Here is an 83,098-nt window from a genome sequence, read left to right on the forward strand (position 1 = left end):
ACTTCGACGACGCCGGCTCAAAGATGGTGCAGTACATCGATGGGGTGAAACAGGTCATTGCGCTGGACTCGACGGATCATGAAAAAGCCCTCGTGTTCGCCAACACAGAGCAGGCGCAACGCGCAGTTGCGTATCAGGAAAAGCTGACCGGCCTGCGTGAGCAAAACGTACAGGAAGCCAAGCGCTCCGGTGACGATGCAACTGTGGTGTATGACCATAGTGTCAAAGTACTTCTGATCGTTGTGATCGTTGCCTTTATTCTCACGGTGTTCCTCGCCGTCGCTCTGACGCGCAGCATTGTCGAGCCGATCGGTTCTTCACTGTCGCTGGCAGAAGACATTGCTGCGGGTGACCTGACCCGGCAACTTGAAGTGACCGGCAAGGATGAGGCGTCGCGACTGATGCACGCGCTGAACCTGATGTCGAAGAACCTGCGCGACACCATCCAGCAGATTTCCGGCGCATCGACACAACTGAGCACTGCGGCGGTCGAAATGACGTCGATTACAGAAAGCGCCGACCGGACCCTGCAACAGCAGAACAGCGAAATCGAACAGGCGGCCACCGCCGTGAATGAAATGAGTGCTGCGGTAGAAGAAGTTGCGCGCAATGCCACGTCAACTTCCGAGGCGGCGAAACAGTCTCGCGTAGCCGCTGAGCTGGGCAACAGGCGAGTGACAGAAACGCTGACCGCGATGCAGGGCCTGACCCATCTGGTCGAAGGCTCATCGGCCCAGGTCACCGCACTGGCCAATCAGGCGCAGGACATCAGCAAAGTGCTCAGCGTCATCCGCGCCATTGCCGAACAGACCAACCTGCTGGCGCTGAACGCAGCCATCGAAGCTGCACGTGCAGGCGAGCAGGGCCGTGGCTTTGCTGTGGTGGCTGACGAGGTGCGCGCACTGGCTCACCGCACGCAAACGTCGACGCAGGAAATCGAACAGATGATCTCTGCCATCCAGGCAGGTTCCTCCGCCACCGTTGAATCCATGCAAAAGAGCACCCTGGAAGTGCACAGCACCCGCAAGACGGCCGAAGACGCTGGCCAGTCGCTGCTTCAGATCACCGATTCGGTGCTTGAAATCAACGACCGCAACCTGCAGATCGCCACCGCATCGGAAGAGCAGGCTCACGTTGCACGGGACGTGGATCGCAGCCTGATCAGCATTCGTGATCTCGCGATCCAGAGCAGCGAAGGCACTCGCCAGACACTGCTGGCCAGCAATGAATTGTCCAGGCTTGCCGTGAACATGAATAATCTGGTGCTGCGATTCAGGACGTAATGTGGAACCTGGCTAAACCGTTTGATAATCACCCGCCTGTTGTTGCTATTCAGAGGGATGCGCAACGGGCCATCCACATGGCAATATGGAACGAAAGTGCAGATTAGTATGGAAACCTGTTCTTGAATGGTTCATCTAGCAACACGACTTGCACTACAAGCGTGCACGACTAATAACAAACCGCCATTACTCAGACTTGATATACGTTAATAGTCTCTGTATCAGCCACGATACACACGCTTGATCAGGTATGATGCCCTCTACTCTGAGTAGTGGAAGTATGCGGCATGCCCAGCAGAATTATTGTGGCCGATGATCATCCGTTATTTCGTGAGGGCATGCTGCGTACTGTAGAACGCCTGGTGCCCGACGCGGTGATCGAACAGGCTGGCAATCTTGACGAAGTGCTTGAACTGGCGCGCTCGGGTGACGAGATTGACACGCTGGTGCTGGACTTGCGCTTCCCCGGCCTTGTTTCAATGCAGACCATTGGCGAACTTCGCAAGGAGTTCAAGCGCACCTCAATCATAGTGGTGTCCATGGTCGATGATATGGACACTATTTCAGAAGTCATGGCGCAGGGCGCTGATGGCTTTATCGGCAAGAATATCGATCCGCTGGACATCGCCGAAGCGTTCATTGCCATTCGCAATGGCGATGTCGTGGTCAAGTACAAGCCGGAAGGCTCGATTCTGGGTGACGTGGAAATGTCTGCACTCAGCCACCTGACCAGCAGGCAAAAAGAAGTCTTGGGACTGGTCGCGTCAGGCAAGACCAACAAGGAGATTGCCAAGGAACTGGGCATCTCGCCCTTTACCGTTCGCATTCATGTTTCCAGCCTACTTAAGACACTGGGTGTGCCCACCCGATCTGCTGCCGCCGCGCAATTTTCCAGCCTGTCCATCAAGTAACCGTCATGTCGATATTGCCCAAACGCATTGATCTGGAAATGACTCAGGCGCTATTGCGCATGGCCGTCATTGCCACTTCAACGCTGTACACGCTCATAACGTATGCGCTGGATGAAATCTCCGAAGAGCGCATGTTCGTGATTCTGGGCTACTGCCTGGGTTTCGCCATCGTGACGATCGGCCTGATTGTGCGCATCGCCCAGCGGCCGGGGGCTTCCGGCAGGCGACGCCTGTTTGCGCTGGTCACTGACAATCTGGCAGGTATCGTCACCATCACCGTGGGCGGCGAAGCGCTGCTTCCGGTGTACTCGGTCATGCTGAGCATGACGGTCGGTTACGGCATGCGCTATGGGCGCAATTACCTGTTGCTGGCGACCGGTTTCTCGATGATTTCCCTGCTGATCATCATTGCCCTGACACCCTTCCTGCGCGAACACCACGCGGTCGCAGTCATGATGATCCTGACCATGCTGGTGCTGCCGTTGTTCGTCTACTTTCTGCTCGGAAGACTGCACCTGGCCCTCAAGGAAACCGAAGAGGCCAACCAGGCCAAGTCACGGTTTCTGGCTCAGGCCAGCCATGACCTGCGACAACCAATTCACTCCATCAGCCTGTTCACCGCCTGCCTGCGCGACGCCAGTCTGGGTGACAACGAGCGTCGACTGGTCGACAACATCGACCGCGCGCTGGGTTCGGTCGAGCAGTTGTTCCGCTCCTTGCTGGACATCTACACGCTCAATCGCGGCGAAGTCACGCCACGCCTGGAGACGGTAGATCTGGACGCATTGCTCAAGGGATTGGCGAGCCAGAACAGTGAGGCAGCCAGTTGGGCCGGTGTGCAGATTCGCGTGCGCAACAGCAAACACCACGTCCGTACCGACCCGGCGCTGCTGAGTACGCTGTTGCAGAATCTGATTTCCAACACCTTCAAATACGCCCCCGGCAAACCGATACTCATCGGTTGTCGCAAGCGTAAGGGCAAGCTCGACATCGGCGTTTATGACCAGGGTCGCGGTATTCCCGCCGAGCACCTGCCCCACCTGTGCAACGAATTTTATCGCGTGCGGGAAAAGCGCGACCGGGATATCGAAGGTGTCGGGCTGGGCCTGAGCATTGTCAGTCGCATCGCCCGCCTCATGAAATTGAAGGTCAATATCCACTCTATTCCAGAGCGCGGTACGGTGGTCATGGTTGCAGGATTGCCCGTTGTCGCGGCCAGTCTGCCCGTCCAGACTTCCAACATCGACTGGAACAAGCGTCTGCTCGGAGGGCTGCGGGTCATGTTGATCGAGGACAACCAGAACGTGCTGCAGGCCACTGCCATGTTATTGAGCAAGTGGGGGTGTGAGGTCCAGACGTCTGTCAGCATTCCCGACGCTCACGTTGACTGTGATCTGGTCATCACCGACTTCGATCTAGACCGCAGTGCATCAGGCGCTGACTGCATTGCTTACCTGAACCGGCTGCAAGGCCGGCGCATCCCCGCCATCGTGATCACCGGCCACGAACTTCAACACGTCCGCCAGGCTTTGAATGACCCGGACATTCCGGTGCTCTCGAAGCCGGTCCGCCCCGCCGAACTTCGCTCGCTGTTGCTGAGTTTCAAGGTGGGCTCAACCCCATCCTCCAGCGGTCAGTATATTGCCGAGCGCTAACGGTCAGCGCGTGCTGTAGTGGTCAACGACGCTGCCTTTGAAATAAATATAGATGGTACTGATGTCAGCCTGGCGTCCGGTTGACTGTGTTCCTGTCACTGTACTGGCATCGTCCATCACTTCCTGGGCATCGCCAATACGTGATTCACCTTGCCACATGGCCGACCCGACCTCTCCGGAACCATATTTGTTCGCGTACTTATAAGCCACTTTCTTCAAGGCATTGAAACCTGAGTCGCTGCGATAGTAAGACCAGTCCGAGGTATTATCGGCGACGTCGTCCTGCGCAGACGTCGGTGCCCCGAACTTCTGGCGAATCTGCTCTTTGGTAGATTTGCCAGGGATGATATTAGCTTTTATGAACGCCGGCGAATACTTCGATTCACCGGTAATTGCATCCAGCGGATTGCCACCGCCTGTAGAGCAGGCTGTCAGTGTCGACAGTATTGCCAACGCCGCCATCAATCCTTTTAACCTTGCCATTCGGCCATACACACCCATTCCAGCGCTCTCCACTATCAGCCTATCGTTAAAGGTCTATCGAAAATCCGGCACGACACGTCTCGCAAGGCCGCTGTAACCAGCGGCCCTGAAGATGGATGTGCATAGAAGATTCGATATCAGCTAGTTGAGTAGGGTAAGGGGCTCAACCGAGACAGGGCTATAGTGCAGATGTACTAGTCAGCGCTTCAAACTGAAAGAACTAGAAACGATACGTCGCGCCAACGCCGAGAAAACTCGCACTGTTTTCATAACGGGCGCTGTAACTGGCCAATGCATTAGAACGGCTGACATTCACGCTTTCTTCCTTGAGCCAGGAATAGGCAACGTCGAGGGTCAGGTCTTTGCTCAGGTCGTAGGCTGCGCCCACGCTGTATATCGTGCGATCGCCTGTCGGCGTGCGTGGCGAGCGGTTGGTGTTGCTGGTCGGCGATTGATCGAAGCGGATGCCGGTTCGCAGAAGCCATTGGGCATTGAGGCGATAGGACGTACCCAGCGCATAAGCCCAGGTGTCGTGCCAGTCCAGACCGCCCGCAACGGCATTCGACAGTGACGAGGCCAGCACGCCACCGACCGCAGGGCTGATGCTTTGCGTGCTGAAGTCCAGGTCCTTCATGCGGCTCCACCGGGTCCAGGTCGCCCCCGCGTAAAGCTTCCAGGCATCGCTCAGGTCTTGCGTGACCGACAGATCCACGGACTCCGGCGTGTCCAGTTGCAGCGAGCAGTCATACCGATTGCTGGTCAGTATCTGCGGCGGCGTTCCAGCGCCGGTGGCTACGTTGGTGTGGCAATCAAGGTCGTAGCGGACTCGCGAGTGGTACGTCATGCCCGCTCGTGTGGTGTCCGTCAGGTTGGCCAGAATGCCGACATTGAAACCCAGGGCCACATCGTCACCCTTGACCTTCACATTGGTGTCCGGGATGGCAGGGTTGAGTGTCAGATCGGACTCCAGCTCGCCTGCCAGCCGGTTGATGGTCGGTCCGAAGCCAATGGAAACACGATCATTGAAGGCGTAACTGACCGTGGGTTGCAGCGTGATCACCCGAGCGTCGCTTCTGCTGGCAAACGCACGTCCCTGAAAGCCCGACTCGTAATCGGTCGCCAGACCGAACGGCGCGTAAACACCCATCCCGAATGCCCACTGTTCATTCGGCTTGTAGGTATAAAACCCGAAAGGAATGGCCTTGAACGGCACCATGTCGCCCTTGTTCGTACCGGTGGAACGGCCGCTTGGGTTACTGATGTCGGAGGACGCGTCGATGAAGGTGACGCCGCCGGTGATCTGCTGCCCCTGCAGCCGCGCCATGCCCGCCGGGTTTCCATACACCGTACTGGCGTCGTCGGCCGAGGATGCACGACCGGCGAATGCCGTTCCCATGCCACTGATGCTTTGTTCGTTGAGTCCGAAGCCGCCCGCGCAAAGCTGGGTCGAAACCACGGCAAAGGTAAAGCCCAACGTGATTTTTTGCATGGATCTCGCTACTCGTGGCAGGTCACTGTTCGATAAGGGTCATCAGGCGTGAAGACATGTACGCGCCGGAGCGTTTCAGGACCTGAAAGGCCGTGGGCATACGCGCGGCAGACAGGCCTGCATCGACTCAATGGGCAATCAAGGAGCCTATCAGCGAGTAAAAACACGCTCTATAGTACAGGTGTACTAATGGCTCTTTGCCGCAGCATGAGTGCGTTGTTTTCTGATCGGCAGCCTTGTTAGTGCATGCAACTGCGAACGCTTATTGACGCCAATGCTCTGCCGTTAAAGGGCCTGCTGTCATATTCCAGGAATATTTCATGTAACCCCTGATCAGGTGTGGCAGGATCAGCAGCGGCGAAAGTGTGATGCAGTTCAAGAACTGCCTGATGCTTTGCCAGCTTCTCAATGACCAGGTCGGGGCATCACCATTGAACACCACATTGACTTCCGCAGAACTGGCCGTCATCAGTGAAATCGAAACCACCTCAAGCTTGTTGAGACTGGTCACCCGACTCACCGGGCTCAGATTCGCCGCAATCGCCAAAGTGACCGACAGCAGCTGGACCGCATGTGCTGTATATGACGAACTCAATTTCGGGCTGGATGCCGGTCATGAGCTCAAACTGGAAAACACGTTCTGCAACGAACTGAGATTGAATCGCCAGCCTATCGTGATCAACGAAGTCGCGACCGATCCTGAATACGCCCAGCACTTCATTCCGGCAAAATTCGGTTTTCAGAGTTATTTCTCGCTGCCGATCATTTTTCCGACCGGTGATTTCTTCGGCACGCTGTGCGGCCTCGATCCGCTGCCGAAAAAGCTCGACGACGAGCAGCTTCTGGAAACCCTCAAAGTGTTCTGCACGCTGATCGCCAACACGCTGTACGCGCACCAGCAGCTCACTGAGCTGCAAGGCCAGATCGCCCTGCTGTCAGAGCCGACTGAGGTCTGAATACACGCTTCTCCATCACACTGATCGCACTCGATTATCGACCCTGCAGAACCAAAGAGCCCGGTATGAACCGGGCTCTTCAAACGCGTTCGACTAAAAAACCGAAAACTTACTGCGCAGTTTTCAGCTTGATGACGTCGCCGGAGATAGTCGTGGTGTAACCATTCAAAACCCAGGCCCAGAACCACTTCTCCTGGATTTGGGTATTGATCAGCGCATCACCGCCCTTGGCCTTGATGGCCGCATCCTGAGCGCGGACAAAGCGGCTGTTCTGACGGATGGGAATCAAGCCAAACAGCATCAACCCGGTAGCACTTGCTTCGCTGTGACCCAGAACTGTGTACTGACTGCTGTCGTAATGCGGCGACTTGATCGGCGCACCGGTGCAGCCTGCCAAAACCAGGCCAAACGCTGCGGATGCGACGACTTTACTGATGTACTTCACTGATAAAACTCCATAACCCATACCCGAGACCCTTTCTCGGGGCGCGCACTTTAACTGCGCGGGCGGGAGTTTGAAAATCTGATGTGTTTATTTGATCAGAGGACTCAGTCAGCGTGACTGCTCAACTCGACTCTCTTATATCCCGGTCGGCTACGCTGGCTGAATGTTGAACGCTATCAACAACGGGTCAGGCTGAAAGAATGATCGCGTCAGGATTTATCCGACTCTTCACGGTCATCACTGCCACCCGATGCCTGTCCTCCCTTTCTGCCTGCTTCAGCTGCCCGCTCAGGATCATGGGCGAAATTGCCACCCGAAGCCTGCCCGCCTTTCTTGCCGGCTTCGGATGCACGCTCAGGATCGTTGGCGAAGTTGCCACCTGACGCCTGACCACCCTTTTTTCCTGCTTCGGACGCCCTTTCCGGGTCATTGGCGAAATTGCCGCCTGACGCCTGACCACCCTTTTTTCCTGCTTCGGATGCCCGTTCCGGGTCGTTGGCGAAATTGCCGGGATTGTTTTCCCCAGTGTTAGCCATTGTTGTTGTCCTCCGTTATCGGCCGACCGCTTGAGTGCTGTCGTAAGCAATAGAAAGCGCCTTCGGGGCAGTCGATCCGGAAATCTGAAGGCTGAACGACGAATGGCAAATTCGTTCAATCCCGTTCAGGTTGATCCAGACTGCCCGGTTTTAAAGGGGTGAAGCCTTATTCAGAGCAGACGGGACAGGTTTTTTAGCGCGTTGAAGTTCTTGTGTGGGGCTATAGATAAAAATGGTGCGCTGATAAAGTGAACTTCGTGATGTCATATAGTCATCACCCATGTACCCCCTCCGAGATACTCATGAACGCTTGCGCCCCTATCCCGTTTAACGAAACGCAACGTCTGTTGCGTATAGCGGAGCTGTGCGTGCTCGAGAACACGGCGGACGATGTCTTCGATGAAATCGTGGAAATGACTGCCAATTTCTTCGACGCCCCCATCGCGCTGATCTCCATCGTCGATGAGCATCGACAATGGTTCCGCGCCCGGGTTGGTCTGCAGGCCCAGGAAACCCCTCGCGACGTTTCGTTCTGCGCCTACACGATCCTGGCCGATGAGCCGTTCGAGGTGACCGACGCGACGCTCGATGAGCGGTTCATGGATAACAATCTGGTCACCGGACACCCCGGCATTCGCTACTACGCAGGGGCGCCGCTGATCACTGATGACGGCATCGCGCTGGGCAGTCTGTGCGTGATCGACACAAGCCCCCGTGCGCCGATGAGCGAAAAGCAGGCGAACATGCTCAAGCGATTCGCCTCTTTGGTGATGAAACGCATCGTCGGTCTGAGAATGAGCTGCTTTATCGACCAGCCTACCGGGCTGTATAACCGCTCGCGCCTGGAGGAAGACATCAGCCAGACCCTGAGTTCGAAGCAGAACTATCGCCTGGTCGCTGCGGACATGATCACCCCCGAGTTTCTCAACGACATCGTCAAGGCGCTGGGTTACAGCTATTCACAGGACCTGGTGATGGCGATCAAAAATCGTCTACAGCGTCTTTTGCCGCATGACTGCTCGCTCTACAAGGTCAGCCCGACACGCTTTGCCTTTCTGCTGCCTGAAGAAGCCGCGACTGAAAACATGTTCCGCGCGATTCTCAAGGACTTCGAAACACCGGTGCAGTGTCGCGGCATTCCCGTGCAGATGCAGGTCGGCCTTGGCGTAGTGGCGCTGGACAACGCCGCCAGCACCGAGCAGGACTGGATGCGCCTGGTGATCAGCGCTGCTGACAACGCCCGTGACCGCAATGTCGGCTGGGCCATGTATGAACCCCATTCCGATGCCGCTCAGCAGCGTGCCTTCAAGCTGCTCAGCTCGCTGACCAACGCCGTGCACTCACACGACCAGTTGCGTCTGGTCTATCAGCCTCGCATCGATCTGAAGACCGGCCATTGCACTTCGGTTGAAGCCCTGTTGCGCTGGAATCACCCGACCCTGGGGCCGATCGGTCCGGCGGAGTTCGTGCCGCTGGCGGAAAAGACCGCGCTCATGCGCCCGTTGAGCCTGTGGGTGCTCAGAAACGCAATCGAGCAGGCAGCCCACTGGCAGCGCCAGGGTTTCGATTTCCGCATCGCGATCAACGTGACGCCGGAAGACCTCACCGGCCCGGCATTTACCGACACCATGATCAGCCTGCTGCGTGAACACGATATCCACCCGACCCGCTTCGAACTTGAGTTCACTGAAGGCGCGCTGATGCAGAACCCTGCCGAGGTTCGCAGTCAGCTCGAACGCATGCGCGAAATGGGCATGGATGTCGCGATTGACGATTTCGGCACCGGCTACAGCAACTGGAACTATCTGCGTCAGTTGCCAGCCACCACCGTCAAGCTCGACCAGTCGTTGATTTGCAACCTGGTCTCGGACGAGACGGATCAACGTCTGGTGAAAGCGCTAATCGGTCTGGCGAAAAAACTCGGTTACTGCGTCGTTGCCGAAGGGATCGAAACCGATGAGATCCGCACATTGGTCAAACAATGGGGCTGCGATGAAGGGCAAGGCTACCTGATCGCAAAACCGCTTGAAGCCGACATGATGGTGAACTGGCTAAGCCCCACGCAACGCCTGCAAAGTGTTGCCGAGGCAACACTTGCGGCTGCCACCCGCGATAAACGGTTATAACCTTAGAACACATCTTCATAACCGCTCATAACCAAAGCCGCTATGCTGCCCGCCACTTTTTGCCTGATACGTTTGCTTGACAGGGTTGGATATGGAAGCGGGTGGTTTAGGGTTTGTAGTAGCAGGACTGGTAGTGGGCTTCATCGTCGGCATGACCGGTGTCGGCGGGGGTTCGTTGATGACCCCGATACTGCTGTGGTTCGGTATCAATCCGGCCACCGCTGTAGGCACTGATCTGTTGTACGCCGCCATTACCAAATCGGGCGGTGTGCTGGTTCATCGCAAGAACGACAATATCGACTGGAAAATCACGGGGCTGCTGACACTGGGCAGCGTGCCTGCGGTGTTGCTGACGCTGTGGTTCCTGAGCACCCTGCATGCCGCACCCGACGCCCTGAACGCCATCATCAAACAGGCGCTGGGTTTCGTGTTGCTGTTGACCGCCCTCGCCGTTCTGTTCAAGAAAAGACTGCTGGCCTTCGCCCACGGGCGTGGCGACGGACATTCCTTTTTCAAGGGCACCAGCCTGACGGTGCTCACCGTGGTCACGGGCCTGATTCTTGGCACCATGGTTGCGCTGACATCGATTGGTGCAGGTGCCCTCGGTACGGTGGCGCTGTTCATTCTTTACCCATTGCTGCCGACCCGCCGTTTGGTGGGAACCGAAATCGCCCACGCGGTGCCCCTCACCCTGGTTGCAGGCCTGGGCCATGCCAGCATGGGCAACATGAACTGGGAATTGCTGGGCTGGCTGCTGATGGGCTCGCTGCCGGGCATCTATTTCGGCAGCCACATGGCCGGGCGCGTGTCTGACGATCTGCTGCGTCCTTTCCTGGCGATCATGCTGGGCATGATCGGTTTCAAGCTGGCGTTCTGACCAACGTCAAGCTGTCACATCCATGCGTCAGGCTCGCCCTGCAAACACGCTTTGAGTGCTGTGTAGCGCAACACATTGCGTTGCACAGGCACATTGGTCGGGATTTGTATTTTTTTGTAGCTCAACGCCGTTTTTCGGCGCAGGATTTTGCCGGTCTGCTTTCGCGCCGGTGCTCGGCACAGACTCATCCTTGCTGACTGGAGATGCCACTAATGCTTATCCGAATTGAAGAAGGTGTTTACGGGGCCCACTGGGTCGTGAAGCTGGACGATTACCCGGTGACTTGCCGGAGCTGGCAGGAAGCCAAAGAGTTTGCTGACCGCATGAAATCCAGAATCGACGCTCCCCACTCTCTTCCGCTGTCCGCACGACACGCCGTATCCGAAAGAAGCGCGCCTGAACGACGCTCGAGGGCGATGGCACGCTGAGCTGTTGCTGCCTTTGTTTCCTGTAACATTTATCCTTGTAACAACTGAAACGCCGCTGCCCTGACAGCGGCGTTTTGCCATCCATCTTTTGCTGATTATGCACCTGAATAAAAACTGAAATTCATTCTCGTTTCGGTGACATCCATTTCACATCTTCTTCACGTCAGGCTGGGTAAATTGAACCCACTCCTTTGATGAATCCCATTTGGCCCACCCTGTTGTGGGCCATTTTTTTGCCTGCGAAAAAGTGAGCGGTATCGCGCATGCAAAGCCTGCCCGATCCGACTTACTCCACTTGCGAGCGAGGCTGTCCGGAATCCCTGGTAGCCAGTGCAGCTGGATTGCTCAATGCCCCACTGTTCAGCTCGGCCAGCCGATCACTGCCTGTGCCACTGACCACAGAATGACTCCAGTGTGTGGTTAACGTAGCCATCCAGCCCAGCAAAAACAGCACAACTGCCTGCAACGCCCATTTGCTAATGATCGACATGCGCTCTCTCCTCAATCAGGTCTGGATGGCGAGCATGTAAACACCTCGCCATTGCAGAAGAATTGCAGAGTTTCAGATTTTTGCCACTGTGCCGCTCATCCTTTTTCGCTGAACTCGCCCGCCGTCGCGTCCTTCCTAATTTCAAGGCCAGCGTGAAGCGTACGTTGCAAGCATGTCCGCGCTTCTGACATCCGGCCGAACCGTCATTCAGATCGATAGGAGACAGACCATGCCTGCCGCGAATTCGAAAAAAGACGCTACCGCAAATAAAGACAAGTACACCGACAAGCAGAAACGCAAGGCCGAACATATCGAAGAAAGCTACGAAGAAAAGGGTGTTTCGAAAGGTGAGGCAGAAGCCCGGGCGTGGGCCACGGTCAACAAACAGTCCGGCGGCGGCGAACGCAAGGGCGGTTCGGGAACAAGGACACCGGCGTCGAGCAAGTCGGCAGCGCGCAAGGATTCCGCCAAGCGTGCCGTGGCGACCAAACTCGGTGAACCGCGCCACAACCAGTCGCTGGAATCGCAGACCAAAGTGGACCTGATGCAGCGTGCACGAGGCTTGAATATTGCCGGTCGCTCGACCATGAACAAGCAGGAGCTGATCAGCGCGCTGAAGAAAGCGTCATAACGAATCCGCCGCACACTGTGTGACTGACAGGAGTTGCTTATGACCGGGACCGTAACCGGCAAGACCGACGTTGTTCTGCTGCCTACGCGCAAAGCCCTTTCTACCCATGAAACAGTGGTTCACCAGGTATTGGCGCAAAAGCTGGCGACGCTGCTCGGCGCAGAGTTCGTCGGGCTGTACGACGATTTGATTCATCGGGGGCGGAATCTGTATTTCGTCCCGTCCGACACGTTGATCGAACGGGATCATCCCGGTATTCGATCTGCCGACGATCTGTTCGGCGGCGTGATCGCAGAACCGTTCATGGCGACCAAGGCCCTTTCGCATCCGCTGCCCGAAAGTGCAACGCATAAACCGCCCGGCTGGTCAGACGCGTTTCACCGTCAGGCTGCGCAGGCCGTGCTCGCCGGCTTCTCGGTTTTTGCCGAACAGGATGCGCTGAAGGTCGGCACACAGATGCTCGCCAACGGTCCGGTGCGACTGAAACCAGTATTGGCGACGGCAGGACGCGGTCAGGTGGTGGTAACCACAGAAGCAGAGCTGGCCGAAGCCATTACCCGGCAGGACCTACACGAGATACAGGACTACGGTCTGGTGCTGGAAGAAAACCTGACAGAGGTCATCACCTTCAGTGTCGGTCAGGTACAAGTGGCCGGGCTGACCGCCAGTTATTACGGGACTCAGGACCTGACACGGGACAATCAGGGTGAAACCGTCTACGGCGGTTCACGCCTGCACCTCGTGCGGGGCGATTATCAGGCCTTGTTGCGTCTGCCTTTGGACGATTCGGTCAGGCACGCCGTGCAGCAGGCGCTGGCTTATGAGAGCGCCGCATTTGCCTGCCTTCCCGGCTTCATCGCGTCCCGCCGCAACTACGACATCGCCCAAGGCACCAATGCGCAAGGCCAGCAGTGCTCAGGCGTGCTGGAGCAATCCTGGCGCATCGGCGGTGCCAGCGCAGCGGAAGTAGAGGCCTTGCTGTTGTTCAATGCCGACCCGGCGCTGCAACAGGTCACTGTCTCGACCCACGAGGTGTATGGCAAGACCACGCTTCCCGCCGATGCCCAGGTGCTCTATGAGGGCGACGACCCTCAGGTGGGCTTCATCAGCAAATTCGTTCAGGTGGAGCCTCTATGAGCGTTCGCAGTGAAATCATCGAGATCAAGGTAGGCAGCCAATCCATCTCCGGGTCCATCGTCACGCCGTGCGAGAAGTTTCCCGGCATTCTGTTCGTCCATGGCTGGGGTGGCAGCCAGCAGCGCGACCTGGCACGGGCCAAGAACATCACGGGGCTGGGCTGTGTTTGCCTGACCTTCGACCTGCGCGGTCATGAGCGCACCGAGGGCCTTCGGGCCACTGTGTCACGTGAGCAGAGCCTGGAGGACCTGCTGGCCGCCTATGACCGACTCGTCAGCCACCCTTCTGTGGACCCAGAGGCCATTGCGGTGATCGGCACAAGTTACGGGGGTTATCTGGCAACCATCCTGAGTGCGATGCGCCCGGTCAAATGGATGGCGTTGCGCGTACCTGCCCTGTATTGGGACGCCGACTGGGACATGCCCAAGCAGGAATTGGATCGCGACAGACTCGCGCACTACCGGCGCTCGGCCGTCACCGCAGCGGACAATCGTGCGCTGGCAGCCTGCAAGGAATTCAGAGGGGATGTGCTGCTGATTGAATCAGAGCGTGACGACTATGTACCGCACGCCACGCTGATGAGCTATCGCAGTGCCTTCGAGCTGGCGCACTCGCTGACCTATCGCCTGGTGGACGGTGCCGACCATGCGCTGAGCAGCGATATCAGCCAGAGCGTCTACAGCTCGATGCTGACCAACTGGATCAGCGAGATGGTCATTGGCGCTCGGCTGGTGGATTACCCTCACCACTCAGCCAAGTACTCATGACCCGCAAGCGATCCCGAACGACCGAATCAGTACTTGGTGCTTTGCTGTTCAGGCTTGGCGGGCGTGTCGACGTGACGCGGGCCTGCAACCAGCAGAGCCAGCACGCCAAGAATCGGCACGGCAACGATCACGATGATCCACATCAGTTTGTTACTGGACTCCGTGACGCTCTTACGAACACGCATCACCGCCCATATATCCGAAATCACGATCAACGCCGTGATCGCTGTAAACAGCCACAAATGATTTTCCGATATCCAAGGCATTTGAAATCTCCTGCACATTCAACGAAGGCGGCCAGACCGGCGCCCTTACTGTAGAAGAGGCTTGGGAGCACCTTAAAGTTCAGAGAAGTAGGAAAAATCGGGCTTTTTCCGGGCGCTCGACCGCCATCGGTCCAGTGCGGTGAAACCATTGCGTCACATCGTATTCAATCCGAAGAGGCTCGCAAGGACCTGCGAGACCCGTTCGCCATCGGAGGGAATGTCATGAACGCATTTATCATCAAACTGTTCACCCGCCCCGCCCACGCGTGGAGAGACATACGCGACGAGGAAGAGCACAGCCCACGCCAATACCTGCCGCACTTGATATTGCTTGGTCTGATCCCGGCCGTCTGCCTGTACATCGGTACGACACAGGTGGGCTGGAGCATGACACTTGAAGATCGTGTCTGGTTGAGCACCAAAAGCGCCTTGCAGTTATGTGCCCTGCTGTACATCGCCATTCTGGCCGGTACAGCGCTGATGGGCACGTTCATCCGCTGGCTGTCACGCACCTCAGAAGCGCGGCCAACGCTCAACCAGTGCATCGGCTTCGCCACTTACACCATCACCCCGTTTTTCATCGCGGGCCTTGCAGGGCTTTACCCCAGCCGCTGGCTGATGATTCTGGTACTCGGGCTTGCCGCCATTCATTCGACCTTTCTGCTGATCATCGGCATTCGCACCTTCATGCGCCTGCCACCCGGCAACGCACCGCTCTACGCGGCTGCAGTGTGGGGCGTCGGCGTGCTGGTGCTCGTGACGATTCTGGTGTCGACGATACTGCTCTGGTACCACGTGCTCACGCCTGATTACGTGCGCACCGTACTGGGGGACGTGCCGGCTGGATGATGTGAGGCCGAACCTGATGGGCAGCCCATCAGGCCTTCGACAACACACTGTCGCGCAGCAAACATTGGACTGTGGGAGGCGGCTTGCCGGCGATCTGCCGGGAACCGGCAGCAAGGCCTGCGCAACGGCGTGAACTCAGCGCGTCCTAGCCGGTTTAGCGTCGATCTTCACCCGGAACAGGCTGTAGGGCTTTTCCCGCAGATCCTTGCCGCCATGAAACAGTCCCTGGCGATGCAGCTGATTGGCGATGAAGTAGAGGTAGCCGTCATTTGCCACCGACAACGTGTCCGGCCACAGCATTCGAGGATCGTGAGCGACCGTCTGCCAGGTTCCGTCCGCCAGACGTTTGCGAATGCTGTTGTCTTCGTAGTCGCCCGCGTAGACCGCGCCTTCGCTGTCGGCTTCCAGTCCATCCGACGGCCCTTTTTCTCCCAGATCCTGTACTGCGGCGACGAGTTGCTCTTCAGTCACGGCTGGATCGCGCAGGAGTTTTGTCGGCACCGAATACAGGTGTCGGCTGGAAAGCGGTGAGAAGTAAAGCGTCTGGCGGTCCGAGGACAGAGCGATACCGTCGGAAGCAACCGCAAACGGTTTGCTGGTCCCATCGGCGTTACGCATTTTCAGCACTTGGCCTTCAACCCTCGGCACGAACGCGGGGTCTGCCGACGTCGAGGCTGCGCCACTCAAACGACGCACGGCCTTACCGGTCGCAATGTCCATGACAATAATTGCACCGGGGCCACTGACAGATGAGTCGGTGACATATATCACGCCTTCCTTCCCGGCACTGAAGTCAAAACGCATATCGTTGACGTAGGTGCCTGGCAGAATGACGTTCTCAGGGAAAACCAGCGTCTTGACGACCTTGTTTGTCTTGAGGTCAACGGCCACCAGTTTGGCGCCGCCAGCGACCGGTTTGGAGAACTCAGGCGCAGCGGTATCGAGTATCCACAAATGGCCCAAACCGTCGGCGACAACGCTCTGAACGCTGATGAACCCCTTATCGGGATGCTGTGGGTCCGCCTGGTTCAGGGCGCTGTCAGGGTAAGGCACCACCTTGCCGTCGCGTAATTCGCCGACAGTGAACGGCACCTTGTCGCCCCAGCGCGGGAAGTTGACAAAAATGCGCCCTGTTTCAGTGACGCTGACGCCCGTGGGCATCGCATCATGGAACGCGAAGACCTGTTCGATTTTCCCCACGGGCTTGTCTTCTGGAAGCTTGGCGGGGGTCGCAGCCTGAACAGCCTGGCTGCCGAGCGCAACCATCAAGGCCGCAGAAGCCCAGGACATCGGTTGTTTGAAAGACAAGAAAGGTCTCCTTGGCCAGCGTGAAGCAGGCCAGTATCGAAAAGTGAAGATGGCTCGTTTGAATGGCCGGATGTACCGGGCAGGCAATCTACCTGCTGCGGATACTGATCCCTTTGTGGCAAAGAAAGAAGCCGTTAAATTCACTAACACTTTCAATCAAATGAAGAAAATGAGGCGGCTGGCGGCACCTGCAAGACCTGCGCACTCAGTCCCAATCGGGACGCGGAGCGTCCCGGGCGGCGTTACCACCCAGGAGCGTGGGAACGATCATCACGGATTGCCGAAATGTCTCGATTTCACCTGCAGGGACCACGCCCCGGCACCCTCAGGTAATCGGCGCAGGGTTGAACAGGGTGATGTCGTTGTGCAGGCGGTAGTGCTCGGTCCAGGTCTTTTTCTTGCCGCTGGCCACTTCGAGGTAGTAGTGGAACAGCTCCCACCCCAGGTCCTCGATGCTGGCGCGTCCTGTCGCGATGCGGCCGGCGTCGATGTCGATCAGGTCCGGCCAGCGCTGGGCCAGCTCGGTGCGGGTCGACACCTTCACTACAGGAGCCATCGCCAGACCATACGGCGTGCCGCGCCCGGTGGTGAACACGTGCAGATTCATCCCGGCCGCCAGTTGCAGCGTGCCGCACACAAAGTCACTGGCCGGAGTGGCGCAGAAGATCAGCCCTTTGCCGTTGACCCGCTCGCCAGGGCCGAGCACGCCGTTGATGGCGCTGCTGCCGGACTTGACGATGGACCCGAGGGACTTCTCGACAATGTTCGACAACCCGCCCTTCTTGTTGCCCGGCGTGGTGTTGGCGCTGCGATCCGCTTCGCCTTTGGCCAGGTAACGGTCGTACCAGTCCATTTCGCGCACCAGTGCCTGGGCGACGTCCTGATCCTGCGCACGGGAGGTGAGCAGATAGATGGCATCACGCACTTCGGTCACTTCGGAAAACATCACAGTGGCGCCTGCACGCAGCAACAGGTCGGATGCATAGCCCAGCGCCGGGTTGGCGGTGATGCCGGAAAACGCATCGCTGCCGCCGCACTGCATGCCCAGAATCAGCTCGGAGGCCGGTACCGTCTCGCGACGACGCAGGTCCAGCTTCTTCAGGCGCACTTCAGCCAGATCCATGATCTGCTCGACCATTTCACTGAAACCATGACTGGAGTCCTGAAGCTTGTAGAGCCAGGGCTCGCTCAGGTCCACCGAGCTGTCGCCCTCGTGCATCACCTGGCCGGCCTGCAGCTTTTCACAGCCCAGACTGATCACCAGCGCCTCGCCACCCAGGTTCGGATTGCGCGCCAGGTTGCGCACAGTGCGGATCGGAATGTAAGCGTCGGTGGCGGTGATGGCTACACCGCAGCCGTAGCTGTGGGTCAGTGCCACCACGTCATCGACGTTCGGGTATTTGGGCAGCAGTTCGTCACGGATGCGCTTGACCGCGAAGTCGAGCACGCCGGTCACGCACTGCACGGTGGTGGTGATGCCCAGAATGTTACGAGTGCCCACGGTGCCATCGGCATTGCGATAGCCTTCGAAGGTGTAGCCTTCAAGCGGCTCGCCCTTCGCAGGTACGGCATCGGACATCGGCAGGCTGTCGAGCGCAGGCGCTGACGGCATGCGCAACTGGTCTTCCCTGACCCAACTGCCACGCGGTATCGGTTGCAGGGCGTAGCCGATGGTATGGCCGTAACGAATCACGGCGTCGCCCTCGGCCAAGTCAACGGTGCTGACCTTATGGCTCTGCGGTACGTTATCGACAGTCACCAGGCCATTATCGAATTCGGTTCCGGCCGGCACACCCTGGTCGTTGACCACGACCACCACGTTATCCAGCGGATGCAGCCGGATGTAACGTGGAGAATCGGCATGTTGAATCAGGTTCATCACGGTTTCCTCAGGATTTTGCTTCGGAAAGGTTGCTGGCCGTGTCGGTCGGCAATGGCCCCTTTACAGGCGGCTCTATCAATTCCACACGCTTGATTTCACCCACGATGAAAATGTAACTGATCACCGCCAGCAGCGCGTTCGCGCCGACGAACACCAGTGCCCATTTGAACGAGCCGGTGGTGCTGATGATGTAACCAATCACGATCGGGGTGGTGATCGATGCAATGTTACCGAAGGTGTTAAACAGGCCGCCGCTCAAGCCAGCGATCTGCTTGGGCGATACGTCGGACATGACAGCCCAGCCCAGTGCGCCTACGCCTTTGCCGAAGAATGCCAGGGCCATGAAGCCCACGACCATCCATTCGATGTCAACGTAGTTGCAGGTCACGATGGAGGTCGACAGCAGCAGACCGCAAATGATCGGTGCCTTACGGGCAAAGGTCAGCGAGTGGCCCTTGCGCAGCAGGTAGTCGGAGATGATCCCGCCCAACACGCCGCCGATGAAACCACAGATGGCGGGCAGGGACGCGATGATACCGGCCTTGAGGATGGTCATGCCGCGTTCCTGGACCAGATACACCGGGAACCAGGTCAGGAAGAAGTAGGTGATGCCGTTGATGCAGTACTGGCTCAGGTAGATACCCAGCATCATGCGGTTGGTCAGCAATTGCTTGATGTAGTCCCATTTCGGACCGCTGCTGCCGTCTTTCTTCGACTTCGATTTGTCCTGATCCATGTCGACCATGCCGCCGTTGCTGGCGATGTGATCGATCTCGGCCTGGTTGATGCGCGGATGGCTGCGCGGGCTGTAGATGACCTTCATCCAGATGGCGGAGAAGACGATGCCTGCCGCGCCCATGACGATGAACACGTGCTGCCAGCCGTAGGTGTAGACGATCCAGCCCATCAGCGGCGCGAACAATACAGTGGCGAAATATTGCGCGGAGTTGAAGATGGCTGACGCCGTGCCGCGTTCAGCGGTCGGGAACCAGGCGGCGACGATACGTGCGTTGCCGGGAAAGGATGGCGCTTCGGCCAGGCCTACCAAAAAGCGCAGCATGAACAGCGCGACGATGGCGGTCGAGATACCGAACTCACCCACATAGCCTTGCAGCAGGGTGAACAGCGACCACGTGAAAATGCTCATGGCGTAGACTTTCTTCGAACCGAAACGGTCGAGCAGCCAGCCACCGGGGATCTGACCGGCCACGTAGGCCCAGCCGAATGCAGAGAAGATATAGCCCAGAGTGACGGCACTGATGCCAAGGTCTTTCTGGATGCTTGAACCAGCGATAGCGATGGTGGCACGGTCGGCGTAGTTGATCGTGGTGACCAGAAACAGCATCAACAGGATCAAATAGCGGACGTGCGTCGGCTTGGACGTTTGCATCGGTTGAACTCCCACTAGTTATTTTTTTACGCGGGTAAATCTGTTTTTGGGTGTAGCGCTACAGGCCCCTTAGAAGTGTCGCGGCGACGCCAGCTTCTACCTGTACGGGTCATGCATTCCAACGACAAAACCGCTGATCGCTCAGCGGTTCTGTGTTCAGAGGTGTTACTGCTTGCCTTGCTTGTCCATCAGCGCTGCGAGCATGTCGCACTCTTCTGGAGTCAGGTCGGTCAGCGGCGCGCGGACCGGACCTGCGTCGTAGCCTGCGATTTTCGCACCGGCTTTCACGATGCTGACGGCGTAGCCCGCTTTGCGGTTACGGATTTCCAGGTAAGGCAGGAAGAAATCGTCGATGTACTTGCCGACTGCTTCGTGGTCGTCACGGGCAATGGCGTGGTAGAAATCCATCGCCAGTTTCGGCACGAAGTTGAACACTGCCGAGGAGTAGACCGGCACGCCCAGCGCCTTATAGGCCGCGGCGTAGACTTCGGCGGTCGGCAGACCACCCAGGTATGAGAAGCGGTCGCCCAGACGGCGGCGGATGGAAACCATCAGTTCGATATCGCCCAGACCGTCCTTGTAACCGATCAGGTTCGGGCAGCGCTCGGCCAGTTTTTCCAGCAGCGAGGCGTTCAGGCGGCAGACGTTACGGTTGTAGACAACCACACCGATCTTGACCGATTTGCAGACCGCTTCAACGTGTGCGGCAACGCCGTCCTGGCTGGCTTCGGTCAGGTAGTGCGGCAGCAGCAGCAGGCCTTTGGCGCCCAGACGCTCGGCTTCCTGAGCGTATTCGATGGCCTGGCGAGTCGAACCGCCCACGCCTGCGAGAATCGGCACGCTGGTGGCGCAGGTATCAACGGCAGTCTTGATGACTTCGGAGTATTCGCTTGCGGCCAGGGAGAAGAACTCACCTGTGCCACCTGCTGCGAACAGAGCGCTGGCGCCGTACGGGGCCAGCCACTCGAGACGCTTGATGTAGCCAGCGCGATTGAAGTCGCCCTGAGCATTGAAATCGGTAACCGGGAAGGACAGCAGACCGGAAGAGAGGATGGACTTCAGTTCTTGTGGATTCATTATTCGAACACCCTGTGGGACATAAATTGTGAATGGATCACCGGGGCAGTGCCGATGTCGTAAGTCATCGTACAACTGAAAATACATTCCCTCAACAGGCATTTACGGGTTTTTGTCTTACAAGGCGATGAATGGGGCTGAAGGCCTTGGCGGGCCTGGGTTTGGCGGGATTCGGGATTGCTGGAAGTTATACGACAAGTGCAGATTTCGTACAGAGCATAGTGCCTGGACCGACGTACTGGTCGTGCCTGCGCTCTGCTCAGGCAGTCAGCCCACGGTGCTCTGCGTCACATGAAAAGCGGACGCGGAGCGTCCAGAGAGGCGTTACCACGCTGGAGCGTGGGAACGAGAGGTGATCTCAAGCACACCGATCATGCCCATGCTCTGCGCTCGTCGTTATACACAAGCCCGCCCCGACACTGATCGTGCCCACGCTCTGCGCTCATCGTTATACACAAATCGACCTGGAGGAATGCGGTATCTGAAAGTGGGAGCGGACTTGTCCGCGAATACTGCGTTTCAGACGCTGCATCTTCGTCGGATGTACCAGTTTTCGCGGACAAGTCCGCTCCCACTGCTGAAATCGTGCTCGCACCAGATGCTCATCGCGACTTGTGTATAACGCTGAGCGCTCTGCGTGGGTATGCCGCCCGTGACGCTATGCGTCACATCAGGCGCGCTGCGATTCAGCCTCTTCGTGAGCGTGACGCAGACGTTCGCGGCTGTTGGTCAGGTGCAGGCGCATGGCGGCGCGGGCGGCGTCGGAGTCCTGACGGGCGATGGCCTCGTAGATTTCCTCGTGCTCGCGGCTGAGCCGGTCCATGTAGTGCTGCTGATCGTCATGAGCCAGGCGCGCAGAGTTCAGCCGCGTGCGCGGAATGATGCTGGTGCCCAGATGGGTCATGATGTCGGTGAAATAGCGATTGCCGGTCGACAACGCAATCTGCAGGTGGAACTGGAAGTCAGACGCCACCGCATCGGTCGCGTGAGCAGCGCTTTCATTCAGCGCGTCCAGCGCAGCACGCATGGCAGCCAGTTCCTCGGCGCTGCGGCGCTGCGCGGCCAGCCCGGCGGACTCGACTTCCAGGCTGATGCGCAATTCGAGAATCGCCAGCACATCACGCAAGGTGACGATGGTGGCCGGGTCGATCCGGAAACCGCTCGGGCTCGGCGTATCCAGCACAAAGGTGCCGATCCCGTGGCGGGTTTCGACAAGGCCGGACGCCTGCAGGCGTGAAATCGCTTCACGAACCACAGTACGGCTGACGCCCTGCTCTTCCATGATCGCGGATTCGGTGGGCAATTTATCGCCACGCTTGAGCTGTCCACTGCGAATACGCTCGGACAATTCAGTCACCAGCTCCTGCGCAAGGCTGCGGTGCTTTCTACGGGCGCGGGGCGGAGCGCTTTGATTTTCCATATCCAACATCGATCTCTGGACAGTTAAACAAGCGTCAATCATAGCTCAGCGGTTGTATGATCACACCCCAAAAGCTCGGCCCCGCTACCCATAAGCCTCATCAGGCCGGTTCAGACGCCCGGCGCTCGATCAATTGCCCGCCTTCGACCTGCACATGCCGGTCATGAAAACGCTTGAGACTGCTGCGATGTCCCACGCTGAGCAGGGTCAGGCCGGGAATTTCTTCGAAGATCGCATGGTGCATCGCCGCCTCGTCCTCTTCGTCCATCGCAGAGGTCGCTTCATCCATGTACAGCCACTGCGGTGTCAGCAGCAGCGCACGGGCGAAGGCCATCCGCTGCTGCTCGCCGGGCGACAACACTCGTTGCCAGTGATCACTGTCATCCAGTCGCGCCACCAACGGCTCGAGGCGACATTTGCGCAGCGCCTCGGCGTACCGTTCAGCCGGAAACTTTTCGGGCGGCTGTGGATAACTCAAGGCCTCACGCAAGGTACCGATTGGCAGATATGGCCGTTGCGGCAGAAACAGGGCACGCCCTTCCGGTATGCCGATCTTGCCCGTGCCCTTGGGCCATAAGCCGCCGAGCGCCCTGAGCAAAGAGCTTTTGCCGCTGCCCGACCGGCCACTGAGCATCACTTTTTCGCCCTGCCCTATATGCAGATGCGCGTCCTGAAGCAACTGCCGACCGCTGGCCAGCGTCAGGCCCAGGTCTTTCAGGTCCACCGCATTCCCGGTCTGCACCCTTTGAATGGACGGAACCTGAGCCTCATGGTCGCTCATGGCCTGACGGAAACTCAGCAGACGATCACTGGTCGCCCGCCAGGACGCCAGCGTGTCATACGCGCTGATGAACCAGCTGAAGTTCTCCTGCACATTGCCGAACGCCGAGTTGATCTGCATCAGATCACCCAACTCGATCTTGCCTGCAAAGTACCGGGGCGCTGCGACAACGAACGGAAAGATAATCGCGATCTGGCCATAGCCGGACGTGAAGAACGTCAGTCGCTTCTGCACCTTCATCGACGTCAGGACGTTATGCCAGATCATCGAGAACCGGCCGCTCAGCCGTTGGTTTTCATTCTTTTCGCCGTCGGACAGCGCGATGCTTTCCGCGTTTTCCCGCACCCGCACCAACGCATAACGCAGGTCCGCTTCGTAGCGCTCCTGTTGATTGTTGAGCGGAATCAGACGCCGACCGATCCAGTGGGTCAGAAAGCTGCCGACGATGGCGTAGAGCATCGCAGCCCAGAACATGTAGCCGGGAATGGTGATGCCGAACAGTTCGATACTCCCCGACACGCCCCACAGAATGACCGAGAACGACACCAGGCTGACCACCGCGCTCATCAGGCCAAGCCCGAGGTGCAGGGTGCTGGTTGTAAATTCATTGAGGTCTTCGGAAAGACGCTGGTCCGGGTTATCGGTGTAACCGCCCTGCTCCAGGTGGTAGTAATTCTTGTGCGCCAGCCAGCGTGCAAAATGCTGCTCGGTCAGCCAGCGCCGCCAGCGGATCGTAAGCATCTGCGTCAGATAAAGCCGATACACGGCAGCGAAAATGGCGATGGCGGCCAGGCCGCTGAAATACAGGATCAGGTGCGTGAATGCACCTGTGTCCTTGTTCTGCAAGGCGTTGTAGAACTCGCGATACCAGCTGTTGAACATCACTGACATCTGCACGCTGAACAGTGACAGCGCAACCACGGAGGCCAGCAGCACCCAGGCCATGGTTTTTTCTTCACTGCGCCAATACGGCGTGATCAGTTTCCATACCCTTGGAAAAAAAGCTCCTTTAACGGTGTCGTTGACGACGGAATACTCGGCATTGCGTTTCATGTAATTCAGGCTCGCTGTCTGCAAAAGAACGATGCCTGACCACAATGAAGCAAAAAAACGCCTGAACGATCACCATGAAAAAAGCTTCATCAACGTCGCACGGGACGCTTCTGCAATTTGCGCTGCAAGGTCCGGCGGTGCATGCCCAGCGCCCGAGCGGTGGCCGAAATATTGCCTTCATGCTCGGTCAGCACGCGCTGGATATGCTCCCACTGCAGGCGATCCACCGACATGGGGTTTTCCGGCACCAGCGTGTCGAGGTTGGCGTGCTCCGACAATAGGGCCGCCAGCACATCATCGGCATCCGCCGGTTTGCACAGGTAGTTGCAGGCACCGCGCTTGATGGCTTCGACGGCGGTGGCGATGCTCGAATAACCGGTGAGAATCACCACGCGCATGTCCGGGTCCATTTCCAGCAGTTTGGGCAGCAGCACCAGGCCGGAATCGCCATCCATCTTCAGGTCCAGCGCGGCGTATTCGGGGATGTCCTGCTGCGCCAGTATCAGACCTTCTTCCGCCGAACCTGCGGTGCTGACCCGAAAACCGCGACGGCTCATGGCGCGTGCCATGACCCGGGTGAAGGTCGCGTCGTCATCGACCAACAGCAGGTGCGGCAACTCTTCGCCGTCGACCTGAATCTCTTCGTCACTCATGCTTCTTCTCCTCGCGTGTCACGGGGCAGTCGCAGCTCGGTGAGCGTACCGCCTTCTTCATGACTGTAGAGCTTTACCGAGCCACCCGCGCGGGTGACGCTGGCCTTGCTCAGGAACAGGCCAAGGCCGAAACCCTTGCCCTTGGTAGTAAAGAACGGTTTGCCGATCTGCTCGGCAATGGCCAGCGGCACACCGGCGCCGTGGTCACGAATACTGATGCATACTTCCGTGCTGTCCCAGTCCAGATTGACTTCCAGCCCGTCGGGACAGGCATCGGCAGCGTTATTGAGCAGGTTGAGCAGTGCCTGAGTCAGGTCCGGTGGCGGCGCCAGCATCGGTACCTCGTCCTTGCCCAGCTTCTGGAAGCGATAGCTCACTTCAGGCCGCATCAGGTGCCAGCGATTGAGCGACTCGTCCAGCCATTGCGTCGCCGGTTGATAGTCGACCGCCATGCGCCGGTTGGCCTCGGCAGCGCGTACCAGTTGCTGAAGGGTCTGCTTGCATTGCTTGACCTGCTCCTGCAGCACGGCCAAATCATCCTGCAGGGCAGGGTCGCTGTGGTCCTGGCGCATTTCCTTGAGCAGCACACTCATGGTCGCCAGCGGCGTACCCAGTTCATGCGCCGCACCCGCTGCCTGCGTGGCCACAGCCAGCAGTTGCTGGTCACGCAGGCCTTCTTCCCGACGCTCGGCACGCAGCTGGTCCTGACGGCGCAGCTCTTCAGCCATCTTAGCGGCAAAAAACGTGATCACCCCCGCTGCCAGCACGAAGCTCAGCCACATGCCATAGACCTGCATGTTTTCGCGAGCAATGGGATAGGTTTCCAGCGGGTAGGACTGCACCATCAGAAAGGTATACAGCCCCAGCGCGAAGCCGGACAGGATCAGCGAATAACGCCATGGCAATGTCGCTGCGGCAATTGTCAGCGGCACCAGATAATAAGAAACGAACGGGTTGGTCGAACCGCCCGAGTAATACAGCAGCGCACTATGGATCAGCAGGTCCAGCGCCAGCTGCAGGGCGTATTCGAGTTCGGTCAGCGGCAACGAGGTGCGCAGACGAATGACAGTCAGCAGGCACAGGATCAGCGAACAGCCCAGAGTGATCGACAGCTGCAGCCACGGCAGCGGAAGAAAGTCGAACAGCCAGGCGATCCCCACCGAACCGGCTTGTGCGGCCAATACCAGGATGCGGATGAATGTCAGGCGCCACAGGTTCTGACGCGTGGCTGAAAGCATTTGAACGGGGGCGAGCATGAGCTCTCCTGATGAGCGCTCCAGGCGGATCGGGACGAGTATAACCAAGCATGGCGCAAAACTGGAAAAGTGCGTCAACGCGCCGCATCGTTGGGCGCGTCGGGGGTGCAGGAACCAGTCTCAAGGGTTACAGTCTGATGAGTCTGCGCCGTCCGACAGCCGTCGAAGGCCGCCTTATAACAAGGAGTTCTCATGTTCACTCTCCGCCCTGCCGCCACGCTTTTCGCGCTGGCTGCCGTTACCTTCTCCAGCCTGCCGGCCATGGCCGAAGAAGCCCGCTATAACCAGATTTCCCTGCGCGCCGAAGTCAATCAGGAAGTCCAGCGAGACCTGATGATGGTGACGCTGTACACCGAAGCGCAGGACAGCGACCCCGCGAAACTGGCTGCGCAGGTGACCGAGACGTTGAACAAGGCGCTGGGCCAGGCGCGTCAGGCCAAGGATGTGAAGATTCGTCAGGGCAGCCGTAACAGCTATCCGATTTACGATGACAAGGGCCAGAAAATCACCGGCTGGCGTGAGCGCGCAGAAGTCCGCCTGGAAAGTGCCGATTTCGCCGTCCTGTCCAAGCTGACCGGCGAACTGCTCGGCGATCTGAAAATGGGCGGCATGGACTTCTCGATCTCGCCCGCCACGCGCAAGGCCAGTGAAGACACCCTGCTCAAGGATGCCGTCACGGCGTTCAAGGCGCGTGCGCAACTGGTCACCGAAGCGCTGGGCGGCACCGGCTACAAGCTGGTCAACCTGAACCTCAACACCTCGGGCTACCCGCAACCGTACCTGCGCGCGCCAGTGGCCATGATGATGAAGTCCTCGCGTGAAGACGCGGCACCGACCCCGGATGTTGAAGCGGGCACCAGCCAGGTGAGCGTCGCGGCAGACGGAGTGATTGAGGTGGCGGTTCCATAAGCTCCCGGTTCATATGACCGAGAGCGGACGCAGAGCGTCCTGGGCGGCGTTACCACGCAGGAGCGTGGTAACGATCGGGGTCTCAATCACACGATCGTGCCCATGCTACGCGCTTATCGTTATACACAAGTCGGCCTCAACACTGATCGTGCCCATCGCTCCGCGTGGGCATGGCTCCCGTGACGCTCCGCTTCACAAATGGCACAGGTTGACGACCACTTTTCGCCTTCTATTACCCCCAGAATTCCCGCCATCCTCGGCCGCGTCTTACAACATCAACCGCGCAGGCTGATTTCACCAAATTCTCTCATCCGTATACTTGCCCGCACTCCCCAACCGGGCATTGCTGCGCACCCGAGCACTTGCCCCACTTTCAGGAATCACGGATGAATCCTCAAGACCCGACACGCCACCAACCCGCCCATCACCAGCACGACAACATTGCCGAGCAGCTCCCTGTGCCGCTTCGCTTCGAGGCCGGAGATGGTGACGAACACCGACATACCCACGGTTCGATTGAGGCTATTCTGGAAACAGCCGGTTTCAGAAAAGACGAAATCCGCGCCATCTATTACGGCAACTGGTTGCGCGACCATTCGCAACTGGTCGACCCCAAGCTTGTCCGCGCACCTGACATGCCCAAGAGTTTCCCTGATTTGCTGTCTCGCGAAGCCCTGACCGGAATTGTTGATGTACTGGCCGTGAAAGCCTTCACCGATCTAATGAAAATAGACCGGTCGCGCTTCATCGTGACACCGCAGCGGCTGGGCGTGTATCGCGCCGCCGAACACATCGACAACCCCAGGGCCATAAACCCTGCCCCCGCCAACCCCAAATCGCGTGACGCTGACTTCGACGACTGGACGCTGCCCGACGACCCCATTTTGCAGGTCGATCCCGAGACTTCCATGAAACGCTACCTCCAGCGCTCGGTGGATCTCATGGCGGCAGATCTGGACATCGCCGTACAGGCGGGTCCTTCCTCCACAGACGGGCTCAGGGCAATGGGCGCCGCGTTGCACATCCTCGAAGACTTCTTCGCCCACTCCAACTTCGTCGAACTGAGCCTGATCAAGCTGGGCCATACCGATGTGCTGCCGTGGACTTCGGAAGCCGATTGCAGGCACCGTCTGCCGTTAGTGACGGGAAGTTTCGGCGGCAGCGACATCATTGCCAGCCTGGCGGCACCGCTGGGCAAGATACTGTTTCCGAACAAGGACAAGCCATTCGAAGCCTTGCAGCCGGGCGTTCGCTATGAGCGCGACCAGATCATCCAGATTCTGCTCAGCGAGCACCCGGACGAAAACCTGCTTCGGGCCTTTGAGGAATTTCTGAAGGCACGTGACGGCTGGGCGCTGCTGCCCTTTTCCGAGCAGGTTGAACGCTTCTATGCATTCATTGCGACACCCGGCCGACTACTTGGCAATGCCGTGGGCAGCGTCCTGCTGGGGCTGATGGCAATGCTTGGCAACAGCATCGACGATCTCCAGACCGGGCTTGGCGATGACCCTCATACCAACGGTTCGACAGATCCGTCCCACTCGCAACTGGCCAAAGACCACGCGGAACACCCCTTGCATGAACCGGCTGCGCTGCTGGCCAGGCATGCCGTGCTTCAGGTTGGAAAGGCGGTACTGGGCCAGTGGCACTCTGTAGATGAAACCGAACATCCTTCGCAGGTCGCTGCGCGGTTCTTCGCTCACGCCATGGACACTGACTGGCAAGACACGCTGTTGCGTGAATGGGCCGGTGCCCATCCTGAACAGGTCAGACGCGCGACGTTGAAAAACGAACTGGATCAGCTTCATCGTCATATCCAGAGTCATGCGTCCGAAGCGCTGCAGCAATTCGAACAAAGCAGTGACAACTTCCTGGATACCTTCTTTAAAAGCACGTCGCTGTCGGACCTGTGGAAAAAGATCACCGGCAAGTAAGATTTGTCCCTATCCGACCAAGTGCGGCACTATCGTGTTACATCTTTTGTCGACACTAGACGTGTCAACACTCAGCACGGTCATTGCCGCACTTCGTGAGGGATCCATGGGACACACCATCTTCAAACCGCTGCTACTGACCACCGCCCTGCTGGCCTGCGCACCTCTTGCTCAGGCAGCCACCACACTGGTGTATTGCTCGGAAGCGAGCCCGGCAGGTTTCGACCCCAGTCAGTACACCAGCGGCACCGATTTCGATGCCTCGGCTGAAACGGTTTTCAACCGCCTGACGCAGTTCAAGCGCGGCGGCACGGAAGTGGAGCCAGGGTTGGCAACACGTTGGGACGTGTCGCCCGATGGCCTGACCTACACCTTCCACCTGCGCGAAGGTGTGAAATTCCACACTACTGATTACTTCAAGCCGACCCGCACCTTCAATGCCGACGACGTGCTGTTCACCTTCAACCGCCTGCTGGACCCGAACCACCCGTTCCGCAAGGCCTACCCTTCCGAATCGCCGTACTTCACCGACATGGGCCTCAACACCACGATCAAGCAGGTCGAGAAGGTTGACGCCAATACCGTCAAGTTCACGCTGAACAACATCGACGCGGCGTTCGTACAGAACCTGGCGATGAGCTTTGCTTCCATCCAGTCTGCCGAATACGCCGATCAGTTGCTCAAGGAAGGCAAGGCGCAGGACCTCAACCAGAAGCCTGTCGGCACCGGCCCGTTCGTGTTCAAGCGTTACCAGAAAGACTCGCAGATACGTTACACCGGTAACACCGAGTACTGGAAACCCGAAGACGTGAAGATCGACAACCTGATTTTCTCGATCAGCAGCGATGCTGCCGTGCGCCTGCAGAAGCTCAAGGCCGGCGAATGTCAGGTCAGTGGCTACCCCCGCCCGCAGGACATCGAGGAAGTGCAGAAGGATCCGAAGCTCAAAGTATTGAGCCAGCCGGGCTTCAACCTCGGCTTTCTGGCATACAACGTGACTCACCCGCCGCTCGATCAGCTCAAGGTGCGTCAGGCGCTGGACATGGCCATCGACAAGCAGGCCATCATCAAGGCTGTTTACCAGAGCGCAGGCCAGTTGGCCGAAAACGCACTGCCGCCAGCCCAGTGGAGCTATGACCCGACGATCAAGGACGCTCCCCGCGACCTGACCAAAGCCAAACAGTTGCTCAAGGAAGCGGGCGTGGCGCCGGGCACTAAAATCGATCTGTGGGCCATGACGGTTCAGCGCGCCTCCAACCCCAACGCACGCATGTCGGCGCAGATGATCCAGTCCGACTGGGACAAGATCGGCATCAAGGCCAATATCGTCAGCTACGAGTGGGGCGAGTACATCAAGCGCGCCAAGGCTGGTGAGCATGACGCGATGATCTACGGCTGGACCGGCGACAACGGTGACCCGGACAACTGGCTCGGCGTGCTGTACAGCTGTGCCGCCGTCAAAGGCAGCAACTACGCCAAGTGGTGCGACCCGGCTTACGACAAGCTGGTGCAACAGGCAAAGCTGACGACCAACCGCGACGAGCGCATCAAGCTGTATCAACAGGCCCAGCACATTCTCAAGCAGCAGGTGCCGATCACGCCGATTGCCAACTCCAGGGTTTTCCAGCCGATGCGCAAGGAAGTGCAGGACTTCAAGATCAGTCCATTCGGGCTGACACCGTTCTACGGGGTCAGTCTGAGCAAGTGAGGTAACAGTCGCAGCCCCAACCGGGTGCATTAACCCCACCCGGACGCCTCTTAATGGGGCGCGATTTGTTTCAAAACTGGTCACGCAAACGATCAAATAGCGCAGAAATTACACTTTCGCGACATTCCTGTACGATCGTGCCACTCTTTGTGGCTTCTTTGGCGTCAGCATCTTGCTTTGGGTATGGCCCCTGCATAAGTATCGGACGGATCGGCTCACGAGGTCGGTTCCTCTAATCAAAAAATGACAACAACTGAGGCCACCATGCTCAAACACGCGGTCATTCCGTTTCTAGTCGGCGCCACCCTGCTCGCAAGTGCACCTTTCGCTCACGCAGCATCGAATCTGGTGTTTTGCTCCGAAGGCAGCCCCGCGGGCTTTGACCCGGCCCAGTACACCACCGGCACCGATTTCGACGCGTCGGCAGAAACCATGTTCAACCGTCTGGCCCAGTTCGAGCGCGGCGGCACTGCCGTTCAGCCGGGCCTGGCGACCAGCTGGGACATCTCCGACGACGTGCTGACGTACACCTTCCATCTGCGCAAGGGCGTCAAGTTCCACACCACCCCGTACTTCAAGCCGACTCGCGAGTTCAACGCCGACGACGTACTGTTCACCTTCAACCGCATGATCAATCCAGACATGCCGTTCCGCAAAGCGGCGCCGACGGAGTTCCCGTACTTCACCGATATGGGCATGGACAAGAACATCGCCAAGATCGAGAAGGTCGACGACTACACCGTCAAGTTCGTGCTGAACACCGTTGATGCCGCGTTCATTCAGAACCTGGCGATGAGCTTTGCCTCGATCCAGTCTGCCGAGTACGGCGACCAGCTGCTCAAGGAAGGCAAGGCAGCGGACATCAACCAGAAGCCGGTCGGCACTGGCCCATTCGTGTTCAAGAGCTACCAGAAGGATTCCAACATCCGTTTCACCGGCAACAAGGATTACTGGAAGCCTGAAGACGTCAAGATCGACAACCTGATCTTCGCCATCACCACCGACCCGTCGGTGCGCATCCAGAAGCTCAAGAAAGGCGAATGCCAGATCACCGCCTATCCACGTCCGGCGGACCTGGAGCCACTCAAGGCCGACAAGAATCTGAAAATGCCTGACCAGGCTGGTTTCAACCTGGGTTACATCGCCTACAACGTGATGGACAAGATCAAGGGTGAAGACCGCGAGAACCCGCTGTCCCAGCTCAAGGTTCGTCAGGCTCTGGACATGGCCGTCAACAAGCAGCAGATCATTGATTCGGTGTACCAGGGCGCAGGCCAGCTGGCCGTCAATGCCATGCCGCCGACCCAGTGGTCCTATGACACCACGATCAAGGATGCCAAGTACGATCCCGAGAAAGCCAAGGCCCTGCTCAAGGAAGCCGGCATCAAGGAAGGCACCGAAATCACCCTGTGGGCCATGCCTGTCCAGCGTCCGTACAACCCGAATGCCAAGCTGATGGCCGAAATGCTCCAGTCCGACTGGAAGAAGATCGGTATCAATGCACGCATCGTCAGCTACGAGTGGGGCGAGTACATCAAGCGCGCCAAGAACGGCGAAAACGGTGCCATGCTGATTGGCTGGAGCGGCGACAATGGTGACCCGGACAACTGGCTCGGCACCCTGTTCGGCTGTGACGCCCTGAACGGCAACAACTTTGCCAAATGGTGTGACAAGCCTTACGACGCCATCATCAAGCAGGCCAAATCGACACCTGACCAGGCCAAGCGCACCGAACTGTACAAACAGGCGCAACACCTTCTGAAGGACGCAGTGCCGATGACGCCTATCGCGCACTCGACGGTCTATCAGCCCATGAGCACCAAAGTGCAGGACTTCAAGATCAGCCCGTTTGGTCTGAATTCCTTCTATGGTGTAAGCGTGAAGTAAACGCGATTCGACTGTGCTGTTCACGCAGCACAGTCGACGCTCTTCCTGAATAAAGAAACCCTTCCGGTTAGTGGGCCAAGTGCAACTAAAGGCACTAAGCCACCTATCTGGGGGATATTTCCTACACGTCTTGCAGCCTATAAGCCTATTTACCGGATGCCTTCAACGACATACCGTCAGAGGCAATGGCAAAGGCAGGAAGCCCGCCATCAGCTGGCCCGTTACCTGCAAGCACTGCGTGTTATTCAGTTATCGCCCACGGGCCTGTTAGTTACCGAGCCTGAGTGCTCGTCCTTCAAGGATAGGGATCATCATGCGTAAAACTCTTGCGATGACGTCTTGCCTGAGTCTGGGTCTGCTTGCATTGACTCCGATGACCGGCATGGCGAGCAATCTGGTGTTCTGTTCGGAAGCGAGTCCGGCGGGGTTCGACAGTGCTCAATACACGTCGGCCACCGACAATGACGCCTCCGAGCCCATTTACAATCGCCTCACCGAATTCAAGCAGGGCGACACGACTGTGGTGCCTGGTCTGGCAACCTCATGGGACGTGTCGCAGGATGGTCTGGTCTATACCTTCCATCTGCGCAAGGGCGTGAAGTTTCACAGCAACAAGACCTTCACGCCCACCCGCGACTTCAACGCCGATGACGTGCTGTTCACGTTCAACCGCATGCTCAAGCCCGACCATCCGTTTCGCGTGGCTTACCCCACCGAGTTTCCATACTTCACCGGTATGGGTCTGAACAAGAAGATCAAGTCCGTCGAGAAGACCGACCCACTGACAGTGGTCTTTACCCTGAACACGGTTGATGCCGCATTCATTCAGAACATCGCGATGAACTTCGCAGGCATTCTGTCCGCCGAGTACGCTGAACAGTTGATGGCCAGCGGCGATGCCCGGGACATCAATCAGCAGCCTATCGGTACGGGTCCGTTCGTGTTCCAGCGCTACCAGAAGGATTCGCAGATCCGCTATCGCGGCAACAAGGAGTACTGGGACCCGAGCCGGGTGAAGATCGACCAACTGATTTTCGCGATCAACACCGACGCCTCGGTGCGCGTGCAGAAGCTGCGCAAGAACGAGTGCCAGGTCACGCTGAACCCGCGCCCGGCCGACCTTGAAGCACTCCGGTCCGACAAGGCGCTGAACGTGATGGAACGTCCGGGCTTCAACCTCGGCTACATCTCCTACAACGTGCGCCATGAACCATTGGGCAACCTGCAGGTGCGTCAGGCACTGGACATGGCCGTCAACAAGAAAGCCATTATCAATGCGGTCTACCAGGGCGCAGGCCAACTGGCCGTCAACGCCATGCCGCCGACCCAATGGTCCTATGACGACACCATCAAGGACGCCGCCTACGACCCGGAAAAAGCGAAGCAGATGCTGCGCGATGCCGGGATCAAGGAAGGCACCGAGCTGACGCTGTGGGCCATGCCTGTGCAGCGCCCTTACAACCCCAACGCCAAACTGATGGCCGAAATGCTTCAGTCCGACTGGGCAAAGGTCGGCATCAAGGTTCGGATCGTCAGCTATGAGTGGGGCGAATACCTCAAGCGCACCAAGAACGGCGAACACGATATTTCGCTGATCGGCTGGACCGGCGACAACGGTGACCCGGACAACTGGCTCGGCACGCTGTACAGCTGCGCCGCCATCGGCGGTAACAACTACTCGATGTGGTGCGACGAGAAATACGACGCGCTCATCAAAGCCGCCATTGCCACGACAGATCGGGAACAACGCACCGACCTCTATAAGCAGGCGCAGCGTTATCTGAAAGAGCAGGTGCCGATCACGCCAATTGCCCACTCGACGGTCAACCAGCCGTTGCGCAAGGAAGTGGAAGGTTTCCACGTCAGCCCGTTCGGTCGTAACAACTTCTCGGGCGTCAGCGTCGCCGAGTAACCCGTAAACAGCGATATCGCTCACCGCCGCTTCAGGCGGCGAGCGATCCATCTGTGCCCAGAACATATAACAAGGCGGGGCCTTAAACCCTGCATCACCAAAGCCAGAACTCAAAAAACTGGCGTTTATAAAAGTAGTAAAGGGAGCTGTACATCGTGAAAACAACCAGCACTGCATTACTGGCTCTATCCCTCTCGTCGTTCGGCGCGATGGTTCAGGCAGAGCCCGTGAGTCAAGCCTTCGTGCCCACCGGGCTGAGCACCAAGAACGCACAGGCAGAAGCCAATGGCTTTCTTGAAGATCAGCACCTGACCGGTACGACACGTAACTGGTATGCCAATGAACTGTTTCGTCGCGACAACAGATTCACTTACACCAAAGACGGTGTGGATAAGGAGACGCCACGCCGCATCAACTGGCAGCAGGGCACTATCGTCAATTACACCTCGGGTTTCACCCAGGGCACGGTTGGCTTCTCCACCGAACTGGCGCTGTACAACGCCGTCGCGCTGGAGCGTGACATCGACGATTTCGTCCCAAGATCCAACCGCACCCTGGCGGACAGCGACGGTGATGCCGTAGGCCAGTGGAGCAAAATGGGTCTGGGCAACGTCAAGGCCCGTGTCTCCAACACCGTGCTGACCATGGGTCGCCAGTCGGTCAACACGCCGGTCATCGCCTTTATCGGCAACCGCGCACTGCCTTCCAGCTTCCAGGGTGTCGCCCTGCAGAGCGATGAGTTGAACAACCTGTCATTCCAGGCCGGCAGCTTCGACCGTGTCTCGCCGCGTATGGAACAGAGCCTGGACAAGTTCCGCTCCGAGTACGGTGATCGCACCAAGACCGCTGATCGCGTGGACATGTTCGGTGCCGATTACAAACCGTTCGAAAGCCTGACCACCAGCCTCTACGCCTCGAACGTGGAAGACTTCTGGCACCAGTACTACTTCGGGTTCACCCATGAAATGGGCGACAGCAAGACCCTGGCATTCAGCACCAATCTGAACTACTACAAGACCAAGGATTCCGGCCAGGCCAAGCAGGGTCCGATCGACAACGATACCTACAGTCTTTCCTTCACGGGTACCCACAACGCACATAGCCTGAGCGTTGCGTACCAGGAAGTGTCCGGTAACGAGTACTTCGACTACGTTCACGATACCAATGCGATCTTCTTGGCCAACTCCCTGCTCTCGGACTTCAACGGACCGAACGAAAAGTCGCTGCAGATCGCCTATGTACTGAACATGGCCAGCTACGGCGTACCCGGTTTGAAATTCAACATCTATCAGGCCCGCGGCTGGGACATCGACGGTACCAACTATAAAGGTACCGTTTACGGCGATTCGCAGGACATCAGAGGCGTTGAAACTAAAACCGGCGTGCGCGCAATGGACGGCGAAACCCACTACGAATACGGCATCGGTACTTCGTATTCCGTACAATCCGGTCCGCTCAAGGCCACCGCGATTCGTGCGACTTACACCACTCACCGCGCCAGCGAGAACCAGGCTGATGGCAACATCAACGAGTTCCGTCTGGTGACCACCATTCCGTTCAACATTCTGTAAGTGATCGGGAAGCGGCGACCGGCATGACGCCGGTCGCCGTTTCGCATTGCATCAAGGAGGCTTCTATTGAAACTGCTATCGCTCCGCGCTTCGATCGCCATTGCGCTGCTCAGCGCTGCTGCATCCGTCTCGGCCAAGCCGCTGGTGGTCTGCACAGAGGCCAGCCCTGAAGGTTTCGATATCGCGCAGTACACGACCGCCGTCACGGCAGACGCCTCGGCAGAAACCATTCTCGAACGTCTGGTCGCCTTTACCCCCGGCACGACTGACACGGTTCCCGGCCTCGCCGAGAGCTGGGACATCAGCGCCGATGGCCTGACCTACACCTTCAAGCTGCGCAAAGGTGTGAAATTCCAGACCACCGACTACTTCAAACCCACCCGCGAAATGAACGCCGACGACGTGGTCTGGAGCTTCCAGCGCCAGCTGGACCCGAAGCACCCGTGGCACGCACTTTCGCTGGTCGGTTACCCTTATTTCGAGAGCATGGACTTCCAGAACCTGCTCAAGAGCGTCGAGAAAGTCGACGACTCCACGGTAAAATTCACCCTGACGCGCCCCGAGTCGCCGTTCCTGCGTGACCTGGCCATGCCGTTCACCTCGATCTACTCCGCCGAGTACGCCGACCAGTTGCTCAAGAGCAACAAGACCGGCGAATTCAACAGCAAACCCATCGGCACCGGTCCGTTCATCCTGACACGCTATGCCAAGGATGCTCAGGTCCGCTATAAAGCCAACCCGGATTACTGGAAAGGCAAGGTTCCCAGTGAGGCGCTGATTTTCGCGATCACTCTGGACAACAACACGCGCCTGCAAAAGCTCAAGGCCAATGAATGTCAGGTTGCGCTTTATCCAAAACCTGACGATATTGCCAACATCAAAGCAGACCCCAATCTCAAGATCGACGAGATGGAGTCCATGATGACCAGCTATGTGGCGATCAACACCTCGCACAAATACCTGAGCGACGCTCGCGTGCGACAGGCGATCAATCTGGCGTTCGACAAGAAGTCCTACATCAGGGCGCTGTTCGGCGAAGGCAAGGCCACTGAAGGCGTAGGTCCGTACCCTCCGACCATGATGGGCTACGACACCGAGAGTCAGCCCACGCCTTATGACCCGGAAAAAGCCCGTGCGCTGCTCAAGGAAGCTGGCGTACCCGAGGGTCAGGTGTTTACCCTGTTCGCCCGTAACGGCGGCGCGGTGACCAACCCCAATCCGATGGTGGGCGCACAGATGCTCCAGTCGGACCTGGCCAAGGTAGGCATCAAGCTCGACATTCGCATCATGGAATGGGGCGAAATGCTCAAGCGCGCCAAGAAGGGCGAACATGACATGGTCTTCGCAGGATGGGCCGGCGACAACGGCGACCCGGACAACTTCCTGACACCCAACCTGAGCTGCGATGCAGCGAAGAATGGCGAGAACTATGCACGCTGGTGCAACAAGGAATTTGAAGCGGCAATCACCGAAGCCCGGAAAATTACCGAACCGAGCGAACGGGCTGCCCTCTATAAGCAGGCTCAAAAAGTGTTCAATCAGGAACAGCCCTGGATCAGCCTGGCTTATCCGAAGCTGTTCGTGGCAATGCGCAAAAATGTCGAAGGCTTTCATATCAGCCCGCTGACCAATAACAACTTCACCACGACCGGGGTGAAGTAGAAAAAACCACCGCCTGCGCTCCACAAGAGCAAGGGCGGTACGCCTGACCGGCTGATGAGGTACACCACAAGATGTTTAGTTTTATTGCCCGCCGGGTGGGGTTACTGATCCCTACCTTCTTCGGCATTACCCTGCTGACGTTCGCACTGATCCGTCTGATTCCGGGCGACCCTGTGGAAGTCATGATGGGCGAGCGCCGGGTTGACCCGGAAATGCACGCCCAGGCCATGGAACGCCTTGGCCTGAACAAGCCGCTCTATGCCCAGTACATCGATTACATCGGCAAGCTCGCCCAGGGCGACCTCGGTGAATCGTTGCGTACGCGCACCAGCGTCTGGACCGAGTTCACTTCGCTGTTCCCGGCAACCCTCGAGTTGTCGCTGGCAGCCCTGATCTTCGCGGGCGTCCTCGGGCTTTTGGCCGGGGTGATCGCCGCACTCAAGCGAGGGTCCCTGTTCGACCATGGGGTCATGGGGATTTCCCTCGCCGGTTATTCCATGCCGATCTTCTGGTGGGGCCTGATCCTCATCATGTTCTTCTCGGTGTCGCTGGGCTGGACGCCCGTGTCAGGGCGGATCGACCTGCTGTACGACATTCAGCCAGTGACCGGCTTCATGCTGATCGACACCCTGCTCAGCGATGAGCAAGGCGCGTTCCTCGACGCCCTTCATCACCTGATTCTTCCGGCCATCGTGCTGGGTACCATTCCGCTGGCGGTAATCGCCCGGATGACCCGTTCATCGATGCTCGAAGTGCTGCGTGAAGACTACGTGCGTACCGCAAGGGCCAAGGGCCTGTCGCCTGCACGCGTGGTGTTCGTCCACGGCCTGCGCAACGCGCTGATTCCGGTCCTGACCGTTTTCGGCCTGCAGATCGGCACCTTGCTGGCCGGTGCGGTCCTGACCGAAACGATCTTCTCCTGGCCGGGTATCGGCAAGTGGCTGATCGAAGCCATCGGCGCCCGCGATTATCCGGTCGTGCAAAACGGCATCCTGCTGATCGCCTGCCTGGTGATCCTGGTCAACTTCGTGGTGGACATCCTCTACGGCTTTGCCAACCCACGCATCCGTCACCAGCGCTGAGATCATCGATATGAGCACACCTACTCCTTCGGTAGCAGTCGATCAAAGCCTGCTTTACCCGTCCCCGTACAAAGAGTTCTGGCAAGCGTTCTCCAAGAACAAAGGTGCCGTTGCCGGCCTGATCTTCATGATCATCATCGTGTTCTGCGCGTTGTTCGCCCCCTGGGTTGCGCCGCATGACCCGAGCGAGCAATACCGTGACTTCCTGCTGACCCCGCCGGTCTGGCTGGAAGGCGGCCAGTGGCAGTTCATCCTCGGCACCGACGAACTGGGCCGCGACCTGCTGTCGCGCCTGATTCAAGGCTCGCGCCTGTCGCTGCTGATCGGCCTGTCTTCGGTGGTCATGTCGCTGATTCCCGGCATCCTGCTGGGCCTGCTGGCGGGTTTCTTCCCGCGCATTCTGGGTCCGTCGGTGATGCGCCTGATGGACATCATGCTCGCCCTGCCCTCGCTGCTGCTGGCAGTTGCCATCGTGGCGATCCTCGGCCCTGGCCTGATCAATACCGTGATCGCCATCGCGATCGTCTCGCTGCCGTCCTATGTCCGTCTGACCCGCGCTGCGGTGATGGGCGAACTGAACCGCGACTACGTGACCGCTGCACGTCTGGCCGGTGCAACCCTGCCGCGCCTGATGTTCATCACCGTGCTGCCCAACTGCATGGCACCGCTGATCGTTCAGGCCACCCTGAGCTTCTCGTCGGCGATTCTCGATGCTGCGGCACTGGGCTTCCTGGGTCTTGGCGTACAACCGCCGACGCCTGAGTGGGGCACCATGCTTGCCTCGGCCCGCGATTACATCGAACGCGCCTGGTGGGTCGTGAGCCTGCCCGGTCTGACCATTTTGCTCAGCGTGCTGGCAATCAACCTGATGGGCGACGGTTTGCGCGATGCGCTGGACCCGAAACTCAAGAACGCCGCCTGAGGAGATTCGTATGTCACTGCTTGAAATCAAGAATCTCAACGTTCGCTTCGGCGACGCCAAGGCCGTACCCGTCGTGGATGGCCTGTCCCTGAGTGTCGATAAGGGCGAAGTTCTGGCCATCGTAGGCGAGTCGGGTTCGGGTAAATCCGTGACCATGATGGCGCTGATGGGCCTGATCGACGCACCCGGCATCATCACCGCCGACGCACTCAACTTCGACGGCAAGGACCTGACCAAACTCAATTCCCGTCAGCGTCGCCGTATCATCGGCAAGGATCTGGCGATGGTGTTCCAGGACCCGATGACCGCGCTGAACCCCAGCTACACCGTGGGTTTCCAGATCGAAGAAGTGCTGCGTCAGCACCTGGGCATGTCCGGCAAGGCTGCACGTCAGCGCGCTCTGGAACTGCTGGAAAAAGTCGAGATCCCTGGCGCCGCTGCACGCCTGAATGCCTACCCGCATCAGTTGTCTGGCGGTATGAGTCAGCGCGTTGCTATCGCCATGGCGATTGCCGGCGAGCCGAAACTGCTGATCGCCGATGAACCGACCACTGCACTGGACGTTACCATCCAGGCGCAGATCATGGAGTTGCTGCTGAGCCTGCAGAAAGAGCAGGACATGGCGCTGGTGCTGATCACCCACGACCTGGCAGTTGTTGCCGAAACCGCTCAGCGGGTCTGCGTGATGTACGCGGGTCAAGCCGTGGAAGTGGGTCAGGTACCCGGTCTGTTCGACGTACCGGCGCATCCTTACAGTGAAGCGCTGCTGGCGGCGATTCCCGAGCACAGCATGGGCGCCGAGCGTCTGGCGACGCTGCCGGGCATGGTGCCTGGCCGTTACGACCGTCCGCAAGGCTGCCTGCTGTCGCCGCGCTGCCCTTACGTGCAGGACAACTGCCGCGTACAGCGTCCGGCGCTGGATCCCAAGGCCCACAGCCTTGCGCGCTGCTTCTATCCCTTGAATCAGGAGGTGGCGTGATGAGCGTCGTACTTACCGCCCGCGACCTTACCCGTCACTACGAAGTCTCGCGCGGCCTGTTCAAAGGCACGGCGCTGGTGCGCGCGCTCAACGGCGTGTCTTTCGAACTCGAAGCGGGCAAGACTCTGGCTGTGGTGGGCGAGTCCGGTTGTGGCAAGTCCACACTGGCCCGCGCACTGACCCTGATCGAAGAGCCGTCTTCCGGCTCGTTGAAAATTGCCGGTCAGGAAGTGGCTGGCGCCAGCAAGTCCGAGCGCAAGCAACTGCGCAAGGACGTGCAGATGGTGTTCCAGAGCCCGTATGCCTCGCTGAACCCCCGGCAGAAGATTGGTGATCAGCTCGGCGAACCGCTGTTGATCAACACCAACCTGTCTGCCAGCGAACGCCGCGAGAAAGTGCAGGCGATGATGGCTCAGGTCGGTTTGCGTCCCGAACACTATCAGCGCTATCCGCACATGTTCTCTGGTGGTCAGCGTCAGCGGATCGCACTGGCACGGGCGATGATGCTGCAACCGAAAGTACTGGTGGCGGATGAACCGACATCGGCACTGGACGTGTCGATTCAGGCTCAGGTGCTGAACCTGTTCATGGACCTGCAGCAGGAATTCAACACGGCCTACGTGTTCATTTCGCACAACCTGTCGGTGGTGCGTCATGTCGCCGATACCGTGCTGGTGATGTACCTGGGTCGGCCTGCGGAAATGGGTCCCAAGGAAGAGATCTACAACCGTCCGCTGCACCCGTACACTCAGGCGTTGCTGTCAGCGACCCCGACCATTCATCCTGATCCGCTGAAACCCAAGATCAAGATCGTCGGCGAGCTGCCCAACCCGCTCAACCCGCCAAGCGGCTGCGCTTTCCATAAGCGCTGCCCTTACGCGACAGAGCGCTGCGCCACCGACGTGCCGGAACTGCGTCTGGTGGACAACCGCCAAGTGGCCTGTCACTACGCGGAGCAGTTTGTCGCAGCGTGATTCTGCCTTGTGGTAATCGTGTCCGTCTGCGTGGGCACGATTACCTCAACCAGCAGACCTCAATACACATCCCGCCGATACCGCCCCTGCTCCACCAGCTCGCTGACGGCTCGTTCGCCGAGCACTTCGTTCAACACGTGATCCACACCTGATGCCATGCCCTGCAAGCTGCCGCAGATGTAGATCGCTGCGCCCTCATCCAGCCATGCTCGCAGATCTTGAGCAGCCTCGCGCAACAGATGCTGCACATAGACTTTCTCTGCCTGATCCCGCGAGAACGCCAGGTCCAGCCGTGCTAGGTCACCCGACTCCAGCCAGCCTTGCAGCTCTGCGCCGCAATGAAAATCATGCTCGCGATTGCGCTCGCCGAACAGCAGCCAGTTGCGCGTCTGACCTTGGGCGATGCGCGCTTTCAAGAGGCTGCGAAGCCCCGCGAGCCCGGTACCGTTACCCAGCAGGATCAGAGGAATCGGCTCGGCAGGCAGATGGAAGCTGCTGTTGCGACGCAGGCGCAGACTGATCGCGCTGCCTGAGGCGGCATGCTCCGTGAGCCATCCGGAACCCAGGCCCAGGCTGCCGTCCGGATGAATCTCCTGACGCACGATGAGCTGCAGACAACCATCCTCCGGAACAGAAGCAATGGAGTATTCGCGTGCGGAAACCGGCACCAGCGCGTCGATCAGCGCCTGCGCATGAAAGCCCACCAGATGAGCCCGATGCTGCGGCAACTGACGGGTCGCCAAGGCCTGAACAACCGGCTCCTGCAGGCCGTCCACATTGATCCGGGTCGCAGGATCGATGCCCAGCCCGCTGAGAAAACTCCGCACGGCTTCATCACTGTTGCGCGGCAGGATCTCGACCAGATCGCCCGCCTGCCAGTGCATCGTGCCGGGAGCGACAAGGTCCAGCAGATAGACACCCGAACCGCTGCTGCCGGGGTTCAGGTGCTCGCGCCGGGCCAGTGTCCAGTGCTCGAACACCGGGGCCTGCCAGAGCGCTGTTGGTGTGCTGCCAGTCAGTTGTCCAAGGTGATGCTGCCACTGCTGCAAGGCAACAGGGTCGGCGCTGTCGACCTCGACCGGGGCAAATAGAGTGCTGCCGCCACGCTCGGCCAGCCAGTCATGCAGACGATGAGCGAAACCGCAGAAATGCTGATACTGCCGATCACCCAGCGCCAGCACGGCATAGTTGAGGGTTTCCAGCGACAGCGGACGGCCCAGCAACTTGCGTTCGAAACCGCGCGCACTGTCCGGTGCTTCGCCGTCACCGAAGGTACTGACCACAAACAGGGCGTTGCGGCTTGCACTCAGGTCCTGCTCGGTCATGTCGCCGAGCCGCTGCACCCGCACCGGCAGACCCGCGGCCTGCAACTGCCCCGCCGTCTGCCAGGCCAGTTGCTCGGCGAAACCGCTCTGACTGGCGAACCCGATCAACCAGGCGTTGGCGTCAGGCGCAGCACCGGTCGATACATCACCTCGTGCGGCCTTGACCTGACGCTTCTTGCGTCGGCGATCCAGATACAACAGCCAGCCGGTGATGAAAAACAGCGGCATCATCAACGACGCGACCGTCATGACGATTCGGCCGACAATGCCAAAGTAGCTGCCGACGTGCAGTGCGTAATTACTGATCAGTAATTGCGCGCCCAGACTGCGCTCCGCATAACGCGAAACCGAATTGACCGCGCCACTTGCAGGATCAAGAGTGACGCTGTTCAGGGCACGCGGATGAGGTGAATCCTTGAGCAGGTAGAACACAGTGGCCGGCTGCCCGCCCGCTGACGGCAGGCGCAGGTTATAGGCCGAAAGCTCAGGGCCAGCAGTCTTTTGCAGGCTGTCCCAGATCGCGACGTAGTCCGCCACCAATGGCGCAGGCGGCGAATCCTTGCTCATATTTACGCCACGACCACCACCGCCTTTGCGTTGCTCGGCCGGTGCATCACCCAGCAGCCGGTTCAGGCCATTGCTGACCCAGTCATACGACCAGCTCAGACCGGTGATGGCGAACAGCAGATAGAACAGCAGGCACCAGGTGCCGAAAACCGAGTGCAGGTCCCAATTGAAGCTGCGTCCCTTCTTCGCCCAGTCCAGCGTCAGCCACACACGCCAGTTCAGCGCCTTGCGCGGCCAGCGCAGGTACAGACCAGACAGACAGAAGAACACCAGCACCAGCGTACACGCCGCCGTGACCTGCTTGCCCACTTCGCCCATGGCCAGAAAGCGGTGCAGTCGCAGGATGAAGTCGAAGAATTCCTCACCGACTCCGTCGCCTTTCAGCTCGCCGGTGTAAGGATCGAAATTGCGTTTGGGGCCGCGCCGCTCGCCCGGCCTGGGCGAAAAAAACACCTGAGCGACCCGATTGCCGACGGTCTCGACCCGGAGGATGGCGACGGTCAGTCCGGTCGCCGACTCCAGTCGGCGAACCAGTTCGACAGGCGGCAGGGTTTCGCCCTGCGGCTGGACCAGCAACACGTTCGGATTGAGCGCATCGAGGATTTCGTCCTCGAACGAGTACAGCGCGCCGGTGATGCCCATCAACGCCAGCACCAGCCCTGCCGTGATCCCGAAGAACCAGTGCAGCTGAAACAATACCTTTTTCAATACTCGCTACCCTCACCCGCCTGCCCGGACGCCCACTTTGATACTCGAAGGCGTCGCCTGTCTGTCTTCATACGGCGCTGCGGCCTTATACAGAAAAACCCCGCCTACCGAAATAAGCGGGGTCTGCCTTGCACCGCTTCCTAGAAGTGGAAGTTGGCGCTCATCAAAGCGGTGCGGCCAGCGGCGACGTGCGCGTAGTGGGTCTGGAACACTTGATCGAAGTAACGCTTGTCGGTCAGGTTCTGGACGTTGAGCTGCAGGTCGACGTTTTTCGTTAATGCGTACGTGGCCATTGCATCGTAACGCCAGTAGGACGGGACTTCGACCGAATTGGCTTCGTTGCCGAAACGGGAATCGACATAGGTCGCGCCACCGCCTACGGTCAGTTTGGGTATCAACTGATACGTGGACCACAGGTTGAAGCTGTTGCGTGGCGTGTTGGGCATGTGATTGCCCTCGTCCGCCGCCAGCGTGGTCTTGACCAGTTCACTCTCCATGTAGGTATAACCGCCATACACTTTCCAGCGACTGGTCAGATTGCCCGCGTAGGTGAATTCCACACCCTGAACGCGCTGCTCGCCGTCGAGTACCTGAAAGGTGGTGTTGTCCGGGTCAGTGATCCGCGCGTTGGTCTTGTCGGTGCGGAACAGGGCAGCGGTCAGCGACAGGTCGTCACCGAAGAAATCCCACTTGGTGCCCAGCTCGTAGTTGCGGTTCTTTTCCGGATCGAGGTCGGCGTTGTTGGCCGCCAGTTCAAGGCCACCGTTGCCGCTGGTTTCACCGGACGGGTTGCTGGACGTGGACAGCGCGGCGTAAACGCTGCCGTTCGGCGCAGGCTTGTAGACGACGCCCAACTGGTAATTCCAGAGCTGGGTGGTCTTCTGGCGATCGAAGTTGGCCGCAGGCGTTGCGCCACGTGCCGTCGCAAAACCGCTGGAGCGCGTGTCGTAGTGGTCGTAGCGCAGGCCCATGTTCACCGACCACTGCTCATTGAGGGTCAGGGTGTCGAACACGTAGGCAGCGCTGGTCTTGGTGTCGGTATCGGTGTAGGCGAGGCTGTCGGAGATCCGCCCGTTCCAGGCATCCTTCGGCGAAGGATCCGCAAGGCTGGTGCAGTCGCCGGACCTGAACAACACCGCCGAGCAGGTGCTGGCAATCGCGCTGCCATTGGCATTGGTGATTGTGTAAGGACGGTTATGCGTGTCCTGATAGGAGAACTCGACGCCGGTCACCAGACTGTGGCTGATGAAGCCGGTGTCGAACTTGCTGGTCAGGTCAGTCTGGTTGACGAAACCGCTGGACGTCGAGTTACGGCTTTTGGCCGAACGCGACACGCTGCCATTGGCGACGTTGCCTCGGCTGTCATCCGGGTTGGTGACCACATAATCCAGCGTCGAACGCGACATGCGGAAACTGTTGGAGAGCGTCACGCTGTCGTTCAGGTCGTGCTCGATGCGCACAGTGCCGCTGTCGTTGCTGCTCTTGCGGTAGTCGCGACCGGTCAGGCCGTAGAAGTTGCTCTTGTCGACACTGGCCGGCTTGTCGACGATGTACTTGCTGCGGCCCGGCGTAGACGTCAGCGGGATGCCGTAGTCAGGCATGTCGTCGGTTTCAAGGTGGTAGTAATCCACCTTGATGCGGGTGTCGGTGCCCAGACCGAACGCAAACGAAGGCGCCACGCCCCAGCGGCTGGTCTCGACGTTGTCGCGCCCGGCGACATTGGCATCGTGCTTCATGAGGTTCAGGCGAAACGCCGAGGTGTCGGTCATCTGCTGGTTGACGTCCAGCGTGTAGCGCTGGGTCTGGTCGGAGCCAAAGGTGTAACCGCCGTTGTAGGCGTTGCCCAGATGCGCGCCCTTGGTGATCAGGTTCAGGCTGCCACCGGTGGAACCCGCACCTGTGAATGCAGAGCCAGGGCCTTTACTGACCTCGACCGATTCAATGTTGAAGATCTCGCGGGACTGGGCCGCCACATCACGCATGCCGTCGACGAACACGTCACTTTCAGCGTTGAAGCCACGAATGATTGGCCGGTCAGCAGCGGGATTGCCGCCCTCGCCTGCGCCAAAGGTAATGCCCGGCGTGGTGCGCAACGCTTCGGTCAGCGTGGTCGCACCGGTGTCACGGATGACCTGCTGAGGGATGACGGTGACGCTTTTCGGCGTGTCGCGCAGCGGCGCCGTGTACTTCTTCGAGGCCGAATCTTCGGACTTGTAAGAGGCATCAGCCTGTTCACCGTTGATGTTCGTCGCCCCCAGCGACAAGGCCTTTTCGTCTGTGTTCTCAGCGGCGTGAACCATGTGAGCAGCAGACATCGCCGCGATGGCGACCCCGACCGCAGAAGCAATCGAGCGTTGCGAACCCGCATGAAGCGACAGTGTTTGACGTGACATTGTAAATCCTCCCCCAAGGCAGTCGAGGCGGCGGAATATAGTGCAAACACGTATCGGTAGCAATTGAGATACATTAACATTTACGAAAATATATTATTTCTGCACATCCTCTTCACAAAGCTTTCACAGAAGATTCGATTCAGCTTCATACAGCCATATACAGCCGCAATGGGAATCACTACCATTCGCAATCTTCTACCTTTTCGGTGCTCTCATGCTCCTTCACATTCCTGGTGTTTTTGATCGCGACGAAGTCGCCCGCATCCGTGAAGCTTTGGAGCAGACCGACTGGGCGGATGGAAAAATCACTGCCGGATTTCAGTCGGCCAAGGCCAAGCACAACCTGCAGTTGCCGGAAGCGCATCCATTGGCGAGGGAAATCGGTGCAGCACTGCTGGAGCGGTTGTGGCGCAATCCACTGTTCATGTCTGCAGCCCTGCCCCACAGGATTTTCCCGCCGCTGTTCAACTGCTACCGGGAAGGTGGCAACTTCGACTTCCACATCGACAATGCGGTACGTCAGCCACCGGGTGGTGCCGAGCGCGTGCGCACCGATATTTCGTCCACGCTGTTTTTCAGTGATCCCGACGATTACGACGGTGGCGAACTCGAGATTCAGGACACCTTCGGTACAAGGCAGATCAAACTGCCCGCCGGCGACCTGCTGATCTACCCGGCCACCAGCCTGCACAAGGTCAACGCTGTGACACGCGGTGCACGTTACGCCTCGTTCTTCTGGACCCAGAGTCTGGTGCGCGAGGACAGTCAGCGTGCCCTGCTTTTCGAGATGGACACCGCTATCCAGCAGCTCACCCTGGAGGTGCCCGATCACCCTTCGCTGATCCAGTTGACCGGCACCTATCACAACCTGCTGCGCCGCTGGGTCGAGGTCTGACCATGAGCTGGAACCTTGCCCGCAAGGAATGGCTGAACATCGACGATCTAAGAGCGATGCTCGAAGAAAGCCCGGCGCAGGCAGCCAAGGCGATTCTCGCCGCCGCTGCCCAGGGCAACGTCGAGGCGCACGCGCTGTTGGGCCAGATCCTGCTCGACGGCAGCGGCATTCAGCGTGATCAGGCGCTGGCCATAACCTGGTTCGGAATCGCCGCCAACCAGGGCCATTCGATGGCCCGCAACATGCTAGGGCGCTGCTTCGAACATGGCTGGGGCTGTACGCCGGATCTGCTCCAGGCGGCGCTGCATTACCGGCTGGCTGCCGAACAGGGACTGGATTGGGGGCTCTACAATCTGGGCAACCTGCTCGCAACAGGGCGTGGTGTCGAGCAGGATCACCGACAGGCCATGGACTGCTATCGCAAGGCCGCCACTCTGGGGCACGCCAAGTCGATGAACCTGTTGGGGCGTTATCTGGAAGAAGGTGTTACGGGGCACCGTGACCTGTCAGCGGCGCACGAGTGCTACAGACGCTCGGCAGAAGGCGGGGATTTTCGCGGTCAGTTCAGTCATGCAACCGTGCTGGCAGAAAGCGGGGATATCGAACAGGCGCTGGGCTGGCTGAAAAAGGCGCTGGCGGGAGGGAATCTGAATTTTCTGAGGGTGGGACGCAAGGTCCTGCTTGATGCGACGCATCCGGACATTCAACGCATGGCCACTGATTACTTTCAGCGCGCCGCCGCCATCGGTGACGAATCGGACCAGATGGCGTTGCGTGACTTCTCTGCCCGGCCTGCCTGAAGCGCGGAGCACCTCAGGCAGACCAATCGGCAACGTGCTTACAGGTAGAAAGCCTTCAATGGCGGGAAGCCGTTGAATTCCACTGCGCTGTAGCTGGTGGTGTACGCACCGGTCGACAACCAGTACATGCGGTCACCGATGGCCAGGTTCAGCGGCAGGCCGTACTTGTAGTTCTCGTACATGATGTCGGCGCTGTCGCAGGTAGGACCGGCGATGACCACTTCTTCCATCTCGCCCTTTTTCTCGGTCCAGATCGGAAACTTGATGGCTTCGTCCATGGTTTCGATCAGGCCGGAGAACTTGCCCACATCGGTATAAACCCAACGCTCGACGGCAGTACGCGACTTGCGCGCAACCAGTACCACTTCGCTGACCAGAATACCGGCGTTGGAGATCAGCGAACGGCCTGGCTCCAGGATGATTTCCGGCAGGTCGTCACCGAAGTCTTCCTTCAGGAAGCGGATGATTTCCTCGGCATAGGTTTCCAGGCTGTTGGTACGGGTGATGTAGTTGGCCGGGAAGCCACCACCCATGTTGATCAGCTTGAGCACGATGCCGTCTTCTTCTTTCAGACGCTCGAAGATCACTTTGACCTTGGCAATCGCGGCGTCCCAGACGCTGATGTCGCGCTGCTGGGAACCTACGTGGAACGAGATGCCGTAAGGCACCAGACCCAGGTCACGGGCCAGGATCAGCAGGTCCATGGCCATGTCGGTCTGGCAGCCGAATTTGCGCGACAGAGGCCAGTCAGCCGTGGTCGAACCTTCGGTCAGGATACGGACATAGACTTTCGAGCCCGGTGCTGCCTTGGCGATGTTGCGCAGGTCGGCTTCGGAGTCGGTGGCGAACAGGCGCACGCCCTTCTCGTAGAAGTAGCGGATGTCCTTGGACTTCTTGATGGTGTTGCCGTAGCTCATGCGATCCGGGGTCACGCCGCAGCTCATGACCTTGTCCAGCTCGTAGATCGACGCGATGTCGAAGCTCGAACCCTTGTTCTTCAGCAGCTCAATGATTTCGACTGCAGGGTTGGCCTTGACGGCGTAGTAGACCTTGGCGAAATCGAAGCCTGCGCGCAGGTCATCGTAGGCCTTGCTGATGATGTTGGTATCAATGACCACGAAAGGTGTTTCTTGCTTGTCAGCGAACGCCTTCATTTTCTTGAAGGTTTCGGCTGCGTAGTAGTCTTCGACATTGATCGTCATGCTGCTGGAACTCCTGTCTGGCAAACGGAATTGGTAAATGGGTGCAAATGAACGTCCTCCGTATCCCCACTTTGGTTCGCCTACTTCCCAAGGCATGTCGCCGAAAGCAAAAAGGCCACTGAAGGGCTTGCCTTCCTGGCCTTGCTGTCTCGTCGTCAGTACTTGAGCCGGATGGATCGTTTCCAGCATGGACGTTCGGCGCGAACTTTAGGGCGTGAGGGGGCTGAGATCAACAAAAAATGTCGCGTTTTTACACGCGTTCGTCGCGGCCGCTGCACTGGCCTCCTGTGTAACGGACCGATGTGACAGGCTGATGTTCCTTGGCGAGGGTAATCCCCGTTGATTTAGAGACGTCAAAAGACGCAGAGTTTCGCCTGGCCCCAGCCCTATGCTCGCGTCATCTGTTGCCCTGCTAGCAAAAATACGAGTAGGCAGACGCATTTGAAAACGCAACGCTATTGCTCAGACCCAGACATGCTCAGGAGCAAGCGGCGATGAAAGATTGCACTGGACTCTCATATCGCTATCGCTACGATCCGCTGGATCGCTTGGCCAGCAGTGGGCTCTCGACACAGACCCGTATTCAACGGTTCTATCAGAACGACCGCCTGACGACCGAACTTCAGGGCAATGTGCAGCGTTCGATCCTGCAATACGAGCAACAGTTGCTGGCTGAGCAGCGTCATGATAATGGCCACCTGGAAATGTACGCGCTCGCCACCAACGTACAACGCTCGGTACTGGCCGCGCAGGGTAAGTCCCATCAAGACAACGCCGTTTATACGCCTTACGGCCATCCTGCTTTACGGGAAAGCCCTTTTTCCATCCTCGGTTTCAGCGGAGAAAGGCCTGACCCGGCGACCGGACACTATGCTCTGGGCAACGGTCGGCGGGTGTTCAATCCGGTATTGATGCGTTTTCATAGCCCTGACTCACTAAGCCCTTTCGCAGAGGGCGGGCTTAATGCTTATGCCTATTGCAGTGGCGACCCTGTGAACCGGTCAGACCCAAATGGACGGTCTTGGCAATTCCTGGCAACGGCACTGGACCGACTTTCAACGTCATCGGCAGGCCCTTTGACCTTGGGAACAATCTCAAAACCAATAACAAACTTTCGCTCAATAGCGATCGGCATAGACACTTTCGAAGACACCTACAAAGGAAAGCTTCGTTTAAACATAATGGCTCATGGCGGCGTAGCACGTGAGCCGATTGATCAGGGCGGCAGAAGCTTTTCTTACATTGTATCGGACGCAAAACCGTTGAATTCAGACAGGCTGCTGGCTTTACTTTATGAGCATGATGTCCGCCTTGGCAGGTATCGCAACATCAGGTTGCTATCGTGTGCCTTAGCGGATGCCGAGTTGAGCTTTCTTGCAAAACTTTCGGGTATCACAGGCAAACCTGTGAAAGGTTTTTCGGGGCAAGTCAGTGCCTTTGAGCACCCTCGGAGGAAAAACGTACCTATTGGTTCAATTGACGAATCCGTTAAAAAAATTGTGATCCATAAAAACCGTGGCTTGATGGGCAAAATTTTCAGGCCGTACACCCCTAAAACATTCCTGCCCACCGATAACATCAGACATAGTTCATGAATCTCCCCCTCGACTGCGGCGTAAATCAATGCGTCCAGAAGTAAAAGCCCTGCGCATTGAGCGCAGGGCTTTCATCATCAGCTTTGCACTTCAGCCGCTGCAATTTCAGCCGGCGACACAATGCTGGTCTTCATGCCACGCGAACGACCCGAACTCAGGTAAGCCGCGATCGACTCCTGGGTCACTTCACCCAGGAACACGTTCTCGGCATCCAGCACCGGCAGCCACGAGCGGTTGAACTCGTACATGCGCGACAGCAGGATACGCAAGTGCTCGTCGTACGCGGCCGTGCCGTTGAATTCGCGCAGGAACTGGGCGCAGGTGCCCTGCTGACGGTGCAGGTCGCGACGGCGGACGTAGCCCATTGCCTTGTTTTCGCTGTCGGTCACGACGATGTAACGACGGTCGTTTTCGTCCATCACTTCCAGCGCATCGGCCACCGGGGTTTCCGGGCTGACCGATGGTGCGTTGTCGGCAGCGTCTTCGGCCTTGACCAGCAGCAGGCGCTTCAAGGTGCTGTCCTGGCCGACGAAGCTGCTGACAAACTCGTCTGCAGGGTGCGCCAGCAAGGTGTCCGGGTGATCGATCTGCAGCAGCTTGCCGCCACGGAAGATCGCGATCTTGTCGCCCAGTTTGATCGCTTCGTCGATGTCGTGGCTGACCATGATCACGGTCTTGTTCAGCGCGCGCTGCATCTCGAAGAATTCGTTCTGGATCATCTCGCGGTTGATCGGGTCGACCGCACCGAACGGTTCGTCCATCAGCAACAACGGCGCGTCGGCCGCCAGTGCACGGATCACACCGATACGCTGCTGTTGGCCACCGGACAGTTCACGCGGGTAGCGATGCAGGTACTGCTTGGGTTCCAGCTTGATCATGCTCATCAGTTCGCGGGCACGATCATGGCAGCGCTGCTTGTCCCAGCCCAAGAGCTTGGGCACGACCACGATGTTTTCTTCGATGGTCATGTTCGGGAACAGGCCGATCTGCTGGATCACGTAACCGATGTTGCGACGCAGGGTCACTTCGTCCAGGTCCGTGGTGTCTTCACCGTTGATCAACACCTTGCCGGAAGTCGGCATGATCAGGCGGTTGATCATTTTCAGCGTGGTGCTCTTGCCGCAGCCCGACGGACCGAGGAAAACGCAGATCTCGCCTTCGTTGACGGTGAGGCTGACCGAGTCGACAGCCTTCACTTCTTTGCCGTTGCTCTGGAAAGTCTTGGAGAGGTTCTGGAGTTCGATCATTTGAGGAGTCCTTTTGGAGTCAGCGTGCGTTGCAGCCATTGCAGGAGCAGGTCGGCGATGATGGCCAGAATGCTGACCAGTACCGCGCCGACGATCAGCATCGACATATCGCTGCGGCTGATTGAAGCGAGAATGAGTACACCCAGACCACCGGCACCGATGGTCGCGGCGATGGTCATGACACCGATATTCATCACCACGGCGGTGCGTACACCGGCGAGGATGACGGGCACGGCAATCGGCAGCTCGACCATGCGCAGGCGCTGGCCGAAGGTCATGCCAATGCCCTTGGCGGCTTCGCGAATACCCGGTTCAACACCCGTCAGGGCCAGGTAGGTATTGCGCATGATCGGCAACAGGGAATAGAGGAACACGGCAGTGATGGCCGGCATCGGGCCAAGGCCCTGACCGAACTTGGAGTAGAACGGCAGCAGCAGGCCGAACAGGGCAATCGACGGCACGGTCAGCAGCACGGTCGCGCTGGCCTGCAGGGGACCGGCCAGCACCGGGAAGCGCGTCATCAGTACGCCCAGCGGCACACCGATAAGGATGGCCAGGGTCACCGCAATGCCGACCAGCGTGATGTGCTGCCAGGTCAGTTGCAGGACCTGAGCCCAATCCAGATGGGAGAAGGCGCTCAAGAAACTCATATCGTCTCCTTCCTTAATTCAGGGGATGCTGACGCAGGAAATCTGCGGCAACCGAGGATGGGCTTTCATGGCCGACATCGACGCGGGCGTTGAGGTCGATCATGGTCTGGTTGTCCAGAAGCTCAGCCAGCGGCTTGAGCAGCGTGGCGATCTCCGGATGCGCATCCAGATACTCCTGACGAATCACCGGCGCAGCGGTGTAGTCCGGGAAATAGCGCTTGTCGTCTTCCAGCACCTTGAGTTTGAACGCGTTCAGGCGGCCGTCGGTGGTGTAGACCAGACCGGCAAACACCTGACCATTACGCAGCGCGGTGTAGACCAGACCCGCGTCCATCTGCCGGGTGTTTTCACGACCGAGATTCATGTCGTAATGCTTGACCATCCCCACCAGACCGTCGGAACGGTTGGCGAACTCGGTGTCCAGCGCTACGACATGACCCTCTTTGGCTTCATCCTTGAGCACCTTGGTCAGGTCGCTCATGGTGTTGACCTGTGGATACTTGTCCGCAACCTTCTGCGGCAGTGCCAGTGCGTAGGTGTTGTTGAACTTCGACGGCGAAAGCCAGACCAGGCCTTTCTTCGCATCGACTTCCTTCACGCGGGCGTAGGTCTGCTCGCTGTCGAGTTTCTCGTCGATGTGGTTATAGGCCACCAGCGAGACGCCGGTGTATTCCCACAACAGGTCCAACTGGCCGCTTTCCTGAGCGCTGCGCGCCAGGTTGCTGCCCAGACCACCGGTGATCTGCACGTTGTAGTTCTTGGTACGCAGGTATTGCGCCGTCAGTTCGGCCAGCAGCGTCTGCTCGGTGAACACGCGTGCGCCGACGCGCAGCAGCGGTTGTTCAGCCGCCTGGGACAGTGCCGGGAACAGCAGGGCAAAGCCTAAAAACAAACATAACTTCTTCATGGTATTTCCTTCGCTCAGCGAGTCAGGCCGCGTTCAAGCCACAGGCGGCTGGCAATGATCACCAGACCGTCGAGCAGCAACGCCAGCAGAGCGGTACAGGCAGCGCCCAGCACCAGTTGCGGCTGATTGTTCAGGGCGATGCCCGGGAAGATCAGGCTGCCCAGGCTGTTGGCGCCGATGAGAAAGGCCAGCGGCGCAGTACCGACGTTGATCGCCAGCGCAACCCGCACACCACCGATGATGATCGGCACGGCATTGGGCAGTTCGACACGCCACAGCACCTGACGTTGCGTCATGCCGATGCCGACGGCGGCTTCCTTGAGTGAGCCCTGCACGTTCTTCAAGCCTTCGTAGGTGTTGCGCACAATGGGCAACAGCGAGGCGAGGAACAGCGCGAAGATGGCGGGTCCGCTGCCGATCCCGAGAATCCCGAGGGCAATGGCCAGAACGGCGAGAGGTGGGACGGTGTTGCCGATGTTGAAGATCTGCATGAAGCGTTCAGCACGGCCAACCATGCTGGGTCGGCTGAGGGCAATGCCTGCCGGAATACCGACCACCAGGGCCGCGAGCATCGAAAACAGAACCAGCAGCAGGTGAGCCTGGAGATAGAACAGCAGGTCATCCTGGTATTGCGTGATGGTACTAATGCCGATCCAGTGGATCAGCAGGGCCAGGAGCGCGATAACAACCGCGCCTCCCAATAGCCCCTTGCCATAGCGATTTGCCACGGGCGGACTCCTTATTTCAGTCGGCGAACGCGTTTGCCTGGGCGACCGTGCGGGGCGCCAGCAATAACGTTCGCGAAGAGCAGCGGGTGGGTCGCCATAGAGGGTGTGACCTCGGCGATAACACAAGCCATGAGCGCAGCTTCGTCAAGCCAACATGCTGATGAATCAGCCCCTGAAGTTGGCCTCGGTACTGGCCTTGACGGGGGAATGGACGTCTCCAAGACCCGAAAGGTTCCCACATGAGACATTAACTGGCCATCCCCGATTGACTGAACGGCTCGGTTATTGCCCGGAGTTGAGCTATAATCTGCGCCCTTTTTCAATCCCATTCCAGGCGATTTCCCATGACCCAACAGGCCGCCGAAGTCGCGAAACGCCGCACTTTCGCCATTATTTCCCACCCGGACGCCGGTAAAACCACCATCACGGAAAAGCTGCTTCTGATGGGCAAGGCCATTTCCGTCGCGGGTACGGTCAAATCGCGTAAATCCGACCGTCACGCCACATCCGACTGGATGGAAATGGAGAAACAGCGCGGCATCTCCATCACGACCTCCGTCATGCAGTTCCCGTATCGCGATCACATGATCAACCTGCTGGACACCCCGGGCCACGAAGACTTCTCGGAAGACACCTACCGCACCCTGACGGCGGTCGACTCGGCCCTGATGGTTCTGGACGGCGGTAAAGGTGTCGAGCCACGCACCATCGCCCTGATGGACGTCTGCCGTCTGCGCGACACGCCGATTGTCAGCTTCATCAACAAGCTGGACCGCGACATCCGCGACCCGATCGAACTGCTGGACGAGATCGAAGCCGTCCTCAAGATCAAGGCGGCGCCTATCACCTGGCCGATCGGTTGCTACCGTGACTTCAAGGGTGTGTATCACCTGGCCGATGACTACATCATCGTCTACACCGCCGGTCACGGGCATGAGCGCACCGAAACCAAGATCATCCAGAACCTGGACTCCGACGAAGCCCGCGCCCACCTGGGTGACGAGTACGACCGCTTCGTCGAGCAACTGGAGCTGGTGCAGGGCGCCTGCCACGAATTCAACCAGCAGGAGTTCATCGACGGTCAGCTGACGCCGGTGTTCTTCGGGACCGCGCTGGGCAACTTCGGTGTCGATCACGTGCTCGATGCCGTGGTCAATTGGGCGCCAATGCCGCTGGCCCGCGTCGCCAACGAGCGCACCGTGGAGCCGGAAGAAGAGAAATTCAGCGGCTTCGTGTTCAAGATCCAGGCGAACATGGACCCCAAGCACCGCGACCGTATCGCGTTCATGCGTATCTGTTCGGGCCGCTACGACAAGGGCATGAAAATGCGCCATGTGCGTCTGGGCAAGGACGTGCGGATCGGTGATGCCCTGACCTTCTTCTCCTCGGAACGCGAGCAGCTGGAAGAGGCCTACGCAGGCGATATCATCGGCCTGCACAACCACGGCACCATCCAGATCGGCGACACCTTCACCGAAGGCGAAGGTCTGGGTTTCACGGGTATTCCACACTTCGCACCCGAGCTGTTCCGTCGCGTGCGTCTGAAGGATCCGCTCAAGTCCAAGCAGTTGCGCCAGGGTCTGCAGCAATTGGCCGAAGAAGGCGCCACGCAGGTGTTCTTCCCGCAGCGCAGCAACGACATCATTCTCGGCGCCGTTGGTGTGCTGCAGTTTGACGTGGTCGCCAGCCGCCTGAAGGAAGAGTACAAGGTCGAATGCGCCTACGAGCCGATCACCGTGTGGTCAGCCCGCTGGATCGAATGCGCCGACAAGAAGAAGCTCGAAGAGTTTGAAAACAAGGCCGTGGAAAACCTGGCGCTGGACGGTGGTGGTCACCTCACCTACCTGGCCCCTACCCGCGTGAATCTGGCGCTGATGGAAGAGCGCTGGCCCGACGTGAAATTCCGCGCCACTCGCGAGCATCATTGATCGACTGAAGTGCTCTGGACGCTCTGCACCGCATTCGAGAGCGGACGCGGAGCGTCCTGGGCGGCGTTACCACGCGGAGCGCTCGTCGTTATACACAAATCGACCTGAAGGAACGCGGTGCCCGAAAGTGGGAGCGGACTTGTCCGCGAATACAGCGTTTCAGACGCTGGATCTTTGTCGGATGTACCATCTTTCGCGGACAAGTCCGCTCCTACGACCGAAATCGCGCCCGCTCCAGATGCTCATCGCGATTTGCGTATAAAGATGAGCGCAGGAGCGTGGTAACGATCAATCATCAATGGCGGTTCAAGGCTTCTTCTTGCGCGGCCCGGTGTTGAAAACCGGGACCTTGCGCACAGGTTTGACTGCCGGTGCCGGCTCGGAATCGCCGCTGTCGACCCACTTGCCCAGATTACGCTTGCTGCCCGAGACCTTGGGCTTTTTCGGCTTCTTGGGTTTCTTGAGGATCTGTCCGCTGGCATCGGTGCTCGGCACGCGGTGCTCTGGTTCGAAATCCTGTTCTTCACGACGCTCCAGGGTCTGACGGGTCAGCACTTCGATGGCCGACAGCAGCTCGACTTCATCGGCGCACACCAGCGAAATCGCCTCGCCGGTCAGGCCTGCACGGCCAGTACGACCGATACGGTGGATGTAGTCTTCGGCCACAATCGGCAGGTCGAGGTTGACCACGGTCGGCAGGTCGTCAATGTCCAACCCACGCGCCGCCACATCGGTCGCCACCAGAATCTTCACTTCATTGCTCTTGAAACGGTCCAGCGCACGCTGACGGGTTGCCTGAGGCTTGTCGCCATGAATGCCGTCTGCGTTCAGACCCAGCGCCTGCAGGCGGTCCACCAGTTGATCGACGCCTACGCGGGTCTTGGCGAACACCAGCACCTGACCCCAGCGATGCTTTTTCATCAGATGGATGAACAGGTCGGCCTTGCGCTTTTTATCCACCGTCACGACCCACTGCTTGACCGATGCCGCCGCCACGTTGCGCGGGCTGACTTCGATGGTCAGTGGGTCATCCAGCATCTGCGAGGCCAGCAGGCGGATCGGATCGGAGAACGTCGCGGAAAACAGCAAGGTCTGGCGACGCTTCGGCAGCGCGGCGTAGATCCCACGCAGTTCCTCGGCAAAGCCCAGGTCCAGCATGCGGTCGGCTTCGTCGAGGATCAGGGTCTGCAATTGCGAGAACTTGACCGCGTTCTGGCGATGCAGGTCGAGCAGGCGACCGGGCGTGGCGACCAGCACGTCAACGCCTTTGCGCAGTTTCATCATCTGCGGGTTGATGCTCACCCCGCCGTAGACCGCGTAAGTGCTCAACGGCAGGTGCTCGGCATACTGACGAATGCTTTCGTGAACCTGTTCGGCCAGTTCGCGGGTCGGTGCCAGCACCAGCGCACGAATGGTGTTGGGGGCAACTTTCGGCCCTTCCATCGTCAGACGCTGCAACAGCGGCAGCGCAAAACCTGCGGTCTTGCCGGTGCCGGTCTGGGCGGCCGCCATCAGGTCACGGCCAGCCAGAACCGGAGGAATCGCCTGTGCCTGCACAGGGGTCGGAGTCTGGTAGCCAAGCGCATCAAGCGCGCGCAGCAAGGGTTCGATCAGGCCGAGAGAGGCGAATGTCATGGGAGTACCGTAGGAAAAATCAGCGCAAGGCGCGCAGTTTACCCTGTCCGGCCCGCATCGGTTAGCTTGTACGCGCTGAGACGGTTTCCTGAGGGGGCGGCCTGCGCCATTGCGGCAAGCCGATCAGCACCACGCCGCTGATGATCACCACCATCGCCAGGCACTCGGGCAGACCGATCGTTTCGCCCGCGAACACGACACCCAGCAACACCGCTACCGCAGGGTTGACGTAGGCATAACTGGTTGCCGCCGCCGGACGCACGTTCTTGAGCAGGTACATGTAGGCACTGAACGCGACGATAGAACCGAACACCACCAGGTACAGCAGCGCGCCCCAACCCGCCGCTGTCGGCATCTGTTCCAGACGTTCGCCACTCAAAAAACTGCCGATCAGCAACGTCGCGCCCGCAACCAGCATTTCCGCACCACTGGCCATAGGCCCTTTGGGCAAGGTCAGGTGCTTGCTCAGCACCGAACCGAATGCCCAGGCCGCTGCAGCGAAAATAACCAGCGCGGCGCCATAAGGGCTGGCTTGCAGGTTCGAGCCCATATTCAGCAGACCAATGCCGATCAGGCCCAGAATGATGCCGGCCCATTCCAGGTTGGTGGTGCGATTACCCCAGAACAGGCCGAACAGCAGGGTAAACAGCGGCATGGTCGCGACTGACAACGCGGCGATCCCAGACGCCACGCCGGCATGCTCGGCCAGCGTCACACCGCCGTTTCCGCAGGTCAGTAACAGAAAACCGATCACCGCCGCGCCTTTCCACTCGGCCCAGGTCGGTGCCGGCACGCCGCGAAAGCGCAGAAATCCATACATCAGGGACCCGGCAATCAGAAACCGGATACCGGCCATCATCAACGGCGGCCAGGACTCGACGCCGATCCGAATGACCAGATAGGTAGAGCCCCAGATCAGATACAGGGCCAGAAAGGCACCGATGAGCAACGGCGAAAAACGAACGGACTGCGGCATGTTCAGGCTCGAAAATCATTGTTATGGTGAGCTTATTGTATGAAGGCAAACCGCGAATATTAAGCAGACAAACCTTTTTAACCGCCCGTCAAACTTACGATTCGACGCTTGTTTGGCGGTTTTACCTTGGTTTTCAAAAACAGCACAAACGCCACCGGAGACTGCAATGATCCTGGACAAATACGATCGGATTCTGCTCGACGCGCTGCTGCAAAACGGCCGCGCCTCGTTCGCTCAACTGGCGAAGCTGGTCAACCTTTCGGCACCCGCCGTTGCCGAGCGTGTCGCCAAGCTGGAAGCCAGCGGGGTCATCACCGGGTATGAGGCGAAAGTCGATCTGTCGAAGGTGGGCTTGCCGATTCAATGCATCATCGAACTGCGCATGGGTAGTCATGGCAATCAGCAGGCATATGACGATCTTTGGAAAATACCGGAGTTGATCCAGTGCCACCGGGTGACCGGCGACCCCTGCGTGATCATGCGCGCTGCCGTGGATTCGATGCCCCATCTGGAAGACCTGATCAACCGCATCGCGCAGTTCGGCTTCAGTAAGACATCGATTGTGCTGTCGACAGCCGTGGAGCGAAGCCTGCCGTCAGGCCATCTGGTGCCTCAGGGCAGACAGGAAAGCAGCAAGGAGCGAAAAACGCTCAAAGCCCGCGCTGACGCTTGATGGCTTCACCGATCTTCGCCGCCGGGACTTTCTGCAGCGAGCACAGCAACTGATGGGAGACACCCGCCAGGCCGTGTTTCTGACGCAGCTCGTTAGTCAGATAGGCCGTCAGGTTGGCCGCCATCTCGGCATCGGCCATGGCCCGGTGAGCCTTGCCGGTATTGGGCAGGCGGGCGTAATGGGTCAGGGTGCCGAGCTTGTGATTGGGCGCGCCCGGCATCAGACGTCGGGCGAGCAGCATAGAACAGGCAAAGCTCTGTTCACGCGTGCGCTCGATACGCGACAGCTCGTAGTCCCAGAACTTCTGGTCGAACGAGGCGTTGTGCGCCACCAGCGGCGTCGAACCGACGAAATCGCACACATCGCCCATCACCCGCTCGGCACTGGGCGCGGTGCGAATCATGTTATTGCTTATACCAGTCAGCCCTTCGATGAACGCGGGGATGCGCACACCGGCATTCATCAGGCTCTGGTAGCGATCGACGATACGCCCCTGTTCCATGATGACCACGGCAATCTCGGTCGCACGGCAACTGTGGCCAGGCGAGATTCCGGTGGTTTCAAAGTCGATGACTGCAATACGTTCCAACACGTTGGTCCAACCCTTGAATTCATTTCAACAACAACGCGCCTTCGATGGGCACGTAACGACTGGCGGCGCGGATCAGCGAATTGGCAGTCAGCCCCGGCACGCCATAGGCCACCGCTTCTACGCCATGTTTGCTGATGATGCGTTCGAGCAGCATGTCGAAATCGCCATCACCCGACGCCAGCACCACTTCATCGACCTGCGGCGCGAAGTCCATGATATCGATGGTAATGCCCACATCCCAGTCCCCTTTTGCTGAACCGTCGCTGCGCTGGATGTACGGTTTGAGCCGCACAGTGAAGCCCAGATTGCGAAGGATCTGCTGGAACTGCTGCTGCTTGCTGTCGCCCCGGTCGATGGCATACGCAAAGGCATGGACGATCTCGCCACGCTTGCTGATGTCCGCCCACAAAGCGGCGTAATTGAAATGACAGCCATGCGCCTGGCGCACGGTGTAATAGAGGTTCTGCACATCGGCGAACACCGCGATCTTCTTCACCGCAATTCCTCATGACGCAGGCTGGCCCCTGCGGTTACAGCGATCCGGAACGTGGATCGGCGTCCAGTATGCCAGCTTGAGCCGGGAATTGAGGGATCGATTGGTCAGCCTGCCCACTCAGAGTATGGGCACGATCAGACACACAGTGATCGTTCCCACGCTCTGCGCTCATCGTTATACACAAGTCCTCTTGAAGGAATACGATGATGATCGTTCCAACGCTCTGCGTGGGAATGCCTCCCAGGACGCTCCGCGTCCGCTCTCGAATGTGGCGCAGATGTGTGCCACATTCGAGGGCGTTATCCACGTCATGCGCTCGGCTCACCGAATCCCCAGTCTGTGCCATTTGTGACGCGGAGCGTCACGGGAGGCATGCCCACGCGGAGCGATGGGCACGATCAGTGTCGAGGCGGACTTGTGTATAACGATGAGCGCGGAGCATGGGCACGATCAGATTATCTCGCTCAGGCGAACCAGCCGCCCTCAAACAAACGAATCATCGTCGTCCGAGAACATCCCGCCATCGTCGTTATAGTTGTCGTCGGCCGTGTATTGCGGGTCCGGCTGATTCCAGTTGCCTTGATCGTTGTTGGAAAACTGATCCTGAACGGGCGCATCGTGGATGACTTCGACGATTTCCTGCGGCTGATTGTGATGGCTGAACAGGCTGCTGATGCCTTCGGCCAGCATCACACCACCTGCCACACCGGCCGCTGTTTTCAGGGCACCGCCCAGAAAACCACTGCCGACGGGAGCAGCAGGCGCCGCGCCATAGCCGGCCTGCGGCGCGGGCGCCGGATTGAAACCTGCCCCGTCACGCCAGCCACCGCCCGACGCAGCCGGTGGCGACTGTGGCGCTCGCGGTGCGCTGCTGCCAAAAATGTTCGATAAAAACCCGCCGCTGGCAGGCGCCGAAGAGGTTTGACTCTTCGCCTGCTGAAGTTCGGCCTGCAATTGCTGGATCTGCTCGTCACGCTGCTTAATCTGCTGATTCAGCTGATTGACGGCCGCTTCCTGCACCAGAATCGCCTGCGTCATGTAATAAGGCGCAGCGGGCTGGCGGTTCAAGTGCTCCTTGATCAGCGTCTCGGCCCCCGTGTCTCGCGGGGCGGACGTTGTTTCGGCAGTTTTCAGTTTCGAGAAAAGACCGTCGATCAGGGTTTGCTCTTCTTGGTTCATGGCGACCTCGCGGATTGCCGTTATCAATCATCCTCCGGCGGAATGCCGGTATCTGAATCAGTAATGGGGCTGCTCGGCAGCGGTTCAACAATATGAAAAAAAAGATAAGGAAGCCTTGCCGCGACTGCCGCTGCGCTTGGATCGACACAGGCCATGGGCTAAAGTGACGGCCTGCTTTTTTGCCTGCGATCTACTATGAACCCGTTGACCGTCATCCAGGATTCGCTCTACTTCTTCCGGCGCAATCTGGGCAGCATCCTGATGCTCTGCCTGCCCTTGGTGGTGCTCGAAGCGCTGGCCAAGCAAGCCCTGGGCAGTGCCATGTCCGCCGAGGCGTCACCTGCCTACAGCCTGGTCATCGGGCTGTTTTTCTATCCGCTCTACACCGCCGCCCTGATTCTGTTTCTTGACGCCCGCACCCGTGGCGAGGAACCGGCAACTCGCGACCTGCTGGCCATGGCGTTACGCCTGTGGCCGACCTTTGCCGTGCTCTCGGCCATGAGCACGCTGCTGATCATGTTCGGCCTGTCGCTGCTGGTCGTGCCGGGCATCTGGGTGATGATCAAGCTGGCCTTCAGCGAATACCTGCTGGTGCTGCGCAGGCTGACCCCTTTCATGGCCATGCGTGAAAGCATGTTGATGACCACCGGGCATTTCACACGCATCATGGTCTGCGTGCTGTGCGTTTATATCCCGTTGTGGCTGCTCGAAGGCGTGGGGCTTTACCTGATGCCCGAACCGCAAAGTGCACCGGTGTCGCTGCTCATCGACAGCGTCAGCAGCTTTCTGAACCTGTTCACCAGCATCGTGATGTTCCGGCTGTTCATGCTGATCAGCGAGCCGGAGCACACCGCCTGAGCCGAACGCGAACCTCACCGAGCGCAAAGCGCTCCAGGTCGAGCCGATGAAACGCTTCCTGCTACGCCTGACACTGTTTGGCCTGTTGCTGGCTGCCCTCCTGCTGATCCTCGTTCAGCAGATGACCTGGCGCCCGGCCGCACGTGATTCGGCACAGACCAGCTGCAATCCCGAAGTGGCAGCAAAGCCGCTGGTGCCTGGGCAGGCGCTGAAGGTCATGACCTGGAACATTCAGTACCTGGCCGGCAAGCGCTACGTCTTCTGGTACGACATGGCCGACGGCAGCGGCCCGGACGAACGCCCGACGCCCGAAGACCTCGCATACAACCTCGACGAAGTGGCGCGCGTCATCCGCGATGAACAGCCCGATATCGTCCTGCTGCAGGAAGTGAACGACAACGCCAAGAACACCGACTATCAGGATCAACTGGCCCTGCTTCAGGAGCGCGTGGTCGATCTCTATCCGTGCAGTTCTCAAGCCTTCTACTGGCGCGCCGAGTTTGTGCCAAGCCCGCATATCTGGGGCGGCGTCGGGACCAAGCTGGCGACCTTGAGCCGTTTCCAGATCGACCGTGCCGAACGCGTGCAACTGCCGATACCGGATGCCAATTTCATCAGCCGCCAGTTCCAGCCGAAAAACGCACTGCTGGTCAGCTATATTCCGCTGCGCGACGGTGGCCACCTCGCCGTCATCAATACTCACCTGACCGCCGCCCGAACCAGCAGCGACACCGCACAAAGACAGATCGCCGCCACACGCGACCTGCTGGACAAATTCGAGGGCGCTGGCACGCCGTGGCTGATCGGCGGCGACTTCAACCTGTTACCACTGGGCCAGTACCGACGCCTGCCGGAACCGCTACGCACTGGCTACGCAGCCGACAGCGAACTGCATGGACTTTGGGACAGACACCCGATGATCCCGACCAATGCCGAAGCCAGCGGCATCGATCGCAACAAATGGCTGACCTATTTCCCCAACGATCCTCGCGTGAGCGGACCGGATCGAACCGTCGATTACCTGTTTTACAGCCCAAGCGTGAAACGGGTCAGTGCCAGGGTACGTCGTGACGACACGCTGCTGATCTCCGACCACCTGCCAGTGATCGGTCGCTTTTTGTTGCCGATGGTGCCTTGAAGGCCGAAGATTCGGCCGCGACTGCTTGCCTCCCAAGGTGTAGTTTGTGCAAGGAAGTATCGGCTTATGGCCCCTGGCGGAAGGTAAAAAGTGCTCGCATAACTTGACCCGGCATGAAGAACCCTGCCGGGAAACCATGGATGTTTTCCCGTGATGAAACTTCTGCATCGATTGAAGTCCTGGCTCGGCCAAAAAGCGGTGACACAGCAGCCAGATATTCACCCCGAATCTGATGAAAAAACATCACGCCTTCAGGAACAAAAACCTCTGCTGGTTTCTCCACCAACCTGCCCGCCCCTGACCGACAGGGACGCGCCGTTACTTGCGCGTTATCACGCCTACATCGCCGGGGTAGAACACGCGGACAAAGCCGAACCGCTGGAGCAAAGCGAGTCGCAGCGTGAAGAAGGACGCATGCTGGCAAACGCGTTGTACTCAAGAGCACTGGATCTCGCCACCTCCAGGGCGGGCGAACACTCGCCCGACATCTACTGGCTCATGCAGTCTGCAGCCATCGCGTCGTTATTCGCCGACGGCATTGACTCCGAAGCATTCCTGAAATACCAGAAGGACGTTCACCACTATAAAGATCAGCGTCTGACCGAAGGTCAAGTCTGGGCATTTGATCTTTATGTCTCGCACCGTTTCCCCATTAAACCTCTGCCGCTTCTGATGCATCCTTCTGTTGAAACACGCCTGCCCAGCGAACCGATTCCAGGTCCCGAAGACATCGACGAGTTGCTGTCTTACCTGCCCAGGCTCTATCCGAACGGCATTGCAATCGAGACACACGTCTACAAAGAGGGTCAGTACTGGCCCACTTACTTCGATGTTGTGCATGACTTTTTCAAAGCAGTGGCCAAGGACTGCTGGTGCGACACCCACTACCCCAACCATCGCCCTTACGACAAGCTTGAGAGCCCCGAGTACATTGCACAGGCAAACCTGGCAGATATTCAGACCTTCCTGACTTATTGCTCCCGGGGTGAACGTTTCTGTGATGGACATCACGGCCAGATGATCAAAGAGGGTTACGTACTGCGTGTATTGAATCGATTATCCGTATTGCGCGTGAATGATGTGAATCCCTGAAATCGACCTCATGGCAGAGTTACGGAAAAAGCCGTCTGAATCGTTACATCAAAAAAATACATCCAGGACCAAAGGAGCTCAGGCATGAACACCACAGACCACGTACAACCAAAACGAAAATACAGCGCCAAATGGCAGGAACGCTTCGACTTCTTCGACGCACATGGCGCGCCGAAGGATCCGAGCTTCAACATCGCCTTCAAGGCCCTTCCGGGTTTTGGAAAGAAAATGTTGATGCAGATGAACTTCATCGCCTTTTTCTTCGGACCGATCTATCTCTTTGTACTCGGCCTGTGGAAGAAAAACCTCGCCCTGCTGGGCATCCTGATCGGGATCAATATCGTACTGAACGTTTTGCTGGCCATTTTCGGACTGGAACTTTCCCAGGCGATGGGCACCGGCATGAATGTCGCAGGTTCGCTGATGTATGCGATGACGACCAACTATGCCTACTACCTCAAAGAGGTCAAAGGTGAGCAGGGCTGGAATCCGTTCAAAGGGTTTCGCATGATCTGATCGACAGCCCTGACTGCAGAAAGCCCGCACACCTCAATGGATGTGCGGGCTTTTTTCGTTTTGAATGATCGACCCCAATCAACCTTGACTCATATTGCTCAGTACAGAATGCAGATTCAATCGGCTCGGGCACGGTCATGGCGATACAGCCAGAACAGAGGCGGCAAGAGAGCCAGCAGCGCGGCCCCATCCAGCCAGACGTGCGACCAGACATCAGCCCGCAAGGAAATCGCGATGTCCTGAGGTGCCCAGAGCAACAGGCCGGCCATCAGCCAACCCCAGGGCAGGTGACTTTTCAGACGATTGCCAAGGTGCACGAGCGCCAGCATGTACAGCGAATAGGTCTGCAACGTCGCGCCGAACAGCGCCGCCCACCAGGTCTGCTGCGCCCGCGCCGCAGCAGGTGCCGCCTCGGTCCAGAATGCCTGCTCAAGTGTGAGCAGATAGCCGTCGAGCCACCCGGCAAAACCCGCCCATGTGAACACGATGGCACCCAGAACATGCGCCATTGCTGCGGCGTACAACCAAGTGACGAGAATGCGTCGAAGCGGCCAGGCAGGGAGCGGCATCACAGATCCTTACATCCTTGGGAGGTGGCGAGTGTAGCGACATTCGCGGGTGCTTAATACGCAGCGCACAACGTTCGACATGAGGAACGGAAGTCGACGGCAGCAGGACATGAGCAGCGAAGCTGTAAACGTTTGAGGAAGCGCATGACGGCAGGCTACGCTGTGATGACCAAAGTACGAGGCTATCGATATGCGGTGTCAGATTCGCCCCGCCACAGTCGAGGACGCGGCAGCGATTAGCCGTGTAGTGATCGCGGCTCTGCGCAGTTCAAACGCACAGGATTACCCGCCTGAGGTTATCGCAGAGGTCGAGCAGAGCTTTGCGCCTGAAGCCGTCAGCTCAATGCTCGACAAGCGCAAGGTGTTCGTCGCTGTGTACGACGAACAGATCATCGGTACTGCAAGCCTCGACGGCCCGGTAGTCAGAAGTGTTTTTGTCGATCCTGCGTATCAGAGTCGCGGAGTCGGTCGGCAGTTGATGAGCGTCATTCACGCTACTGCCGCCAATGCTGGAATCCAGGCTTTGCGCGTGCCCTCATCGATTACCGCAGAGGCGTTCTACATCACGCTGGGCTATCAAAAAATCCGCGACGAATTTCATGGCGCTGAACGCACGATCATCATGGAGAAACGACTCGAGGATCAATGAGTGTCTGCCCACTGATCGAACCCAGTTAATCCGATACGTTCAAGGCTTATGGCTCAGCTCTCGGAAGAAACGACAGACTCCTGCCCGGCTTCAGCCGCAAGCTTCGCCCGGTCTGCCTTACTGACGTAGGTAGACTTCTTGCGCGGTGCCAGTTTGGCGCTGGCTTTCTTGGCGTTGGCTTTCAAGAGTTGATTGATTTTTTTGCGACGATTCATGGCGACTGGCTCGGCTTGGACGGTATGGATGATATCAGCTTGAATGACGCACTACGTCGCCCCTCGGTTCGATCCGCCAGAAACTGCGCCCGAATTCCCGGAAACGCTTACGACTTCAGCCGACATCACCCCACGCTCACAACCATTGAACTAATCATCAGCCCCGCTCACCTAACGTTGTGCAGATAGCTTCTGGCCACCCGCTCAGTCCGATTCTGAGCTTCCCATTTACACACGAAGGTTTGATGAATCATGAAGAGTGAACAGGTAGAAGGTGTTGCAGAAAAGCTCGTCGGCAAGGCGCAAGGCGCGGTCGGGAGATTCCTGGGTGATTCGAAGCTGGAAGCCGAAGGTGCTGGCCGCCAGGCCTCCGGTCAACTGACCAAGACTTACGGCGATGCGCTGGACACGGTGTCTGCGTTCGTCAAAGAGAAGCCGGTCGCAGCCTTTGCAATTGGTGCGGTAGCGGCAGTGTTGCTCAGCCGCATCCTGCGTCGCTGATGCAGCAAGAGGGAGTGTCCGCCAGGGCATTCCCTTTTTTGTTATTCCTCCCCTGCTACTCCTGATGGTTACGCCACGCGTCGACGTCAGCGCGTCTCAGGCGATCATCACAGCCCGCAAACCTACGTCCCCCTCGGTTTGACCCGCGCCGTAGCTTCCGCCACCAGCGGATCATCCGGCCAGTAATGCTTCGGATACCTGCCCTTCAAATCCTTTTTCACCTCTGCATACGTACTGCGCCAGAAGTTGGCCAAGTCCTGCGTGACCTGCACCGGACGGCGGGCGGGTGACAGCAGGTGCAGCTTGACGACCTGTCTGCCGTTGGCGATGCGCGGGGTGTCGGCCAGGCCGAACAGTTCCTGCAGGCGCACGGCGAGGATGGGCGGGTGTTCGCTGTAGTCCAGGCGCACTGATGAGCCGGAGGGCACGCTGAGATGATGGGGCGCGAGTTCATCGAGGCGCTGCGGCAGCGGCCAGGGCAGCAGGTTGCGCAGGATCGAGGACAGGTCCAGGTTGCCGAAATGGCTGAGCCGCGTGACTTTGCCCAGATACGGCTGCAGCCAGCTTTCCAGTGTGTCGAGCAGGCTGGCGTCGCACACGTCCGGCCATTCACTGGAAGGCTGTTTTTCCAGATCCAGTTGGCGCAACAAAGCGACCCGCGCCTGCCACTGACGCAGCTCCGGCGTCCACGGCAACAACTCCAGCCCCTTGCGCCGGACCAGCGCGAGCAAGGCGCGACTGCGTGTGGCTTCGTCCAGCCCGGTGAGGGGCTCACGGCTGAGGATCAATTCGCCGACCTTGCGCTGGCGTTCGGCGCGGAACACGCCTTCGCGCTCGTCCCAGTCGATCTGGTCGAGCAACGTGACCTGCTCGGCCAGCACGGAATCGAACAGCGCCGGGTCGAACTCGGCAGCCAGGTAGATGCGCTCTTCACGCTGCCCCTGACGACTGCCCAGATCCGCCACGACGATCCAGGCCTGCTTCATCAAGGCGTCGGCTTCGGCAAACAACGCAGCGCGACCATTGGCCAGACGATACTCCGCGCCACCCGGTCTACGCTGCTGGGCGACACGGTCCGGGTAGGCCAGCGCCAGCAACGCGCCGAGCCAGCGCGGGTGATCGGGATCAATGACCGGACTTTCAGCCTTGCCGCGCAGGTAGCCACGGTACTGACGCGCCAGCTGTTTGGCCCGTTGCACGCCACCCTGTGCGCCACGTGCTGCGCGCTCGGTGCCCGCCAGCAAGGTCAGGCGACTGTGCAAATCGGCCCCGGCGCCACGCAGAATATCCCGCTCGCCCAACAACGCTGCGACATCACATGCCAGATCGCCAAGCCCCAGCGCATGGCCGCGCAGAAGCAAATGGGCGATGCGTGGATGAGCAGGCAACTCGGCCATCGCCTGGCCGTGGGGCGTCAGGCTGCGCGGTTGCTCTGGCTGACTGCTTAGCGCTTCCAGACGTACCAGCAGGTCTTGCGCCTGTGCATAAGCGGCCGCGGGCGGCACATCCAGCCAGACCAGTTGAGCTGGCGTCACGCCCCAGCGCGCCAGTTGCAGCGCCAGTCCGGCCAGATCCGCCTGCAGAATTTCCGCCGTGCCGTAGGCCGCCAACTGATCGTGCTGCGCTTCTGACCACAGGCGATAACACACGCCCGGCTCCAGACGCCCTGCTCGTCCGGCGCGTTGCGTGGCGCTGGCGCGGGAGATGCGCTGGGTTTCAAGGCGCGTCATGCCGCTGCCCGGATCGAATCGCGGCACACGCGCCAATCCGGCATCAATCACCACCCGGACGCCGTCGATGGTCAGACTGGTCTCGGCGATATTGGTCGCCAGCACCACCTTGCGCGTGCCCTTGGGCGCAGGCTCGATAGCCGCACGCTGGGCGCTCAGGTCCAGTTCACCGTGCAAGGGACACAGCAGAATATCGTCGCGCTCGCCCAGCGCATCGGCCAGTTGCTGATTGACCCGACGAATCTCGGCCTGGCCCGGCAGAAACACCAGCAGGCTGCCGGACTCGCTACCCAGCGCATCGAGTACGGTCTGCACCACGCGTGGCTCGACAAACTCACCGGGCTGAAAAGGACGCCCCCACTGCATCGTCACCGGAAACATACGCCCGTCGCTGCGCACGACCGGCGCATCGTCCAGCAACGCCGCCAGCCGCTCGCCTTCCAGCGTCGCCGACATCAGCAGAATCTTCAGCGGCAGGTCATCGCGAAACAGCTCACGGCCGTTAAGGCTCAGGGCCAGTGCCAAATCGGCATCCAGACTGCGCTCGTGAAACTCATCGAAGATCAGCAACCCGACACCTTCCAGCGCCGGATCGTCCTGCAGACGTCGGGTCAAGATACCTTCGGTGACCACTTCGATGCGGGTTTTGGGGCCGACTTTGCTTTCCAGTCGGATGCGATAGCCCACGGTCTCGCCCACCTTCTCACCCAGCTCGCTCGCCAGACGCTCGGCGGCAGCGCGCGCAGCCAGACGCCGCGGTTCCAGCATGAGGATCGTCTGCCCGGCCAGCCAGGTTTCCTCCAGCAGCGCGAGCGGCACACGCGTGGTCTTGCCCGCACCCGGCGGCGCTTCGAGCACGGCCTCGTGACGGGTGGACAGCGCCTGACGCAAGGCGGGAAGGACGGCATCGATGGGTAGGGAAATCATGGCAGCTCCAGAACAGGCGGCTGATTATACGGGTGTGGGGTGTGCTTCACATGATGATCGAGTACGTGGGCCAGCCCCATCCAGGAGCAGGAAGTGCGACATACGTGCGAATGAATACAGGAGGGTCGAGAAGCGACATGACACTTGAAATGCTGGAGGTTCAGGATTCTCAAACGCCAGAAACAAGAAGGCCCCGCATGCGGGGCCATAACTCAACCTGATCTCGTCACCGCTTCTGTATCGCGGGAGTGGAGTTGCCAGGGCAGCGAGGTGAACTTATCACATTAGAGAGTCACGTCAACTCTCAAGTTATCAGCCGAACCTCATGGCACGAATGATTCCCTGTAGCAAAAAAGATTCGCACATAAAAAAGTAACTTTTCTTACAACTAACAATTCCGAATCCGAAACGTAACTAGACTGCTTAACCTTCCTCTCACATAAAGTAACGCAATGCTACATATATCCCCCACCCAACAAGCTCTCTCTGTCTAGAATTTCCACCTGGAGGCTGCCCCGTCGCCCACTGGACATCCAGGAGTTACATGTCGCTATGGTTTGGAAAACACTTTAAGCAAAGCTGTCGACACCCAGAATGCACCGTTATCTTGAATGCAATAAAGGCAAGCATGACCGCGCAGCGGAGGCCTACGTGCATAACATGAGAGCCGCCGAAGCCTTCGTCACTATTTTTCATGTGCTGGAGGTAGCCCTGCGAAATGGTATTCAAAAGGAACTGACAGTGGAGTACGGCCGTAGAGACTGGTATGAAGAGTGGGACAATACCGGAAATCATAATTTTCAAAGATTATATGACAGAGTTTTTGATGCGCAGAAGGATGTACTCAGGCGAAAAGCAAACGCGACCCCTGACAATATAGTGGCAGAACTCAGTTTTGGTTTTTGGACGTCCCTTTTCAACAGAGCAGCTATCGTCAGCCTCTCAAAGCCGTTGATGAAGGTATTCTATTACTGCCCTGCAAACATGCGAAAACCTGACAATATCCGAGCGGTGCTGAACAAAGCGCGTGACCTGCGTAATCGCTGTTTCCATCATGAGCCGCTTTTATGGCAGCCTCTCCATGAGCTGCATAGAGATCTTTCGCAAGCTGTCAAATGGATAGACCCTAGCCTTCATGACTGGATTCAGGATCATGACCGGGTACCTGTGATTCTGGGTGACTGGGCGAAATGGCAGGACGCCTGAAAGGTCGGTACGCCATAAACTGCTGTCGCATAGAGGTGATCGACCCAAGGTAACGTTCCACCCACCAGAACCACCCCACCACTCAATAGTCTTAGCCTTGCAGCCTTTGCCTTGTATAGTTGCCCTCTTCATCTCAGGAGCTTTCCATGCGCATTCCTTCCCGTTTGATTGGTGGCGTTGTGGTCGCCACGTTGCTGACCCAGCTGACTGCCTGCGGCAGTATTTTCTACCCTGACCGTCGTGGTCAGATTGATGGCAAGGTCGATCCGGCCATTGCGGCGCTGGATGCGTTCGGGCTGCTGTTCTATATCATTCCCGGCGTGATCGCCTTTGCGGTGGACTTTGCGACCGGTGCGATTTACTACGGGCCGGGCGAGCATGCGCAGATCGATCCCCAGAAACTGCAACCGGCGATCAAGGCCGATGGCAGTGTCGACAACATCAAGCTGCAGGCCATCATCGAAACCGAGCTGGGCCGTTCATTGCCGCTGAACGACCCGCGCCTGATTCAGCACAAGGGCAGCGTCGAGCAACTGGCTTCGCTGGGCCTGATCCCGGCTGCGTAATCTTTTCCAGGTTTGAAGGACGCGTCATGAGCACCAGTGCCGAACACAGCAGACTGTTGCGTCTCGCGACGCGGGCTTCACTTGGGGTGGCGATTACGCTGATCCTGGCCAAGAGCGTGGCGTGGTGGATCAGTGGGTCGGTCAGTCTGCTTGCAGGTCTGACCGACTCGCTGCTGGACGGCGCCGCGTCCTTCCTCAATCTGCTGGCCGTGCATTACGCCCTGCGCCCGGCCGATGACGATCACCGTTATGGTCACGGCAAGGCGGAAGCGCTGTCGGGCATGGCGCAGGCGCTGTTTATCGGTGTCAGCGGCGTGTTGATCGCCTTTCAGGCGGTGCAGCGTATTCAGAACCCGGAGCCGCTGGGCGCGCCATTGCTGGGCATGATCGTGATGGTGGTGTCCATTGCGCTGACGCTGGCACTGCTGACCCTGCAAAGCCGGGTGATCAAGGCGACCGGGTCTGCCGCGATACGGGCTGACTCCCTGCACTACCGTTCGGACTTGCTGCTCAACGCCAGTATCTTGCTGGCGCTGACGCTGGCGTACTTCGGCTGGCAGCAACTGGATGCGTACTTCGGGCTAGGGATCGCGCTGTACATTCTGTGGAGCGCTTTTCAGATCGCCAGGGAAACCGTTTCCGTGCTGATGGACGAGGAACTGCCCAGCGATGTCAGCACGCATATGCTGGAACTGGCGTGCGGCGTGCCGGGGGTGTTGGGCGCGCATGATCTGCGCACGCGGATTTCCGGCAATCACTGGTTCGTGCAACTGCACCTTGAGCTGCCGGGCGCGCTGACGTTGTCAGTTGCCCATGCGTTGTGCGATCAGGTCGCCGACGCCATCCACGCGCAGTACCCGAAGGCCGAAGTGCTGGTGCACGCCGACCCTCAGGAAGTGGTGAAGCAGGCTCGCGCCTGATCAGCTTTAATTGACGCTGTAGCCGCGCCCTGCCAGGCAGGCACCCATCGAACGCCGGTACAGGTCAACGACTTCAGCCTGGGGCTGCGAGGTGATGTTGGCCGGATCGAAACCGCTTTGTTCCACGGCCCAGCGGTAGCATTGGTAGCGATCCAGTTCGACCTGCTGCTGACTCTGGCCGTTTTGGGGATAGGCGACGGGATCGTAGCCGTTGCCCTGTTGCTGCACCGGCTGTGAATACACCGTCTCGTTCTGCGGCGGATTGACCACCACGTATTCCTGACTGTCGGACTGATACGTGTAATACGTGCCTGCCGCCAGAAACAACAGACTGCTGCCAATCCACACTTCCTGCGAATACGACGGCAGGCTGCGAACACGTGCGCCGTAGGGCGGGTTCACGACCACGTAGCGCGGGCCTTGCGGCCTATACCAGTAACCTTCGGAATAGTAGTAATCCTGCCCGCGATAAGGGACACGCGAATAACCGTGCGGCACGCTGTCGATGGCGTAACCCGGACGATAGCGCGGTCCAGGCCCCCAGCCGTTGCCGTGTCCGTCAGGACGTCCGTTCCAGCGGTCATCGGGTCTGCCGTTGCCAGCCGACCAGTTTCGGTTGTTGCCACGCGGAATGTCCTGATAGTAACCCTCACGCGGCTGCTGGGTTTGCCAGGCTTCACGCGGACCACTCTGGATCGGCAGATTGTCCTGATTCTGTCTCAACTGCTGTTGCTGCTGGCGCTGTTGATTCTGCTGTTCCTGAATCTGGCGTTGCTGCTCGCGCTGCTGCTGATTGATCTGCTGTTGCTGCTGACGCTCCACATTGCGCTGCTGGAGTTCCTGCTGCTGAATCTGTTGTTGCTGCTGACGTTCGACCTGGCGTTGCTGGTTCTGCTGCTCCTGGATCTGACGCTGCTGCATGTTCTGCTGCTGATAGATCTGCTGCTGTTGCTGGCGCTCGACGTTGCGCTGTTGATTCTGATTCTGTTGCTGCTGCATCTGACGCTGCTGATTTTCCTGCTGCTGAAAACGCTGCTGTTGATTTTGCTGTTGCTGTCGCTGAGGTCCACCGTCGATGGCATTACCTCGTGAATCATCACGCTCGTCGGCCAACGCATGGGCACTGATGCTCAGGCATAACAGACTCAGACCCGCGAACTGCCAGATGCCAGATTTCATGCTTTCCTCACTAGAGCGCGGATGGACGTTATTGAGACGGTGATAGCGATGCGCCGTTCTGTGCACTTTATCAGGACGCAAAGAAAAGGGGACCAGTTGGCCCCCTTGGGATACTTCGTCCTGGCGCGACGCTTGTGGCATCGGCTCACTTCACACCGTCTTGTGGACAGTCTGTAGCCCGGGGGCCTGGCACACCCGGTTGGGTGGGAGGCCGCGACTGGCCTGATTCGGCGGGTCGCGCTGGACGCTGTGTCCGGGCAGTGATTCTGGTTAAAAGAATAGGCCTGCGGCGTCGGCAGAGGATTGCTAATGTTGCTTGATAAAACATCACTTGCGCAATTTTTGACTTCAGATGAATAATCCTGCGCAATCCAAATCATAAAGGGGTAGATCGTGAGCAAGCTCGACAGATATGACTTGAGCATTTTGGCCGAATTGCAAAAGGACGCGCGCATCTCAAACCAGGAATTGGCGGAACGCATTGGTCTGTCGCCGTCGCCGTGCTCGCGCCGGGTCAAACAGCTGGAGGATGATGGTTACATCGTGCGACAGGTGGCCTTGCTGGACCGCAAGAAGCTGGGCCTGAATCTGACGGCCTACGTGCTGATCGGCATGGACCGCCACACGCCGGAGCGTTTCGAGAACTTCGAGCAGCAGATTCGCAACCTGCCTCAGGTGCTGGAATGCAGCCTGGTGACCGGGATGGAAGCCGACTATCAGCTGAAAGTCGTGGTGCCTGACATGGACCATTACCAGAAACTGCTGCTGGGGCATCTGACCCGTATCGAAGGCGTAACCAGCGTGCGGTCGAGCTTTGTGCTCAATCAGGTCCTGGCCAGCACCGAAATGCCGCTGGTTCATCTGCGCAACTGATAAAGGGCCGTGATAACAGCGTTACAGCCTGGCGGGCACCTCGCGATACTCACCCTGATCGAGCCCGTCGAGCGTCCAGTCGCCGATCCTGACGCGCACCAGCCTCAGCGTCGGCAGGCCAACGGCAGCGGTCATGCGTCGTACCTGTCGATTGCGGCCTTCCCTGATGACCAGTTCCAGCCAGTGCGTTGGCACGCTTTTGCGAAAGCGGACCGGCGGATTACGCGGCCATAGGACAGGCTCCTCAATCTGCCGGGCTTCGGCGGGCAAGGTCGGGCCGTCATTGAGCTGCACACCCTCACGCAGTTGCTGCAACTGTTCTTCGCTCGGTTCGCCCTCGACCTGCACCCAGTAGGTCTTGGCCAGCTTGTGCTTCGGATCGGCAATACGCGCCTGCAATTGCCCGTCGTTGGTCAGCAGCAACAGGCCTTCGCTGTCGCGATCCAGTCGGCCTGCCGGGTAAATGCCCGGGATTTTGATGAAATCCTTGAGCGTCGCCCGACCCTGCTCGTCGTTGAACTGGGTCAATACGTCGAACGGCTTGTTGAACAGGATCAGCTTTGGCTCGGCGGGTGGCGCCTTGGCGACTCGCCGGGGAGCGCCTGATGGACTGGTTTGAGGACGGCGGGAGGCAGGACGCTGGATGCGGGACATGGGAATTCGGCAATCGGAAAACAGAAAGGACCACTTTAGTGGCCCTTTCTGCAAATACCAACCGCAATCAACGGAACGGCGGTTCGTCGAAGCTGCGCAGTTTGCGCGAGTGCAGCGAATTCAGCTCGGTGCGTAGCAGGTCCAGCGCTGCGATGCCGATCTTCAGATGCTGGCTGACTGCGCGTTCATAGAACGCGTTGGCCGAGCCAGGCAGCTTGATTTCGCTGTGCAACGGCTTGTCGGATACGCACAGCAACGTGCCATAGGGCACCCGCAGACGATAACCCTGCGCGGCGATGGTGCCGCTTTCCATGTCCACGGCCACGGCGCGGGACAGGTTGATCAGCGGACGCTCCTGCGCCCAGCGCAGTTCCCAATTGCGGTCGTCGTAGGTCAGCACAGTGCCGGTACGCAGGCGCTTCTTGAGTTCTTCGCCACGCTCGCCGGTGATTTGCGCAGCCGATTCCTGCAGGGCCAGTTGCACCTCGGCCAGGGCCGGAATCGGGATGTGTGGCGGCAGCACGCGGTCCAGAATGCCGTCGCGACGCATGTAGGCGTGGGCCAGCACGTAGTCGCCGATGGTCTGCGACTGTCGCAGGCCGCCGCAGTGGCCGATCATCAGCCAGCAATGCGGACGCAATACCGCCAGGTGGTCGGTGATGTTCTTGGCGTTGGACGGGCCGACACCAATGTTTACCAGCGTCACGCCGTGACCGTCTTCGGCGATCAGGTGATAGGCCGGCATCTGGTAGCGGTGCCAGACCACGCTGGCGACGATTGCCTGGGCTTCGTCCTGACTCATGCTCTTGTCGACAATGACGTTGCCGGGCAGGACCATGCGTACGAAACGCGGATCTTCACGCAGCTTTTCCAGGCCATGCAGGATGAACTGGTCGACATAACGGTGATAGTTGGTCAGCAGAATCCACGGCTGCACATGACGCCAGTCGCTGCCGGTGTAATGCACCAGACGACGCAATGAGAAGTCCACGCGTGCAGCATCGAACAGCGCCAGTGGCAGCGGATCGACATTCGCCCAGTCGTAGAGGCCGTCGGCAATGCCATCGGTCGCGGCCGACAGGTCGGTACTCGGGAACACCCGCGCCAGCGCAGCGGCGGTCACGCCGGAGCCAGCCAGCTCATCGCCCTGCTCCACCACGTACGGATAAGGAATGTTCTGCTCGCTCATGCCGACTTCGACCGTCACGGTGAAGTCGCTCATTAGTGGGCCGAGCTGCTCCAGCAGGTATTTGCGAAACGCCTTGGGCTGCGTGACGGTAACGCTGTAAGTGCCGGGCAGCTGGACCTTGGCGTAAGCGCGAGTGGTCAACGGCACTTCGCCGTGGCACTGGTAGTTGAGGCGCAATTCAGGGTAGCGGAACTGCGCTCGTTCTTCGGCGCTGGGTTCGACGCGGTCTTTCAGGTAACGCTTGAGCGCCTGGCTCAGCGCGCTGGTCGCACGCTCGTGCAGTTCAGCGAGACGCTCTACAGCTTGCTCGGCAGTGTCTACAACAACAAAGGCTTGGGTCACGTTTCATGTCCTGTCTGAACTTGCAGACCTGCATCCTAACGGGTTCGCGTGCTCATGCCACCTGCGGCGACGCTCTGGACACCAATGTTTCGACATCCACACCTCGCGGCAATGCGCCATACACTCGCCCGCCAGCGGCTATGCGACCGGCGATGAAACCGTCGCTGACGGCCGCATTACCCGCCTCAAGCAACAGTTTGGCCTGCAGGGCGACGGCGATGTCTTCGGTCAGTTGCCGCGCGTGGTACTGGATATCGCTCAAATCGGTGAAGGCGTCTTTCAGCGTGGCGATGTGCGCGGCCAGACGTCGATCGCCATGCCCGTCACCCAGTTCGTCGAACAAGGCATCGAGTACACCCGGTTCCTTCGACAGTGCCCTCAACACATCAAGGCACTGCACGTTGCCGGAACCTTCCCACGTCGAGTTGACCGGTGCTTCCCGGTACAGGCGCGGCAGAATGCTGTCTTCGACGTAGCCAGCACCGCCGAGGCATTCAGCGGCTTCGTTGATCATCGCCGGGGCGCGCTTGCAGATCCAGTACTTGCCAACCGCCGTCACCAGGCGTACGAAGCGCGATTCATGGGACTCATCCAGATGATCCAGCGCGCGGCCCATGCGCAGGGTCAGCGCCAGCGCCGCCTCGCTTTCCAGCGCCAGATCGGCCAGCACGTTTTGCATCAGTGGCTGCTCGGCCAGCAACCGGCCACTCACCGAGCGGTGGGCGCAGTGATGGGTGGCCTGGGTCAGCGCCTGACGCATCAGCGCGCCGGAGCCAATCATGCAGTCAAAGCGCGTCATGGCGACCATTTCGATAATGGTCGCCACACCGCGCCCTTCCTCGCCGATCATCCACGCCAGCGCCCCTCGAAACTCGACTTCGCAGGAGGCGTTGGACCAGTTGCCCAGCTTGTTCTTGAGACGCTGGATATAGAACTCATTACGCGTGTCGTCCGGCCGGTGACGCGGCAGCAGGAAACAGCTCAGTCCTTTGTCGGTCTGTGCCAGGGTCAGGAAGGCATCGCACATCGGTGCCGAGCAGAACCATTTGTGCCCGACCAGTTCGTACGCCTGCCCCGGCCCGCCCGCACCGACTGGCCAGGCGCGGGTGGTATTGCTGCGCACATCGGTGCCGCCCTGCTTCTCGGTCATGGCCATACCGATGGTCGCCCCGGTCTTGTGGGCAATACCGAGGTTGCGCGAATCGTACTGAGTGGAAAGCACCTTGGGCAGCCAGATCTCGGCAAGATCGGGTTGCAGGCGCAAGGCCGGAACGCTGGCAAAAGTCATCGTCAGCGGGCAACCGCTGCCGGGATCGGCCTGAGTGTGCAGATAGCTCATCGCCGCTCGAGCGACATGCGCGCCGGGCTGCGGGTCGGCCCAGGGCAGCGAAGGGATGCCATGCTCGATGGCGGTGTTCATCAACTGGTGGTAGGCCGGATGAAACTCGATCAGGTCGATGCGATGGCCGTAGCGGTCGTGGCTGGCGAACACTGGCTTGTGCTGGTTGGCGAGAAAACCGGCTTCCATCAGCGGCCCACCGGCCAGCGCACCGTACGCATCGATGCGCGACTCGGCCCAGCCTGCGCCGTAGCGCTTGCTCCACTGTTGCAGCGGCAGATCGATTCTGTAGAGATTCGCACCGTCGAGCGGCGGTGGCTGATTGGTGACTTCGTGGGTTTCGGCGAATTGATTCAGGTTCATGAGTCATGTTCTCCCTGCGTGTTTCATGAGCAGGAGTAAATCATGCGCCCAAGGCATCGCCTTTAAAAAGTGCCGTATGCGCCGAATGACCGGCGCTTTTGCCCTCTACTCTCACGCTCAAATACCCCAATGGGCTTTCAATTCAGGCGTCTTGCGCACTGCGCCCGGAATGGCCATCAGCATCGGCAGGCTCAAGGTGAAGCAACTGCCTTGTCCCGGCTCGGAATGATGGCTCAACTCACCGCCCTGCAACTCGACCAGTTTGCGGCAGATCGCCAGACCGATGCCCAGCCCGCCGTACTGACGGGTCATCGAGCCATCAACCTGGAAGAAGTGCTCGTACAGCTTGACCTCGTCCAGACGGTTGAACCCGATGCCGGTGTCCATGACTTCGATCCGCAGGCGCAGACGGTCAAGGTCCTGCGGCTGACCGCTGACCCGCACCCTGATCTCGCCTTCGCGGGTGAACTTGATGGCATTGTCCAGCAGGCACTCGACGCACTGGTACAGCTTGTCGGCATCGCCACGAACCGTGGCAGGCAGCTTGTCGTCCAGATCGAAGGTCAGCGCCAGCGACTTGGCCTGCGCCGGGCTGTTGAAACGTTCATGCAACTGGCCGAACAGTTCACTGACCTCAAACGCATCGCACTCGGCATACAGCACACCAGCCTGCAGCTCGGTGAGGGTCAGAATGCCGTTGATCATGCTCATCATGTCCTGAGCGGAGCTGGCAGCTGTCTGTTGATACATCTCCAGTTCATCGCCCAGCTTCAGGGTCTGCATCAATTCCAGAGAACCGATCACCCCGTTCATGGGCGTGCGCAACTCGTGGGTGACCGTGGCCAGAAATTCGTCCTTGAGGCGGTTGCTGGTCGCCAGTTGCTGGTTCAGGCGTTCCAGATCCCTGCCGGTTGCCACCAGTGTCTGGGCCTGTTGTCGCCGGGCATGGTTGATGCGGTCGGCGAGCGCCATGGACAGCAGCGCCATTTCAAACACGGTGCCGATATGGCAGGCGTACATGGTCAGGAAGGTATTGGGCAATTTGCCCAGCAGCATCAGGCCGAAAATCACCCCGCCGACCATGAACACCGACCAGGCAATCACGAAGTAACGCCCTACGCGCTCGCCCTTGGCAACGGCGACGATGCCCGCCAGATAGATCACAAGCGCCCCGGCCTCGACCAGATAGGTCGCCGAACGCAACGCAGGGCCGTAGCCCAGAAACAAGGCAATACCCATGACCACGGCAGCCGCGCCGACCATAACCAGCAGCAGCTTGTCGAGCCAGGGCGCCAGACGTTTGGTCATCAGAAAGCTGCGTGAAAACTGGCAGGCGAACAGCGTAGCCATCGCCATCAGGAACGGTGTCGACGCATTCGCCCACCATGGGTTATTCGGCCACAGGTATTCGATCGCGACCCCGTTGATCGACATCTGATACAGCCCGAACGACGCGACGTAGAGGATGTAATAGAGGTAATCGGGGTCGCGCACACTGATGAAGATGAACAGGTTGTAGACCAGCATCCCCAGCAGTACGCCGTAGATCAGACCGAACACGTAGATCCGAGCCGGTTGGGCCTCGAGATAGGCATGGGTTGACCAGAGATTGAGCGGTCCCTGGAGCGAGCCCTCACTCTTGAGGCGCAGGTACACGGTGCGCTGCTGACCGGGCGGCACGTCCAGCTGGAAGAGGTAGTTGTTCTGTTTGAACTGGCGGCTGGCGAACGGCAGCATGTCACCGGTCTGCCAGATCAGTGTCGGGCGTCCGACGGCGTCCTGTGAATAAAAGTCGACGTGATCCATCGGTGGGTACGCCAGCTCCAGCAGCCAGTCCGTATGCTGGTCGGCCGTGCGGGGGCGATACAACAGATCGACTTTCAACCAGAAAGCCGAATGCGAGTAGCCGGCATTGAAGGTGCGGGTTTGCAGAGGGCGAAACTCACGCGTGCCCGCCTCGGAGCTCACGCTTTCGATCGTCGCCTCACCCGTCGGGTCCTCGAACACCTGAATCGCCCGCCCAAGCGGCAGGAACTGAGTGTTCTCATCAAACTCCACGGCATGAGCCAGCATTGGCAGCCAGACAGCAAGCATGATTAGCAGATATCGCATTAAAGCCCCAAGGTCGGTCGTCGCGGCCACTCCATCCGTTGATGGCGACGTCCTGCAAATGTCTATCCTTGAAACAGGCTTAAGGGTGTGACCGGTACACGACAACTGCCTGTGGACACCGCAGCGGGCACGCCATTCAGCAGACTCTCGGAATAGTGAAGCATAGCCGTTAATAGCTTTAAGGCACCATCGCTTTAATAATCAAGACGATGGCTCTATTTCGGCACTTCCAGGCCAAACATGAATTTTCTTCGAATTTAAACAGGCCGCTCGGGCGTTCGGCGCGCTCTACCGATCCGCAAGAAAATCGTTCATCGACAGACGGCCCCGGAAAGGTTTAGTGATAAGCTCGCGCACCATGAATATCTATAGCTCCCGCCCCGTTGTCCTCTGCCTCTCCGGCCACGACCCTAGTGGCGGCGCCGGCATGCAGGCCGATATAGAAGCCTTGCTTGCCCAGGGTTGCCATGCCGCTCCGGTCATCACGGCGCTGACGGTTCAAGACACCGTCAATGTCAGTGATTTCCGCGTGCTGGATCGCGACTGGGTGCTCGCCCAGGCGCATGCCGTCCTCAACGACTCGTGCGTCGCCGCCGTGAAGCTGGGCATGCTTGGCTCGCTGGACATGGTCGATACCGTTGTCGAGCTTCTGCGGGCCAATCCGCATCTGCCCATGGTCTGCGACCCGGTGTTGCGGGCCGGTGGCGGCGGACGGCTGGGCAAGGATGAAGTTGGTTACGCCATGCGTGAGCAACTGCTGCCGCTGTCGGCCATCGCCACGCCCAACCTGCCGGAAGCCCGCATCCTTGCGGAGCTGCCTGAAGGCACGGCGGATGAATGCGCAGAAAAACTGTTGCCTTATTGCGAACATCTGTTGATCACCGGCGGGCATGGCGACGAACAACAGATCCACAATCGTCTCTATGTTCGTGGCGGCCAGACCCATACCTTTGTCTGTGAACGCTTGCCAGGCAGTTACCACGGTTCAGGCTGCACACTGGCCAGCGCTCTTGCGGGACGATTGGCACAGGGCGAGGAAATGGTCAGCGCGGTGAAATCCGCCCTCGATTACACCTGGAGAACGTTGCGCGACGCCGAGCAGTTGGGCAAGGGTCAATTCGTCCCCCGCCGTCTTCCGCTGGACTTCTGTTCGTAACGCACTGCCATGAGGGTCGATCCATGAAACTACGTGGCCTGTATGCCATTACCGACAGCCAGTTGCTGACGGGCAAGTTCCTGTCTTACGTTGAAGCCGCCCTTGATGGCGGCGTGACGCTGCTGCAGTACCGGGACAAGACGGAAGACGAATCGCGCCGCCTGCGCGAGGCGACCGAACTGCTCAAGCTGTGCGAGCGTTACAAGACGCGGCTGATCATCAATGACGATGCAGAACTGGCGGCTCGTCTGGGTGTGGGCGTGCATCTGGGGCAGACCGACGGCTCATTGCCCGACGCACGGGCGTTGCTGGGACACAAAGCGATTGTCGGCGCGACCTGCCACGGCAAACTGGAGTTGGCCGAGCGCGCCAAGGCCGACGGGGCGACTTACGTGGCGTTCGGACGTTTCTTCAACTCCCAGACCAAACCGAACGCGCCAGCCGTGCCTCTGGACCTGATCGCTCAGGTCCGCGCCAAAGTGCACCTGCCCATCGCCGTCATCGGCGGCATCACCCTGGACAACGCCCCGCAACTGGTCGAGCACGGCGCCGACCTGCTGGCCGTCGTCCAAGGCCTGTTCGGTGCCGAAACCCCACAGGAAGTCACACGCCGGGCCAAGGCATTCACCGAACTGCTGGCCAACGGCCGCTGAGCATGCCCGTGACGCTGTGCGTCACATCAAAAGCGGACGCAGAGCGTCCAGAGAGGCGTTACCACGCTGGAGCGTGGGAACGATCAGCGTAAGGTTGATGATCGTGCCCATGCTCCGCGTGGGCATGCCTCCCGTGACGCTCCGCGTCACAAATGGCACAGACTGT

The 83,098-nt window shown here is 59.0% G+C and carries 73 protein-coding genes and 1 pseudogene (1 of these 74 only partly in view); 40 read left to right on the forward strand and 34 right to left on the reverse strand.

The window, feature by feature from the left end; translation table 11 throughout:
- The 3 genes from QRN20_RS15775 to QRN20_RS15785 form a co-directional block, all read left to right on the forward strand.
- Nucleotides 1-1,283: the 3' portion of a methyl-accepting chemotaxis protein gene (locus QRN20_RS15775; RefSeq protein WP_122412274.1), read on the forward strand. It extends 343 nt beyond the left edge of the window; 1,283 of the gene's 1,626 nt are visible here — the last part of the coding sequence; the start codon falls outside the window, past its left edge; its stop codon occupies nucleotides 1,281-1,283.
- A 287-nt stretch (nucleotides 1,284-1,570) separates the two neighbouring features.
- On the forward strand, nucleotides 1,571-2,194 hold the full coding sequence (locus tag QRN20_RS15780) for a response regulator (protein WP_285360752.1): 624 nt from the start codon (nucleotides 1,571-1,573) through the stop codon (nucleotides 2,192-2,194).
- A gap of 38 nt (nucleotides 2,195-2,232) precedes the next feature.
- The gene (locus QRN20_RS15785) at nucleotides 2,233-3,849 is read left to right on the forward strand and encodes an ATP-binding response regulator (protein WP_032663790.1); all 1,617 of its coding nucleotides are present in this window, start codon (nucleotides 2,233-2,235) and stop codon (nucleotides 3,847-3,849) included.
- Nucleotides 3,850-3,852: 3 nt separating this feature from the next.
- Here the strand turns inward: QRN20_RS15785 and QRN20_RS15790 are convergent, their stop codons facing one another.
- Both QRN20_RS15790 and QRN20_RS15795 read right to left on the reverse strand, forming a co-directional pair.
- Nucleotides 3,853-4,350 (reverse strand): hypothetical protein, encoded by a 498-nt coding sequence (locus tag QRN20_RS15790; RefSeq protein WP_029242009.1) that lies wholly within the window; start codon nucleotides 4,348-4,350, stop codon nucleotides 3,853-3,855.
- A gap of 202 nt (nucleotides 4,351-4,552) precedes the next feature.
- On the reverse strand, nucleotides 4,553-5,821 hold the full coding sequence (locus tag QRN20_RS15795) for an OmpP1/FadL family transporter (protein ID WP_088236006.1): 1,269 nt from the start codon (nucleotides 5,819-5,821) through the stop codon (nucleotides 4,553-4,555).
- 431 nt (nucleotides 5,822-6,252) lie between these two features.
- Between QRN20_RS15795 and QRN20_RS15800 the strand changes: the two genes are divergently transcribed.
- A complete protein-coding gene (locus QRN20_RS15800; RefSeq protein WP_050562178.1) occupies nucleotides 6,253-6,777 on the forward strand; it encodes a GAF domain-containing protein in 525 nt (174 codons plus the stop codon).
- Between the two features lie 109 nt (nucleotides 6,778-6,886).
- Here the strand turns inward: QRN20_RS15800 and QRN20_RS15805 are convergent, their stop codons facing one another.
- On the reverse strand, nucleotides 6,887-7,222 hold the full coding sequence (locus QRN20_RS15805) for a hypothetical protein (RefSeq protein ID WP_029242007.1): 336 nt from the start codon (nucleotides 7,220-7,222) through the stop codon (nucleotides 6,887-6,889).
- A gap of 209 nt (nucleotides 7,223-7,431) precedes the next feature.
- Nucleotides 7,432-7,758 (reverse strand): con-10 family general stress protein, encoded by a 327-nt coding sequence (locus QRN20_RS15810; RefSeq protein WP_285360757.1) that lies wholly within the window; start codon nucleotides 7,756-7,758, stop codon nucleotides 7,432-7,434.
- Nucleotides 7,759-8,060: 302 nt separating this feature from the next.
- On the opposite strand from QRN20_RS15810, the gene QRN20_RS15815 reads away from it, so the two are divergent.
- The 3 genes from QRN20_RS15815 (at nucleotide 8,061) to QRN20_RS26680 (ending at nucleotide 11,189) form a co-directional block, all read left to right on the forward strand.
- A complete protein-coding gene (locus tag QRN20_RS15815) occupies nucleotides 8,061-9,884 on the forward strand; it encodes a sensor domain-containing phosphodiesterase (protein ID WP_122425762.1) in 1,824 nt (607 codons plus the stop codon).
- 91 nt (nucleotides 9,885-9,975) lie between these two features.
- On the forward strand, nucleotides 9,976-10,761 hold the full coding sequence (locus QRN20_RS15820) for a sulfite exporter TauE/SafE family protein (protein ID WP_025994198.1): 786 nt from the start codon (nucleotides 9,976-9,978) through the stop codon (nucleotides 10,759-10,761).
- A 212-nt stretch (nucleotides 10,762-10,973) separates the two neighbouring features.
- Entirely contained in the window at nucleotides 10,974-11,189 is a 216-nt protein-coding gene (locus QRN20_RS26680) for a hypothetical protein (protein WP_004883170.1), read from the forward strand.
- A gap of 286 nt (nucleotides 11,190-11,475) precedes the next feature.
- Here the strand turns inward: QRN20_RS26680 and QRN20_RS15825 are convergent, their stop codons facing one another.
- Nucleotides 11,476-11,679, reverse strand: coding sequence for a hypothetical protein (locus QRN20_RS15825; RefSeq protein WP_004883167.1), 204 nt, complete (start codon nucleotides 11,677-11,679; stop codon nucleotides 11,476-11,478).
- A 229-nt stretch (nucleotides 11,680-11,908) separates the two neighbouring features.
- On the opposite strand from QRN20_RS15825, the gene QRN20_RS15830 reads away from it, so the two are divergent.
- From QRN20_RS15830 to QRN20_RS15840, 3 genes are read left to right on the forward strand one after another with little or no spacing between them, the layout of a single operon-like run.
- The gene (locus tag QRN20_RS15830) at nucleotides 11,909-12,310 is read left to right on the forward strand and encodes a Rho termination factor N-terminal domain-containing protein (RefSeq protein ID WP_029242004.1); all 402 of its coding nucleotides are present in this window, start codon (nucleotides 11,909-11,911) and stop codon (nucleotides 12,308-12,310) included.
- 33 nt (nucleotides 12,311-12,343) lie between these two features.
- Nucleotides 12,344-13,447 (forward strand): DUF3182 family protein, encoded by a 1,104-nt coding sequence (locus QRN20_RS15835; RefSeq protein WP_502942180.1) that lies wholly within the window; start codon nucleotides 12,344-12,346, stop codon nucleotides 13,445-13,447.
- Nucleotides 13,444-14,214, forward strand: a complete 771-nt coding sequence (locus tag QRN20_RS15840; RefSeq protein WP_043306778.1) for an alpha/beta hydrolase family protein — start codon at nucleotides 13,444-13,446, stop codon at nucleotides 14,212-14,214. The genes QRN20_RS15835 and QRN20_RS15840 overlap by 4 nt, the downstream gene beginning before the upstream one ends.
- 26 nt (nucleotides 14,215-14,240) lie before the next feature.
- Here the strand turns inward: QRN20_RS15840 and QRN20_RS15845 are convergent, their stop codons facing one another.
- On the reverse strand, nucleotides 14,241-14,480 hold the full coding sequence (locus tag QRN20_RS15845; RefSeq protein WP_004883154.1) for a PLD nuclease N-terminal domain-containing protein: 240 nt from the start codon (nucleotides 14,478-14,480) through the stop codon (nucleotides 14,241-14,243).
- 222 nt (nucleotides 14,481-14,702) lie between these two features.
- On the opposite strand from QRN20_RS15845, the gene QRN20_RS15850 reads away from it, so the two are divergent.
- Nucleotides 14,703-15,329: a Yip1 family protein gene (locus QRN20_RS15850; protein ID WP_122435178.1), complete on the forward strand. Its 627-nt coding sequence runs from the start codon at nucleotides 14,703-14,705 to the stop codon at nucleotides 15,327-15,329.
- Between the two features lie 135 nt (nucleotides 15,330-15,464).
- Here QRN20_RS15850 and QRN20_RS15855 read toward each other — a convergent pair whose 3' ends face one another.
- The 8 genes from QRN20_RS15855 to QRN20_RS15890 form a co-directional block, all read right to left on the reverse strand.
- The gene (locus QRN20_RS15855; protein WP_413817606.1) at nucleotides 15,465-16,619 is read right to left on the reverse strand and encodes an L-dopachrome tautomerase-related protein; all 1,155 of its coding nucleotides are present in this window, start codon (nucleotides 16,617-16,619) and stop codon (nucleotides 15,465-15,467) included.
- A 343-nt stretch (nucleotides 16,620-16,962) separates the two neighbouring features.
- Nucleotides 16,963-18,516: a galactarate dehydratase gene (gene garD, locus QRN20_RS15860; RefSeq protein ID WP_004883146.1), complete on the reverse strand. Its 1,554-nt coding sequence runs from the start codon at nucleotides 18,514-18,516 to the stop codon at nucleotides 16,963-16,965.
- A gap of 10 nt (nucleotides 18,517-18,526) precedes the next feature.
- The gene (locus QRN20_RS15865; protein WP_029241998.1) at nucleotides 18,527-19,909 is read right to left on the reverse strand and encodes an MFS transporter; all 1,383 of its coding nucleotides are present in this window, start codon (nucleotides 19,907-19,909) and stop codon (nucleotides 18,527-18,529) included.
- 165 nt (nucleotides 19,910-20,074) lie between these two features.
- Nucleotides 20,075-20,986 carry a 5-dehydro-4-deoxyglucarate dehydratase gene (gene kdgD / locus QRN20_RS15870; protein ID WP_004883139.1) on the reverse strand — a complete coding sequence of 304 codons (912 nt, stop codon included), beginning with the start codon at nucleotides 20,984-20,986 and terminating at the stop codon, nucleotides 20,075-20,077.
- A 670-nt stretch (nucleotides 20,987-21,656) separates the two neighbouring features.
- Entirely contained in the window at nucleotides 21,657-22,406 is a 750-nt protein-coding gene (locus tag QRN20_RS15875; protein WP_004883131.1) for a FadR/GntR family transcriptional regulator, read from the reverse strand.
- Between the two features lie 100 nt (nucleotides 22,407-22,506).
- Nucleotides 22,507-24,240: an ABC transporter ATP-binding protein/permease gene (locus QRN20_RS15880; protein ID WP_088236011.1), complete on the reverse strand. Its 1,734-nt coding sequence runs from the start codon at nucleotides 24,238-24,240 to the stop codon at nucleotides 22,507-22,509.
- Between the two features lie 89 nt (nucleotides 24,241-24,329).
- Entirely contained in the window at nucleotides 24,330-24,893 is a 564-nt protein-coding gene (locus QRN20_RS15885) for a response regulator transcription factor (protein WP_025994188.1), read from the reverse strand.
- Entirely contained in the window at nucleotides 24,890-26,149 is a 1,260-nt protein-coding gene (locus tag QRN20_RS15890) for an ATP-binding protein (protein WP_025994187.1), read from the reverse strand. The genes QRN20_RS15885 and QRN20_RS15890 overlap by 4 nt, the downstream gene beginning before the upstream one ends.
- Nucleotides 26,150-26,341: 192 nt before the next feature.
- Here QRN20_RS15890 and QRN20_RS15895 point away from each other — a divergent pair, with 192 nt between their 5' ends.
- From QRN20_RS15895 to QRN20_RS15945, 11 genes are all read left to right on the forward strand, one after another.
- Nucleotides 26,342-27,058, forward strand: coding sequence for an SIMPL domain-containing protein (locus QRN20_RS15895; protein WP_025994186.1), 717 nt, complete (start codon nucleotides 26,342-26,344; stop codon nucleotides 27,056-27,058).
- Between the two features lie 386 nt (nucleotides 27,059-27,444).
- Nucleotides 27,445-28,992, forward strand: coding sequence for an HET-C-related protein (locus tag QRN20_RS15900; RefSeq protein WP_285360766.1), 1,548 nt, complete (start codon nucleotides 27,445-27,447; stop codon nucleotides 28,990-28,992).
- A 106-nt stretch (nucleotides 28,993-29,098) separates the two neighbouring features.
- Nucleotides 29,099-30,700, forward strand: a complete 1,602-nt coding sequence (locus QRN20_RS15905; protein ID WP_058431856.1) for an ABC transporter substrate-binding protein — start codon at nucleotides 29,099-29,101, stop codon at nucleotides 30,698-30,700.
- Nucleotides 30,701-30,964: 264 nt separating this feature from the next.
- Nucleotides 30,965-32,587 (forward strand): ABC transporter substrate-binding protein, encoded by a 1,623-nt coding sequence (locus QRN20_RS15910; RefSeq protein ID WP_029244387.1) that lies wholly within the window; start codon nucleotides 30,965-30,967, stop codon nucleotides 32,585-32,587.
- Nucleotides 32,588-32,900: 313 nt separating this feature from the next.
- Nucleotides 32,901-34,499: an ABC transporter substrate-binding protein gene (locus tag QRN20_RS15915; protein ID WP_043306787.1), complete on the forward strand. Its 1,599-nt coding sequence runs from the start codon at nucleotides 32,901-32,903 to the stop codon at nucleotides 34,497-34,499.
- Between the two features lie 155 nt (nucleotides 34,500-34,654).
- Nucleotides 34,655-36,070, forward strand: coding sequence for an OprD family porin (locus tag QRN20_RS15920; RefSeq protein WP_058431857.1), 1,416 nt, complete (start codon nucleotides 34,655-34,657; stop codon nucleotides 36,068-36,070).
- 66 nt (nucleotides 36,071-36,136) lie between these two features.
- Nucleotides 36,137-37,732, forward strand: a complete 1,596-nt coding sequence (locus QRN20_RS15925; RefSeq protein WP_004887870.1) for an ABC transporter substrate-binding protein — start codon at nucleotides 36,137-36,139, stop codon at nucleotides 37,730-37,732.
- Between the two features lie 71 nt (nucleotides 37,733-37,803).
- Nucleotides 37,804-38,814, forward strand: coding sequence for an ABC transporter permease subunit (locus tag QRN20_RS15930; RefSeq protein WP_122412283.1), 1,011 nt, complete (start codon nucleotides 37,804-37,806; stop codon nucleotides 38,812-38,814).
- Nucleotides 38,815-38,824: 10 nt separating this feature from the next.
- A complete protein-coding gene (locus QRN20_RS15935; protein WP_024687674.1) occupies nucleotides 38,825-39,736 on the forward strand; it encodes an ABC transporter permease subunit in 912 nt (303 codons plus the stop codon).
- A 10-nt stretch (nucleotides 39,737-39,746) separates the two neighbouring features.
- Entirely contained in the window at nucleotides 39,747-40,715 is a 969-nt protein-coding gene (locus QRN20_RS15940) for an ABC transporter ATP-binding protein (protein ID WP_004887874.1), read from the forward strand.
- Nucleotides 40,715-41,689 (forward strand): peptide ABC transporter ATP-binding protein, encoded by a 975-nt coding sequence (locus QRN20_RS15945; RefSeq protein ID WP_004887877.1) that lies wholly within the window; start codon nucleotides 40,715-40,717, stop codon nucleotides 41,687-41,689. The genes QRN20_RS15940 and QRN20_RS15945 overlap by 1 nt, the downstream gene beginning before the upstream one ends.
- A gap of 59 nt (nucleotides 41,690-41,748) precedes the next feature.
- Here QRN20_RS15945 and QRN20_RS15950 read toward each other — a convergent pair whose 3' ends face one another.
- Both QRN20_RS15950 and QRN20_RS15955 read right to left on the reverse strand, forming a co-directional pair.
- Complete coding sequence (locus QRN20_RS15950) at nucleotides 41,749-44,289, reverse strand: sulfite reductase flavoprotein subunit alpha (RefSeq protein WP_285360769.1); 2,541 nt, start codon at nucleotides 44,287-44,289, stop codon at nucleotides 41,749-41,751.
- Between the two features lie 140 nt (nucleotides 44,290-44,429).
- The gene (locus QRN20_RS15955; RefSeq protein ID WP_122425772.1) at nucleotides 44,430-46,682 is read right to left on the reverse strand and encodes a TonB-dependent receptor; all 2,253 of its coding nucleotides are present in this window, start codon (nucleotides 46,680-46,682) and stop codon (nucleotides 44,430-44,432) included.
- Between the two features lie 214 nt (nucleotides 46,683-46,896).
- Between QRN20_RS15955 and QRN20_RS15960 the strand changes: the two genes are divergently transcribed.
- Both QRN20_RS15960 and QRN20_RS15965 read left to right on the forward strand, forming a co-directional pair.
- Entirely contained in the window at nucleotides 46,897-47,577 is a 681-nt protein-coding gene (locus QRN20_RS15960; RefSeq protein ID WP_029244392.1) for a Fe2+-dependent dioxygenase, read from the forward strand.
- 2 nt (nucleotides 47,578-47,579) lie between these two features.
- The gene (locus QRN20_RS15965; RefSeq protein WP_122864048.1) at nucleotides 47,580-48,377 is read left to right on the forward strand and encodes a tetratricopeptide repeat protein; all 798 of its coding nucleotides are present in this window, start codon (nucleotides 47,580-47,582) and stop codon (nucleotides 48,375-48,377) included.
- Nucleotides 48,378-48,415: 38 nt separating this feature from the next.
- Here QRN20_RS15965 and QRN20_RS15970 read toward each other — a convergent pair whose 3' ends face one another.
- On the reverse strand, nucleotides 48,416-49,579 hold the full coding sequence (locus QRN20_RS15970; protein WP_004887887.1) for a type III PLP-dependent enzyme: 1,164 nt from the start codon (nucleotides 49,577-49,579) through the stop codon (nucleotides 48,416-48,418).
- Nucleotides 49,580-50,073: 494 nt separating this feature from the next.
- On the opposite strand from QRN20_RS15970, the gene QRN20_RS15975 reads away from it, so the two are divergent.
- On the forward strand, nucleotides 50,074-51,174 hold the full coding sequence (locus tag QRN20_RS15975) for an RHS repeat-associated core domain-containing protein (protein ID WP_122864047.1): 1,101 nt from the start codon (nucleotides 50,074-50,076) through the stop codon (nucleotides 51,172-51,174).
- 77 nt (nucleotides 51,175-51,251) lie between these two features.
- Here the strand turns inward: QRN20_RS15975 and QRN20_RS15980 are convergent, their stop codons facing one another.
- From QRN20_RS15980 to QRN20_RS15995, 4 genes are read right to left on the reverse strand one after another with little or no spacing between them, the layout of a single operon-like run.
- Nucleotides 51,252-52,421 (reverse strand): osmoprotectant ABC transporter ATP-binding protein OsmV, encoded by a 1,170-nt coding sequence (locus tag QRN20_RS15980; protein ID WP_096768233.1) that lies wholly within the window; start codon nucleotides 52,419-52,421, stop codon nucleotides 51,252-51,254.
- Nucleotides 52,418-53,071, reverse strand: a complete 654-nt coding sequence (locus QRN20_RS15985; RefSeq protein ID WP_025994175.1) for an ABC transporter permease — start codon at nucleotides 53,069-53,071, stop codon at nucleotides 52,418-52,420. Before QRN20_RS15985 ends, QRN20_RS15980 begins: the two co-directional genes overlap by 4 nt.
- Nucleotides 53,072-53,084: 13 nt before the next feature.
- Complete coding sequence (locus tag QRN20_RS15990) at nucleotides 53,085-53,978, reverse strand: glycine betaine ABC transporter substrate-binding protein (RefSeq protein WP_029244397.1); 894 nt, start codon at nucleotides 53,976-53,978, stop codon at nucleotides 53,085-53,087.
- Between the two features lie 14 nt (nucleotides 53,979-53,992).
- Entirely contained in the window at nucleotides 53,993-54,706 is a 714-nt protein-coding gene (locus QRN20_RS15995) for an ABC transporter permease (protein WP_029244398.1), read from the reverse strand.
- Between the two features lie 344 nt (nucleotides 54,707-55,050).
- Between QRN20_RS15995 and QRN20_RS16000 the strand changes: the two genes are divergently transcribed.
- Nucleotides 55,051-56,634 carry a peptide chain release factor 3 gene (locus QRN20_RS16000; RefSeq protein WP_024695419.1) on the forward strand — a complete coding sequence of 528 codons (1,584 nt, stop codon included), beginning with the start codon at nucleotides 55,051-55,053 and terminating at the stop codon, nucleotides 56,632-56,634.
- Nucleotides 56,635-56,940: 306 nt separating this feature from the next.
- Here QRN20_RS16000 and rhlE1 read toward each other — a convergent pair whose 3' ends face one another.
- Nucleotides 56,941-58,269, reverse strand: a complete 1,329-nt coding sequence (gene rhlE1, locus QRN20_RS16005; RefSeq protein WP_004887899.1) for an RNA helicase RhlE1 — start codon at nucleotides 58,267-58,269, stop codon at nucleotides 56,941-56,943.
- A 61-nt stretch (nucleotides 58,270-58,330) separates the two neighbouring features.
- Nucleotides 58,331-59,245 carry a drug/metabolite exporter YedA gene (gene yedA, locus QRN20_RS16010; RefSeq protein WP_122408052.1) on the reverse strand — a complete coding sequence of 305 codons (915 nt, stop codon included), beginning with the start codon at nucleotides 59,243-59,245 and terminating at the stop codon, nucleotides 58,331-58,333.
- Nucleotides 59,246-59,411: 166 nt separating this feature from the next.
- On the opposite strand from yedA, the gene QRN20_RS16015 reads away from it, so the two are divergent.
- Nucleotides 59,412-59,918, forward strand: a complete 507-nt coding sequence (locus QRN20_RS16015; protein WP_029244399.1) for an Lrp/AsnC family transcriptional regulator — start codon at nucleotides 59,412-59,414, stop codon at nucleotides 59,916-59,918.
- On the opposite strand, the gene QRN20_RS16020 is transcribed toward QRN20_RS16015, so the two are convergent.
- The 3 genes from QRN20_RS16020 to QRN20_RS16030 all read right to left on the reverse strand — a co-directional run bounded on the left by QRN20_RS16020 (nucleotide 59,896) and on the right by QRN20_RS16030 (nucleotide 62,185).
- Nucleotides 59,896-60,507, reverse strand: coding sequence for a 3'-5' exonuclease (locus QRN20_RS16020; protein WP_285360797.1), 612 nt, complete (start codon nucleotides 60,505-60,507; stop codon nucleotides 59,896-59,898). The two genes, QRN20_RS16015 and QRN20_RS16020, sit on opposite strands and share 23 nt — an antisense overlap.
- A 22-nt stretch (nucleotides 60,508-60,529) precedes the next feature.
- Nucleotides 60,530-61,006, reverse strand: coding sequence for an NYN domain-containing protein (locus QRN20_RS16025; protein WP_004887906.1), 477 nt, complete (start codon nucleotides 61,004-61,006; stop codon nucleotides 60,530-60,532).
- Between the two features lie 483 nt (nucleotides 61,007-61,489).
- Nucleotides 61,490-62,185 (reverse strand): DUF2076 domain-containing protein, encoded by a 696-nt coding sequence (locus QRN20_RS16030; protein WP_057411175.1) that lies wholly within the window; start codon nucleotides 62,183-62,185, stop codon nucleotides 61,490-61,492.
- Nucleotides 62,186-62,380: 195 nt separating this feature from the next.
- Here QRN20_RS16030 and QRN20_RS16035 point away from each other — a divergent pair, with 195 nt between their 5' ends.
- The 4 genes from QRN20_RS16035 (at nucleotide 62,381) to QRN20_RS16050 (ending at nucleotide 65,789) form a co-directional block, all read left to right on the forward strand.
- Nucleotides 62,381-63,043, forward strand: coding sequence for a YciC family protein (locus QRN20_RS16035; protein WP_122412288.1), 663 nt, complete (start codon nucleotides 62,381-62,383; stop codon nucleotides 63,041-63,043).
- Nucleotides 63,044-63,089: 46 nt separating this feature from the next.
- Complete coding sequence (locus tag QRN20_RS16040) at nucleotides 63,090-64,181, forward strand: endonuclease/exonuclease/phosphatase family protein (protein ID WP_285360782.1); 1,092 nt, start codon at nucleotides 63,090-63,092, stop codon at nucleotides 64,179-64,181.
- 150 nt (nucleotides 64,182-64,331) lie between these two features.
- Nucleotides 64,332-65,273 (forward strand): DUF6508 domain-containing protein, encoded by a 942-nt coding sequence (locus QRN20_RS16045; protein ID WP_163007971.1) that lies wholly within the window; start codon nucleotides 64,332-64,334, stop codon nucleotides 65,271-65,273.
- A gap of 84 nt (nucleotides 65,274-65,357) precedes the next feature.
- Nucleotides 65,358-65,789, forward strand: a complete 432-nt coding sequence (locus QRN20_RS16050; protein ID WP_029244402.1) for a DUF2628 domain-containing protein — start codon at nucleotides 65,358-65,360, stop codon at nucleotides 65,787-65,789.
- Nucleotides 65,790-65,905: 116 nt separating this feature from the next.
- On the opposite strand, the gene QRN20_RS16055 is transcribed toward QRN20_RS16050, so the two are convergent.
- Nucleotides 65,906-66,358: a cell division protein gene (locus tag QRN20_RS16055; protein WP_096768228.1), complete on the reverse strand. Its 453-nt coding sequence runs from the start codon at nucleotides 66,356-66,358 to the stop codon at nucleotides 65,906-65,908.
- Nucleotides 66,359-66,548: 190 nt separating this feature from the next.
- Between QRN20_RS16055 and QRN20_RS16060 the strand changes: the two genes are divergently transcribed.
- A complete protein-coding gene (locus QRN20_RS16060; RefSeq protein WP_096768227.1) occupies nucleotides 66,549-67,007 on the forward strand; it encodes a GNAT family N-acetyltransferase in 459 nt (152 codons plus the stop codon).
- 53 nt (nucleotides 67,008-67,060) lie between these two features.
- Here the strand turns inward: QRN20_RS16060 and QRN20_RS16065 are convergent, their stop codons facing one another.
- Nucleotides 67,061-67,222 carry a DUF2986 domain-containing protein gene (locus tag QRN20_RS16065; RefSeq protein WP_004885007.1) on the reverse strand — a complete coding sequence of 54 codons (162 nt, stop codon included), beginning with the start codon at nucleotides 67,220-67,222 and terminating at the stop codon, nucleotides 67,061-67,063.
- A gap of 252 nt (nucleotides 67,223-67,474) precedes the next feature.
- Here QRN20_RS16065 and QRN20_RS16070 point away from each other — a divergent pair, with 252 nt between their 5' ends.
- Nucleotides 67,475-67,723 carry a CsbD family protein gene (locus tag QRN20_RS16070; protein WP_069144953.1) on the forward strand — a complete coding sequence of 83 codons (249 nt, stop codon included), beginning with the start codon at nucleotides 67,475-67,477 and terminating at the stop codon, nucleotides 67,721-67,723.
- 122 nt (nucleotides 67,724-67,845) lie between these two features.
- Here the strand turns inward: QRN20_RS16070 and hrpB are convergent, their stop codons facing one another.
- Complete coding sequence (gene hrpB, locus QRN20_RS16075) at nucleotides 67,846-70,380, reverse strand: ATP-dependent helicase HrpB (protein WP_285360785.1); 2,535 nt, start codon at nucleotides 70,378-70,380, stop codon at nucleotides 67,846-67,848.
- A gap of 594 nt (nucleotides 70,381-70,974) precedes the next feature.
- Here hrpB and QRN20_RS16080 point away from each other — a divergent pair.
- The 3 genes from QRN20_RS16080 to QRN20_RS16090 all read left to right on the forward strand — a co-directional run bounded on the left by QRN20_RS16080 (nucleotide 70,975) and on the right by QRN20_RS16090 (nucleotide 73,072).
- Nucleotides 70,975-71,586 carry an Abi family protein gene (locus QRN20_RS16080; RefSeq protein ID WP_122509767.1) on the forward strand — a complete coding sequence of 204 codons (612 nt, stop codon included), beginning with the start codon at nucleotides 70,975-70,977 and terminating at the stop codon, nucleotides 71,584-71,586.
- A 146-nt stretch (nucleotides 71,587-71,732) separates the two neighbouring features.
- A complete protein-coding gene (pmcY, locus tag QRN20_RS16085; protein WP_029244406.1) occupies nucleotides 71,733-72,152 on the forward strand; it encodes a periplasmic Zn2+ metallochaperone PmcY in 420 nt (139 codons plus the stop codon).
- A gap of 26 nt (nucleotides 72,153-72,178) precedes the next feature.
- Nucleotides 72,179-73,072, forward strand: a complete 894-nt coding sequence (locus QRN20_RS16090; protein WP_004885031.1) for a cation diffusion facilitator family transporter — start codon at nucleotides 72,179-72,181, stop codon at nucleotides 73,070-73,072.
- Between the two features lie 6 nt (nucleotides 73,073-73,078).
- Here the strand turns inward: QRN20_RS16090 and QRN20_RS16095 are convergent, their stop codons facing one another.
- The gene (locus tag QRN20_RS16095) at nucleotides 73,079-73,795 is read right to left on the reverse strand and encodes a DUF6515 family protein (RefSeq protein WP_029244407.1); all 717 of its coding nucleotides are present in this window, start codon (nucleotides 73,793-73,795) and stop codon (nucleotides 73,079-73,081) included.
- Here QRN20_RS16095 and QRN20_RS26685 point away from each other — a divergent pair.
- Nucleotides 73,796-74,290: pseudogene (locus QRN20_RS26685) on the forward strand (hypothetical protein); the annotation flags it as partial.
- A gap of 354 nt (nucleotides 74,291-74,644) precedes the next feature.
- Nucleotides 74,645-75,124 (forward strand): Lrp/AsnC family transcriptional regulator, encoded by a 480-nt coding sequence (locus tag QRN20_RS16100; RefSeq protein WP_004885037.1) that lies wholly within the window; start codon nucleotides 74,645-74,647, stop codon nucleotides 75,122-75,124.
- Between the two features lie 21 nt (nucleotides 75,125-75,145).
- On the opposite strand, the gene QRN20_RS16105 is transcribed toward QRN20_RS16100, so the two are convergent.
- From QRN20_RS16105 to QRN20_RS16120, 4 genes are all read right to left on the reverse strand, one after another.
- The gene (locus tag QRN20_RS16105; protein ID WP_025994155.1) at nucleotides 75,146-75,778 is read right to left on the reverse strand and encodes a pseudouridine synthase; all 633 of its coding nucleotides are present in this window, start codon (nucleotides 75,776-75,778) and stop codon (nucleotides 75,146-75,148) included.
- A gap of 67 nt (nucleotides 75,779-75,845) precedes the next feature.
- Nucleotides 75,846-77,309, reverse strand: a complete 1,464-nt coding sequence (amn, locus tag QRN20_RS16110; protein WP_004885040.1) for an AMP nucleosidase — start codon at nucleotides 77,307-77,309, stop codon at nucleotides 75,846-75,848.
- Between the two features lie 52 nt (nucleotides 77,310-77,361).
- Nucleotides 77,362-79,011, reverse strand: a complete 1,650-nt coding sequence (locus QRN20_RS16115) for an acyl-CoA dehydrogenase family protein (protein WP_122501260.1) — start codon at nucleotides 79,009-79,011, stop codon at nucleotides 77,362-77,364.
- A gap of 117 nt (nucleotides 79,012-79,128) precedes the next feature.
- A complete protein-coding gene (locus QRN20_RS16120; RefSeq protein ID WP_096768225.1) occupies nucleotides 79,129-81,123 on the reverse strand; it encodes a sensor histidine kinase in 1,995 nt (664 codons plus the stop codon).
- A gap of 358 nt (nucleotides 81,124-81,481) precedes the next feature.
- Between QRN20_RS16120 and QRN20_RS16125 the strand changes: the two genes are divergently transcribed.
- Both QRN20_RS16125 and thiE read left to right on the forward strand, forming a co-directional pair.
- A complete protein-coding gene (locus tag QRN20_RS16125) occupies nucleotides 81,482-82,279 on the forward strand; it encodes a hydroxymethylpyrimidine/phosphomethylpyrimidine kinase (RefSeq protein ID WP_057411161.1) in 798 nt (265 codons plus the stop codon).
- A 23-nt stretch (nucleotides 82,280-82,302) separates the two neighbouring features.
- Nucleotides 82,303-82,932, forward strand: a complete 630-nt coding sequence (gene thiE, locus QRN20_RS16130; protein ID WP_122416633.1) for a thiamine phosphate synthase — start codon at nucleotides 82,303-82,305, stop codon at nucleotides 82,930-82,932.
- Nucleotides 82,933-83,098 lie beyond the last annotated feature (166 nt).

The organism is Pseudomonas sp. fls2-241-TYG-175, assembly GCF_030209155.1.
GTDB classification, from domain to species: domain Bacteria; phylum Pseudomonadota; class Gammaproteobacteria; order Pseudomonadales; family Pseudomonadaceae; genus Aquipseudomonas; species Aquipseudomonas viridiflava.

Coding starts and splice junctions, on each gene's coding strand:
- QRN20_RS15825 (WP_004883167.1), bottom strand. CDS start 11,679: ATGTCGATCATTAGCAAATGGGCGTTGCAGGCAGTTGTGCTGTTTTTG.
- pmcY (WP_029244406.1), top strand. CDS start 71,733: ATGCGCATTCCTTCCCGTTTGATTGGTGGCGTTGTGGTCGCCACGTTG.
- QRN20_RS26680 (WP_004883170.1), top strand. CDS start 10,974: ATGCTTATCCGAATTGAAGAAGGTGTTTACGGGGCCCACTGGGTCGTG.
- QRN20_RS15790 (WP_029242009.1), bottom strand. CDS start 4,350: ATGGGTGTGTATGGCCGAATGGCAAGGTTAAAAGGATTGATGGCGGCG.
- QRN20_RS15990 (WP_029244397.1), bottom strand. CDS start 53,978: ATGAAGAAGTTATGTTTGTTTTTAGGCTTTGCCCTGCTGTTCCCGGCA.
- QRN20_RS16050 (WP_029244402.1), top strand. CDS start 65,358: ATGAACACCACAGACCACGTACAACCAAAACGAAAATACAGCGCCAAA.
- kdgD (WP_004883139.1), bottom strand. CDS start 20,986: ATGAATCCACAAGAACTGAAGTCCATCCTCTCTTCCGGTCTGCTGTCC.
- QRN20_RS16055 (WP_096768228.1), bottom strand. CDS start 66,358: ATGCCGCTCCCTGCCTGGCCGCTTCGACGCATTCTCGTCACTTGGTTG.
- QRN20_RS16115 (WP_122501260.1), bottom strand. CDS start 79,011: ATGAACCTGAATCAATTCGCCGAAACCCACGAAGTCACCAATCAGCCA.
- QRN20_RS16065 (WP_004885007.1), bottom strand. CDS start 67,222: ATGAATCGTCGCAAAAAAATCAATCAACTCTTGAAAGCCAACGCCAAG.
- garD (WP_004883146.1), bottom strand. CDS start 18,516: ATGAACCTGATTCAACATGCCGATTCTCCACGTTACATCCGGCTGCAT.
- QRN20_RS15945 (WP_004887877.1), top strand. CDS start 40,715: ATGAGCGTCGTACTTACCGCCCGCGACCTTACCCGTCACTACGAAGTC.
- QRN20_RS16090 (WP_004885031.1), top strand. CDS start 72,179: ATGAGCACCAGTGCCGAACACAGCAGACTGTTGCGTCTCGCGACGCGG.
- QRN20_RS15890 (WP_025994187.1), bottom strand. CDS start 26,149: ATGCTCGCCCCCGTTCAAATGCTTTCAGCCACGCGTCAGAACCTGTGG.
- QRN20_RS15975 (WP_122864047.1), top strand. CDS start 50,074: ATGAAAGATTGCACTGGACTCTCATATCGCTATCGCTACGATCCGCTG.
- QRN20_RS15830 (WP_029242004.1), top strand. CDS start 11,909: ATGCCTGCCGCGAATTCGAAAAAAGACGCTACCGCAAATAAAGACAAG.
- QRN20_RS15810 (WP_285360757.1), bottom strand. CDS start 7,758: ATGGCTAACACTGGGGAAAACAATCCCGGCAATTTCGCCAACGACCCG.
- QRN20_RS16035 (WP_122412288.1), top strand. CDS start 62,381: ATGAACCCGTTGACCGTCATCCAGGATTCGCTCTACTTCTTCCGGCGC.
- QRN20_RS16105 (WP_025994155.1), bottom strand. CDS start 75,778: ATGTCCCGCATCCAGCGTCCTGCCTCCCGCCGTCCTCAAACCAGTCCA.
- QRN20_RS15880 (WP_088236011.1), bottom strand. CDS start 24,240: ATGAAACGCAATGCCGAGTATTCCGTCGTCAACGACACCGTTAAAGGA.
- QRN20_RS15960 (WP_029244392.1), top strand. CDS start 46,897: ATGCTCCTTCACATTCCTGGTGTTTTTGATCGCGACGAAGTCGCCCGC.
- QRN20_RS15865 (WP_029241998.1), bottom strand. CDS start 19,909: ATGCAAACGTCCAAGCCGACGCACGTCCGCTATTTGATCCTGTTGATG.
- QRN20_RS15985 (WP_025994175.1), bottom strand. CDS start 53,071: ATGAGTTTCTTGAGCGCCTTCTCCCATCTGGATTGGGCTCAGGTCCTG.
- rhlE1 (WP_004887899.1), bottom strand. CDS start 58,269: ATGACATTCGCCTCTCTCGGCCTGATCGAACCCTTGCTGCGCGCGCTT.
- QRN20_RS15875 (WP_004883131.1), bottom strand. CDS start 22,406: ATGGAAAATCAAAGCGCTCCGCCCCGCGCCCGTAGAAAGCACCGCAGC.
- QRN20_RS15935 (WP_024687674.1), top strand. CDS start 38,825: ATGAGCACACCTACTCCTTCGGTAGCAGTCGATCAAAGCCTGCTTTAC.
- QRN20_RS15955 (WP_122425772.1), bottom strand. CDS start 46,682: ATGTCACGTCAAACACTGTCGCTTCATGCGGGTTCGCAACGCTCGATT.
- QRN20_RS16015 (WP_029244399.1), top strand. CDS start 59,412: ATGATCCTGGACAAATACGATCGGATTCTGCTCGACGCGCTGCTGCAA.
- QRN20_RS16080 (WP_122509767.1), top strand. CDS start 70,975: ATGCACCGTTATCTTGAATGCAATAAAGGCAAGCATGACCGCGCAGCG.
- QRN20_RS15915 (WP_043306787.1), top strand. CDS start 32,901: ATGCGTAAAACTCTTGCGATGACGTCTTGCCTGAGTCTGGGTCTGCTT.
- QRN20_RS15930 (WP_122412283.1), top strand. CDS start 37,804: ATGTTTAGTTTTATTGCCCGCCGGGTGGGGTTACTGATCCCTACCTTC.
- thiE (WP_122416633.1), top strand. CDS start 82,303: ATGAAACTACGTGGCCTGTATGCCATTACCGACAGCCAGTTGCTGACG.
- QRN20_RS16030 (WP_057411175.1), bottom strand. CDS start 62,185: ATGAACCAAGAAGAGCAAACCCTGATCGACGGTCTTTTCTCGAAACTG.
- QRN20_RS15940 (WP_004887874.1), top strand. CDS start 39,747: ATGTCACTGCTTGAAATCAAGAATCTCAACGTTCGCTTCGGCGACGCC.
- hrpB (WP_285360785.1), bottom strand. CDS start 70,380: ATGATTTCCCTACCCATCGATGCCGTCCTTCCCGCCTTGCGTCAGGCG.
- QRN20_RS15980 (WP_096768233.1), bottom strand. CDS start 52,421: ATGATCGAACTCCAGAACCTCTCCAAGACTTTCCAGAGCAACGGCAAA.
- QRN20_RS15785 (WP_032663790.1), top strand. CDS start 2,233: ATGACTCAGGCGCTATTGCGCATGGCCGTCATTGCCACTTCAACGCTG.
- QRN20_RS15900 (WP_285360766.1), top strand. CDS start 27,445: ATGAATCCTCAAGACCCGACACGCCACCAACCCGCCCATCACCAGCAC.
- QRN20_RS15970 (WP_004887887.1), bottom strand. CDS start 49,579: ATGACGATCAATGTCGAAGACTACTACGCAGCCGAAACCTTCAAGAAA.
- QRN20_RS15850 (WP_122435178.1), top strand. CDS start 14,703: ATGAACGCATTTATCATCAAACTGTTCACCCGCCCCGCCCACGCGTGG.
- QRN20_RS16000 (WP_024695419.1), top strand. CDS start 55,051: ATGACCCAACAGGCCGCCGAAGTCGCGAAACGCCGCACTTTCGCCATT.
- QRN20_RS15795 (WP_088236006.1), bottom strand. CDS start 5,821: ATGCAAAAAATCACGTTGGGCTTTACCTTTGCCGTGGTTTCGACCCAG.
- QRN20_RS15905 (WP_058431856.1), top strand. CDS start 29,099: ATGGGACACACCATCTTCAAACCGCTGCTACTGACCACCGCCCTGCTG.
- QRN20_RS15895 (WP_025994186.1), top strand. CDS start 26,342: ATGTTCACTCTCCGCCCTGCCGCCACGCTTTTCGCGCTGGCTGCCGTT.
- QRN20_RS15840 (WP_043306778.1), top strand. CDS start 13,444: ATGAGCGTTCGCAGTGAAATCATCGAGATCAAGGTAGGCAGCCAATCC.
- QRN20_RS15885 (WP_025994188.1), bottom strand. CDS start 24,893: ATGAGTGACGAAGAGATTCAGGTCGACGGCGAAGAGTTGCCGCACCTG.
- QRN20_RS15910 (WP_029244387.1), top strand. CDS start 30,965: ATGCTCAAACACGCGGTCATTCCGTTTCTAGTCGGCGCCACCCTGCTC.
- QRN20_RS15965 (WP_122864048.1), top strand. CDS start 47,580: ATGAGCTGGAACCTTGCCCGCAAGGAATGGCTGAACATCGACGATCTA.
- QRN20_RS16040 (WP_285360782.1), top strand. CDS start 63,090: ATGAAACGCTTCCTGCTACGCCTGACACTGTTTGGCCTGTTGCTGGCT.
- yedA (WP_122408052.1), bottom strand. CDS start 59,245: ATGCCGCAGTCCGTTCGTTTTTCGCCGTTGCTCATCGGTGCCTTTCTG.
- QRN20_RS15780 (WP_285360752.1), top strand. CDS start 1,571: ATGCCCAGCAGAATTATTGTGGCCGATGATCATCCGTTATTTCGTGAG.
- QRN20_RS15845 (WP_004883154.1), bottom strand. CDS start 14,480: ATGCCTTGGATATCGGAAAATCATTTGTGGCTGTTTACAGCGATCACG.
- QRN20_RS15820 (WP_025994198.1), top strand. CDS start 9,976: ATGGAAGCGGGTGGTTTAGGGTTTGTAGTAGCAGGACTGGTAGTGGGC.
- QRN20_RS16125 (WP_057411161.1), top strand. CDS start 81,482: ATGAATATCTATAGCTCCCGCCCCGTTGTCCTCTGCCTCTCCGGCCAC.
- QRN20_RS16060 (WP_096768227.1), top strand. CDS start 66,549: ATGCGGTGTCAGATTCGCCCCGCCACAGTCGAGGACGCGGCAGCGATT.
- QRN20_RS15855 (WP_413817606.1), bottom strand. CDS start 16,619: ATGTCCTGGGCTTCTGCGGCCTTGATGGTTGCGCTCGGCAGCCAGGCT.
- QRN20_RS16120 (WP_096768225.1), bottom strand. CDS start 81,123: ATGCGATATCTGCTAATCATGCTTGCTGTCTGGCTGCCAATGCTGGCT.
- QRN20_RS16070 (WP_069144953.1), top strand. CDS start 67,475: ATGAAGAGTGAACAGGTAGAAGGTGTTGCAGAAAAGCTCGTCGGCAAG.
- QRN20_RS15815 (WP_122425762.1), top strand. CDS start 8,061: ATGAACGCTTGCGCCCCTATCCCGTTTAACGAAACGCAACGTCTGTTG.